This is a genomic window from Agrobacterium tumefaciens str. B6 (assembly GCF_001541315.1).
In the GTDB taxonomy this organism is placed as follows: domain Bacteria; phylum Pseudomonadota; class Alphaproteobacteria; order Rhizobiales; family Rhizobiaceae; genus Agrobacterium; species Agrobacterium radiobacter.
The window spans coordinates 1-114,048 of record NZ_LMVK01000007.1 but is presented as its reverse complement, the minus strand read 5'-3'; the positions used below and the strand labels follow the sequence as shown (position 1 = coordinate 114,048).

Annotated in this window: 107 protein-coding genes and 1 pseudogene (1 of these 108 only partly in view); 60 read left to right on the top strand and 48 right to left on the bottom strand. The window is 59.4% G+C overall.

The window, feature by feature from the left end; all coding sequences use genetic code 11:
• From kduI to ASB65_RS07615, 8 genes are all read left to right on the top strand, one after another.
• Positions 1-698: the 3' portion of a 5-dehydro-4-deoxy-D-glucuronate isomerase gene (gene kduI / locus ASB65_RS07650; protein WP_020812567.1), read on the top strand. It extends 127 nt beyond the left edge of the window; the window shows 698 of its 825 coding nt (coding positions 128-825); its start codon lies off the left edge, out of view; its stop codon occupies positions 696-698.
• Entirely contained in the window at positions 695-1,438 is a 744-nt protein-coding gene (gene kduD, locus ASB65_RS07645) for a 2-dehydro-3-deoxy-D-gluconate 5-dehydrogenase KduD (RefSeq protein WP_020812566.1), read from the top strand. Before kduI ends, kduD begins: the two co-directional genes overlap by 4 nt.
• Positions 1,439-1,552: 114 nt before the next feature.
• A complete protein-coding gene (gene kdgD / locus ASB65_RS07640) occupies positions 1,553-2,464 on the top strand; it encodes a 5-dehydro-4-deoxyglucarate dehydratase (RefSeq protein WP_003508120.1) in 912 nt (303 codons plus the stop codon).
• A 24-nt stretch (positions 2,465-2,488) separates the two neighbouring features.
• Positions 2,489-3,625, top strand: a complete 1,137-nt coding sequence (locus tag ASB65_RS07635) for a D-galactarolactone cycloisomerase (protein WP_060723518.1) — start codon at positions 2,489-2,491, stop codon at positions 3,623-3,625.
• Entirely contained in the window at positions 3,622-4,500 is an 879-nt protein-coding gene (locus tag ASB65_RS07630) for an amidohydrolase family protein (protein ID WP_081088407.1), read from the top strand. The genes ASB65_RS07635 and ASB65_RS07630 overlap by 4 nt, the downstream gene beginning before the upstream one ends.
• 143 nt (positions 4,501-4,643) lie before the next feature.
• Entirely contained in the window at positions 4,644-5,621 is a 978-nt protein-coding gene (locus tag ASB65_RS07625; RefSeq protein ID WP_060723533.1) for a TRAP transporter substrate-binding protein, read from the top strand.
• Between the two features lie 69 nt (positions 5,622-5,690).
• A complete protein-coding gene (locus ASB65_RS07620; RefSeq protein WP_020812561.1) occupies positions 5,691-6,212 on the top strand; it encodes a TRAP transporter small permease in 522 nt (173 codons plus the stop codon).
• A gap of 1 nt (position 6,213) precedes the next feature.
• The gene (locus ASB65_RS07615) at positions 6,214-7,494 is read left to right on the top strand and encodes a TRAP transporter large permease (RefSeq protein ID WP_020812560.1); all 1,281 of its coding nucleotides are present in this window, start codon (positions 6,214-6,216) and stop codon (positions 7,492-7,494) included.
• Between the two features lie 29 nt (positions 7,495-7,523).
• On the opposite strand, the gene ASB65_RS07610 is transcribed toward ASB65_RS07615, so the two are convergent.
• Positions 7,524-8,450 (bottom strand): AraC family transcriptional regulator, encoded by a 927-nt coding sequence (locus tag ASB65_RS07610; protein ID WP_060723516.1) that lies wholly within the window; start codon positions 8,448-8,450, stop codon positions 7,524-7,526.
• A 212-nt stretch (positions 8,451-8,662) separates the two neighbouring features.
• On the opposite strand from ASB65_RS07610, the gene ASB65_RS07605 reads away from it, so the two are divergent.
• From ASB65_RS07605 to ASB65_RS07580, 6 genes are all read left to right on the top strand, one after another.
• A complete protein-coding gene (locus ASB65_RS07605) occupies positions 8,663-9,544 on the top strand; it encodes a carbohydrate ABC transporter permease (RefSeq protein ID WP_004444977.1) in 882 nt (293 codons plus the stop codon).
• 4 nt (positions 9,545-9,548) lie between these two features.
• On the top strand, positions 9,549-10,433 hold the full coding sequence (locus ASB65_RS07600; RefSeq protein WP_026372451.1) for a carbohydrate ABC transporter permease: 885 nt from the start codon (positions 9,549-9,551) through the stop codon (positions 10,431-10,433).
• A gap of 2 nt (positions 10,434-10,435) precedes the next feature.
• On the top strand, positions 10,436-11,536 hold the full coding sequence (locus ASB65_RS07595) for an ABC transporter ATP-binding protein (protein WP_060723515.1): 1,101 nt from the start codon (positions 10,436-10,438) through the stop codon (positions 11,534-11,536).
• A gap of 43 nt (positions 11,537-11,579) precedes the next feature.
• Positions 11,580-12,848: an ABC transporter substrate-binding protein gene (locus tag ASB65_RS07590; RefSeq protein WP_060723514.1), complete on the top strand. Its 1,269-nt coding sequence runs from the start codon at positions 11,580-11,582 to the stop codon at positions 12,846-12,848.
• Positions 12,849-12,958: 110 nt separating this feature from the next.
• Positions 12,959-14,512, top strand: a complete 1,554-nt coding sequence (locus ASB65_RS07585; RefSeq protein WP_060723513.1) for a glycoside hydrolase family 28 protein — start codon at positions 12,959-12,961, stop codon at positions 14,510-14,512.
• Between the two features lie 8 nt (positions 14,513-14,520).
• Positions 14,521-15,651: a glycoside hydrolase family 88/105 protein gene (locus ASB65_RS07580; RefSeq protein ID WP_060723512.1), complete on the top strand. Its 1,131-nt coding sequence runs from the start codon at positions 14,521-14,523 to the stop codon at positions 15,649-15,651.
• Between the two features lie 12 nt (positions 15,652-15,663).
• Here the strand turns inward: ASB65_RS07580 and ASB65_RS07575 are convergent, their stop codons facing one another.
• The gene (locus ASB65_RS07575; RefSeq protein WP_020810476.1) at positions 15,664-15,900 is read right to left on the bottom strand and encodes an acyl carrier protein; all 237 of its coding nucleotides are present in this window, start codon (positions 15,898-15,900) and stop codon (positions 15,664-15,666) included.
• Positions 15,901-16,210: 310 nt separating this feature from the next.
• Between ASB65_RS07575 and ASB65_RS07570 the strand changes: the two genes are divergently transcribed.
• Positions 16,211-17,308, top strand: coding sequence for an acyltransferase family protein (locus tag ASB65_RS07570; RefSeq protein ID WP_060723511.1), 1,098 nt, complete (start codon positions 16,211-16,213; stop codon positions 17,306-17,308).
• 380 nt (positions 17,309-17,688) lie between these two features.
• On the opposite strand, the gene ASB65_RS07565 is transcribed toward ASB65_RS07570, so the two are convergent.
• The 12 genes from ASB65_RS07565 to ASB65_RS07520 all read right to left on the bottom strand — a co-directional run bounded on the left by ASB65_RS07565 (position 17,689) and on the right by ASB65_RS07520 (position 26,046).
• Positions 17,689-17,976 carry a hypothetical protein gene (locus ASB65_RS07565; protein WP_060723532.1) on the bottom strand — a complete coding sequence of 96 codons (288 nt, stop codon included), beginning with the start codon at positions 17,974-17,976 and terminating at the stop codon, positions 17,689-17,691.
• A 548-nt stretch (positions 17,977-18,524) separates the two neighbouring features.
• The gene (locus ASB65_RS28675; protein ID WP_003508140.1) at positions 18,525-18,665 is read right to left on the bottom strand and encodes a hypothetical protein; all 141 of its coding nucleotides are present in this window, start codon (positions 18,663-18,665) and stop codon (positions 18,525-18,527) included.
• A 96-nt stretch (positions 18,666-18,761) separates the two neighbouring features.
• Positions 18,762-18,977 carry a hypothetical protein gene (locus ASB65_RS07560; protein ID WP_003508141.1) on the bottom strand — a complete coding sequence of 72 codons (216 nt, stop codon included), beginning with the start codon at positions 18,975-18,977 and terminating at the stop codon, positions 18,762-18,764.
• A gap of 35 nt (positions 18,978-19,012) precedes the next feature.
• Positions 19,013-19,249 carry a 30S ribosomal protein S21 gene (gene rpsU / locus ASB65_RS07555; RefSeq protein ID WP_020810479.1) on the bottom strand — a complete coding sequence of 79 codons (237 nt, stop codon included), beginning with the start codon at positions 19,247-19,249 and terminating at the stop codon, positions 19,013-19,015.
• Positions 19,250-19,277: 28 nt separating this feature from the next.
• Positions 19,278-19,568 (bottom strand): hypothetical protein, encoded by a 291-nt coding sequence (locus ASB65_RS07550; RefSeq protein ID WP_003508143.1) that lies wholly within the window; start codon positions 19,566-19,568, stop codon positions 19,278-19,280.
• 109 nt (positions 19,569-19,677) lie between these two features.
• Positions 19,678-19,887 (bottom strand): cold-shock protein, encoded by a 210-nt coding sequence (locus ASB65_RS07545; RefSeq protein ID WP_003508146.1) that lies wholly within the window; start codon positions 19,885-19,887, stop codon positions 19,678-19,680.
• A 281-nt stretch (positions 19,888-20,168) separates the two neighbouring features.
• The gene (locus ASB65_RS28670; RefSeq protein ID WP_174014761.1) at positions 20,169-20,339 is read right to left on the bottom strand and encodes a hypothetical protein; all 171 of its coding nucleotides are present in this window, start codon (positions 20,337-20,339) and stop codon (positions 20,169-20,171) included.
• Between the two features lie 334 nt (positions 20,340-20,673).
• Positions 20,674-21,909, bottom strand: coding sequence for a Gfo/Idh/MocA family protein (locus tag ASB65_RS07540; protein WP_060723510.1), 1,236 nt, complete (start codon positions 21,907-21,909; stop codon positions 20,674-20,676).
• 18 nt (positions 21,910-21,927) lie between these two features.
• Positions 21,928-22,749, bottom strand: a complete 822-nt coding sequence (locus ASB65_RS07535) for a sugar phosphate isomerase/epimerase family protein (protein ID WP_060723509.1) — start codon at positions 22,747-22,749, stop codon at positions 21,928-21,930.
• A gap of 24 nt (positions 22,750-22,773) precedes the next feature.
• Positions 22,774-23,937, bottom strand: coding sequence for a dihydrodipicolinate synthase family protein (locus ASB65_RS07530; protein WP_060723508.1), 1,164 nt, complete (start codon positions 23,935-23,937; stop codon positions 22,774-22,776).
• Positions 23,938-23,947: 10 nt separating this feature from the next.
• Positions 23,948-25,090 (bottom strand): Gfo/Idh/MocA family protein, encoded by a 1,143-nt coding sequence (locus ASB65_RS07525; protein WP_020811350.1) that lies wholly within the window; start codon positions 25,088-25,090, stop codon positions 23,948-23,950.
• A 245-nt stretch (positions 25,091-25,335) separates the two neighbouring features.
• The gene (locus ASB65_RS07520) at positions 25,336-26,046 is read right to left on the bottom strand and encodes a TetR/AcrR family transcriptional regulator (protein ID WP_060723507.1); all 711 of its coding nucleotides are present in this window, start codon (positions 26,044-26,046) and stop codon (positions 25,336-25,338) included.
• Between the two features lie 117 nt (positions 26,047-26,163).
• On the opposite strand from ASB65_RS07520, the gene ASB65_RS07515 reads away from it, so the two are divergent.
• The 4 genes from ASB65_RS07515 (at position 26,164) to ASB65_RS07500 (ending at position 30,441) form a co-directional block, all read left to right on the top strand.
• Positions 26,164-27,453 carry an ABC transporter substrate-binding protein gene (locus tag ASB65_RS07515; RefSeq protein WP_020810283.1) on the top strand — a complete coding sequence of 430 codons (1,290 nt, stop codon included), beginning with the start codon at positions 26,164-26,166 and terminating at the stop codon, positions 27,451-27,453.
• Positions 27,454-27,459: 6 nt separating this feature from the next.
• The gene (locus ASB65_RS07510; RefSeq protein WP_003508157.1) at positions 27,460-28,413 is read left to right on the top strand and encodes a carbohydrate ABC transporter permease; all 954 of its coding nucleotides are present in this window, start codon (positions 27,460-27,462) and stop codon (positions 28,411-28,413) included.
• On the top strand, positions 28,406-29,281 hold the full coding sequence (locus ASB65_RS07505) for a carbohydrate ABC transporter permease (RefSeq protein ID WP_020810285.1): 876 nt from the start codon (positions 28,406-28,408) through the stop codon (positions 29,279-29,281). Before ASB65_RS07510 ends, ASB65_RS07505 begins: the two co-directional genes overlap by 8 nt.
• 86 nt (positions 29,282-29,367) lie before the next feature.
• Positions 29,368-30,441, top strand: coding sequence for an ABC transporter ATP-binding protein (locus ASB65_RS07500; protein ID WP_003508161.1), 1,074 nt, complete (start codon positions 29,368-29,370; stop codon positions 30,439-30,441).
• Positions 30,442-30,482: 41 nt separating this feature from the next.
• Here ASB65_RS07500 and ASB65_RS07495 read toward each other — a convergent pair whose 3' ends face one another.
• The 6 genes from ASB65_RS07495 to ASB65_RS07470 form a co-directional block, all read right to left on the bottom strand.
• The gene (locus ASB65_RS07495; protein WP_020810286.1) at positions 30,483-30,962 is read right to left on the bottom strand and encodes a helix-turn-helix domain-containing protein; all 480 of its coding nucleotides are present in this window, start codon (positions 30,960-30,962) and stop codon (positions 30,483-30,485) included.
• On the bottom strand, positions 30,959-31,219 hold the full coding sequence (locus ASB65_RS07490; protein WP_020810287.1) for a DUF4160 domain-containing protein: 261 nt from the start codon (positions 31,217-31,219) through the stop codon (positions 30,959-30,961). Before ASB65_RS07490 ends, ASB65_RS07495 begins: the two co-directional genes overlap by 4 nt.
• 93 nt (positions 31,220-31,312) lie before the next feature.
• The gene (locus ASB65_RS07485; RefSeq protein WP_060723506.1) at positions 31,313-32,089 is read right to left on the bottom strand and encodes a sugar phosphate isomerase/epimerase family protein; all 777 of its coding nucleotides are present in this window, start codon (positions 32,087-32,089) and stop codon (positions 31,313-31,315) included.
• Positions 32,086-33,102: a hydroxyacid dehydrogenase gene (locus ASB65_RS07480; RefSeq protein ID WP_060723505.1), complete on the bottom strand. Its 1,017-nt coding sequence runs from the start codon at positions 33,100-33,102 to the stop codon at positions 32,086-32,088. Before ASB65_RS07480 ends, ASB65_RS07485 begins: the two co-directional genes overlap by 4 nt.
• Positions 33,099-34,976: a DUF2264 domain-containing protein gene (locus tag ASB65_RS07475; protein ID WP_080868583.1), complete on the bottom strand. Its 1,878-nt coding sequence runs from the start codon at positions 34,974-34,976 to the stop codon at positions 33,099-33,101. Before ASB65_RS07475 ends, ASB65_RS07480 begins: the two co-directional genes overlap by 4 nt.
• A complete protein-coding gene (locus tag ASB65_RS07470; protein ID WP_060723504.1) occupies positions 34,969-36,033 on the bottom strand; it encodes a LacI family DNA-binding transcriptional regulator in 1,065 nt (354 codons plus the stop codon). Before ASB65_RS07470 ends, ASB65_RS07475 begins: the two co-directional genes overlap by 8 nt.
• A gap of 112 nt (positions 36,034-36,145) precedes the next feature.
• Between ASB65_RS07470 and ASB65_RS07465 the strand changes: the two genes are divergently transcribed.
• The 7 genes from ASB65_RS07465 to ASB65_RS07435 all read left to right on the top strand — a co-directional run bounded on the left by ASB65_RS07465 (position 36,146) and on the right by ASB65_RS07435 (position 44,387).
• Positions 36,146-37,438, top strand: a complete 1,293-nt coding sequence (locus ASB65_RS07465; protein ID WP_060723503.1) for an ABC transporter substrate-binding protein — start codon at positions 36,146-36,148, stop codon at positions 37,436-37,438.
• Positions 37,439-37,618: 180 nt separating this feature from the next.
• On the top strand, positions 37,619-38,548 hold the full coding sequence (locus tag ASB65_RS07460; protein ID WP_020812829.1) for an ArsR/SmtB family transcription factor: 930 nt from the start codon (positions 37,619-37,621) through the stop codon (positions 38,546-38,548).
• A 121-nt stretch (positions 38,549-38,669) separates the two neighbouring features.
• On the top strand, positions 38,670-40,181 hold the full coding sequence (locus ASB65_RS07455) for an alpha-N-arabinofuranosidase (RefSeq protein WP_060723502.1): 1,512 nt from the start codon (positions 38,670-38,672) through the stop codon (positions 40,179-40,181).
• A gap of 7 nt (positions 40,182-40,188) precedes the next feature.
• Entirely contained in the window at positions 40,189-41,262 is a 1,074-nt protein-coding gene (locus ASB65_RS07450; RefSeq protein ID WP_060723501.1) for an ABC transporter ATP-binding protein, read from the top strand.
• 75 nt (positions 41,263-41,337) lie between these two features.
• Positions 41,338-42,612 carry an extracellular solute-binding protein gene (locus ASB65_RS07445; RefSeq protein WP_060723500.1) on the top strand — a complete coding sequence of 425 codons (1,275 nt, stop codon included), beginning with the start codon at positions 41,338-41,340 and terminating at the stop codon, positions 42,610-42,612.
• A 66-nt stretch (positions 42,613-42,678) separates the two neighbouring features.
• A complete protein-coding gene (locus ASB65_RS07440) occupies positions 42,679-43,563 on the top strand; it encodes a carbohydrate ABC transporter permease (protein ID WP_035213836.1) in 885 nt (294 codons plus the stop codon).
• The gene (locus tag ASB65_RS07435; protein WP_060723499.1) at positions 43,560-44,387 is read left to right on the top strand and encodes a carbohydrate ABC transporter permease; all 828 of its coding nucleotides are present in this window, start codon (positions 43,560-43,562) and stop codon (positions 44,385-44,387) included. Before ASB65_RS07440 ends, ASB65_RS07435 begins: the two co-directional genes overlap by 4 nt.
• 12 nt (positions 44,388-44,399) lie before the next feature.
• Here ASB65_RS07435 and ASB65_RS07430 read toward each other — a convergent pair whose 3' ends face one another.
• From ASB65_RS07430 to ASB65_RS07415, 4 genes are all read right to left on the bottom strand, one after another.
• The gene (locus ASB65_RS07430; RefSeq protein ID WP_003508188.1) at positions 44,400-45,131 is read right to left on the bottom strand and encodes an ABC transporter ATP-binding protein; all 732 of its coding nucleotides are present in this window, start codon (positions 45,129-45,131) and stop codon (positions 44,400-44,402) included.
• On the bottom strand, positions 45,128-45,997 hold the full coding sequence (locus ASB65_RS07425) for an ABC transporter permease (protein WP_060723498.1): 870 nt from the start codon (positions 45,995-45,997) through the stop codon (positions 45,128-45,130). The genes ASB65_RS07430 and ASB65_RS07425 overlap by 4 nt, the downstream gene beginning before the upstream one ends.
• The gene (locus tag ASB65_RS07420; RefSeq protein WP_020812836.1) at positions 45,994-46,989 is read right to left on the bottom strand and encodes an aliphatic sulfonate ABC transporter substrate-binding protein; all 996 of its coding nucleotides are present in this window, start codon (positions 46,987-46,989) and stop codon (positions 45,994-45,996) included. The genes ASB65_RS07425 and ASB65_RS07420 overlap by 4 nt, the downstream gene beginning before the upstream one ends.
• A 149-nt stretch (positions 46,990-47,138) precedes the next feature.
• On the bottom strand, positions 47,139-48,467 hold the full coding sequence (locus tag ASB65_RS07415; RefSeq protein WP_060723497.1) for an LLM class flavin-dependent oxidoreductase: 1,329 nt from the start codon (positions 48,465-48,467) through the stop codon (positions 47,139-47,141).
• Here ASB65_RS07415 and ASB65_RS07410 point away from each other — a divergent pair.
• Positions 48,466-48,645 carry a hypothetical protein gene (locus ASB65_RS07410; protein ID WP_060723496.1) on the top strand — a complete coding sequence of 60 codons (180 nt, stop codon included), beginning with the start codon at positions 48,466-48,468 and terminating at the stop codon, positions 48,643-48,645. The genes ASB65_RS07415 and ASB65_RS07410 overlap by 2 nt on opposite strands.
• 248 nt (positions 48,646-48,893) lie before the next feature.
• Here ASB65_RS07410 and ASB65_RS07405 read toward each other — a convergent pair whose 3' ends face one another.
• The 5 genes from ASB65_RS07405 to ASB65_RS07385 all read right to left on the bottom strand — a co-directional run bounded on the left by ASB65_RS07405 (position 48,894) and on the right by ASB65_RS07385 (position 53,977).
• Positions 48,894-50,015, bottom strand: a complete 1,122-nt coding sequence (locus tag ASB65_RS07405) for a sn-glycerol-3-phosphate import ATP-binding protein UgpC (RefSeq protein WP_060723495.1) — start codon at positions 50,013-50,015, stop codon at positions 48,894-48,896.
• Between the two features lie 32 nt (positions 50,016-50,047).
• Positions 50,048-50,932, bottom strand: a complete 885-nt coding sequence (locus ASB65_RS07400) for an ABC transporter permease subunit (RefSeq protein ID WP_003508199.1) — start codon at positions 50,930-50,932, stop codon at positions 50,048-50,050.
• 7 nt (positions 50,933-50,939) lie between these two features.
• Positions 50,940-51,830, bottom strand: coding sequence for a carbohydrate ABC transporter permease (locus ASB65_RS07395; RefSeq protein WP_003508200.1), 891 nt, complete (start codon positions 51,828-51,830; stop codon positions 50,940-50,942).
• A gap of 81 nt (positions 51,831-51,911) precedes the next feature.
• Positions 51,912-53,255 carry an extracellular solute-binding protein gene (locus ASB65_RS07390; RefSeq protein WP_060723494.1) on the bottom strand — a complete coding sequence of 448 codons (1,344 nt, stop codon included), beginning with the start codon at positions 53,253-53,255 and terminating at the stop codon, positions 51,912-51,914.
• A 248-nt stretch (positions 53,256-53,503) separates the two neighbouring features.
• Positions 53,504-53,977: a VOC family protein gene (locus tag ASB65_RS07385; RefSeq protein WP_080570359.1), complete on the bottom strand. Its 474-nt coding sequence runs from the start codon at positions 53,975-53,977 to the stop codon at positions 53,504-53,506.
• Positions 53,978-54,467: 490 nt separating this feature from the next.
• On the opposite strand from ASB65_RS07385, the gene ASB65_RS07380 reads away from it, so the two are divergent.
• From ASB65_RS07380 to ASB65_RS07370, 3 genes are all read left to right on the top strand, one after another.
• Positions 54,468-56,252, top strand: coding sequence for a methyl-accepting chemotaxis protein (locus tag ASB65_RS07380; RefSeq protein WP_060723493.1), 1,785 nt, complete (start codon positions 54,468-54,470; stop codon positions 56,250-56,252).
• A gap of 281 nt (positions 56,253-56,533) precedes the next feature.
• A complete protein-coding gene (locus ASB65_RS07375) occupies positions 56,534-57,427 on the top strand; it encodes a lytic transglycosylase domain-containing protein (protein ID WP_060723492.1) in 894 nt (297 codons plus the stop codon).
• 165 nt (positions 57,428-57,592) lie between these two features.
• Positions 57,593-58,006: a hypothetical protein gene (locus tag ASB65_RS07370; RefSeq protein WP_060723530.1), complete on the top strand. Its 414-nt coding sequence runs from the start codon at positions 57,593-57,595 to the stop codon at positions 58,004-58,006.
• Between the two features lie 36 nt (positions 58,007-58,042).
• On the opposite strand, the gene ASB65_RS07365 is transcribed toward ASB65_RS07370, so the two are convergent.
• Positions 58,043-58,945, bottom strand: coding sequence for a hypothetical protein (locus ASB65_RS07365; protein WP_060723491.1), 903 nt, complete (start codon positions 58,943-58,945; stop codon positions 58,043-58,045).
• Between the two features lie 190 nt (positions 58,946-59,135).
• Here ASB65_RS07365 and ASB65_RS07360 point away from each other — a divergent pair, with 190 nt between their 5' ends.
• The 6 genes from ASB65_RS07360 to ASB65_RS07335 all read left to right on the top strand — a co-directional run bounded on the left by ASB65_RS07360 (position 59,136) and on the right by ASB65_RS07335 (position 65,427).
• Positions 59,136-60,116: a 3'-5' exonuclease gene (locus ASB65_RS07360; RefSeq protein WP_060723490.1), complete on the top strand. Its 981-nt coding sequence runs from the start codon at positions 59,136-59,138 to the stop codon at positions 60,114-60,116.
• 181 nt (positions 60,117-60,297) lie between these two features.
• A complete protein-coding gene (locus ASB65_RS07355; RefSeq protein ID WP_060723489.1) occupies positions 60,298-61,395 on the top strand; it encodes an ABC transporter ATP-binding protein in 1,098 nt (365 codons plus the stop codon).
• An 18-nt stretch (positions 61,396-61,413) separates the two neighbouring features.
• Entirely contained in the window at positions 61,414-62,703 is a 1,290-nt protein-coding gene (locus tag ASB65_RS07350) for an ABC transporter substrate-binding protein (RefSeq protein ID WP_020812848.1), read from the top strand.
• A gap of 228 nt (positions 62,704-62,931) precedes the next feature.
• Positions 62,932-63,843, top strand: a complete 912-nt coding sequence (locus ASB65_RS07345) for an ABC transporter permease (protein WP_003508215.1) — start codon at positions 62,932-62,934, stop codon at positions 63,841-63,843.
• Between the two features lie 4 nt (positions 63,844-63,847).
• Positions 63,848-64,666: an ABC transporter permease gene (locus ASB65_RS07340; protein ID WP_026372407.1), complete on the top strand. Its 819-nt coding sequence runs from the start codon at positions 63,848-63,850 to the stop codon at positions 64,664-64,666.
• Positions 64,667-64,677: 11 nt separating this feature from the next.
• Positions 64,678-65,427 (top strand): aspartate/glutamate racemase family protein, encoded by a 750-nt coding sequence (locus tag ASB65_RS07335; RefSeq protein WP_060723488.1) that lies wholly within the window; start codon positions 64,678-64,680, stop codon positions 65,425-65,427.
• Here ASB65_RS07335 and ASB65_RS07330 read toward each other — a convergent pair.
• Positions 65,376-66,002 carry a hypothetical protein gene (locus ASB65_RS07330; protein ID WP_065695355.1) on the bottom strand — a complete coding sequence of 209 codons (627 nt, stop codon included), beginning with the start codon at positions 66,000-66,002 and terminating at the stop codon, positions 65,376-65,378. The genes ASB65_RS07335 and ASB65_RS07330 overlap by 52 nt on opposite strands.
• Before the next feature lie 78 nt (positions 66,003-66,080).
• Between ASB65_RS07330 and ASB65_RS28095 the strand changes: the two genes are divergently transcribed.
• The 6 genes from ASB65_RS28095 (at position 66,081) to chrA (ending at position 72,442) form a co-directional block, all read left to right on the top strand.
• Entirely contained in the window at positions 66,081-66,248 is a 168-nt protein-coding gene (locus ASB65_RS28095) for a hypothetical protein (protein ID WP_153463730.1), read from the top strand.
• A gap of 594 nt (positions 66,249-66,842) precedes the next feature.
• Positions 66,843-67,745, top strand: coding sequence for a hypothetical protein (locus tag ASB65_RS07325; protein ID WP_060723486.1), 903 nt, complete (start codon positions 66,843-66,845; stop codon positions 67,743-67,745).
• 50 nt (positions 67,746-67,795) lie between these two features.
• Entirely contained in the window at positions 67,796-69,664 is a 1,869-nt protein-coding gene (locus ASB65_RS07320; RefSeq protein WP_060723485.1) for a hypothetical protein, read from the top strand.
• A gap of 217 nt (positions 69,665-69,881) precedes the next feature.
• A complete protein-coding gene (locus ASB65_RS07315; RefSeq protein ID WP_060723484.1) occupies positions 69,882-70,424 on the top strand; it encodes a hypothetical protein in 543 nt (180 codons plus the stop codon).
• Positions 70,425-70,564: 140 nt separating this feature from the next.
• Positions 70,565-71,047: a hypothetical protein gene (locus tag ASB65_RS07310; protein ID WP_003508223.1), complete on the top strand. Its 483-nt coding sequence runs from the start codon at positions 70,565-70,567 to the stop codon at positions 71,045-71,047.
• A gap of 165 nt (positions 71,048-71,212) precedes the next feature.
• Positions 71,213-72,442: a chromate efflux transporter gene (chrA, locus tag ASB65_RS07305; protein ID WP_060723483.1), complete on the top strand. Its 1,230-nt coding sequence runs from the start codon at positions 71,213-71,215 to the stop codon at positions 72,440-72,442.
• Between the two features lie 3 nt (positions 72,443-72,445).
• On the opposite strand, the gene ASB65_RS07300 is transcribed toward chrA, so the two are convergent.
• Positions 72,446-73,327, bottom strand: a complete 882-nt coding sequence (locus tag ASB65_RS07300) for a LysR substrate-binding domain-containing protein (protein WP_060723482.1) — start codon at positions 73,325-73,327, stop codon at positions 72,446-72,448.
• 133 nt (positions 73,328-73,460) lie between these two features.
• Here ASB65_RS07300 and ampC point away from each other — a divergent pair, with 133 nt between their 5' ends.
• The 3 genes from ampC (at position 73,461) to ASB65_RS07285 (ending at position 77,583) form a co-directional block, all read left to right on the top strand.
• Positions 73,461-74,618, top strand: coding sequence for a class C beta-lactamase (gene ampC, locus ASB65_RS07295; RefSeq protein ID WP_060723481.1), 1,158 nt, complete (start codon positions 73,461-73,463; stop codon positions 74,616-74,618).
• A 133-nt stretch (positions 74,619-74,751) separates the two neighbouring features.
• Positions 74,752-75,915: an MFS transporter gene (locus tag ASB65_RS07290; protein WP_060723480.1), complete on the top strand. Its 1,164-nt coding sequence runs from the start codon at positions 74,752-74,754 to the stop codon at positions 75,913-75,915.
• A 345-nt stretch (positions 75,916-76,260) separates the two neighbouring features.
• A complete protein-coding gene (locus tag ASB65_RS07285) occupies positions 76,261-77,583 on the top strand; it encodes a solute carrier family 23 protein (protein WP_035213212.1) in 1,323 nt (440 codons plus the stop codon).
• Between the two features lie 80 nt (positions 77,584-77,663).
• Here ASB65_RS07285 and ASB65_RS07280 read toward each other — a convergent pair whose 3' ends face one another.
• From ASB65_RS07280 to ASB65_RS07265, 4 genes are all read right to left on the bottom strand, one after another.
• A complete protein-coding gene (locus ASB65_RS07280) occupies positions 77,664-78,236 on the bottom strand; it encodes a cytochrome b (RefSeq protein ID WP_060723479.1) in 573 nt (190 codons plus the stop codon).
• 66 nt (positions 78,237-78,302) lie between these two features.
• Complete coding sequence (locus tag ASB65_RS07275) at positions 78,303-79,841, bottom strand: MFS transporter (RefSeq protein WP_060723478.1); 1,539 nt, start codon at positions 79,839-79,841, stop codon at positions 78,303-78,305.
• A 164-nt stretch (positions 79,842-80,005) separates the two neighbouring features.
• Positions 80,006-81,070 (bottom strand): ATP-binding protein, encoded by a 1,065-nt coding sequence (locus ASB65_RS07270; RefSeq protein WP_060723477.1) that lies wholly within the window; start codon positions 81,068-81,070, stop codon positions 80,006-80,008.
• The gene (locus ASB65_RS07265; protein WP_003508238.1) at positions 81,067-81,756 is read right to left on the bottom strand and encodes a response regulator; all 690 of its coding nucleotides are present in this window, start codon (positions 81,754-81,756) and stop codon (positions 81,067-81,069) included. The genes ASB65_RS07270 and ASB65_RS07265 overlap by 4 nt, the downstream gene beginning before the upstream one ends.
• Positions 81,757-81,919: 163 nt before the next feature.
• Here ASB65_RS07265 and ASB65_RS07260 point away from each other — a divergent pair, with 163 nt between their 5' ends.
• Together ASB65_RS07260 and ASB65_RS07255 are read left to right on the top strand one after the other, a co-directional pair.
• A complete protein-coding gene (locus ASB65_RS07260; RefSeq protein ID WP_060723476.1) occupies positions 81,920-83,086 on the top strand; it encodes an efflux RND transporter periplasmic adaptor subunit in 1,167 nt (388 codons plus the stop codon).
• A gap of 14 nt (positions 83,087-83,100) precedes the next feature.
• Positions 83,101-86,244, top strand: coding sequence for a multidrug efflux RND transporter permease subunit (locus ASB65_RS07255; protein WP_060723475.1), 3,144 nt, complete (start codon positions 83,101-83,103; stop codon positions 86,242-86,244).
• Here ASB65_RS07255 and ASB65_RS07250 read toward each other — a convergent pair.
• Positions 86,225-87,109, bottom strand: a complete 885-nt coding sequence (locus tag ASB65_RS07250) for an SDR family oxidoreductase (RefSeq protein WP_060723474.1) — start codon at positions 87,107-87,109, stop codon at positions 86,225-86,227. The two genes, ASB65_RS07255 and ASB65_RS07250, sit on opposite strands and share 20 nt — an antisense overlap.
• A 107-nt stretch (positions 87,110-87,216) precedes the next feature.
• Between ASB65_RS07250 and ASB65_RS07245 the strand changes: the two genes are divergently transcribed.
• Positions 87,217-88,035 (top strand): helix-turn-helix transcriptional regulator, encoded by an 819-nt coding sequence (locus ASB65_RS07245; protein WP_003508242.1) that lies wholly within the window; start codon positions 87,217-87,219, stop codon positions 88,033-88,035.
• A gap of 15 nt (positions 88,036-88,050) precedes the next feature.
• Here ASB65_RS07245 and ASB65_RS07240 read toward each other — a convergent pair whose 3' ends face one another.
• Together ASB65_RS07240 and ASB65_RS07235 are read right to left on the bottom strand one after the other, a co-directional pair.
• The gene (locus ASB65_RS07240) at positions 88,051-89,604 is read right to left on the bottom strand and encodes an FAD-dependent monooxygenase (protein ID WP_060723473.1); all 1,554 of its coding nucleotides are present in this window, start codon (positions 89,602-89,604) and stop codon (positions 88,051-88,053) included.
• Between the two features lie 323 nt (positions 89,605-89,927).
• Positions 89,928-90,629, bottom strand: a complete 702-nt coding sequence (locus ASB65_RS07235; RefSeq protein WP_223567897.1) for an MgtC/SapB family protein — start codon at positions 90,627-90,629, stop codon at positions 89,928-89,930.
• A gap of 223 nt (positions 90,630-90,852) precedes the next feature.
• On the opposite strand from ASB65_RS07235, the gene ASB65_RS07230 reads away from it, so the two are divergent.
• From ASB65_RS07230 to ASB65_RS07190, 9 genes are all read left to right on the top strand, one after another.
• A complete protein-coding gene (locus ASB65_RS07230) occupies positions 90,853-91,374 on the top strand; it encodes a YqhA family protein (RefSeq protein WP_060723471.1) in 522 nt (173 codons plus the stop codon).
• Between the two features lie 197 nt (positions 91,375-91,571).
• The gene (locus ASB65_RS07225; protein WP_060723470.1) at positions 91,572-92,714 is read left to right on the top strand and encodes an efflux RND transporter periplasmic adaptor subunit; all 1,143 of its coding nucleotides are present in this window, start codon (positions 91,572-91,574) and stop codon (positions 92,712-92,714) included.
• Positions 92,711-95,863: an efflux RND transporter permease subunit gene (locus tag ASB65_RS07220; protein ID WP_060723469.1), complete on the top strand. Its 3,153-nt coding sequence runs from the start codon at positions 92,711-92,713 to the stop codon at positions 95,861-95,863. The genes ASB65_RS07225 and ASB65_RS07220 overlap by 4 nt, the downstream gene beginning before the upstream one ends.
• Before the next feature lie 3 nt (positions 95,864-95,866).
• Positions 95,867-97,297, top strand: coding sequence for a basic amino acid/polyamine antiporter (locus ASB65_RS07215; RefSeq protein ID WP_060723468.1), 1,431 nt, complete (start codon positions 95,867-95,869; stop codon positions 97,295-97,297).
• Between the two features lie 81 nt (positions 97,298-97,378).
• Positions 97,379-98,809: a basic amino acid/polyamine antiporter gene (locus tag ASB65_RS07210; RefSeq protein ID WP_060723467.1), complete on the top strand. Its 1,431-nt coding sequence runs from the start codon at positions 97,379-97,381 to the stop codon at positions 98,807-98,809.
• Positions 98,810-98,826: 17 nt separating this feature from the next.
• The gene (gene arcA, locus ASB65_RS07205) at positions 98,827-100,071 is read left to right on the top strand and encodes an arginine deiminase (RefSeq protein ID WP_003508257.1); all 1,245 of its coding nucleotides are present in this window, start codon (positions 98,827-98,829) and stop codon (positions 100,069-100,071) included.
• A 107-nt stretch (positions 100,072-100,178) separates the two neighbouring features.
• Positions 100,179-101,615 carry a metal-dependent hydrolase family protein gene (locus ASB65_RS07200; protein WP_060723466.1) on the top strand — a complete coding sequence of 479 codons (1,437 nt, stop codon included), beginning with the start codon at positions 100,179-100,181 and terminating at the stop codon, positions 101,613-101,615.
• A gap of 105 nt (positions 101,616-101,720) precedes the next feature.
• Positions 101,721-102,758 carry an AI-2E family transporter gene (locus ASB65_RS07195; RefSeq protein WP_060723465.1) on the top strand — a complete coding sequence of 346 codons (1,038 nt, stop codon included), beginning with the start codon at positions 101,721-101,723 and terminating at the stop codon, positions 102,756-102,758.
• Positions 102,759-102,768: 10 nt separating this feature from the next.
• On the top strand, positions 102,769-103,014 hold the full coding sequence (locus ASB65_RS07190; protein ID WP_060723529.1) for a DUF378 domain-containing protein: 246 nt from the start codon (positions 102,769-102,771) through the stop codon (positions 103,012-103,014).
• A gap of 370 nt (positions 103,015-103,384) precedes the next feature.
• Here the strand turns inward: ASB65_RS07190 and ASB65_RS07185 are convergent, their stop codons facing one another.
• On the bottom strand, positions 103,385-104,383 hold the full coding sequence (locus tag ASB65_RS07185; protein WP_158006598.1) for an alpha/beta hydrolase: 999 nt from the start codon (positions 104,381-104,383) through the stop codon (positions 103,385-103,387).
• A gap of 344 nt (positions 104,384-104,727) precedes the next feature.
• On the opposite strand from ASB65_RS07185, the pseudogene ASB65_RS27135 reads away from it, so the two are divergent.
• Positions 104,728-104,823 (top strand): annotated as a pseudogene (locus tag ASB65_RS27135) (L,D-transpeptidase); the annotation flags it as partial.
• 48 nt (positions 104,824-104,871) lie between these two features.
• On the opposite strand, the gene ASB65_RS07175 reads toward ASB65_RS27135, so the two are convergent.
• Complete coding sequence (locus ASB65_RS07175) at positions 104,872-105,390, bottom strand: Lrp/AsnC family transcriptional regulator (RefSeq protein ID WP_060723462.1); 519 nt, start codon at positions 105,388-105,390, stop codon at positions 104,872-104,874.
• A gap of 161 nt (positions 105,391-105,551) precedes the next feature.
• On the opposite strand from ASB65_RS07175, the gene ASB65_RS07170 reads away from it, so the two are divergent.
• Entirely contained in the window at positions 105,552-106,118 is a 567-nt protein-coding gene (locus ASB65_RS07170) for a hypothetical protein (RefSeq protein ID WP_060723461.1), read from the top strand.
• Positions 106,105-106,512, top strand: coding sequence for a PPC domain-containing DNA-binding protein (locus ASB65_RS07165; protein WP_060723460.1), 408 nt, complete (start codon positions 106,105-106,107; stop codon positions 106,510-106,512). The genes ASB65_RS07170 and ASB65_RS07165 overlap by 14 nt, the downstream gene beginning before the upstream one ends.
• 38 nt (positions 106,513-106,550) lie before the next feature.
• Here ASB65_RS07165 and ASB65_RS07160 read toward each other — a convergent pair whose 3' ends face one another.
• The 7 genes from ASB65_RS07160 to ASB65_RS07130 form a co-directional block, all read right to left on the bottom strand.
• Positions 106,551-107,444: a DUF296 domain-containing protein gene (locus ASB65_RS07160; RefSeq protein ID WP_060723459.1), complete on the bottom strand. Its 894-nt coding sequence runs from the start codon at positions 107,442-107,444 to the stop codon at positions 106,551-106,553.
• A complete protein-coding gene (locus ASB65_RS07155; protein ID WP_060723458.1) occupies positions 107,441-108,220 on the bottom strand; it encodes an SDR family NAD(P)-dependent oxidoreductase in 780 nt (259 codons plus the stop codon). Before ASB65_RS07155 ends, ASB65_RS07160 begins: the two co-directional genes overlap by 4 nt.
• Before the next feature lie 31 nt (positions 108,221-108,251).
• Entirely contained in the window at positions 108,252-109,892 is a 1,641-nt protein-coding gene (locus tag ASB65_RS07150; RefSeq protein WP_060723457.1) for an acyl-CoA synthetase, read from the bottom strand.
• On the bottom strand, positions 109,889-111,058 hold the full coding sequence (locus ASB65_RS07145) for an acetyl-CoA acetyltransferase (RefSeq protein WP_060723456.1): 1,170 nt from the start codon (positions 111,056-111,058) through the stop codon (positions 109,889-109,891). The genes ASB65_RS07150 and ASB65_RS07145 overlap by 4 nt, the downstream gene beginning before the upstream one ends.
• Positions 111,055-111,918: an IclR family transcriptional regulator gene (locus ASB65_RS07140; RefSeq protein ID WP_003508275.1), complete on the bottom strand. Its 864-nt coding sequence runs from the start codon at positions 111,916-111,918 to the stop codon at positions 111,055-111,057. The genes ASB65_RS07145 and ASB65_RS07140 overlap by 4 nt, the downstream gene beginning before the upstream one ends.
• A 1-nt stretch (position 111,919) precedes the next feature.
• Positions 111,920-112,723: an SDR family NAD(P)-dependent oxidoreductase gene (locus ASB65_RS07135; protein ID WP_162266771.1), complete on the bottom strand. Its 804-nt coding sequence runs from the start codon at positions 112,721-112,723 to the stop codon at positions 111,920-111,922.
• A 76-nt stretch (positions 112,724-112,799) separates the two neighbouring features.
• Positions 112,800-113,810, bottom strand: a complete 1,011-nt coding sequence (locus ASB65_RS07130; RefSeq protein WP_003517515.1) for a TRAP transporter substrate-binding protein — start codon at positions 113,808-113,810, stop codon at positions 112,800-112,802.
• Positions 113,811-114,048 lie beyond the last annotated feature (238 nt).

Here is a 114,048-nt window from a genome sequence, read left to right as displayed (position 1 = left end):
CCCATTATGACCGTTTCGTCATGGGCGGCGCGGTGCCAAATGGTGCGCCGCTGACGCTGGACAAGGTGGAAGAAACCAAGACGCCGTCCTTCCTCGACCGGCGTGAAATGGGCATCGTCAATATCGGCGAGGCGGGCACCGTCAGCGCCGGCGGCGAGACCTACACGCTCAATCGCGGTGACGTGCTTTATCTCGGTGCGGGCAGCGGCGCGGTAACGTTTGATGGTGCCGGCCGATTCTACATCACGTCTTGCCCGGCGCATCGCAGCCTGCCGGCAAAGCTCGTCAGCCTTGCCGACAGCAAGGAGGTCAAGCTCGGCGCGACCGAAACCTCCAACAAGCGCACCATCAACCAGTTCATCCATCCGCTGGTCATGGAAAGCTGCCAGCTGGTGCTGGGTTATACGATGCTTGAGGACGGCTCCGTCTGGAACACCATTCCCTCGCATATTCATGACCGCCGCATGGAAGCCTATCTCTATTTCGGCATGGATGAAAAGTCGCGCGTCCTGCATCTGATGGGCGAGCCGCAGGAGACCCGCCATCTGTTCATTTCGAACGAAGAAGGCGCGATTTCGCCGCCCTGGTCCATCCATTCCGGTGCCGGCATCGGTTCTTACACCTTCATCTGGGCCATGGCGGGCGACAATGTCGACTATACCGACATGGACTTCATCCAGCCGGGGGATCTGAAATGAGAAATCCCTTTTCGCTTCAGGGGCGTAAGGCGCTCGTGACAGGCGCGAATACCGGTCTTGGTCAGGCGATTGCGGTGGGGCTCGCCGCAGCCGGTGCGGAGGTGGTCTGCGCCGCGCGCCGCGCACCGGATGAAACGCTTGATATCATCGCGAAGGATGGCGGCAAGGCGAGCGCCCTGTCGATCGATTTCGCCGATCCGCTGGCGGCGAAGGACAGTTTTGTCGATGCCGGCTTCGATATTCTCGTCAACAATGCCGGCATCATCCGCCGTGCCGATTCAGTCGAGTTTTCCGAACTCGACTGGGACGAGGTTATGGATGTCAATCTCAAGGCGCTGTTTTTTACCACGCAGGCCTTTGCGAAAGAGTTGTTGGCAAAAGGTCGGCCCGGCAAGGTGGTCAATATCGCCTCGCTCCTGTCGTTTCAGGGCGGCATTCGCGTCCCGTCCTACACGGCGGCGAAACATGGCGTCGCCGGTCTTACCAAGCTTCTGGCGAATGAGTGGGCTGCGAAGGGCATCAATGTGAATGCCATCGCGCCCGGTTACATCGAAACCAACAATACCGAGGCGCTGCGCGCTGATGCCGCCCGCAACAAGGCCATTCTCGAGCGTATTCCGGCGGGGCGGTGGGGCCATTCCGAAGATATCGCCGGCGCAGCGGTCTTTCTGGCTTCGCCGGCGGCGGATTATGTGCATGGCGCCATTCTCAATGTCGATGGCGGCTGGCTGGCGCGTTGATCTGTGACAGATTTTCGAAATTCATCATACAAGATGTATGATGAGTTGTTGACAAAGATGCGGCAAGCGGCTTAGGTGGCTTTCAGTCAGTGAACTTGCAGAGGAATTTCGATGATGAACCCTGAACAAATCAAGACGGCGCTTGGCTCCGGTCTGTTGTCTTTCCCGGTCACCCATTTCGATGCCGAGGGTCGTTTTGCGGCCGATAGCTACAGGGCGCATGTCGAATGGCTCGCCGGATACAAGGCGCCGGTGCTGTTTGCCGCCGGCGGCACGGGTGAGTTCTTTTCGCTGAAGCCGGATGAGATCCCCACCATCGTCTCCGCCGCCAAGGAAGTTGCCGGCGAAACCGCCATTGTTTCCGGCTGCGGTTACGGCACCGAGATCGCCGTTGATATTGCCCGCTCTGTCGAAAAGGTCGGTGCTGACGGTATCCTGCTTCTGCCGCATTACCTCATCGATGCGCCGCAGGAAGGGCTATACGCCCATATCAAGAAGGTGTGTCAGTCGGTCGGCATCGGCGTCATGGTCTATAACCGTGACAATTCCGTGCTGCAGGCCGATACGCTGGCGCGTCTCTGCGACGAATGCCCGAACCTCGTCGGTTTCAAGGACGGCACCGGCGATATCGGCCTTGTGCGCCAGATCACCGCCAAGATGGGTGACCGCCTGATGTATCTCGGCGGCATGCCGACGGCGGAACTGTTTGCCGAAGCCTATCTCGGCGCCGGCTTCACCACCTATTCCTCGGCGGTCTTCAACTTCGTGCCGGGCCTTGCCAATGAGTTCTATGCGGCGCTGCGTGCCGGTGAGCGCGCCACCTGCGAGCGCATCCTGACGGAGTTCTTCTATCCGTTCATGGCGATCCGCAACCGCGCCAAGGGTTACGCCGTCTCCGCCGTCAAGGCCGGCGTGCGCCTGCAGGGCTTCAACGCCGGTCCGGTGCGTGCGCCGCTGAAGGATCTGACGAATGAGGAAATCGGCATGCTCGATGCCCTGATCGGCACGCATAAGCGCAAACCCTAATCGAGACACGACGGGAGGCGAGCCATGAAAATCACGGCGGTGCGTACGCATCTGCTCGAGCACCGGCTGGACACGCCGTTTGAAAGCGCATCCATGCGCTTTGATCGACGCGCCCATATTCTGGTTGAGATCGAATGTGACGACGGGACCGTCGGCTGGGGTGAATGCCTCGGCCCGGCACGGCCGAATGCCGCCGTGGTTCAGGCTTATGCGGGCTGGCTTATCGGCCAGGACCCGCGCCAGACCGAAAAAATCTGGGCCATGCTTTATAATGCCCTGCGCGATCAGGGCCAGCGTGGCCTGAGCCTCACCGCATTGTCCGGCATCGACATTGCGCTCTGGGACATCAAGGGCAAGCACTACGGTGCTTCCATCTCGATGCTGCTCGGCGGGCGCTGGCGTGAAAGCGTGCGCGCCTATGCGACCGGCAGTTTCAAGCGCGATGGCGTTGACCGCGTCTCCGACAATGCCTTGGAGATGGCGGAACGCCGGGCAGAGGGTTTTCACGCCTGCAAGATTAAGATCGGTTTCGGTATCGAGGAAGACCTCAGAGTCATCGCTGCGGTGCGGGAGGCCATCGGGCCGGATATGCGGCTGATGATCGACGCCAATCACGGTTATACCGTCACCGAAGCCATCACGCTCGGCAATCGCGCTGCCGATTATGGTATCGACTGGTTTGAGGAACCGGTGGTTCCCGAACAGCTTGATGCCTATGCCCGGGTGCGGGCAGGTCAGCCAATCCCGGTTGCGGGCGGCGAGACCTGGCATGGGCGTTATGGCATGTGGCAGGCGCTTTCCGCTGGTGCTGTGGATATTCTCCAGCCCGATCTATGCGGCTGCGGCGGCTTTTCCGAAACCCAGAAGATTGCGACGCTTGCCACGCTGCACGGCGTGCGCATCGTGCCGCATGTCTGGGGGACCGGCGTGCAGATCGCCGCCGCCCTGCAATTCATGGCGGCGATGACGCCAGATCCGGTGCGCGTCAATCCGATAGAGCCGATCATGGAGTTCGACCGCACCTATAATCCCTTCCGCCAGGCCGTGCTGAGCAAGCCGATCGAGGCGGTAAACGGCACTGTCGCCATCCCCGATGGTCCGGGCCTTGGAATTGAGATCAACCGCGACGCATTGCTTGAATTCAGGATGCCAGACCCGTGAGCGAACCCGTCAGAAAACTGAGCGGCACAGCGCCTCGGCCCGCCTTCCCGAAAGGGGCCGTCGACACGCAGATGCATATGTATCTGCCCGGTTATCCGGCCTTGCCGGGCGGGCCGGGCCTGCCGCCGGGCGCCCTGCCGGGACCGGAGGACTATCGCAAGCTCATGCAATGGCTCGGCATCGATCGGGTCATCATCACTCAGGGAAACGCCCATCAGCGCGATAATGGCAACACGCTCGCCTGTGTTGCTGAGATGGGCGAAGCGGCCCGCGCCGTGGTCATTATCGATGCGAGTACGACCGAGAAGGACATGGAAAAGCTTGCCGCCGCCGGTGCCGTTGGCGCGCGCATCATGGATCTGCCTGGCGGTGCGGTGAACCTTTCCGAGCTTGAGGCGGTGGATGAGAGGGCGCACGCGGCTGACTGGATGGTGGCGGTGCAATTCGACGGCAATGGTCTTCTCGACCACCTGCCACGTCTTCAGAAAATCCGCTCACGCTGGGTGTTCGATCACCACGGCAAGTTCTTCAAGGGCATCAAAACGGACGGTCCGGAAATGACTGTTCTTCTGAAGCTGATGGATCGCGGCAATCTCTGGTTCAAGTTCGCCGGCGTCTATGAAAGTTCGCGGGAGAAGTGGCCCTATGAGGATGTCGCCGCCTTTTCGCGGGTGATCGCCGCCCATGCGCCGGAGCGCATCGTCTGGGGCACCAACTGGCCGCATAATTCGGTGCGCGAAACGGCTGCCTATCCGGACGATGCCCGCCTTGCCGAACTGACGCTCGGCTGGCTGCCGGATGAGGCGGCCCGTCATCGTGCATTGGTGGAAAATCCGGAAGCGCTGTTCAAGCTGCCGCCATTCAAGGCGGCATAGGTCAATTCGGGATGGGAGGGGAAGGGAGGTCCCATCATCCTTTTTAAATGAGAGGTCTTTGCATGCCGGCCCGGATGGGCGTGAAAAAATCGGTCCGATAGCCTTGGAGGGGCTGGGCCGTTTCAACAATGGAGGAGGAAAGCATGAAAAAGATTGCAAGCATGATGTGCGTCGCGATGGGGATCGCGCTATCAGGTGTGGCCGCCGGCGCGCAGGAGATAACCCTGCGCTCCGCCGATATCCACCCGGATGGTTATCCAACCGTCGAAGCCGTGAAATACATGGGCGAGCTGCTGGCCGAGCGAAGCAATGGCCGCATCAAGATCCAGGTCATGAACAATTCCGTTCTCGGCGGCGAGAAAGACACCATTGAGCAGACCCGTTTCGGCGTCATTGACATGAACCGCGTCAACGCCGCCCCCTTCAACAATCTGGTCAAGGAAACCACCGTTCTCGGTCTGCCGTTCCTGTTCCGCTCGACCGAGCACATGCACAATACGGTGGACGGCCCGATCGGCGATGAGGTTCTGGCAGCCTTCGAACCACACGGCCTTGTCGGCCTTGCCTTTTACGATTCCGGTGCGCGTTCCTTCTACACCACCAAAAAGCCCGTCGAAAAACTGGCGGACCTGAAGGGCCTGAAAATTCGCGTGCAGCAGTCCGATCTGTGGATTTCGATGATGCAGGCCTTTGGCGCCAACCCAACGCCGATGCCGATGGGTGAGGTCTATTCCTCACTTGAAACCGGCGTCGTTGACGGCGCCGAAAACAACTGGCCGTCTTACGAATCCGCCCGCCACTATGAAGTGGCGAAAAACTACTCGCTGACGGAGCATTCCCTCAATCCGGAAATTCTCGTCATTTCCAAGATTTCCTATGACAAGCTCTCGCCGGAAGACCAGAAGCTGCTGCGCCAGGCCGCCAAGGATTCCGTTGCCAAGATGCGCGAACTCTGGAGCGCCCGCGAAAAGGCGTCGGAAGAAAAAGTCCGCGCCGGCGGCGCCAACGTCATCAAGGTCAACAAAGAGGAATTCGCTGCGGCGATGGGTCCGGTCTACGACAAATTCGTCACCGATCCGAAGATGAAAGACCTTCTGGAACGGGTGAAAGCGGTCAAGTAACGCGCGGAAAACCGGCCCTGGACACAGGGCCGGTTTTCTTTTGTCGCCGTGGATGCGGAGGAACAGACAATGCGAAATTTCATGCGGGCAATCCGCCCCTTTCTCGGCGCGCTCAGCCACGCGTCGCTTTATATTGCCAGTATCGGTATGATCGCCATGACGCTCATCGTCGGGTGGCAGGTCTTTGCCCGTTACATCCTGAATGATTCACCCAGCTGGTCGGAGCCGCTGTCGCTGCATCTCATGTCATGGTTCATCATGCTGGGGGCAGCCGTCGGCGTGCGCGAAAGCGTGCATCTTGGGCTTGATATTCTGCGCTACATGATGTCGCCACGCGTGCAGAAAGTCATGGACTTGACCAGCCTTGCGCTCATCTTCTTCTTCGGCGTCGGTATGGCCTGGTATGGCGCCTCGCTTTCCATGGGCACGTGGTCGGCGACGATCCCGGTTCTCGGCTGGCCCGGCGGCACGGACTTCTTCCCGCTGATCGGCGGCGGTTTCCTCATTGCGCTGTTTTCCGCCGAACGATTCATCGATCTTATCATCGGCGAGGAAATCGCGGCTGACGTGATCGTGCAGGAGGCTGCGTAAAATGGCTTACACCATTCTCTTCGGCGTCTTCACCCTGCTGATGCTGATCGGCACGCCGATCGCGTTCTGCCTCGGCATCGCTTCCTTCGCCACGGTTCTTTATCTCGGCCTGCCACCCGTCGTTGTGTTCCAGCAGATGAATTCCGGCATGAATGTCTTTGCGATGATGGCGATCCCGTTCTTCATCTTCGCCGGAGACCTCATGGTGCGCGGCGGCATCGCCCATCGCCTCATCCGTTTTGCCGCCGGTCTCGTCGGGCACCTGCGCGGCGGCCTCGGTCAGGTCAATATCGTGGCCTCGACGTTGTTCGGCGGCATTTCCGGTTCGGCCGTCGCCGATGCCTCGGCTGTCGGCGGGCTGATGATCCCGCAAATGGCCAAACGCGGTTATGACAGGGATTATGCCGTCAATATCACCGTCAATGCCGCCATCATCGCGCTGATGATCCCGCCCTCGCATAACATGATCCTCTATTCGATTGCAGCGGGCGGCAATGTCTCGGTCGCCGATCTTTTCACCGCCGGCATCATTCCGGGCCTGCTTTTGGCCGCGGCGCTGATGGTGACGGCCTATATCGTCGCCCGCCGCAAGGGTTATCCATCCGAACCGTTTCCTGGCTTTTCGAAGCTGATGTATTATCTGCTGGCGTCGTTCCCCGGCATTCTGCTGATCGGCATCATCTTCGGCGGTGTGCGCTCGGGCATTTTCACCGCCACGGAAAGTTCCTGCATCGCCGTGCTCTATGCCTTCCTCGTAGCCATGCTGGTTTACCGCGAGCTGGACTGGAACGGTTTCGTGGAAGCGGTGATGGGTGCCGTCCGCACCACGGCCATGGTGTTGCTCGTCATCGGCACGGCGGCGTCCTTCGGTTGGCTGATGGCCTTCCTGCAGGTGCAGACGCTGATGATCGCCGCAATCAGCGCGATTTCGGACAATCCAATCATCGTGCTGCTGGTCATCAACGTCATCCTGCTGCTGCTCGGCACCTTCATGGACATGGCGCCCATGGTCATCATCTCCACGCCGGTGCTTTTGCCTGTCGTGAAGGCCTTCGGCATCGACCCCGTGCATTTCGGCGTCGTGATGATCCTGAATGCCGGCATCGGCCTCAACACGCCGCCGGTCGGAACGGTGCTCTTCGTCGGCTGCGCGGTGGGCGGCATATCGATACGGGAGGCGATGCGGACGATCTGGCCGTTCTTCGGCGCCAGCATCGCCGTGCTGCTCGCCGTCACCTATATTCCGTCGCTTTCCCTGTGGTTGCCGTCACTGTTCCGGTAACTCCGGAGGTTCCAAACAAGGAGGCCCCGCTATGCCGGGGCCTTTTCCATTTCGGCGGCAAGCAGCCTCTGTTGTTCATGCTCGTCAAACGCCATCAGATTGCCATGCCGGCTGCGGCGTATCCGGTTCATATGCTCGCGCGGACTTAGTCCCAGTGTGCGCTTGAACATGCGTGAGAAATAATAGGGGTCGCCATACCCCACCTCGGCGGCGGCCGCCGAGACTGAAAGCCCTGCCTCGAGAAAATGCATGGCGCGTTCCATGCGCTTGAATTCCTGATATTTCCGCGGCGTTCGACCCACCCGTTTCTGGAATTCGCGCAGGAAATAATCGCGATTATAGGGCGCTGCGTCTGTCGCCCGACCGGCAATGTCAGGGTCCAGCGGATTGGCCGAAATCATGGTGATCGCCTTCATCACCGCAAGGTCTAGGCCTTCCGTGCCTTCCGGTTGGAAACTCGGGCGGTCAACCCAGCCGAGGAAGGCGTCGTCGATGAAGGCGATCAGAAGCACCATGAAAAGATGGTGCTGGCCCAGTGTCACGGAGGAGGGCGGGGCGCTCTGCCGGTAGTGACGCACGAGCGGCTCCAAAAGCGGCCAGCGGCTCAGCCGTAGTTTCGGCTTCAGGTCCATCTGCGCGATCAGGTTGTGGCGGCCATAAATATCGAGCGTGAAATGCTGCGCCACGCCGCGATAGGTCATGGCCTGCTCGTTCCAGCCGACAAAGCGCTGCCCCTTCAAAATCAGCATCGCATCACCGGGCTCCAGCACCCTTGATTCGCCATCGATGAGATAATGCCCTCGCCCTTCCAGGCAGATGATGAGGTCGTCCACCTGGTTGGATTTGTCGATCTGCCAGGTGCGCGAATGTTCCATCTTGATCGTCGCGCGCGTCAGGTTGAGGTTCAGCGCCGCAGGTGGAACGGACGACAGAATACCACCTTCGATTTCGTCCATCTTTTTCCTCATCTTTGTTAATTCACCTTGGCGCGGAAATTTGGTTTTGTCATCGGATAAATCGCTTTTACGCGCCGTATCAATGAGGGAGGAGATCGGTCGCGGCAAGAAGTTGCGCCATCATGCGCCCGCCGCCGGCCGTTCCGGGAGATTCACTTGTACGAAATTGTATTCTGTCATTCGCGTTCCATCGGCGCGCGGGGAGGAGCATCATGAAATCTCAGCGCTTCCTTGGGCTGGGATATCTGACGCCTTACATCATCGGGCTGCTGGTCTTCACGGCAATCCCGTTTCTCGGTTCGCTCTATCTCAGCTTCACCCGTTACGACCTGATGAGCGATCCCAGCTGGGCTGGACTTGCCAATTACGAGCGGCTCTTCACCCGTGACCGCACCTTCATGAAATCGCTGAACGTTACCCTGTTCTACGTGTTTCTGACGGTGCCGCTGAAGCTTGCCTTCGCGCTGTTCATTGCGGCTATACTCAATTATAAGCTGCAATTCATCAACTTCTTCCGCACGGCCTTTTACGTGCCGTCCATCCTCGGTGGCTCCATCGCGATTGCGGTTCTGTGGCGCTACATCTTTGCAAGCGAGGGGCTCGCCAATATGGCGCTGGCGGCCGTCGGCCTGTCGCCGGTCGATTGGTTCGGTGATCCCGGCAACGCGCTTTTCACCATTACGCTGCTGCGCTGCTGGCAGTTCGGTTCGGCGATGGTGATCTTTCTCGCCGCCCTGCAATCCATCGACAAGTCGCTTTACGAGGCGGCCGCCATCGATGGCGCGGGCAAGGTCAGGACCTTCTTCTTCATCACGCTGCCGCTTTTGACACCCGTGATCTTCTTCAACCTCATCATGCAGATGGTGCAGGCGTTCCAGGAGTTCAACGGACCTTACATCATCACCCAGGGCGGGCCGCTGAAGTCCACTTACCTCCTGCCACTTTATATCTACGACGAGGCCTTCAAGAAGTTCAACATGGGCTACGCCTCCGCCATCGCCTGGGTGCTTTTCACCATCATCACCGTGCTGACCCTCGTGGCCTTCTGGTCCTCGAAGAAGTGGGTCTATTACGCCGGCGACAAGCGGAATTGATGCCATGACCGATATCGCAATCCTAAACGACATGCAGGCGGCCCGCCGGGCACGGCTCAGGCTGCTCTCCACCTCCGTCCGCTACGTGCTGCTGTTCGCCGTCGGCCTCGTCATGCTTTACCCGTTGATCTGGCTGGTGGGCGCAAGCTTCAAGACCAATTCGGAAATCTTCTCCGGCGCCGGTTTCATCCCGGAAAACCCGACGCTGGACGGCTATATCCGCGGCTGGGAAACCTCGACGCCCTATACGTTCGGCCGGTTCTTCTGGAATTCCTTCCTGATCATCCTGCCGAAGGTCATCGGCACGGCGATTTCCTGCACCATGGCGGCCTATGCCTTTGCCCGCTTCGATTTTCCGTTGAAGAAAATCCTGTTCGGGTCGGTCATCGCCATCCTGCTCCTGCCGAATGTCGTCACCCGCATTCCGCAATATATCCTCTTTCGTGATCTCGGCTGGCTGGATAGCTTCCTGCCGCTCTGGGTTCCCTCGGCGTTCGCCGGTGATGCGTTCTTCGTCTTCATGCTGGTGCAGTTCCTGCGCTCGCTGCCATCGGACATGGAAGAAGCCGCCCGGGTGGATGGCGCCAACAGCCTGCAGACGCTCGTTTATATCGTCGTGCCGATGCTGGCGCCGGCGCTGATCTCGGTTTGCCTGTTCCAGTTCATGTGGACGATGAACGATTTCCTTGGGCCGCTGATCTACCTGTCCTCGGTCGACAAATATCCGGTGAGCCTCGCGCTCAAACTCTCCATCGACACCACCGAAGCCTTTGAATGGAACCGCATCCTGGCGATGTCGGTGCTGACGATCGCGCCTGCGCTGATCGTGTTCTTTGCGGCGCAACGGTATTTCATTGAAGGGATCTCGTCTGGCGGGGTCAAGGGCTGAAAATGGCAAGCGTTCAACTTAAAAATCTCGAAAAAATCTACGGCGGCAGCTTCAAGGCCGTGCATGGTATCAATCTCGACGTCGAGGATGGCGAGTTCATGGTGTTCGTCGGCCCTTCCGGCTGCGCCAAATCCACGACGCTGCGTATGGTGGCGGGGCTGGAAGAAATCACCGGCGGTGAAATCCTGATCGGTGACCAGCGCGTCAACGACCTGCCGCCCGGCAAGCGCTCCATAGCCATGGTATTCCAGAACTATGCGCTTTATCCGCATATGAAGGTGCGCGGCAATCTGGCTTTTGGCCTGAAGATCGCCGGTGTCGCAAAACCCGAGATCGAAAAGGCGATCGAGAATGTCGCGCGCATTCTCGAAATCGAGCCGCTGCTTGACCGTCTCCCGAAGCAGCTTTCCGGCGGACAGGCGCAGCGTGTGGCGCTGGGTCGCGCGCTCATCAAGAAGCCTGGCGTGTTCCTGTTCGACGAGCCGCTGTCCAATCTCGATGCCAAGCTGCGCGCCTCCATGCGGGTACGCATCACCGATCTGCACCGCCAGCTGAAGGCGGAAGGCCTGTCCTCGACGGTCATTTACGTCACCCATGACCAGACCGAAGCCATGACCATGGGCGACCGCATCTGCGTGATGCAGGCCGGCCGCATCATGCAGGTCGCGACGCCGAAGGAGCTCTACAACCATCCCGCCAATCTGTTCGTGGCCGGTTTTATCGGTATGCCGGAAATGAACCTCGTGGATGTGGCCATCGACGGTGCGGAATTCGTCATTGGCGGGCAGCGCCTGCCGATCGGCGAACATCTTGAAAGGCGTCTTTCAGCAAAGCCGGTAGATGCCGTCATCGGCATCCGCCCGCAGCATCTTTCACTGGCGGAGGCCACCGATGGCCCGGCGCTGCAGGCGAAACTCACCAATGCGGAATTCATGGGCCACGAGGTCTATCTGCATGCCGATCTCGGCGGCCAGAAGCTGGTGAGCGTGGTCGGTGCGACGGAGTTCGAAGCGCTCGGGCGCGACGGCATCCTGCGGCTCAAACCGGACCCGGAGAAGCTGCATATTTTCGACAAGGCCGATGGCCGCAACGTCTCCCTGTGAGGAGGGGACGGGTGTGCCTGATTTTTCGAGGAGGAGAAGAACAATGAAGACGACGACAAGAATGATGGCGATGTTCGCCGGTGCCGCTTATGCCGCCATGGCGGCGGCCCCCGCTGCGGGTGCTGCGGAACTGCGCATGTCGTGGTGGGGCGGTGAAAGCCGTCATGTCGCCACCCAGAAGGCCATTGCCGCCTGCGGCGAGAAATACGGCCACACCGTGAAGGGCGAATTCACCGGCTTCGACGGTTATCTGGAAAAGCTCACCACGCAGATGGCCGGCAAGACGGAAGCCGATATCGTTCAGGTCAACTGGCCGTGGCTGCCGCTGTTTTCCAAGAACGGCGAAGGTTTTGCCGATCTGCGCCAGCTGAAACCGCTCGATCTTTCGCAATGGGCCGAGAGCGATCTGGAGGCAGGATCGATGAACGGCGTGCTGCAGGGGCTTTCCGTCTCCACCACCGGCCGCGTCTTCTTCTTTAACGCCACCACCTTCGAGAAGGCGGGCGTGGAAATTCCGAAGACCTGGGATGAGTTCTTCGCGGCAACCAAGACCATCAAGGAAAAGCTCGGCAAGGACTATTACACCTTCAATGCCGTGAAAGAGACCGCCCAGCTGCTCGTAACGCTGGCCATCGTGCAGAAGACGGGCAAGGATCTGGTCGACCCCAAGACCAACCGCGTGGCCTGGACGCCGCAGGAACTGGCAGAGGGCATCTCCTTCGTCGGCAAGCTGGTCGAAACCGGCTCCATCCGCTCCCAGAAAGAGGAGGCGGCCGATGGCAACGTCAATCTCTATGAAAAACCGTCCTGGTCCGAAGGCCGCATCGCCGGCTCCTATGAATGGGACTCGACCTATTCGAAATATGCCGATCCCCTGAAGGAGGGACAGGTTCTGAAACCGGTGCCGATGCTGAAGCTTGCCGATGCCGTGACGGAAGGCGTTTATCGCAAGCCCTCCATGGTATTTTCGATCTCGAAAAACTCCAAAAATCCGGAAGCGGCTGCTCAGATTCTGAACTGCCTGCTTAACGAGCCGGAGGGCGTCGACGCGCTTGGCACCTCGCGCGGTCTGCCGGCGTCGAAGGCTGCGGCGGCGCGTCTGGGTGACAAGGGCGAGCCGGAAGTGCGCGCCGCCAATGCCATCGTCATGGCGGCATCGGGACCGGTGGTTTCCCCCTTCAACGAACATCCGGAAATCCGCTCGGGCTTTATCGATACGCTTGAAGAATATGCCTATGGCCAGCTGACGGCGGAAGAGGCGGCCGAGCAGATCATCGATACGACCAACGATGTTCTTGCCAAGTTCGATTGATGACAATGGCCCGCCGCCTCTGGTGGCGGGCCCTCTATCCGGCTGCCGGATGATATGAAGCCTGTCCGCCAAGGGTTTGGCCGGCCATGCACGAAAGACGAGAAGAGAGCATGAACGAACCCCTTATCATCGCGTCTTCGGCGCGAACGGCAGCGCTTTGCCTTGCTGCGCCCGGCGCTCGATATTTCCTTCCGTCCAGAACGGAATGGCGTCTGATGTCGGAGGATGGCGACGAACGGAGCGGCGAAACCGCGACCGTCGTGACGCTGCTGCATGATCTATCCCCGGATACGCGCTATATCTTTAAAGCGGAAGGGTTCGGAAGGCTGGAGTTCAGAACTTCTCCCTGTGCCGGGCTTGTGGAGGCTGCGGCATTTCCCCTGACGCCGGATGTCGCGCTCGATGATGAAGAGGGTGCGCGCGCCAATGCGCAGGTGCTGGAAAGGGCGATTGCCGCCGTGCCGCAGGGCGGCGCGTTGCGGCTTGCAGCCGGTGTCTGGACCGCCTTTCCCGTGCGCCTCAAAAGCAACATGACCTTTCACCTTGCGCAGGGAGCCGTGCTGCGCGCGCCCTCCACCCGCAAGGGTTGGCAGATATTGTCCGCACGCGATGAGGCCGGCCGCATGCTGGGCAGCTGGGAAGGATTGCCGGATGCCTGTTTTGCCGCGCCGGTTCATGCCATCGGGGCAGATAAACTCGTCATCGAGGGTAGGGGCATTCTCGATGGCTCCGGCGACGCGGGCGACTGGTGGAGCTGGCCGAAAGAAACCCGCGGTGGCGCGCGCCGGCCGCGCGGCCTTCACCTCGTCTCCTGCCGGAAGACAAACCTGCTCGGTTTCACCATCCGAAACGCCGCCTCCTGGACGATCCATCCGCAAGGCTGCGAAGACTTGATCGCCGCCGGTCTCAGCATCGCCGCGCCGCATGACAGTCCGAACACCGATGGTTTCAATCCAGAAAGCTGCCGCAACGTCACGATATCAGGCGTGCGCTTTTCCGTCGGCGATGATTGCATCGCGGTGAAGGCGGGAAAGCGAGGCCCTGACGGCGAGGACGATCATCTCGCTGAAACACGCGGCGTGCGTGTAGGTCATTGCCTGATGGAGCGCGGCCATGGCGGCCTGGTGATCGGTTCGGAAATGTCCGGCGGTGTGCATGACGTGGCGGTTGAGGATTGCGACATGATCGGCACGGATCGCGGCCTGCGCCTCAAGACACGGCGCGGGCGGGGCGGCGCCGTCAGCAGCATCGCCATGCGCCGGGTGTTGCTGGATGGCGTGAAGACCGCGCTTTCCGCCAATGCCCACTACCATTGCGACGCCGATGGACATGACGAACAGGTGCAGTCGCGAAACCCTGCGCCGGTCGATGGCGGTACTCCCTTTATCGACGGCATTACCGTGGAGGACGTCGAAATCCGCAATCTCTCCCATGCTGCCGGCGCGTTTCTCGGTCTTCCCGAAGCGCCCATCCGCAATGTCGCCATCCGCAATCTCACCATCGTCTCGCGCGATCCGTCGGCCATCGCAACGCCGCCGATCATGGCCGACCGGGTGCGCCCCATGCGCCATGAGGCGATTGTTTTCGAACAGGCGCATATAGTCTGCGATAATCCCGCCCTGCTGAGCGACGCTTCCGTTTCCATTGTGTCAGATTCCGATTGAGAGAATCCATGAAAGCCACTGAATATTTTGATCAATTCTCTAACCGTTATCAGCACTACAAGGGCGGAAGCTGGTGTTATGAGGATGGATGTGTCTATCGCGGCTTGCAGCAGCTGTTTGGGGCGACCGGAGAGGCGCGCTGGAATGACCATCTGCACCGTCTGGCCGATGCACAGATAGCGGCTGACGGAGCGCTCGCCGGTTACGATCCGCAGGAATACAATATCGACCACGTCCTCGCCGGCCGCGTTCTCTTTCCCCTGGCGACGGAAACGGGCGATCCGCGTTACCTCGCCGCGGCGGAACATCTGGCGGGACAACTCCACGACCATCCGCGCATTGCCGCCGGGAATTACTGGCACAAGAAGCGTTATCCGCACCAGGTCTGGCTGGACGGGCTTTATATGGGACTTCCTTTCCAGATCGAATATGCGCAGGCGACGGGCCGAACAGAGCTGATCGACGATGCGCTGCGGCAGTTTTCAGCGGCGCTCGCGGCCACGGCGGATAGTGGCGGGCTTTATGCCCATGGTTACGACGACAGCCGCAGCCAGCGTTGGGCCGATCCTCAGAGCGGCAAGTCTCCCGCCATATGGGCGCGTGCGGTTGGCTGGCTCGCCATGGCGCTGGTGGACGCACTGACCATCCTGCCCGAGGATGGCGCGACGGCGGAGCTTCGGGAGAGCACACGACGTCTTCTGGCGGGCATCATCGCACGGCAGACTAAGACGGGCCTCTGGATGCAGGTTCTCGACAATCCGGGCCTTGCGGGCAATTATGAGGAAACATCCGCCTCGGCCATGTTTGCCTATGCCTTGCTGCACGCAGTGCGGCTGAAGCTTGTGCAGGGCGAAGAGGCGACTGCTGCCGTTTCGGCGGGCCGCCGCGCGCTTGAGACGCTTCTGGAAACGCGGCTGAAAGCCGATGAAGAGGGCGTGATGCGCCTCACCGGCATCGTGCATGTCGCGGGCCTTGGCGGCTTCGAGGGCAATTATCGCGATGGAACGCCGGAATATTATCTGACCGAACCGGTGGTGTCCGACGATGCTAAGGGTGTCGGGCCGTTGATGATGGCCTATGCCGAAAGCCTGCTTCTGGCCAAGCCGCAGGCTGTTTCAGCGGCGTCATCTGCGGGGTAAATTCCCCGTCGGTCACGCCTTGTTTTTTTCGATGAAACGGATGGCGTCGCCGACGGTCAGGATCGTGCTTGCGGCGGAATCTGGAATTTCCACTCCGAATTCCTCCTCGATTTCCATGACGATCTGAACCGTCTCCAAGGAATCCGCACCGAGATCGTCAGCAAAATTGGCATCGTCCACCACATTGGCGGGGTCGGCGCCAAGCTGGTCCACGATGATTTTTCTGATACGTTCTGCAATGGTGGACATGGTGAGACTCCGAAAAAGTTGCTTGCCGCCGAACCCGCCCGATCTGAATTTGCGCCGAAGATATCCAAGCGAAATCAAGCTGAATTCAAAAGGACAGGCCGCAGAGTCAAAGGGTCAAAAGATCGATGACATCCGGACGTAGCACGCCTTTCGCAGCCGCGAAAGGGTGTCGATCACCCTTTAGTACCCTATAATAATACGGGATGTTTGCCACGTTAACCAGTTTGTGACTGGCAGCGGCAAACCACTACGCGCTAAAGCTCGTTGCTTGTGAACTTTTAAATCCGCCAGCCACACCGAGCCTCACGCCATGGTCCAGTCGTCCCCGGAACGCTTCCTATTGCTCGACGGCATAAGGGGAGTGGCTGCCCTTTTCATCGTCCACCGCCATGCCGAGGATCTGTTCGGAAAAAGCACGGCTTCGAGCTATCTCGCCGTGGATTTGTTCTTTGCGCTCAGCGGCTTCGTGTTGGCGCATGCCTATAGCCGGAAGCTGAGCGAAGGGGCGATTACACCGGGCTTTTTTTTGAAGGCGCGCTTTGCGCGTCTTTACCCTCTTTATGCGCTGGCGCTGGCGTTGATGGCGGCTTATTTCATCTGCCTCTACGTGCTGGGCGTGCCGACGCCGATCGACGATTTGCATCGTCTTGTCGATCCCGGCGAGCTCGCTTTTGCCCTTTTCACGGGGCTGCTGTTTTTGCCGGCGCCCTTCACGCTGACCCTGAACGGCGCGTTGTTTCTCGTCAGCCCTGCATGGTCGCTTTTCAACGAACTTGTGGTGAATGCGTTTTATGCCCGCTGGGGTGTTCGGGCCACGACGAGACAGACCGCTGTGGTGCTCACCGTCAGCGCGCTTGTGCTGATGGTGGCGGCCGCCGAGTTCGGCCGTTTGCATGCGGGGTTTCGCTGGCACGAAATGTATGCGGGCATGGGCCGGGTGTTCTTCTCGTTTTTTGCCGGCGTGCTGATTTACCGTTTCCGCAATCGCGTACCGCAGTTGAAACCCTTTCAGGCGGCGCTTTGCCTTTTGCTGGTCTGTTTCATTCTGGCTGTGCCCATGTCGCGGGAGCTTCGGCCGTTCTTCGATCTTGCGGTTGTCCTGTTTGTCTGGCCGCTGCTGCTATTCGTGGCCAGCAAGACGGTTCCGGGGCGCGGGGTGGGAATGGTGTCGGTGTTTCTCGGCACGGCGTCCTATGCGGTCTATGTGCTGCATATTCCGCTTCTGGCCTGGACGGAGTTTCTGATCCCGGTGTGGCACAGGGAAAATCTCGCTTTGCCGGCGGGCATTGTTTTTCTCATCGCCACGACGTGCCTGTCATGGTGGCTGACGGTTTATTATGACCAGCCCGTTCAGAAATGGCTGAAGAACCGGTTGAGAAATCGGAGTGAAACCCGCCAGCCGGTATGATCCTGTCTTGCGGCTGCGAACCTCAATAATGGGCGAAAATCGGGGCTGTCAGCACGAAAGCTGCGACGAGGCTGATGATCGTCAGTTTCGCCGCTCGCATGCGGCGCATTTTGCGGCCGCTCCAGTCATACGTCATACTCACCTCCACGCAGACGCAAAACTTACCGGCATGGGGACAGTCGGGACCCGGCGCAGGCCGGTCATGGTCCCGCAACTCACCTGATGCACATTCCATACTCAAGCTTCCCGGATGCGCCTGATCGCGCGCGGGACGCTCAATTTCAGTGTTGCCTGATATACGGCTTTTGCCAAGCCGTTATTTTCATCGGTGATTTTGAAGGCCGCTTCGCGTGGTTGCCACGAAAAGGGCGGCAACAGCATCACCGGTAAAGAGGCGGCAGACCCTGAATGGCATAACGCGGCAGCGGTCTCCACGGTCTTACGCGTTCATGTTTGTGAACGCCGAACAGAAACAGCATTTCCTCCGAGATATCGGCGGGGTCGGTCAAGCCATCCTGAAAGAGCTGGATCACCTTGCGGGCGGCATTGTTGTAGAGAACGATTTCTTCATCCATGGTGTGGCGATCATAACCGAGACCTTCCAGCACGGACTGGAGCATTTTGAGGTCCTGCGATGTGATGATGCAATTTTCATATGCGGAAGACATGGCGTCCTCCTTTCTTGTGAGGTTCACAAAAGCCGGAGCGTCGCGCTGCCATCCGGAGATGGTGCGAGGACGCTTCAACGCCTTGAGACGCGGGCAGCGCCAGGGAAACCGTTGCCGGCCCGTGGCGTCATGCATGTCGCGTGAATTCCGAATCGCTTCCCTGGTGGTCAGCAGGCGGGACAGGGCTGGAAATGCAGCAGGCCTGACGGTGGCAACGCCCTTTAATTACCGATGAAGAAGCGTGCGCCGTTTATGGGGAATAGGCAAGTTAATTCCGTTACCGCAGGGAATATGCAGCATTCGCTGCCGCAGGCAACAAAAAAGGCCGGGGCAATATTGCACCGACCTTCCTCATATCGCTCTCAACACCAGTGCCAGTACATCCGTGGTCAAAAGTCTGAAGCGACTAAAACAACTGCGAACATCGATTTCATTCGCGCTCACCAGCAGTTGCCATGAGAGCTATTTAAACTGGCAATGTGGCCAAAACAAGTCCGGCGCCTATCGCGATGTTTTTATTCGTCGTGGCTTGCCGGCTGCGCGTCGCACTACTTCTTTTTGCCGTCCGCTGTCGTGGCATTTGCGAACTTGACCTGCGAACCGGCTGGCGGCGCTGCAGCCACTTTCGCCGTCTTGTCCTTCTTCGGTTTTCGGACTTCCTTGTTACTGCGCAATTGACCCTTGGCCATGGTGTCCTCCTCCTGTTGGATTGATGGGGCCTTGAGCGGGTATGAGATAATCCGTTCAAGACCCGTTCGATCGTCGATGCTGGAAATCCCGTCCGGCTATTTCTTGCCGGATCGTTTTTTTGCGGAAACGGGCGTGTCGGTTATGATCGTCGCTTCCTGGGCTTCGCGAAGCTGGCGAAGGCGTTCCGTTTTGCGGGCGCGCTGAGCGGCCTCGGCGTTTATGATCTGCTTTGCGGCGCTATCCGTCAGTGACGCCTTGTCCTGCGCGGATAGTTTGCCGGGTTTGAAAAAAGCTTCTTTTGTCGCAGCCATGGCATTCTCCTTTACGGAAGAGCAGTATCGAACGGCTAGCGGGGGCGGGCAACCTTTTTGGGGGCGGGCAACAGCCCTTCGCGCTGCATTTTTTTCTTCGCCAGCTTGCGGTGGCGGCGCACGGCCTCTGCTTCTTCGCGGACGCGCTTTTCCGAGGGCTTTTCATAGGACTGCCGGGCCCGCATCTCGCGGAAAATGCCCTCACGCTGCATTCTCTTTTTCAGAACGCGAAGGGCCTGCTCTATATTATTGTCTCGAACGAGTACCTGCACGAATATCTCCTTTATGCAGCCGCAGCTGCTATTTTCTGATTTTAATCCTGTCCGGATTGATCCAGCTCGATCCCGTTTCGCGCGCCGATGGGCTTTCGCTGTTGCGCGACGGCGATGGCGCCGAGGTGGGCGCACTTATTTCATCGAGTGCGATGTTGCGCTCGAAATTTTCATGCTGGAAACGCACCCTGTAGCGTACAGTTCCCTGCGCTTCGGGCAGGATCGATACGACCCTGCCAGGACCGTCGGGCTGGTTGTTGCCCAGCACGCCTGGCTTCAAGAATATGGCATCGCCGCATCGGTAGGGATTTTTACGCATGAGGACCTCCATGGCCCAAAAACAAAAGGCCGGGCTTTGACCCGACCTCTCACAATCACTTAAACCTGCAGCCAGTACATCCGTGGTCTGCGGGGTCAAATGACGAATATCAAGCTGCCTGAAGGTTGTCAGCCGAGCTCTTGCCGGACCGACGGTCCTGGACGATCTCGTAGCTGATCTTCTGGCCGTCGTTCAGCGAACGCATGCCAGCGCGCTCAACAGCGGAAATGTGAACGAAAACGTCCGTGCCGCCGTTGTCAGGCTGAATGAAGCCGAAGCCCTTGGTGGCGTTGAACCACTTTACAGTACCAGTGTTCATAACGATTTCCTTTCGTAGAATCGTTGTGGTTCCCGCGATACCTTGCGGGATAAGATCGATTATTTGAGAGGAAATCCGACGGGGAACAGTCTGTTCCAGAACGACGTCACAAGCAATGGTCGATATCCAAAATATAGGCTCAATTTTTGATTTTGCAATGGGCGGAGAACAAAAAAGCACCGGCGAGCCACTGCCCAGCGGGTAAGTATCTGGTTCAGGACACTATTTCCCGATCGCCGCAGAGTCCTTCGGGCTTGGCGCGGCCCTCCGTCCCGTGCGCATCAACCCGCGCCGGGAGACACGTCTTTCTCACCGTCATCCGGCAGGCTGCCCGCGCCCGGCGTCTTGTCATAGTCGGTGAGGGAGGGTTTGGCATGCGGGCCGGCGGGGGGAATGTCGTTCGGGCTGGAAGGCCCTTTTTCAACGGTTTTCGATTTCTTTTTCTTCGTCATATTGCGTCCTCCTTGCAGGGAAAACGCCGGAGAAAAGGTACTGGTTCCGCCTCCACGCCGCGCGGGCGCGTTTTTCCGCCATCAGCGGCGGGAACGCGGGTTTTTCTCTTCCCGGTTCATATCTCGCCCCACCCATTTGAAGAATACGACGAGGCTGACGCCGATGATGATGAGCGGAACGAAGGATTCAAAACTGGACATGACTCACTCTTTCTTCCCCCGGCGATCATTTTATCGGCAGGGAAGAAGCGCGTAATCTGCGGAATATCGTCCGTTCTTTTTTGGTAATTGCCGTCTGCGGCCCATCTGTCGACGAGGCCGCAGGCTGTCGCGGCTAAACTGGCAGCGATTTCACCGCCGCTGTGCCGCCCTCACGGGCGCTTTTCAGCGCGGCCACGCCTGTCAGAACGGACATCGCGCCGGCGCGTGAACCCGCCCGCTGCCGCAGCCGGTCGTTCGAGCCCGGCTTGAAGATCATGTCTCGCATGCGGTTGTCGCCGCCATAGTGGCCGCCTGGCTCATGCGGCACCCATATGCGTTCAACACCGCCGCCGAAGCTTTTCACCAGCAGGATTTCGTCGGCCGGCGGCTCCGTCCAGGGCTGCTTTTCATATTGGCGCATTTCGATACGGCCTTTATGGCCGTTGAAGGCAATATGGTGGCCCTCGATCGGCATATAGGTGTTGAGCGAATAGGAGACCTGCACGCCGCTGGCATAGCGGATCGAGGCGCTCATGGTGTCGGGAATGTCGATTTCCTCGCGGAAGACGCAGGCATCGCGCATATAGCCGTCCACCGCCGAAGGGTCCTCATAGAGTGCATCGAGGAAAGGATCGGCGCTGAGGTCCATGAAATAATCGCACTCGTTTTTGTGTGGACAGGTGCGACAGCGTGTTCCCCGGAACGGGCCGTTCTTGCCATAATGCAGCAACTGTCCGAACCCCTTTACCTCCACGGGATCGGAATCGAGATACCAGTTCAGAAGATCGAAATGGTGCGTGGCCTTGTGCACGAACAGGCTACCGGAATGTTCGGTGAAGGCGTGCCAGCGGCGGAAATAATCCGCGCCGTGCTGGTTATCGAGATACCAGTGAAAATCGACCGAGGTGACGGTGCCGATTGCACCCTCATCGATCAGCTCCTTGATGCGTGCGGCGGTGGGAGAAAAACGATAGTTGAAGGAGACATCCACACGGCGGCCGCTTTTCGCCTCCGCGGCGCGAATACGGTCAATCTTTTCCGGGGTGGTGGTCATGGGCTTTTCGCTGATGACATCGGCCCCGCCTTCCAGCGCGCGGATGATGATGTCGTCGTGAGTATCGTCAGGCGTGCAGACGATGACGAGTTCCGGGCGCTGCTCCTCCATCATCCGGTCGAAATCGTCGTAAAGCGGCGCGCTCGATCCCATCATGGTGCGGGCGCGTTCGGCGCGCATCAGGTTCAGGTCGCAAATGCCGACCAGTTCGACATAGTCGCTCCAGCCGGCCAGCAATTCGCGGCCCCACATGGTGGTGCCGCGATTGCCGGTGCCGACCAGCGCATAGCGTTTGCGTCTCACCTTTTCAGGCATTGTCTCTCTCCCGGATAATCAACAAACAGTCTTGAAACGCTCGACCACAGTGGCGAGGACCTCGTCCACCGGCCGCGCCTGCCAGCGATGCGAAAAGATTTCCACTTCCTGCGGGCCGTGGAAGCCGGCTGCCTCGATCATGGCGCGAAATGCCTTAAGGTCAATCACGCCGTCGCCCATCATGCCGCGATCATTGAGCGGATCGGTGGTAGGCACCAGCCAGTCGCAGATGTGATGCGCCAGAATTTGCCCGTTCCTTCCCGCACGCGCCACTTGCTCCTCCAGTTCAGGGTCCCACCAGACGTGGTAGACATCGATCGCAACGCCTGTTCCCGACCCTAACCTGTCGCAGAGATCGAGCGACTGTTTCAGCGTGTTGAAGCAGGCGCGGTCAGCGGCATAGAAGGGATGCAGCGGTTCGATGGCGAGCGGGACGCCGGCGGCGCGGGCATAGGGGAGCAGTTCGGCCATGCCGTCCTCCACCATCTGCCGCGCACCTTTCAGATCGCGCGAGCCGGCGGGCAGGCCGCCCACGACAAGCACAAGGCAATCGGCTTTCATTGCGGCGGCTTCATCGACGGCGCGTTTATTGTCTTCGATGGCGAGGCGACGACCCTCGGCGTCGGGGGCGGGGAAGAAGCCGCCACGGCAATGGCCGCTGAGACGCAGCCCGTTCCGTTCGACGATGCGGGCGGCTTCGGCAAGCCCGACACCGTGCACCTGCTCGCGCCAGGGCGAGATGGCGGTGATGCCGTGCGCAAGGCAGGCATCGACAATAGCGCCGAAATCGCCACCCTGCCGCACGGTGGCGAAATTGATGGAAAGGCCTTCAAGGCTCATGTCGGTATCTCCCCTCATTCTGTTTCAGCTGATACCCCGGACGGCGAGAAACGCCTTCATGCGCTGCGTCGCCAGATCCGGCTCTGCAAGCACATTGGCTTTGTCCGCCAGCCGGAAAAGCTCGGCGAAATGCTGCGTGGAGCGGGTGCTTTCCTGGCCGCCAACCATGGTGAAATGGTCCTGTAACCCGTTGAGGTAGGCGAGAAACACTACACCGGTCTTGTAGAAGCGGGTCGGGGCCTTGAAGATATGGCGCGAAAGCGCCACCGTCGGCTCCAGAATGTCGAAGAATTCATTGTCCGCGCCACGCTTCAGGCTGGCCAGCGCCCTGGAGGCGGCCGGCGCAATGGCGTCGAAAATGCCGAGCAGCGCATCCGAATGGCCCTGTTCGTCGCCGGCGATCAGTTCGGCATAGTTGAAATCGTCGCCGGTATACATGCGCACGCCAGCCGGCAGGCGACGACGCATGACGATTTCCTTTTCCTTGGAAAGAAGCGAAATCTTGATGCCGTCGATCTTGTCGGCATTCTCCTCGATCATGGCAAGGCAGGTTTCCATGGCCGTCATATGGTCGCCCGAACCCCAATAGCCCTCCAGCGCCGGGTCGAACATTTCGCCCAGCCAGTGGATCACCACTTTTCCTTCCACACGGGAGAGAACCCTGGCATAAGCCCTCAGATAATCATCCGGCGAGCGGGCGGCAGCGGCCAGCGCGCGGCTGGCCATCAGGATCACGCGTCCACCTTCTCCCTGAACAAAATCAAGCTGTTCAAGGTAAGAGTCGACAATCTTGTTGAGGTCGTAACCACTGCCATTGAGATGGTCGGTGCCCACCCCGCAGGCAATCAGCGCATCCTTGCGGCTGGCGGCTTCCTTCAGCGAACGGGAGATGAGTTCCTGCGCCTGCGGCCACGCCAGCCCCATGCCGCGCTGCGCCGTATCCATCGCCTCGGCGACACCGAGGCCGAGGTCCCACAGGCGGTGACGGAAGCGCAGCGTGGCGTCCCAGTCGATGGCGGGCGTGAGCCACGGATCATTATCGGCAAGCGGATCGGCCACCACATGGGCGGCTGCGAAAGCGACGCGGTTGAAATCCGCAGCACTTCGTTTTTCAACGGCGACCGGCGTGCCTGAGAGTTTGTAGACCTCGATGCTGCGGTCGTCTTTCGGAAGCTTGAGCTCGCTCACATCAGCCTCCTCAGGAAAGGGCGGGAACGTCGAGCCAGCGGCGTTCCTTCCACGATCTCAGCCCAAGTTCGGCAAGCTGCACGCCCTTCACGCCTTCCATGAGGCCATAGGGCCAAGGATCATTGTCGACGAGGTGGCGCACGAACATTTCCCACTGCGCCTTGAAGCCGTTGTCATAGACGACATTGTCCGGCACCTCCTGCCAGGTCTTGTAGAAATCGATGGTCTGAGGCTGGTCCGGGTTCCACACCGGCTTCGGCGTATTGGTGCGGTGCTGGGTAAAGCATTTGGTCAGGCCCGCCACCGCCGAACCATGGGTGCCGTCCACCTGGAAGGTGACGAGGTCGTCGCGGCGCACCCGCACCGCCCATGAGGAGTTGATATGGGCAATGGCGCCGCCTTCCAACTCGAAGGTCGCATAAGCGGCGTCGTCAGCATCCGCTACATAAGCGCGGCCCTGCTCATCGAAACGTTCCGGAATATGGGTGGCGCCGAGGCAGCTTACGGATTTCACCGGTCCGAACAGATTGTCGAGCACATAACGCCAGTGGCACAGCATATCGAGAATGATGCCGCCGCCATCTTTCAGGCGGTAATTCCAGGAGGGCCGCTGCGCCGGTTGCCAGTCGCCTTCAAAAACCCAGTAGCCGAATTCGCCGCGCACGGAGAGGATTTTGCCGAAAAAGCCGCTGTCGCGCAGCATGGCGAGCTTGCGCAGGCCCGGCAGGAACAGCTTGTCCTGCACCACGCCATGTTTGATGCCGGCGCTTTCGGCGAGCCGGGCGATGGCCAATGCCTCTTCCATCGTGTCAGAAATGGGTTTTTCGCAATAGACGTTCTTGCCGGCCTTGATGGCTTTCTCCAGCAGGCTGCCGCGCATCTGCGTCGTGCCGGCATCGAAGAACAGTGTGTCATCGGGGTTTGCGAGGGCAGCGTCGATGTCGGTCGTCCAGCGCGCGACATTGTGCTTTTTGGCGATTTCCTCGATCTTCGCGCCATTGCGGCCGACCAGAATGGGGTCGAGCATGACCCTTTCACCGTTCTTCAAAAGCACACCGCCCTGATCTCGAATGGCGAGAACGGAGCGCACGAGATGCTGGTTGTAACCCATGCGGCCGGTGATGCCGTGCATGATGACGCCGATACGTTTCATGAATTTCCTCCCAAGGCGGCCTTTTCCCGAAAGCCGCTTCTGTCAAACATGGAAATTTGTAACCATTTGGTTATTTGTGGTCGTGAAGGATGCGATCTGTCAAGGTGTTTTCGACAGGAAAAATTCGTCTTGTGCGAACTGTCGCGTTTACGTATCGCCACCGCGCCGCAAAAGAAAACGACGCGCTTCGCGGATGCGAATGGCGCGTCGTCGCTGTTGTTAAAGAGGAATTCGGTTCGGCCGGCTCAGACCGGCCGCACTGCAGCAAGCAGGGTATCGACGATGTGCTGGCCCCAGCGTTCCAGCTCGGCCGGATCGGTGAGGTCGCGCTGGAAGATCGTCGACAGCGTGAACCGGTTCGAAAGATAAAAAGCGCCGAGCGAAGCGATGGTCAGATAGACGTCGATCGGATCGAGGCCATCACGAAATTCGCCCGCGTCGCTACCGCGCCGCAGCACGTCCTCGAGTTCTGAAATAAAATTCGAATGCATCGCCGCAATCGTCGGAGATTGCCTGAGATATCGGGCTTTATTGAGGTTTTCCGTGGCGAGGATACTCAGGAATTCGGGATGGTCGAGGAAGTAGTGCCAGGTGAAAAGCGCAAGCTCGCGCAAGCCCTCCGACGGGGCCTTGCGGGTCAGGTCAAGCCGTCTTTCGGTGTGGCGGATATGGCGATGGGCATCCTCCAGAACGGCGAGATAAAGCGCATCCTTGTCGCCGAAATAATGGTAGATCATCCGCTTGTTGGTGCCGGCGCGCCGGGCGACGACATCGATTCGAGCCCCCGCCAGCCCCTTGGCGGCCACCTCGCGACGGGCGGCTTCGAGAATGGCGGCGCGCGTTCTTTCCGGGTTTCGCACCTGTGTCGTCGCGCGTTTGCGCTTGGGCGACGGTGTATTCTCCATGGCCGGATCGGGGGCCGGATCGGACGGCTGGTTTTTTGTCGTTTCTTCCATTTCAGCACCCGCTTGACAATGTTTGCGATCAGTGTTCCCATGTAACCAATTAGTTATAAAACGGCAAGTGTCGTTTACGTTCATCATCAATTGGCAGTCAATAGGGAGGAGTTGCCAATGCCCATGATGCTTCACAGGAGAGGCGTGCTTTCAGCAGGGCTTGCGGCCCTGTCGCTTGCAACATTGGGAGGGGGTTCGGCGCAGGCTCAGGCCGCGCGCCTTCGCATGTTGTGGTGGGGTTCGCAGGAGCGCGCCGATCGCACCAACAAGGCGATAGCAGCTTATAAGCAGGTCAAGCCGGATCTCGACATTGCCGGTGAATTCGCGGGCTGGAGCGATTACTGGCCGCGCCTTGCAACGCAGGTTGCCGGCCGCAATGCGCCTGACCTGATCCAGATGGATTATCGCTACATCTTCGAATATGGCCGCCGCGGCGCGCTGGCGCCGCTGGATGACTATATCGGCAAGGGCCTGAAGATCGAAGATTTCGGCAAGATGAACATCGATTCCGGCCGGGTCGATGGCAAGCTCTACGGCATCAATCTCGGTGTCAATTCCAGCGCTGTCTTCTTCGATAAGGCAGCCTGGGAGAAATCAGGCGCAACGCCGCCAGCGATCGGCCAGACCTGGGAAGAGTTTGCCGAAAACGCCGCCAAGCTCAGCAAGAACAAGCCGAAGCCCGGTTATTACGCGACGGCCGACGCCAGCGGCGTGGAGCCGAGCTTTGAAAACTGGCTGCGCCAGAACGGCAAGTCGCTCTACACGCAGGATGGCGGCATTGGCTTTGATCCGACCGATGCGACCAAGTGGTTCACCCTGTGGGCGGATCTGCGCAAGAGCGGCGCCTGTGTGCCCGCCGATGTGCAGGCGCTTGACCAGCTCAACATCGAAACGAACCCGCTGACGACGGGCAAGGCGGCAACCGCATTTGCCCATTCCAACCAGTTTGTCGGTTATCAGAAGCTCAACAAGTCCAAGCTTGCCATAAGCTCCTATCCGAAGAGCACGAAGGATGGCCCTTCCGGCCATTACCTGAAACCTTCCATGCTCATCAGTGTCGCCAATGGCAGCCCCGGCATTGAGCAGGCTGTCGGCTTCATTAATTTCCTCGTTGCGGAACCGCAGGGTATCGACATTCTCGGCGTCGAGCGCGGCGTTCCGGCATCGGAATCCATGCGCAACCAGCTGAGCAGCAAGCTCGACGAGGTCAGCAAGATCATGGTGGACTATATCGCCGAGATTACCCCCGGCGTCGGCGATCTGCCGCCGGCACCGCCTCCGGGCGCGGGCGAATTCGCCTTTGTCCTCAAACGCACGGCGGAGGAAGTCGGTTTCGGCAAGATCACGCCGGAAGAGGGCGGTGACCGCCTCGTCAAGGAATCCGAAACCGTTATCAAACGGAAGTGATGGTTTATGGCCTTTCGATCTGAAACTCTTGTAGAGGAGAGCCGTGGCGCGGCTCTCCCGAAACGGGGCGGTGTGAAGCGGATTTTCGACCGCAACGTTCACGCCTATCTGTTTCTCCTGCCCTGGCTGATTGGCTTCTTTGGCCTCACCCTCGGCCCCGCGCTCGCGTCGCTTTATCTGTCTTTCACCAATTACGACCTGTTGCAGTCGCCGGACTGGGTGGGGGCGGCCAATTATGTGCGCATCGCTACCGCCGACCCCAAATTCGCCGCCGCCATGCAGGTCACCTTTACCTATGTGCTGCTGTCGGTGCCGCTGAAGCTGATCTTCGCGCTTCTGGTGGCGCTCGCCTTCAATCGCGGCATCAAGGGCCTGACGCTTTATCGGGCGATCTTCTATCTGCCGTCGCTGCTCGGTTCCAGCGTCGCTATTGCCGTGCTCTGGCGCCAGCTTTTCGCCTCTGACGGTCTCGTCAACATGATCCTGTGGCAGGCTTTCGGTTATGAAGGGCCGAGCTGGATTTCCAATCCGGATTACTCGATCTACACGCTGGTCATCCTGTCCGTCTGGCAGTTCGGTTCTCCGATGATCATCTTCCTCGCGGGTCTGAGACAAATCCCGCAGGATATGTACGAGGCCGCCGAAATCGACGGTGCGAGCAAGGTGCGGCAATTCTTCCGCATTACGCTGCCGCTTTTGACGCCTGTCATCTTCTTTAACGCGGTCATCCAGACGATCGACGCCTTCAAGGCCTTCACCCCCGCCTTCATCATTTCCGAAGGCACCGGCGGGCCGATCAACTCGACGCTGTTTTATACGCTTTATCTCTACCAGGAAGCCTTCGGTTTCTTCCGCATGGGTTATGCCTCGGCGCTTGCCTGGATTTTGGTGATCATCATCTCGCTGTTCACGGCCTTCTCGTTCCTCAGCGCGAAATACTGGGTGCACTACGATGACTGATGCTGTTACCGCCCCCCGGCCGGGACAAGGCCCGCAACGTTCACCGCTGAAATCGGTGATGCTCCACACGGCTCTGATCATCGCGTCCTTCGCGATGCTCTATCCGATCCTGTGGATGATATCAGGTTCCTTCCGGCCGCAGGACGAGCTGTTCGGCTCTTCCTCGCTCATCCCCTCGGCGGTCGATTTCGGCGGTTATATTCGCGGCTGGACGGGGCTGCAGGTGAGCTTCGGGCAGTTCTTCTGGAACTCCTTCTTCATATCGATACTCGCCACCATCGGTAATGTCGTCGGCTGCTCGCTTGCCGCCTTCGCTTTCGCCCGCCTCCGCTTCGGCGGGCGCAATTTCTGGTTCGCGCTTATGCTCGGCACGCTTATGCTGCCCTATCACGTCGTGCTCATCCCGCAATATATCCTGTTTCTGGAAATGGGCTGGGTGAACACCTCGCTGCCGCTGATCGTGCCGAAATATCTGGCGACGGATGCCTTCTTCATTTTCCTGATGGTGCAGTTCTTCCGTGGCATCCCGCGTGAGCTGGATGAGGCGGCTGTCATGGACGGTTGCTCACCCTTCCGCATCTACTGGAAGATCATGCTGCCTTTGTCGCTGCCGGTGCTGGCCACCGCCGCCATCTTTTCCTTCATCTGGACCTGGGACGATTTCTTCGGGCCGCTGATCTATCTGAACGACATCAATACCTACACCGTGCAGCTCGGTCTCCGATCCTTCGTGGATTCCACCGGCAGCTCGGATTGGACCTCGCTTTTCGCCATGTCCAACCTGTCACTGGTGCCGGTCTTCCTGTTCTTCCTGTTCTTCCAGAGGCTGCTCATCGAAGGCATCGCCACCACGGGCATGAAACGCTGAACGGAACCGAGATCGGGAACGCATTTTAAGACAATCAACACTGTCGCTGCCGCCCTGAATGCGGCGCGGCAGTCGGGAGAAACAGCATGGCAAGCAGCATTACTCTGGAAAAAATCGTCAAGCGGTTCGGCGCCTTTCCGGTCGTTCACGGCATCGACCTCAAGATCGAGCCGGGTGAGTTCACCGTCTTCGTCGGCCCCTCGGGCTGCGGCAAGTCCACGCTTCTGCGCATGATCGCCGGTCTGGAGGAAATCTCGGAAGGTGATCTTCGTATCGACGGCGAAAGGGTCAACGAAACAGCCGCCTCCAAGCGCGGCATCGCCATGGTCTTCCAGTCCTATGCGCTCTATCCGCATATGAGCGTCTACAAGAACCTCGCCTTCGGTCTCGAAACGGCAGGCTACAAGAAACCGGAAGTCGAAGCGCGGGTGCAGAAGGCCGCCGATATCCTGCAGATCGGCCCGCTGTTGCAGCGCAAGCCGAAGGCACTTTCGGGCGGTCAGCGCCAGCGTGTGGCCATCGGCCGCGCCATCGTGCGCGAGCCGAAAATCTTCCTCTTCGACGAGCCTTTGTCCAACCTCGATGCCGAACTGCGCGTGCAGATGCGCGTCGAAATCGCCAAGCTGCACCAGACGCTGGGCAGTACCATGATCTATGTGACGCATGACCAGGTGGAGGCCATGACCATGGCCGACAAGATCGTGGTGCTGCGTGACGGCCGCATCATGCAGGTGGGCCGCCCGCTCGATCTCTACAACAATCCGGCCAACCAGTTCGTGGCAGGCTTCATCGGTTCGCCGAAAATGAATTTCCTCTCCGCAAAAGTGGCTGCAGGGGACAGTTCCAACCGCACCATCGAGGTGGCCGGCCAGCGCATCGTGCTGGAAAAGCCCGTCGCGGCTGCGCAGGGCGAGCCGCTCACCTTCGGCGTGCGTCCCGAACATGTGAACCCGCAGGCGCAATCCTCGCTCGGCGAAGCTTCTATCCAGCTCGTGGAACATCTCGGCGGCTCGACGGTGGTTTACACCAACACCCCCGACGGCCAGCCCGCCACTGTGCTGCTGGACGGCCAGCGCCAAATCCGCATCGGCGAGACAATTCCCTTTGCCTTTGATCTTTCGAAGACGCATCTGTTCGGGGCGGATGGGCGGCGGATATAGCCCGTTGCCCGTCGTGGTTTTGGTAACCGGGCGACGTGCTCTTAGGCGGCGTGTTTGGGGCGTCCGGGACGGCGTGGCCGGAAATGCGCATGCATCAGAAGCGGGTCACGTTGGGTGACCCGCAGCAGCATCTTTACCGCGTGGCTTACAGGCGTGCCTGCACGATAGTTGTTCCACGTCCGTAAAGTGACGCCGAGAAAATCCGCCGCCTCATTATTGGAAAGGCCGATTTCCTCCTGCCATTTGCGCAAATCCTCCACATCGAAGTCCCGCTGGTCCTCTGCGATCTGGTAGAGGTGATAGGCATCGATCGCCAAGTCGTCTCCGTCCCATTCCACACTCGCACCATAGTCGGCGACTGTCGCGGTCTTCCAGATATCTGCCGAATAGAGTGGATTGAGCAACTCTCCTCCGGTCGCTATCCATCCGGTCAGATCGGCGGTTGATCGGCTTCCATCGGCCCAGTCGATGGTAAGCGTTCCAGGTGGATTGGGCAGAATGGCTTTGATGCGTGGTGTCATGACTTTGTTCCCTTTCCTACAATGGGAAAGCGCGGGTTCGTCCGATTCCATTCATCGACAATCAGGTTCCCATTGGCTCTCGCCCATGCCAAAGCTTCGGCTTCAGACCTGCGAGATAGCTTGCCGCGCAGGATTTCCAGAGTTTCGATGTCGACAAGAGCATCAGCATCCGGTGTTATGATGTGAAAGTGCGGCGGCAAATGATCGTTCGCATAGATGCGTATGATGATGTTCCCGATTTGAATTAATTTGCCCATGCAGCCCCCACGGCATCAATAAAACATAATGCATAAATTTCACTATGTGAAGGGCGGGAGTGGAGCATATTCTGGCCAGGCAGAAGGCGGGCTCTATGTTCTATAAAGAATGTCTCTGAGAATCATGGCATCTTCTGCGAACTGATCGATATCGTCACCTTTGACAAATTCCAGCATTGCGAAAGCCGGTTTTGTCCAAGCGCTTTCCGGCAGCGCATCAATGCAGGCCCGCCAGTAGTCCGTGCGCTCGGCAAGCGGCAGGCGGCTGGCGTCGGCAAGCCAGGCGAAGACGTGAAGATGGCAGATGCGCGAGCCAAGTGCGGATATTTCCGCAAGTGCATCGTCCAGCGGCAGGCCGGGTGCGGGTTGCCAGTAGAAGAAAAGGTTGGGTGCGGCCAGATCCTGCGCCAGTTGCAGGGCCGAGGGCAGGGTGTCGGTCAGCGAATTGGGGTGATATTCGAGGCCGATCGTCATGCCATAGTCTTCCGCCCGGCGGGCGATTGACGCCAGCGCCTCAGTTGCCGCGCGGCGCTCCGAGGGCGAATAATCCGCTGAGGGGCGTTTGCGCTGGCCCGGCCAGATGCGGATATGGCCGGCGCCGAGCGCCTTTGCTGTTTCCAGCACGGCGGTCATGTCCTCGGGCGAAAAATCGGGTGCGAAAATGTAGGAGCCGTAGGAAGAGACGACGAGGCCCGCTTTCGCCGTCCGCGCCGCCACATCCCTTGCATTGGCAAGGTCGCCTGACGGCACATGGATATCCGCGCCCCATTCGATTGCCCTGATGCCATTTGCGGCGGCAAGGTCGATGACGGCCTGCACCGACAGGGAGCGGAAGGTGACGGAGCAGAGGCCCGGCTCAAACATTCTCATGCGATCAGTTCCAGATGTTCCGGCCGCACCTGCTGTTGCAATGGCGCTGCGCGGCAGAAGCGTTCGATTTCGGCAATCGCCATGTCGCCGAGCCTTGCACGTTCAAGGCCGGTGGCACCGGCGATATGCGGCGTCAGAAAGACGTTCGGCAGGCTGTAGAAGGGTGACCCGGGTGGCGGCACTTCCGGGTCGGTCACGTCGATGACAGCTTCGATGCGTCCGGTTTTCAGTTCGGCCAGAAGCGCGTCTTCATCCACCAGCGCGCCGCGCGCCGTATTGATCAGGGTTGCGCCGTTCTTCATGCGGGCAAGCGCGTCCGCGCCGATCATGTGCCGTGTCTGCGGCAGGGAGGGTGCATGCAGGGAAATGACATCGCTCACCGCCATCAGTTCCTCGAGCGAGACAAGACGCACACCGAGCTTTTGCGCCTCCGCAACGCTCAGGAGCGGATCGAAAAGGATGAGGTTGAGATCGAACGGTTGCAACAGATTGATGACGCGGCGTCCGATCCGCGATGCGCCGACGACGCCGACCGTCAGGCCGAGATTGCCGATGGCCTGCGCCTGCAATCGCTCGACAGGTGCGCGGTCGCGATGCTCCAGATAAAGACGTCGGAAGCCGAAAGTGCGCTTGCCGGCCAGCAGGATCATTGCCAGCGAAAATTCGGCGACCGGCTGCGCATTCGCCTCCGCCGCGCTGCACACGGTAATGCCGCGATCGAACACCGCTTGCGACAGGAAATATTTGACCGTGCCGGCGGCATGGGAAATCAGCCTGAGACGCGGCATCAGCGCCAGTTCCCGCGCGCCGATATCCGGACAGCCCCAGCCGGTTAAAAGAATATCCGTCCGCGCCAGCTGCTCCTTTACTGAAGCGGCGTGGAAATCGCAGATTCGCCCTGTGTCGAGAATCTCGACGCTCTGTGACAGCCTTTCGAACGCCTGCGGTGTCAGCACATGCTGGGTTCGCTCCGGGTCCATGGCGAGGCTGAGACGCGGAAGCGGGCTCGTCATTGCGGCTCTCCCGTGGCCGCCATGCTGCTGACCGGAACACCCTGTTCCGCAAACAGGCGGTCGAGCGCCCCCATATCCGGAAGTGCCGGAACCATCGCCAACGCTTTTTCGCTTTCTGGCCCGGCCACCCCGGCAAAGACCGCGCAGGCAAGCAGGGTTTCGCCCGCCGGAATCTCGCCCCGCAATTGCGGCACCGTGGTCTTGGCGTTGATGAGATTTGTGTTGGGCAGCGCCTTCAGCGCCACGCCGTGACGGGTCATGCTGGAGCCGATATCGATGATGGCGGATATGTCGGTGCCGCAATCGGCTGTCGCCCGGCCGGTCTCTTCGCTCACGACGTCGCGGTCGCCGTCGTTACGGTTGATGGCGAAGCCGCCTTCGGTCGCCGAAAGGGGGCGGGTCGACGTGATCCGGTGCAGCCTGATATGCCAGTCACCGGCCGCAACCAGCGTGGTTTCAACGTCGACATCGGGGAACGGCTTCCATGTCGCCCGCAGGCTTTCTTCCGCCAGCAGAACCTTTTCGTTGGTCTCGCGCACGCGGTAATGCAGGCCGTCTTCCGAAAAGGCCAGCATATTGTCGAAACCATTGGTGCGGAAGCCGCGCTCATCCATTTCGACGCCAAAACCATAACGGGAGGAATAGGCGAATTTGGCATATTTTTCCGGCCCGCCGCGCATGGAAAGGTTTTCCTGACCACTGGAAAGCGCCGTGACATTGCCGGCGGCCCGCATCATCACCATGCCGGGATGAGCGAGCGACTTTGGTTTTGCGGATGTTTCAGGCTGCTTTTCCTCCGCCAGCCAGAAGGGATGGCTTTCCGGCAGGGCCAGCGGCAGAAAGGCCTTGAAGGCCCAATAGGGCGAGCCCGCCGAATTATAGCTTTCGGACATGGTGAGCTGCGGATAGGCGTAACCGATGGAGAGCACGCCGTCGCGGTCGGCAATCGGCTTTTTCGCCCACCAGCGCAGATGCTGCAGATAAAGCCCCTTGATCTCGCCCCAGGGCAGCGTCTCCTCATCGGCAAAGGCCAGACCTGCCCAGAAGCCGCCGCAGGCGAAACGATAGGTCATGGAGCGCCCGAAGGCGAGTGTGCCGCCATCCTCATCGAACCAGCTGGCGAAATCGCCAGCGAAGAGGCGAGCGCGCTCGCGGTAGCGTTCGGCATAGGCATCATCAGGCTTGCTGAGCTTCGCGTAGATCAGGCCGTAAAAATGCATGGCGAAGGCGATGTAGTGATCGATGCGGCGGTAGTTGCCATCGCGATACCAGCCGTCAGCGATATAAAACTCGTCCAGTTCCTTCTGGAATGTCTCGGTCAGGCTGCGGTCGAAATCGATGCCGAGATGATCAAGGGCCATATCGACCATCACCCGGAAAAACTTCCAGTTATTATCGGCGTAATTGCGTTCGCGCGCCGTCAGCAGATAACGGCGCACATTGTCTTTCTGCACCTCGGACAGCGGTTCCCACAGGTGTTGAGGCGCAAGCCGCAGCGCAAACCCGATTGCGGCAAGCTCCACCAACCGCTGGTCCTTCTGGCGCACGTCACCCCAATATTCGGGATGGGAGGGATCGGTGCCGTTGGCTATTCCCTGCGCCAGAAGCGGCCAATGGTCGAAATGATCGCCGCTGAGCGCAAGCGGGGCGATGCCCCAGAGCGGCCGGGCGAAACCTTCCAGATCCGCCGCCGCCCGGTCGAAATGCGCGGCGGCCCCGCTGAGCGTCACTCTCGCGCCGCCCGGCGAAAAATAGGCAAGAAGCGGCGCGAAACTGTCATCCAGCGCCCGCCGGACATCGGCGCGGCTTTTGAGCGGATTGCCATGCAGCGGATTAAAGCTGGCCATATTGAGCCTGGTCATGGTGTCATGCATCGCGTGTCGCCTTTCCCGTCTTTTTCGCCTTGCCGGCCGTCTGTCCTTCCACCAGCTGCACGCCAAGCTGCACCTGGCGGGCATTGGCGGAAGGTTCCGTCAGCCGGCGGCGCATCAGTTCCACCGCCTCACGGGCGATTTCGCGACGATCGACCCGGATTGTGCTGAGACGGGGCGTGGAGAGTTCGGCAAAGGGCAGGTCGTCGAAGCCGATGATGGAAAGATCATCCGGCACGCCGAGCCCAAGCTCCTGCGCCGCCCCAAGCGCACCCAGCGCAATCGCGTCATTCATGCAGAAAATGCCGGTGAGTTCAGGGTTTTTGGCCAATAGCTGACGAACCGCATCGCCTGCCTGTCCGAAACCGCTATCCGCCGTCGAAAGCAGAAATTCCTCATAGGTCGCGCCCTCTTCCTCGAGGATCGTATGGCGAAAGCCGCGCATACGCTCCCTTATGGTGTGGCGATGATGCGGGCCGATATACGCGACCTTGTGGTGGCCGAGTTCCAGAAGCCGCCGCGCCGCCAGCGCGCCGCCGTAAAAATTGGAAGGCGAGACGCAATCCAGCATCATCGAGGGATCGGCGCTATTGACCAGAACCGGTTGCAGCACACCCTGCGTGATGCGGTGGATGATTTCATCCTCGGGGTCGAGACCGATGGCGAGAAGACCGTCCACCTCGCAGACCCGCTGGGTCAGGGCGTCGTCGATCTGCTTCTGATGCAGAAGCCTGATATCAAGTTCGAAGCCATCCGTCTGGGCAAGGCTGCGCAGCATGTCGAAAATATCGTGATAAAAAGCGCCGATATCGCCGGTCGCCCTTTCGGCGGACATGAGCGCAAGGATTTTCTTGCCCTCCAGCGGCACGCCCCCGGTCTGGGTCGTGACCGGCCGCAATGGATAACCAAGCTCCGCCGCCACCCCCAGAACCTTGGTCTGGATGGATGCGCTGATACCCTTTTCCCCTGCGAGAACCCGCGAAACGGTGCTGATGGAAACGCCGGCGCGCTGGGCGATATCCGACTGGCGCGGGCGGCTGATGTCGGGCGTATCGTTCATATCGTCTCCTGCGCTTGCAAAAAAATCTAATATGATGCAAATATTGCAAACCAAGAAAATTTGCAAGAATTTAAGTGTTCAGTGAAAAATTTGCAAAACGCGGGAGGAGCAGATGCAAACTATCGACAGACGTGGATTTTTGGTGACGGCGGCGCTGGCCGGTCTCGGCGTGGCGGCGGGCGGTTTTCGCGCGGCCGCGGCCGAAACCCGGCTTCGCTGCGTATGGTGGGGATCTGCCGACCGCAGCAAGCGCACCAACGACGTGATCGCCCTTTACCAGAAGGCGAACCCGCAGACGGAGATCAGCGGTGAGATGATCGCCGGTTCCGATTACTGGACCAAGCTCGCGACATCGATGGCGGGACGGAACGTCGCCGACATCTTCCAGCTAGAACCTTCCACCATTGCCGATTATTCCGGCCGTGGCGCCTGCATGGAGCTGGACCAGTTCGTCGGCAAGTCGCTTGATCTTTCCACCTTCGGCAAAAGCGAAGTCGATCTCTGCCGTATCGATGGCAAGCTTTACGGCGTCGGCCTCGGGCTGAATTCCTTCTGCATGATGTATGACGCCGATACGCTGAAGGAAGCCGGCGTTTCCGTGCCGCAGGACCAGATCACCTGGAAGGCGCTGGCGGAACTGGCGCGCGATTTCAAGAAGAACGGCCCGGCAAAACGGAACTATTGGGCGGTGCCTTATGGTGCGCGTTATCACTATGTTTTCGATGTCTGGCTGCGCCAGCGCGGCAAGCTTCTGTTTCAGGACGGCACCATCGGCTTCAACAAGGAAGATGCGAAGGAATGGTTCGCCTATTGGGAGGACCTGCGCGAGAACAAGCTCTGCGTTTCCGCCGATATCCAGACGCGTGACGACAATACCATCGAATCCAACGCCCTGACGCTTGGCAATTCGGCCATTGGTTTTGCCTATTCCAACCAGCTGGTCGGTTATCAGAAGCTCAATAAACAGACGCTGTCCATCGGTATGCTGCCGGGTGAGGGGGCGGGCAAGCCGACCGGGCACTATTACCGGCCGGGCCTTATCTGGTCCATTTCGTCCACCTCGACCAATGCGGAGGCGGCGGCGAAATTCCTCAACTTCTTCGTCAATGATCTCGGGGCGGGCAAGGTGCTCGGCGTCGAGCGTGGCGTGCCGCCGGCCAAGGTCGTGCGGGAAGCATTGTTGCCGAGCCTCAACGAGACCGAGCGCAAGACGGTGGATTATATCGAAAGCCTGTCGGGCAAGCTCGATTCCTATCCGGAACCCGCCCCGATCGGCGCCAACGAGTTTGACCGTGGCGTGATGCGTCCCATCGCCGATTCGCTCGCCTTCGGCCGCGCCAGCGTGGACGAAGCGGCGCAAAACCTCGTCGACACCGGCACGCGGACCCTGCGCAAGCGCGGCTGACGACGAAACGGGCGCCGCCACACGGAATCGAAGCCGTGTGGCGGTGCTTTTTATGGCATGCCTAGGGTGAATGGCGCTTCACACCTTTGAAAATTGTTTGTCAGACAAACAGTGCTGGACAAGTGCATGGCATTTAAGCCAGAAATTCTGATCTGGATCGATAAATCTGAAGATTAGAATATGGCGCCCAATTTCCTTCTCGTTGATGCTGAAAAAGAGTTCGATGTCCTGAAAGCGGCGGCGTCGCTGATCCGCGTGCAGATATTGAAGCTGCTGCACGAGGCGAGCGGCCTCAATGTCAACGAAATTGCGCAGAGGTTGGATTTGCCGCAGTCCACAGTTTCCGCCGGCGTTGCCGTTCTCGAGGAGGCGGGGCTGCTGCGAACCGAGACGCGCAAGGCGCGCAAGGGCAATCAGAAAATCTGCTTCGCCACCTGTGACGAACTCATCGTTTCCTTCCGCAAACCCGAGGCGCCGGCAGCATCAAATTACATCGCGGTCGCCATGCCGCTCGGCCTTTATACCCAGAGTTCGGTCACCGCGCCCTGCGGTATCTGCTCGCCGGAGGGCATTATCGGCCTTCTTGATGTGCCCGATACTTTCATGGATCCAGACCGGATGAAGACGGCGCTGTTGTGGCTGACATCGGGCTTCGTGGAGTATCAATTCCCCAACAATGCCAAGATTCAGGGGCGGAGCGTCGAGGAAATAGAGTTTTCGATGGAAGTCAGTTCCGAGGTGCCGGGAACGCACAGCGACTGGCCGTCCGATATCACGCTGTCCGTCAACGGCAGGGAAATCGGTGTCTGGACATCGCCCGGGGACTTCGGCGACAAGCGGGGCGTGTTTACGCCTGACTGGTGGAAGCTTTCCGGTTCCCAATACGGCATGCTCAAGACCTGGCGCATCACCGCGCAGGGAACCTATGTCGACGGAACCCGGATTTCGGATGTGACGCTCGCAGATATTGATCTCGCCAGCCACCGCTCCATCCGGTTGCGCATCGAGGTCAAGGCCGATGCAAAACATCCGGGCGGGCTGAATATCTTTGGCCGCGGCTTCGGAAATTACGATCAGGACATCGTCCTGCGCCTGCGCACCGCTGACTGATCCAGCCAATTTTCAAAAGTATGATTTTCGCGGTTGACAGGCGCGGATTCCCTCGGCAACTATATTATCAAATATGGTTCATATCATATTTTAAGATATAAATGCGCAGGGAGGAGAGCCTATGAAAGCGCGGGTTTCAGTCCACCGGGACTTCCGGATTGGGCGTATCGACGATCGTCTGTATTCCGCCTTCATCGAGCATATGGGGCGTGCGATCTATGGCGGGATTTATGAGCCCGGCCATCCGCAGGCGGACGCGAACGGCTTCCGCAAGGACGTCCTGAAATTTGTTCAGGACCTGAAAATTCCGGCCATCCGTTATCCCGGCGGCAACTTCGTTTCGGCCTATCGCTGGGAAGACGGCATCGGGCCGCGCGACCAGCGCCCCATCCGCCTCGACCTCGCATGGCGCTCCAAGGAAAGCAACCAGATCGGCATCAACGAGTTCGCCGACTGGGCGCAGATGGCTGGTATCGAGATGATGCTCGCCGTCAATCTTGGTTCTCGTGGTCTGGATGACGCCCGTAATTTCCTTGAATATGTGAATTTTCCGGGCGGCACCGCGCTTAGCGATCTGCGCCGCAGCCACGGCACGGAAAAACCCCACGACGTGAAAATGTGGTGCCTCGGCAACGAGATGGACGGCCCCTGGCAGATCGGCCACAAGACCGCGGTGGAATATGGCCGCCTGGCGAACGAAACCGCCAAGGCTTTCAAGGGCTTCGATCCGACGATTGAAGCAATCGTCTGCGGCAGTTCCAATGACGGCATGCCGACCTATCCCGAATGGGAACGCGAGGTGCTGGAGGAATGCTACGAGAATGTCGATCACATCTCGCTGCACAAATATTTCGGCAATAACAGCCGCGACACGCTGAATTATTTCGGCAAGATCGAGGAAACCGGGCGTTACATCCAGACCATCGCCGGTGTCATCGATTATGTGAAGGCGAAGAAGCGCGCCAAGAACGATGTTTCCATCTGCTTCGATGAATGGAACGTCTGGTATCACATCCGCGAAGAAGACGGCAAACGCATCAAGAGCTGGGACTGGCCGGAAGCGCCGGCACTTCTGGAAGAGACATACAACTTCGAAGATGCGCTTTTTGTCGCTGGTCTGCTCAACGAGTTCATCCGCCGTTCGGACCGCGTGCGCATCGCCTGCATCGCCCAGCTCGTCAACGTCATCGCCCCCATCCGCGCGGAAAAGAACGGGCCGGCCTGGCGTCAGACGATCTATTATCCCTATCAGTTCGCCTCGCTTTATGGCCGTGGCGTTGCGCTGAACGTTGCGGTCGATTGCCCGACTTATGATTGCAACGCGGCCGATGACGTCAAATATCTCGATGTCGCCGGTGTCTATGACGAGGCGGAAGGCATTGTGACGCTGTTCGTGCTCAATCGTCATCTGACCGAGGCGGCAGAGATCAATGTCAGCCTCACCGGGTTCTCCTCGGCGACGCTCGATCTGCATCTGGCCATGGCGGGCTATGACCTGCGTGTCGGCAACGGTCCGGATCAGCCGGATCGTGTCGTGCCGGTGCCCGGCAGCGGCGTCGGCGTTGAGGACGGGGCGCTGAAGGGTTCCCTGCCGGCGCTGTCATACCATGTGCTGCGGCTGAAGGTTCAGTGAGGCGGCCATGGGTGTCCGTCTCAACAATATCGCCAAGTCCTTCGGCTCCTTCGCTGCGATCCGGGATGTCTCGATGGAAATCCCGACCGGTAGCTTTGCGGTTTTCGTCGGGCCTTCCGGCTGCGGAAAATCCACGCTGCTGCGCATGATCGCTGGTCTTGAGGAGACCAGCGGCGGGCATATCGCCATCGACGACCGCGATGTCACGGCCGTCGAACCGGCCGATCGCGGTGTCGCGATGGTGTTCCAGAACTATGCGCTTTATCCGCATCTCAGCGTGTTCGAGAACATGGCCTTCAGCCTGCGTCTCGCGCGCCGCCCGAAAGCGGAGGTGAATGAGAGGGTGGGCGAGGCTGCCCGCATCCTGCAGCTCGAAGACCATCTGCATAAAAAGCCTTCGCAGCTTTCCGGCGGCCAGCGGCAGCGTGTGGCGATAGGCCGCGCGATCGTGCGGCAGCCGAAGGTCTTCCTCTTCGATGAGCCGCTGTCGAACCTCGATGCGGAACTGCGTGTCCAGATGCGTCTGGAGCTGACCCGGCTTCATCGCAAGCTCGGCGCCACGATGATCTATGTCACGCATGACCAGGTGGAAGCCATGACGCTTGCGGACAAGATCTTCGTGCTGAAGGGCGGTGTGGTGCAGCAGGCCGGTGCACCGCTTACCCTTTATGACGATCCGGATAACCGTTTCGTGGCGGGTTTCATCGGCTCGCCGGCGATGAACTTCCTGCATGCGGAAATTGTCGAGCAGGCAAACGGCGTGGTGACGCTTTCGCTCGATGGCGGCCAGAGACATCTCGAAGCGCGGCTTTCGCAGCCTGTTTCCGCCGGCCAGCGGGTCGAAATAGGCGTTCGGCCCGAACATCTGATGATTTCGCAGGACGGCGCCCTGCCTGTCAATGTCGAGGTGGCGGAGGAGCTGGGAGATGTCTCCTACCTCTATACCCGCGCGTCGTCAGGCAAGGAAATCATCGTGCAGCGGCAGGGTTCGCGCGAAAGTCTGGACGGCCGGTCCGTGTCGCTGAGCGCCTCGCCCGACCATATTCTGGTTTTCGACACGGATGGCAAAAGGTTGCGATAGGCGCGAGGAGGCGTCTTTCGATGCAGCAGACCGCCTCTTCAAGGGGTGTTTCCACATAAACGGGAGGAGTGAACGATGCGATTGATCAAGACATTGCTTGTTGGCACGGTTCTGGGTTTGACCGCCCTGCCGGCGCTGGCCAAACAGGATATCGTCTGGTGGGACTTTCTGTCCGGCGGTGACGGCGTGCGCATGAAGGCGCTGATCGATGCCTTCAACAAGGAGCACCCGGATATCCAGGTCAAGGGGACGACGCTGGAATGGGGCGTTCCCTTCTATACCAAGGTGCGGACCGCCTCTGCCGTCGGGGAGGGGCCTGATGTCATGACCTACCACCTGTCGCGTGCGCCGCTCGCCCTGCAGGAAAAGGTGCTGAGCGAGATTACCGACAAGGATCTTGAGGAGGCCGGACTAAAGAAAGACGATTTCTTCAGCGCACCGCTTGAAGCGGCCACCCATGACGGCAAGCTTTATGCCGTGCCGTTCGATATTCACGCGCTTGTTCTTTATTACAATGCCGATCTCCTGAAAGGCTCGCCCTACCTCGATGCCGAAGGCAAGTTGACCGGCATCCAGACGATGGATGATTTCGAAAAGGCGCTGGCCTGGGCGAAGGAAAAGGGTGTCCAAACGCCGGTCACCTATCAGTCCGGCGGCGAAGCCGGTGTCTGGCGCGTCTTTTACACTTTGTTCTCGCAACAGGGTGGCGAACTCGTCACCAATGGTGAGGTTCTGGCCGGCGACAATGCCGAAAAGGCCGCCAAGGCAATCGACACCATGTCGAAATGGCGCGAAAACGGCTGGGCGCCGGAACAGGCTGAGTATCCTGCCTCCGTCGCGCTCTTCTCCGCCGGAAAATCCGCCTTCCAGCTGAACGGTGTCTGGGAAGTGCCGACCTACAAGGACCTGGAGAAAAACGGCAACCTGGGCTTCAAGTGGAGCGCGGTCGAGGTTCCGCCCTTCATGGGCAAACGCGCCACCTGGGCGGATTCGCACGCTTTCGCCATCCCCAATCAGGGCGACAAGACCGTTTCCGGCGAGAAGCGCGCCGCCGTGATGAAGGTGATCGGCTGGATGGAAAAACACGCCATCAGCTGGGCCGATGCCGGCCATATTCCGGCCTATAAATCGATCACCGAAAGCAGCGAATACAAGGCGATGCAGCCGAACGCCACCTATGCATCGCTGGCGGAAGCGGCGGTGTTCGATCCGAAGACGACGATCACCGGTGGCGCTTCGCCCGCCTATGATGCGGCTCTCAACGTCATCGCCCCGGCCATTCAGGGCTTCATGAGCGGCACGGATGCGGTGGAGCAGATCAGGGAAGAGCTGCAAAGCAAGCTGAAGTAACAGGAAACCTGCCCTCCGGTTTCTGGCCGGAGGGCAGCACGCAATGCAAGGTTCCGGAGACATTCCATGGCTATGATTGAAAACCGGCGCAAGAAATCGCTGATCGCGCTGTCGATGGTGACGCCGTTCATCGTGGTCTTCGTCACCTTCTTCCTTTACCCGCTGATCGAGATGGTCCGCATCAGTTTCACCGATGCGCCGCTGATCGGCGATGGTGACTGGGTGGGGTTCGCGAATTACGCAAAGCTGCTGAGCGACCGTCTCTTCGTCACGTCGCTGAAAAACAACGGCTATTTCGTGCTTCTGACCGTCGTGCCGACGACCGTCATCGCCCTGATGATCGCTCTCGCCGTCAGCCGCCTTTCGGGCGTGAAGCAGACGATCGCCATGAGCCTGTTTTTCCTGCCCTATGTGCTGCCGGTTTCGGTCGTCACGGAAATCTGGGCGTGGATGCTCGATCTTCAGTTCGGCATTCTCCAGCCGGTGATTTCGCTGATTGCCGGAAAACCGGTCGCGGTTTTCAAGAACCCCTACTGGGTCATGCCGATGGTCGCCGTCGTCACCATCTGGTGGACGAACGGTTTCAACGTGCTGCTGTTCATCGCCGGTCTGCGCAATATTCCGGCGGAGCTTTACGAGGCTGCATCACTTGACGGTGCAACGACGTGGCAACGCTTCTGGCGGGTGACTTGGCCGCTTCTCTGGCCCGTCACCGCGCTCATTCTCACACTGCAACTGATCCTGCAGCTGAAGATATTCGACCAGATCTATCTCCTGAGCGGCGGCGGACCCTTCAATTCCAGCTTCGTGCTGCTGCTCAAGGTATATCGCGAAGCGTTCCAGCTGAACAATGGCGGTTACGCCTCCGCCGTCGCCACCGTGCTCTTCCTGCTGATCGTCACCGTTTCCATTCTCCAGTTCCAGTTGCTGCGCATCCGGAGGAACTCATGAGCTTCACGAAAAGACTAGAAAACGTCGTTCTGACCCTGCTGACATTCTCAGTGGCGCTCGTGTGGATCTTTCCGCTCTACTGGGGTTTCGTGACGTCGCTGCGTTCGGACAATAATGTTGCCGGTAACATGTCGCTGTTGCCCGATGAGTTTCAGCTTGGGGCTTATGTGAACGCCCTCTTCAACACGCGGCTGTTGACCTGGTATGTGAATTCCATCGGCACCGCCGCAATCGTCACTGTCTCCGTGCTGCTGATTTCGATGCTGTGCGCCTATGCCCTGTCGCAGATCCGCTTTCCGGGACGGCGTCTGCTTTATGGCATCGTGCTTGCGAGTTTCATGGTGCCGGCGCAGACACTCGTCGTCACCCAGTTCATCCTGATGAAGAACCTCAACCTCATCAACACCTGGGCGGGCATCATCCTGCCGCAGCTCATCACGCCCATCGTCATCATCGTTTACAAGCAGTTCTTCGACAGCGTGCCGAAGGAGATGCGCGAAGCGGTGGTTCTGGATGGCGGCGGCGAATATACCATCCTGTTCAAGGTCTATCTGCCGCTGAACTGGGGGATCACCACCGCCATGGCGATCGTGACCTTCATTACGGTGTGGAACGCCTTCTTCTGGCCCTTCCTGGTCGTCACCTCTGAAAACATGATGACGATCCCCGTCGGCATTACCCAGGTCAACGACACTTTCGGCATTGTTTATGCGCGCCTGATGGCCATCGCCATGCTGGCGGCCCTGCCGGTCATCATCGCCTATGTCATCTTCCAGCGGCGCGTGACGGAAGCGATCATGATCTCCTCCGGCGTGAAAGGGTGAGGCCGGCGCTGCTCAGATGACGTGGGCATTGTGTAGGGCGGTCAGCACCTCGTTCTTGAGGTGTGCGAGCTCAGGAGAACGCCGATCGCGCGGGCGCGGGACGTCCACCTCTATCCGCTGCTGGATACGGCCATCATGGGCGCCCATCATGTAGATCCGGTCGCCGAGATAGAGCGCCTCGTCGATATCGTGGGTGACGAGCAGGAAGGAAATGCCGCGCTGTTCGACGAGTTTCAGCACAAGGTCCTGCAACTTCATCCGCGTGAAAGCATCGACCGCACTAAAGGGTTCATCGAGCAGCAGGATGCGCGGCTCGGTATAGAGCGCTCTTGCGATCGCCACACGTTGCGCCATGCCGCCCGAAAGGGCCTTCGGCAGCGCGCCGCCATGGCCGCTCAAACCGACATCGTCAATCAGCCCCTTCACGCGCTCAACATCATATTTCCTGCCGGCCGCATAACCGATGTTTTCGGCAACCGTCAGCCACGGCATCAGGCGGGGCTCCTGGAAGACAAAGGCGATGGGCGGTGAGTCCGATGCCTTCTCCTCGTCTTGCTGAACTCTGACAGCGCCTGAAAAACGCCGGTCGAGGCCGGCGGCGATGCGCAGCAGCGTGCTCTTTCCGCAACCGCTGGGGCCAAGGAGAACCGCCGCTTCGCCGTCACCCAGCGTGAGCTGGATATCCTGAAGGATCACCGTGTCGCCGAAAGCCTTTTCGCGCACATCGACATTGAGCAAACTCATCGCAGGCGTCCTTCCTGCTGAAGGGGATAGCTGTCGCGCCAGCGCAGGCAGCGGTCTTCGACAATCTTGAAGATGCTGTCGGAAATCTTGCCCAGCACCGCAAGGCAGATGATGGCGATCATGACGAGATCAGGCCGGGAAAGCTCCCGACCGTCGGACAGCATGTAGCCGATACCTTCGGACGCGGCCAGAAGCTCGGCCGCAACGACACTCAGCCAGGCAAGAGACAGCCCGTAACGCAGGCCCGTGAAGAGATGCGGCAGGGAGGCGGGAATGAAAATCCGCCACACCAGCACGGGCAGCGGCTGGCGATACATCTCGCCAACCTCCACCAGCTTGCGGTCGACATTTCGGATACCGGAAAAAAGATTGAGGTAGACGGGAAAAAACGCGCTTTTGGCGATCAGCACGATTTTCGAGGTCTCGCCGATGCCGAACCAGATCATCAGCAGCGGCACCCATGCAAGGCTTGGGACCGCCCGCAGCGCCTGAAATGTCGGCTCGAGATAACGCTCGGCGGCAATCACCAGACCAACGAGCGAACCGACGACGATGGCGAGCAGGGAGCCGATGACGAAGCCGACGAAGACGCGCGCGGTACTGGCCGCAACATTCGTCCACAGGGGACCTTCCGCAAGCCGCAGGAAGGTGTCGTAAAGTTCGGAGGGCGGCGGCAGCACATAAGGGCTGACCCAGCCGAGGCGAACGAAAAGCTCGAGCAGCAGCAGCGACCCGACGGGCACGATTGCGCCGCGCAGATCAAAGCGGCCAAGGAAATTCCCCACCCTTTGCGCAAGTGGCAACCGGGAAGGGAATTGTTTCGCGGTCTGTTTCACGCGCTGGAATTCGCGCGGATGGGAATTCATGCGCCAAGTGCCTTTTTCGCCGGTGCCGGATCGATCAGCGATGACAGGACAGTGTCGACATTGACGCCCGGGCGCAGGACGTCGTCGCCCAAGAGCGGCGTGACGATGCGGATCGAGTTCAGCAATTCCTCACCGGGAACGGGATCCTTCCAGTCGCGCTTCTCGATCGTCAGCTTGGTGATCTTGGGATCGTTGCCGGTGACCTGTGTGACGAAATCGATGAATTCGCCCTTGTTTTCACGGATCCATTTCTGCGTCTGCACCCAGACGCCAAGAAGCCTGTCGACCGCTTTCGGGTGCTTCGCCAGAAACTCCTCGGAAACGCTGAAGACGCTGCCGTCGCGCCAGCTGCGTTCATCGAAAATCGCCCGGTCGCCCGCAAGCTCGGCCTGGGAGGTATGCGGATCGATGCCGACCCAGGCATCGACCTGACCCTGCTGAAGCGCGTTGAAACCTTCCGGATGCTGCAGGTTCACGACCTTGAGGTCATCGATGGACAGCTTGTTCTGGTCTAGCGCGCGGACGAGGGTGAAATAGGGCGCGGTGCCCTTGGTCACCGCAATGGTCTTGCCCTTGAGATCGGCGACGGTCTTGACCGGCGAGTCCGGGCGCACCTGGATGATGGAGGAACCGCCCCAGCTCGCCACATAGATCACCTTCAGCGGCACGCCGTTGGCGCGGGCGAGAAAGGCTGATAGTGCGGCCGAGCCGGCAAAATCCGTCGAGCCGACTTTCAGGAATTCGAGCGAATTGTTGCTGCCGCGGGATTGCACCCAGGTGATCTTGGTGCCGACATCCTTGAAAGCCTCCTCAAGCCAGCCCTTGTTCTTTATCAGCAGCGTGTGGGAGGAGTAAAACCCCCAGTCCAGCTTCAGCTCCGCAGGAAATTCCGGCGAACTCTGGGCCAGGGCATTGCCCGTGACAAGTGGTGCTGCGAGCGCGCCGGCAATACCGAATTTGAGGATCTGGCGGCGGGAATGTTCGGCCTTCATATTAATTCACCTAATTTATGTAATTTGTGTACTTAAAGGGTATGGGCGGGTGTTTTTAAGGTCAATCCGCCGTTCTGGAACCCCATGCCAAACTTTGCGAGCGGCGTGGAAAATCTCCCTACCGCGAGTGCGATTGGCGCGATGGCGCGTTATTCAGGAAAAAAACGATTGGCCGGCCGTTGCAGGCCAAGATGGTCGCGCAATGTCGGCCCCTCATAGTCCTTGCGGAACAGCCCGCGCCTTTGCAACTCCGGCACCACCTGCGTCGTGAAGTCGTCAAGGCCGGCTGGCAGGAAGGGGAAGGTGACATTGAAACCGTCCGAGCCTTCCTCATGGAGCCATTGCTCCATTTCGTCGGCGATGGTCTTTGGCGTGCCGACAAAGGCAAGACCCGCATAGCCGCCCAGCCGTTGGGCGAGCTGGCGCACCGTCAGGGCTTCGCTTCGGGCAAGCTCGATGACCCTTTCGCGGCTGGATTTGCTGGCATTGGTCTCGGGAATATCAGGCAGGGGGCTATCGGGATCGAAACCGGAAACATCGTGGCCCAGCGCAATGGAAAGCGAGGCGATTGCGCTGTCATAATGGACAAGGCTGTCGAGCCTGGCGCGTTTGGCCTTTGCCTCTTCCACACTGTCACCCACGAGAACGAAAGCGCCGGGCAGGATGACGATTCCGTCGCGGGAACGACCCGCCGCGACGGTCCTGTCCTTGACGTCCTTATAGAAGGCCTTTCCTGCCGCAAGCGTGGGTGTTGCGGCAAAAACGACTTCCGCGGTTTCGGCGGCAAGCTGGCGCCCCGGCTCGGAAGCCCCTGCCTGAACGATAACGGGCCAACCCTGCACCGGGCGCGCGATGTTGAGCGGTCCGCGCACGGAAAATTCGGGGCCCTTGTGGTCCAGCACATGCATCTTATCGGGATCGAAGAACAGCCCGCTATCGACATCCCGGATAAAGGCGTCGTCCGAAAAGGAATCCCAGAGGCCGGTGACGACATCGTAAAATTCCCGCGCACGGCCATAGCGCTCCGCATGGTCAGGCTGTTCCTCGCGGCCGAAGTTCCGGGCTGCGTCGGGATTTGACGTGGTGACGATGTTCCAGCCGGCGCGGCCATTGCTGAGGTGATCGAGCGAGGCGAAACGCCGGGCCACATGGTATGGCTCATCGAATGTGGTGGAGGCGGTGGCGACCAGTCCGATGCGGGAGGTGACGGCGGCGAGCGCCGAAAGCAGGGTGAAGGGCTCAAAGGAGGTGACGGTATGGCTGCGGCGCAATGCCTCCGTGGGCATGTTCAGCACCGCCAGATGATCGGCCATGAAGAATGCATCGAATTTCGCGGCCTCGAGCTGCTGTGCGAAGCGCGCGAGATGGGCGAAATTGAAATTCGCATCCGGGAAGGCGCCCGGATAACGCCATGCACCCGTGTGGAGACTGACGGGCCGCATGAAGGCGCCGAGATGCAGTTTGCGATCATTTGCCATGGGCTTCGCTTTCGTTGATGTTTTCGGCTCGCGCGGCGCGTTGCTGATGGCTTTAACTGCAGGCAGGCCTTTGCTTGTCGCGACGATATCCCTGCCGGACGATCGACGCGGCGAAGACTATTCCGATTATGATTTCCGAACCGAAAGATTTTTGCTGAAATTCTGCATTTGGCGGTGATCCCGTGGCGGCAGCCGCTCGGTCATCTTCGAAGTGTAACAGCGGAGTGGCCGCACTAAGATGGGTGGCGGCAAGCATTCCTCTGGCATGCAGATTATAATTAATATATAGAAATCAAAATATTGATTGAATTTCCTGATGTAATATCTCTGGTGTAATCAGTCGCAAGGCATCAAGATTGCATCTCTGCAGGAGCCGGTGCGGACGGACCATATCCGAAGCCGCACCGGAGGCATCTTGCGCGGTGCTTAAACCGCCAGCAGTTTCTCGTTGCCGATACGGGTGGTTTCGATGGCGCCCTCCGTTTCGATACGCTTGCCCGTGGCGGGATCGAAGAAGGGGAGGTGGGCGGTGGGGAGGTCCAGGTGGGCGCGCTGGCCGGGGTTTACCGAGAGGTCTTCACCGATGGCGGCGGAGAAGGTCTCGCCGGCGATATTGGCATGGACGATGCGGCCCGAGCCCAGTTCTTCGACGAAATCCACTATAGCCGGTACGCCCGCGCCTTCCGTGCTGACCACGCATTGTTCCGGGCGGATGCCCACTGTCACGTCGCGGCCGCGCAGTTCCAGTGCGGTTTCGGGGAAGAGTTTCACCGGTGTGCCATCCAGCATCACGGCGGGGGATTCCACCTCCACCCTTGTGGCGAACAGGTTCATGGCAGGCGAGCCGATGAAGGACGCCACGAAGGTGCTGGCTGGGCGATGATAGATATCCAGCGGATGGCCGACCTGCTCGACATTGCCCTTGTTCATCACCACCAGCCGGTCGGCCAGCGTCATGGCTTCCACCTGATCATGGGTGACGAAGATCGATGTGGCGGAGAGACGCTGGTGCAGCTTGCGGGTTTCCGCGCGCATGGTCACACGGAGCTTGGCGTCGAGGTTGGAGAGCGGCTCATCGAAAAGAAACACCGCAGGTTCGCGGATGATGGCGCGGGCCATGGCGACGCGCTGGCGCTGGCCGCCGGAAAGGGCGGCCGGTTTGCGCTCCAGATAATCGGAGAGGCCGACGATCTTTGCGGTTTCCTCGATGCGGCGCTGGCGTTCGGCCTTGGGAACACCGGCGACCTTCAGCGCATAGCCGATATTGCCGGCCACCGACATATGCGGATAAAGCGCGTAATTCTGGAACACCATGGCGCAGCCGCGTTCACGCGGCTCCAGCGTGTTGACCACGCGCCCGCCAATGGCGATTTCGCCCGAGGTGATGTCCTCCAGACCGGCGATCATGCGCAGCAGCGTGGATTTGCCGCAGCCGGAGGGGCCGAGGATGACGACGAATTCGCCGGAGTCGAAAGAGAGGTCCACCCCGTGCAGGGTGGGCGTCTTGCCGTAGGATTTGCGGACCTGACGAATATCGATCTGAGCCATGATAGAAAACCTTGTTGTTGAGAGCCGCGCTGTTACTTGTCGGACGAGACTAGACCGCGGACGAACCAGCGTTGCAGGAAGGCCACGACGAGAAGCGGCGGCAGAATGATGATGAGGGAGCCAGCCAGCGTGACGTTCCAGTCCGGCGTGCCGTCATCGGCGGGCAAAAGCGCGCGGAGCGACATCATCACCGTCTTGTAGGAAGGGTCCGTGACCATCAGGAGCGGCCAGAGATACTGGTTCCAGGCATAAACGAACATGATGGTGGTGAGCGCAAGCATGTTGGTGCGCGACAGCGGCAGCAGCATGTCCACGAAGAAGCGCGCTGCGCCCGAACCGTCCATGCGCGCGGCCTCCGCCAGCTCGTCCGGTATCGTCATGAAGAACTGCCGATAGAGAAAGGTGCCGGTTGCGGTGGCGATCAGTGGCAAAGTAAGGCCGGCATAGGAGTTGAGGAGGTTCCATTCCAGCGTGACCTCGATGCCGAACAGGCCGAGAATCGAGCGGAACGGCTGGAAAAGATCGGCGGCGACCGAATAGGTCGGCACCACGCGCACTTCGAGCGGCAGCATCAGGGTGATAAACACCGTCCAGAAGAACAGGTGTTTGAGCGGCGAGCGGAAGAACACGATGGCAAAGGCGGTGAAGGCCGAAAGGGCGACCTTTCCGATGGTGACCAGCGTCGCCATGATGATGCTGTTGAAGAGGGCGTTGCCGAGATTGGCGCGTTGCCAGGCAGCCTGCGCATTGGTGAAGAATTCGCCCTGCGGCATGAAGCTGAAGGGGACGCTGTTGACCTGCTGGACCGTCTGGCTGGCGCCGGAAATAACGACGATGAAGGGGCCGATAAGCAGGAGGAGGCCGGCCGCCATGATCGCATAGGTCAGGGCGTCGGCGTAAGGGGTGCGCTGGATCATGGCCGTCTCACTTGTAATGGACTTGCCGCTCGACAAAGCGGAACTGGATGAAGGTGAAGACCATGATGAGGCCGATGAGGACGAGGCTCTGCGCCGAGGCGCCGGAATAGTTCAGCCCCTCGAAGGCTTCGCTGACGATGCGGTAGACCATCACTTCGGTAGCATGGTTGGGGCCGCCCTCGGTGGTGGAGGCAACGATGCCGAACGTATCGGCGCCGACGAAACCCTCGGTCATCATGATGACGGTCAGGAAGAACAGGGTTGGCGCGAGCAGCGGCACCTGAATGTCGATGGCGCGGCGAATGGGCCCGGAGCCGTCCATGGCGGCGGCCTCCGTCAGCGAACGCGGCACGGATTGCAGGCCGGCGAACAGGAAGATGAAGGTGTAACCCGCCCATTTCCAGATGAAGATGACGATGACGAGGATGAGCGCGTGTTCGCCGTATTTGGCCGGGTTCCAGATATCCGGCCACCAGGAATTCAGCGATGCGGCGAGACCGCGTTCCGGCGACAGGATGAAGCGGAAGGCCATGCCGGCGGCGGGACCGGCAATCGCATAGGGCAGGATATAAAGCACCCGGAAAAAGCCGGAGCCAGGAAGCTGGCGGTCGACCGCAAGGGCGAGCACGAGGCCGATGAGGATCGCGAAAAACGGACCGGCGATCGCGAAGATCAGGCTCGTTAGGATCGATTGCCAATAAAGCGGATCACCGAAGGTTTCCACGAAATTGGCCAGGCCCACAAATTCCGCCTGGCCGCCGAAGGGCGGTTCCAGGGTGAATGCCCAGTTCAGCACCGCCGCAACCGGCCAATAGAAGAACAGAAGGATGAGCAGGAACTGCGGCAGGGCGAAGAGCACAGGCAGCCACGTGCTTTTGAAGACGGTACGCTTTTCCATTGGAGTCCGGCAATGTTCGAGATTTCGGCGGGCCTGCCCGGAGATTGTCCGGACAGGCTTCTGGCAGCGATGAAAGAGCGCTTAGTTCAGCTTGGCGCCTTCATAGGTCTTTTCGAAGCGGCGCAGACCGGTGTTGGAGCGCTCGACGGCCTTGTCGAGTTCAGCCTGGATATCGGCGTTCTGCATGAAGATGGCTTCGAGCGAAGTGGCGACTTCCTTGCGGATCTGCGTGAAACCGCCGAGGCGGATACCGCGGGTATATTCGGAAGGCGGGGTGAAGGTCAGGCTCTCGATCGCCTTTTCGCGGCCCTTGTAGGGAGCCTTGTCGTAGAAACCATTGGCCTTCATGGCGTCGAAGCCGGTCTTGGTAACCGGGATGTAGCCGGTAACGGTCGACCACCACTCAACCATATCAGGCTGGGCGATGAAGTTGAGGAATGCGGCTGCACCCTTGTATTCGGCGTCCGGACGACCGGCCATGACCCACAGCGAAGCGCCGCCGACCAGCGAGTTGTGACGCTCCGCGCCCTTCCAGATCGGCAGCATGGCGACGTCCCACTTTGCGCCTTCAGGCATGGCCTTGCCGACGGTGCCGTGGCTGGCGATTGAGGACATGAACATCTGGCAGGTCTGCGAGGTGAAGGCGGGCAGGATGTCCATGCCGAGCTGCTTGGTCTTGACGACGAACAGCTTCTCGTCCTGCATCTTCTTGAAGAATTTGACCTGATCGACGAACTTGGTCTTGTTGATCGTCAGTTCGGCGTCGAGACCCTGATAGCCATTGCCCTTGGTGGCGATCGGCTGGTTGTGGATGGCGGAGAACTGCTCCATCAGCATCCAGGTGTCGAAGTTGAAGGCGAGCGGGCATTCGAAACCGGCGGACTTCAGCTTCTTGGAAGCTTCTTCAACCTGCTCCCAGGTGTCGGGCTTGAAGGTGATGCCGGCTTTTTCGAAAGCGTCGACATTGTAATAGAAGACAGCCGTGGAGGAATTGTAAGGGAACGAGTTCAACTCACCGGCGGCCGTGGCGTAATAATTGGCGATGCCGGGGAAATAATTGTTCCAGTCGATCTTGTAGCCATTGTCGGCCATCAGCTTCTTGGCGGGGACGAAAGCCTTGGACAGCATCATGTCCAGCGTACCGGCGTCATAAATCTGGGTGATGGCGGGCTGCTTCTTGGCGCGGTAGGCCGCAATCGTGTTCTGCAGGGTGGATTCGTAATCGTTCTGCGAGGTGCAGACGATCTCGAACTGGGCCTGGGAATCGTTGAACTTCTTGCAGGTCTCCTGCACGCGGTCACCAAGATCGCCGGAAAGGCCGTACCAGAATTCGAACTTGGTCTTTTCTGCCTGGGCGGCCGTGGCGCCGAAGGCGGCGGCGATGGCGACGCCGGCCACGAAGGAAGTCAGAGCGGAAGATTTCATGAGTTAGCCCCGTTGATGGAATGATGGCCTGCTCGGCAAGGACCTCATGTCCCCGGCACGTAGCCACGGGCTCTGCTAACAGCCGTCTTTGACGGATCGCTTACATTTTGTTGAACATTTTATGATGACTGGCCGCGCAGCCAAATCTGCGCGGCGGAAAAGCCGGAAAACCTTTATTTATCCTTATTTATCAAGCGGTTTACGTTTTTGGCCCGTTTCACTACTTGCTGCTGAACATCTCTCGCAAGTCAACCTCGGCGTGCGGCTTCGATGGTAGCAACGTCGATTTTCTTCATATCCATCATCGCGTCGAAGGCGCGCTTGGCTTCCGCGCCGCCGGCGGCCATGGCGTCCATCAGCACACGCGGCGTGATCTGCCAGGAGACGCCCCATCTGTCCTTGCACCAGCCGCAGGCGCTTTCTTCACCGCCATTGCCGACGATGGCGTTCCAGTAGCGGTCCGTCTCTTCCTGGTCTTCGGTCGATATCTGGAACGAAAAAGCTTCGCTTTGTTTGAAGGCCGGTCCGCCATTGAGGCCGATGCAGGATACGCCTGCAACGGTGAACTGCACCGTCAGCACGTCTCCCTTCTTGCCGGACGGATAATCGCTCGGCGCATGGTGGACGGCGGTTACCGCGCTGTCTGGAAAGGTCTCGGCATAAAATCTGGCGGCTGCCTCCGCATCCTTGTCGTACCAGATACAGATCGTGTTCTTTTCCACGTGCATAATCCTCCCTAGTTGAAATCGTCCCCCTGTCGCCGGTCAACTTGCTTGCCTATTGCCGGCTCCCCATCAGGCATAAAATGCAGCCGCGGCGCAAACGTTCCGAAAACGCTGCGTCGACCACCGTTAAGCCAGCGCCAATAGGGCGGTCAGCCAATAAAATCCGCCGACATAGGCCCACACCGCAAACACGACCATCAAATCAGCCATGTTTTCCCAATGCATTGTCGAGCCTTGCGATCTAGACGGAAAGCAAGCTACCGACCCGGAGCCAAAGTAACGATAGAACTGTTACACCGTCGTGACTTCAACCACGGGAACACGCCTGAAATTTTTAAAGGAAAACCGGAGAATGGACATTTTTATGGGCCATTTAAATACATATGACAAAAATCAATATTGCCCTTAAATGTAATTTAATAATGTAATCGTAATATTCGTGAATAATTTTGGATGGAAACATTCTATTTTAATCGGAGGATTGTGCGTGAGTATTCTTGATCGTGGTGCCAATGCTTTTGCGGTTCTCGCCGCGCTTTCCAAATCCCAGGCCATTATAGAATTCGACCTTTCGGGAAAGATTCTTACCGCCAATGAGAATTTTTGTCGGGCGCTCGGTTATGAGCTTTCGGAAATCGTCGGCAGGCACCACAGCATGTTCGTGGAGCCCTCCGTCGTGTCTTCGCAGGATTACAAGGCCTTCTGGTCCAAGCTTTCGGCCGGCCAGTTCGATCAGCGGCAATATAAGCGCATCGGCAAGGGCGGCCGCGAAGTCTGGATCGAGGCATCCTACAATCCGGTGTTTCGTCGCGGCAAGTCGGTGAAAGTGGTCAAGATCGCCACCGATATCACCGATCGCAAGCTGAAGGCGGCGGAAGATGCGGGCAAGATCGACGCCCTGTCACGGGCGCAGGCCATCATCGAATTCTCGCCTGATGGAGAGGTGCTGACCGCCAACGAGAATTTTCTGGCGGCGCTGGGGTATTCGCTGGCGGAAGTGCAGGGCAGGCATCATTCCATGTTCTGCGAACCGGCCTATACGCAGTCGCCGCAATATAAGCAGTTCTGGGAAAGGCTGGCCGGCGGCGATCTCGTTGCGGACGAGTTCATGCGGCTTGGCAAGGGCGGCCGCAAGGTCTTCATTCAGGCGTCCTATAACCCGATCTTCGATCTCAGCGGCAAGGTGTTCAAGGTCGTCAAATTCGCGACCGATGTGACCGGCCGCGTCGAAAATGTCGAAAAACTTGCGCAATGCCTCACCGATCTGGCCGAGGGCGATCTTGCCCAGAGCATCGACAAGCCTTTCATCCCTTCGCTTGAAAGATTGCGCACGGATTTCAACGCTGCTTCGGAAAAGCTCAAGAGGGCAATGACGCTGGTGTCTGAAAATGCCGGCGCGATTTCTTCCGGCTCCAACGAGATCAGGTCCGCTGCCGATGATCTCGCTCGCCGTACGGAGCAGCAGGCCGCTTCCATCGAGGAAACGGCAGCCGCGCTGGAAGAAATTACCACTGCCGTCAACGATTCAAGCCGCCGCGCGGAAGAGGCGGGCAAGATTGTCGCCCGCGCCCGTGATCATGCGGAACATTCGGGCCAGGTGGTGCGCGATGCGATCGGCGCCATGGACCAGATCGAAAAATCATCGCGTGAGATCTCCAACATTATCGGCGTGATCGATGAGATCGCGTTCCAGACCAATCTTCTGGCGCTGAATGCCGGCGTGGAAGCCGCCCGTGCGGGTGAGGCTGGCAAGGGTTTTGCCGTGGTTGCGCAGGAGGTTCGCGAACTCGCGCAACGCTCCGCAACGGCGGCCAAGGAAATCAAGAGCCTGATCAATGCCTCCGGCACGCAGGTGGAAAACGGCGTCGGTCTTGTCACCAGGGCTGGCTCGGCGCTGCAGGAAATCGCCGAGCAGGTGCGGGACATCAACACCAATGTCGTGGCGATTGTCGATGCAGCGCGCGAACAGTCCACGGCGCTTGCGGAAATCAATCAGGCGGTCAACACCGTCGATCAGGGCACCCAGCAGAATGCCGCCATGGTGGAGGAGCAGACCGCCGCAAGCCACAGCCTTGCGCGGGAAGCGACCGCGCTGTTCGAGCTTCTCGGGCAATTCCGGTTCGATGACGCGACACGATACACAGCCTCGCCGCGGGGGGGCTTCGAGCAGCAACCCGTGCCGGCGAGCCCGCGTCGTGGCGCATCTCGCCCGCTTGCGGCGCGCGGTTCAGCTGCGGTTGCTGTCAATCATGAGGAATGGCAGGACTTTTAGAGTCGGGCTGCAGTCGCCCTGAGCCCGGTGGTAAAGTGCGCATCCTCTCGACGTCATCCCCGGCCTCGTGCCGAGGATGACGTTTAATAAAATCAGGAGGTTGCAGATCCTCGGGACAAGCCCGAGGATGACGTCGGCGTGATTGGCTTGGCTCATCGTCCCTTCTGACGATACGGGATGACAAGCCCGCAAGCTGGGCATATCTTCCTGATTGGCAGATAACGGGCATTGTGTTTGGAGCTTTCGGGGACGCGCGCTTGGCAGGGATATCGATAAGCCGCTTGGCTCTTGTCATCTGTCTGCTGGCCGCAGCCTCTGGCGCGGCGCAAGCGGAAGAGCCCGCCAAGGGAAAGACCTCCTGCGCCTACACCCATGATATCGCGCCGGAATTATGCATCAATGCCGGCAGTTACAATAATGATCTTTGCCACGCCATGGAGGTTCTGGCCGCCCGCCATGCCGTTCCGCCTGATTATTTCGCACGGCTGATCTGGCGGGAAAGCCTGTTCCGGGCGAGTGCGGTCAGCCCGAAGGGGGCGGAAGGCATCGCCCAGTTCATGCCGGGAACGGCGCGGCTTCGCGGTCTTGACGACAGTTTCAACATCATCGCCGCCCTTGAGGCATCTTCCCGTTATCTCTCCGAATTGAATGTGCAGTTCGGCAATTTCGGCCTTGCCGCCGCAGCTTATAATGCGGGCGAGGCGGGCTTGCGGAACTTCATCGCCAACGGCCGCCTGCCGACCGAGACCCGGGATTATGTGTTTGCGATCACCGGTTATCCGGTGGAGACCTGGAAGGACAACCCGCCGGAAAAGGCGGCGCCGGCACTGGATGACAGCCGCCCTTTCCTCGATGCTTGCGTGCGCCTCGCCGACACCCGCACCATGAACGATCCCGTCCTCATTGCATCAGCCGACTGGGCGCCCTGGGGCGTGCAGCTTGCGGCGCATTATAACCCTGCTGTAGCGAACCGGCTGTTCACCCGGGCGATCCTGCAGCTTTCGGAACCGCTGAATGCCGAACGGGCTCTGATCGTGCGGCAGAGGGGTGGAAACTTCGGGTCGCGGCCGCGTTATGCCGCCCGCATCGGCCGCGAAACCAGAGCCGAAGCCAACACCCTTTGTGGCGATATCCGGCGGGCGGGTGTTCCCTGCACCGTGTTTCGCAACCGGTAAAAACGGCCGCGTCGGACCGATAAGTCTTCCTCCCGCGACAAGGCTGATCATAACAAGTTGATCGGCTTGAAGGCCTTCCCATCTTTCAGGGGGGAATGATCGTGCATAGATTTGCCGCGAATGCTGGCCGACAGGGGTCGGCTGCATGTGGGGAATGATCTGGAAATGAAATGGTTTGAAACCGGATGTCTGGCGGCCGTTCTGGTCGTCGTTGCAGCGTGCACCAGCACCGACGAGAAGCAGGTCTCCCGCACGGTCGCAAGTTTCGTGGGGCAACCGCGTGACGCCGCAATCGCCCGGCTTGGCCGCCCGAACAAGGTTATCATCGAAAACGGCGAAACCGAGTCCTATTGGCTGAAGGTCGATGTGGAGACCTATGCCGGCCTCAGCAATAGGCGCGAAGTCAAGACCGTGGACGGGCAGGCGAGGGTCTCGGAAACCGAAGGCATGAAGATCAAGGAACATCGTCGCGACTGCATCATCAAGATCACCGCGAATGCCGCCTCAACCATCAAGACGAGTGAGATCATCGGCAATCCCGCCAACTGCGAGACGCTTCTCAATCGTCCAGCCTCCTGAGAAGGTCCGTCGCAGCCGCTCCGGTTCCCGAGTGCCTCAGAGCTCCATCTTGATGGTCAGCATATATTCGGTGCCCTTTGCCCGGTCGCGCGTGCGGGATACTTCAAGTGTGACCTTGTCCAGTTTGTGCCCGAGGCTTTCCTTGATCGTTCCGCCCGGCGTGTCTTCGCGCCGGAACGAGGTGTTGCCGTAACCGACGCCCATTTTGCGGGTAATGGCGTTTTCCGTGTAGGTTCTTCCGAACATGGCGGAAGCCTGACCGCTGCGCACCGTCGTTTCGAAGCCGCGGGAATCGATGTCGCGATAGGCCGAGGCGGCAATCGAATTGTCCGAACTGCTGTAGCTGCCGCCAGCACTTATTCTGGCGAGGCGATGACCGTCATGTTCGAGAGAAAAATTGCCGTCGGCCGAAGGTCCGAAACGCCCGCCGTTCATGGCGTCCTTATAGGTGAAGCGGAAGCGGCCGCTGCGCGCATCCACCTGATAATTATAGGAGGCGTCGCCGCTGCGGATCTGGATGCCGGGCGCCGGCTCGCTGCCGAGGATCGGCGAAACCTTGTCCGCGAACTGGAACAGGGGTTTGGTGACCTGATCGAACTCCGACTTCGACAATTCCAGCGGCTTGCCATCGGGGTCGAATTTCCCAACCGCCAGGCAGGGGCGCTGGTTGATGATGCTCTTCAGGGCAAAGACTGTGCAATTGTCGCTGGTCGTGCCGGCAATCGCGGCGTGGACGGAATTGCGCAGTGTGTAGCTGCCGCAGCAGGAGAAGGCTTCATTGTCCAGACTCGCATCGCGCGTATAGCCCGTAAAAACAATGCCGCTCGCCCCGTTGGTCAGGCCGACATTGGCAAAGTGCGGGCCGCTTTGTAGCGGAAAGAGCTTCAACTGGCCCTGGTCGGCAAGCGTTTTCGGGTTGGAAGGTGATGGAAGCGGCATTCTTCTTCTCTCCTGAAACACGGGAACGGTGTGTTTTTTTACCATCGTAAATTGAAGCCGCAACCCTTAACTGTACCCCGTGATATATCCCGTTCCTGTGGATGAGAGTGACCGCTGTTGTTACTGTGAGCCTGTGCGCATATGTTGGAGTACTTAATCTTGATTTGCGGGCAAGGCGGACAGGCGCATAATGACCTCCCAGTTGGATTTTTTCGCTCCCGCGTCAGCGCGGCTTCCTCAGGCTGAAAGAGGGCGAAAAGCGGGTGGTCGCGAAACGACCCAAAAGACCGCTACGGACGATGAGACCCTTGCCGGATACCTTGAATCCACCGGCAATTATCGTGTCCTGCGCCGGCTGCAGCCGCGCGCGGTCGTTGATCGGCCAAGGCCGGAATTTCCCCGCCAGGGCGTCATCCTCGATACGGAAACGACGGGCCTCGACCATCGCACGGACGAGATCATCGAAATCGGCGTCATCACCTTCACATTCGACGATAACGGTGCGATCGGCGATGTCACCGGCATCTATGGCGGGTTGCGGCAGCCTGCTATTGCCATTCCCGAAGAGATCCCCCGCCTGACGGGGATTACCGACGAGATGGTCGCGGGACAGTCGATCGACATGGCGCGGCTGACTTCCCTCATTGCCGATGCCGATTTGATCGTCGCTCACAATGCGAGTTTCGACCGCCCCTTTTGCGAGGCGTTTTCACCGATTTTCCGTGACAAGGCATGGGCCTGTTCCGTTTCGGAAATAGACTGGCGGGTGCGTGGTTTTGAGGGCAACAAGCTTGGCTATCTGATCGGACAGTCAGGCTATTTCCACGACGGCCATCGCGCGGTGGACGATTGTTTCGCCCTGCTGGAAGTGCTGGAGCAGACGCGCCCCGGCCAAAGCAGCGCGCCCTTTGCCGAACTCCGTGAGGCGAGCCAGCGGTCAAGGGTGCGCCTCTACGCGGAAAACAGCCCCTTCGACATGAAGGATCATCTGAAAAAGCGGGGTTATCGCTGGTCCGACGGTTCCGATGGCCGGCCAAAATCCTGGTGGGTGGAACTGCCTGAAGAAAAGCTCGATGAGGAACTGCATTTCCTGCGGACCGAAATCTACCGCTGGGATGCCGACCCGACAGTCAAATATCTCACCGCTTTCGACAGGTTCAAGGCCGGCTGAAACGCGAGATATTTCGGGCTTCAGATTGCATACAATTTCTGCAATGAATCGAAAACAATCGATGTAAAATTGAGCAGGTCCGCACACGGGTTTCGGGTGCGCAGAAAAATATCATTTTACATCAATGGCTAAGCCGATTGGCACGCCTCCTGCATGACAAAGACGTCGCAGGAGAGTGTTTATGAGCAAAGCCGCAGCAATCGACATCGCTTCCGTATCCAAGATTTACGGCAACACCACCGCCGTGCATGCGATAAGCCTCAAGATACCGGCCGGGAGCTATTGCTGCCTGCTCGGCCCGTCGGGCTGCGGCAAGACCTCGACGCTCAGGATGATCGCCGGTCACGAGAGCATCTCCAGCGGTGATATCAGGCTCGGCAATACGGTGGTGACCGATCTGCCGCCCGCCAGACGCGGCACGGCGATGATGTTCCAGTCCTACGCGCTGTTTCCACATCTCGATCTCGTCGACAATGTCGCCTTCAGCCTCAAGATGAAGGGTGTGGACAAGGAAGCTCGCCGGGCGAAGGCGCTTGAGATGCTGCAGCTGATGCAGCTTGAGCCCTATGCCAACAGGCGTCCGGCCCAGCTTTCCGGTGGGCAGCAGCAGCGCGTGGCGCTGGCGCGTGCGCTCATCACCGATCCCGAGGCGCTGCTGCTGGACGAGCCGCTTTCGGCGCTTGATCCTTTCCTTAAGATCCGCATGCGCGCCGAGCTGAAGAAGCTGCAGACCTCGCTCGGCATCACCTTCGTCCACGTCACCCATAGCCAGGAAGAGGCCATGGCGCTGGCCGATATCATCGTCGTCATGAATGACGGCCGTATCGAACAGTCAGCCACCCCGCGCGAGGTGTTCGAGCGTCCCGCCACCGCCTTCGTTGCCCGTTTCATGGGCGACCACAACGTTATTTCCGGGCGTTATCGGGAAAAATCGGATGATCTCGTCACGCTCGATGTGGCGGGCGGCGGCGCTTTCACACCAAGCGGGGGCGCCCCCGGCGACGGCGCCGGCGCCATCGCCGGGCGCACCGACCGCGTCCGCGTCGGTGAAGCAGACCAGCCGGGGCTCGGTTTCACCGGCATCGTCTCGAATGTCGAATATCGCGGCGCGAGCGTGAAAATCGCCGTGACCGGCGCGGGCATCGAGGATTTCAACGTCATCCTCAGCGATGCCGCCTTCTTCGAAAATCCGGTCAGGACCGGTGACGCCATACCGCTTTCATGGAATGCGGCCGATGCCATCGTGCTCGGCCGGGTAGAGAAGGGACCCCAAAAATAACCAGAGGAGAACTTTGAAATGACAGATACTACCAACAGCAAAATGGGCCTGTCCCGCCGCGGCCTCCTGAAGGCGGGCGCTGCCGCCACGGGCGCCGCGATCGGCTCCGGCCTCATCACCGGCTTCCCGACCATCTGGGCGCAGAACCCCATCACCATCCGCCAGTTCGGCACGGGTGTGTCGAACCTCAACGCCATTGCCGAAAAGTGCAAGGCCGATCTCGGCATCACGCTCGAGATGACGGCGACGGATTCGGATGCGGCCGCCCAGCGCGCCGTCACCCAGCCGAACTCCTACGATATCGCCGATATCGAATACTGGATCCTGAAGAAGGTCTATCCCGCCGGCGTCATCCAGCCGATGGAAATCAAGAAGCTCAAATATTACGACAAGATCGTGCCGCTGTTCAAAAACGGCAAGCTGAAGCCGGACAGCGTCGTGGCGCAGGGCACGGCCCCGCACACGGTCGGTTTCGTCGAAAAGCCCGGCGACAAGAAGTTCGCCAAGGGTGAGACCGATTATTTCACCATGGTCCCGACCATCTACAATGCCGACACCCTCGGCATCCGCCCCGATCTCGTCGGCCGCGATATCACCAGCTGGGCCGATATCATGGACCCCAAGTTCAAGGGCAAGGCCTCGATCCTCAACATCCCCTCCATCGGCATCATGGATGCGGCCATGATCATGGAAGCCATGGGCAACATCAAATATGCCGACAAGGGCAACATGACCAAGGAGGAGATCGACAAGACCATCGACTTCCTCATCAAGGCCAAGAAGGACGGCCAGTTCCGTGCCTTCTGGAAGAGCTTCGATGAAAGCGTCAACCTCATGGCCTCGGGTGAAGTCATCATCCAGTCCATGTGGTCACCCGCCGTCGCGGCGGTCCGCTCGAAGGGGATCGCCTGCAAATACCAGCCGCTGAAGGAAGGTTATCGCTCCTGGGGTGGTGGCCTCGGTCTCGCCAAGCATCTATCCGGCGCGAAACTCGATGCGGCCTATGAATATATCAACTGGTACACCTCCGGCTGGGTCGGCGCTTACCTCAACCGCCAGGGCTATTATTCCGCCGCCATGGAAACGGCCAAGGAGCACATGTCCGCCGACGAGTGGGGTTACTGGGTCGAAGGCAAGCCGGCGCAGGGCGACATCATCGCGCCCGACGGCAAGGTCATGGAAAAGGCCGGCGCGGTGCGCGATGGCGGCTCTTTCGAGGAGCGCATGGGCAAGGTCGCGTGCTGGAACTCCGTCATGGACGAAGACCGCTACATGGTCCGCCGCTGGAACGAATTCATCGCGGCCTGATGTTTTTCAGGGACGAAGCCGGCGGCGAAGGTCGCCGGTTTTGAGAACGACAGAGCGTTCAAACCTCTCCGCCGTCATCCTCGGGCTTGACCCGAGGATCCATGGTCACGCCGGGTTGTGGATCCTCGGGTCAAGCCCGAGGATGACGGGAGAGTGGAGGGAGCCTCGTAAATATTCTCATCGGCGGTCAATGCCGGTGTTTCTCCAAATTCAGCGAAAGGCACAACCATGGTGACGGTCAGGCTCATCGGCGTCAGCGACAAAAAGGACAGGCCGCCCCGCAGCTTCGCGCTGCCGCAAAAGCTTGTGTCCTATGTGCAGGCCGCCCCGCTTCTGCTGATCCTCGGCTTTTTCTTGGCTTTGCCGATCCTCATGATCGCCGTCGTCAGTTTCTGGGATTACGATTTCGCCCAGATGTATCCCGACTTCGTGACCTTCAATTATCTGGAAACGCTCGGCTCGTGGGTCACCTGGCAGACCTATCTCAACACCCTGAAATATGCCGCCGTGGTCTGGGCCATCACGCTGTTCTGCGGTTTCTGGGTGGCCTATTTCCTCGCTTTCCATATCCGCACCACCACGATGCAGATGGTGCTGTTCCTGGTCTGCACCGTGCCCTTCCTGACGTCGAACATCATTCGCATGATTTCCTGGATCCCGGTTCTGGGACGAAACGGTCTCGTCAACAGCGCGCTGGTGGGCACCGGCATCATTCCCGAGCCGATCGAATGGCTGCTTTATTCTGACTTCGCCGTGGTGCTCGCCATGGTGCATCTCTATACGCTGTTCATGGTCACACCGATCTTCAACACGCTGATGCGCATCGACAAATCGCTGATCGAAGCGGCGCGTGATGCCGGCGCGACGGGCTGGCAGACGCTCAGCAACGTCATTATCCCCCTTGCCAAGCCCGGCATGGCCATCGGCAGCATCTTCGTCGTCACGCTGGTCATGGCCGATTTCTCCACGGTTCAGGTCATGTCCGGCGGCCAGAGCGCGTCGGTGGCGCTGATGATGAAGAACCAGATGTCGCTGCTGCAATATCCTGCCGCCGCCGCCAATGCCGTCATCCTGCTCATCCTCGTTCTTCTGATGGTCGCGGGCATCCTGCGCATCGTCGATATCCGCAAGGAGCTATAGTCCCATGCATCAGGAAAAACGCGGCCGCGAATTCTATATCCTCGCCTTCTTTTTCGCCCTCTTCGTGCTGTTTCTTTACGGCCCGCTGTCGGCCATCCTCATCCTCGCCTTTCAGGGGCCGAATGGCGGCCTGACCTTCCCGCTGAACGGCGTTTCGCTGCACTGGTTCGGCAATCTCTTCGAACAGCAGGCGGTCGGCGATTTCGGCGGCTCCTTCCGCCGCTCCTTCGGCCTCGGGCTGATGGTCATGGCCGTCACGGTGCTCGTGTCGCTGCTGGCGGGCCTTGCCTTCCGGCGCAGGTTCATCGGCGCGACGCCGCTATTCTACCTGTCGGTCGCCAGCCTTGTGGTGCCATCGATCATCATTTCGCTCGGAATTGGTGTTCTTTTCCAGCAGCTTGGACTGGAACCCTCATGGTATACATCAGCTTTCGGGGCGCATCTCACCTGGACGCTGCCCTTCGGCGTACTCATCATGCTCGCCGTCTTCAACCGCTTTTCGCCGTCCTATGAAGAAGCCGCCCGCGATCTCGGCGCGTCTTCCTGGCAGACCTTCGCCCATGTGGTGCTGCCGATGATAGCGCCGAGCCTGATCGGCGTCGGCCTGTTCGGCTTCACGCTTTCTTATGACGAATTCGCCCGTACATTGATGACGTCAGGCACCTACAACACGCTGCCGCTGGAAATCTACGGCATGACCACCAATGTCACGACGCCGGTGCTTTATGCGCTCGGTGCTGTTACAACCCTGTTTTCCTTCCTGGTGATTGCGGCCACGCTTGGCCTGATCGTTACGCTCAATCGCCGCCATTCACGCGGATAAAGAAACGTAAAATGCGCATTCTCGTCATCAATCCCAATACCACGCAATCCATGACCGCGACCATCGCCGACGCCGCGAGGCGGATAGCCGGCCGCGATACGGAAATACTGGCCGTCACCTCGTCCATGGGCCCCGTCTCCATCGAAGGTTATTACGACGAGGTTTTCGCCGTGCCCGGCCTCCTGCTGGAGCTTGCAAAGGCCCCGGCGCTGGGAGCCGACGCGGCGGTCATCGCCTGTTTCGACGATACCGGGCTCGATGCGGCCCGCGCGCTCGCCGATATTCCCGTTATCGGCATCTGCGAGGCGGCGGTCTCCGCCACCGCCTTCATCGCGCAGAAATTCACCATCGTCACAACGATGGAACGCTCACGGCTGCCTCTGGAACATCTCGTCCACCGTTACGGCATGTCCGCCCGCTGCAACGTGCGCGCTGCCGATATTCCTGTCCTGTCGCTGGAAGATCCCGGCTCGAACGCCCGCGAAAGGCTGCGGGAGGAAATCTCGCTGGCGCTGAAAGAGGACAGGGCGGAGGCGATCGTGCTGGGTTGCGCCGGCATGGCCGACCTTGCCGCCGAACTGCGCGATGAATTCGGTGTACCGGTTGTCGATGGCGTCGCGGCGGCCGTCAAACAGGCGGAATCGCTGGTGTCCATGGGGCTGTCAACCGCAAAGCGCGGCGCTTATGCCACGCCACTTGTCAAACCGTATCACGGATTGCTGGAGGTATTCCGGCCAGACAGGCTCTCCGGAGTATCGTGAGGTTGAGATCGTGAGGTTTTCACTATCTCCGACCACAAAATGACGAATGCCAGCTGATAGGCCAGATCGCGCTGGACGTTGTGCAATGTCAGATCGCTCAGAACTATTCTTGATCCATTTCTCTTCAGCATGTTCAGCCGCTCGGCTCTGGCAAGCATGGCCGTGACGTGAGCGCGGCTGATCCCATAGGCCCGTGCCGCCGCCTTGCGGGAGAACGCGCAACCCGTCGCATCGCAAGCGCCTGTTTTCGCGGCCGACAGCAAGTCCAACAGGATGGGGAAACCGGGCGCATGCCCAAGGAACATCCGCATCTCCTCCGAAAGAAAAAACAAGTCCTGCGCGTGCCGCAGTGACCAGCTCACACCGTCGATAACGGCGTCTGTTCCGATAGCCTCTTCGCCTGATGCCTCCATTGCCGGGGAGATTTCCCATGGCGAAGCCGCGGTGAGATAGGCCGTGGCGAGCGTCTCGATTGCCGCAATGAGCCAGCCATTCAGGCTCCACGGCCGCTCGCGATTATCGCCGCCTGGCGGGTGCCGCTGCGCCGTATCTTCCAGTTCCAGCCAGTCGATCAATGCGCGTGTCCTGCGGCTGGATGCCCAGCCGCGTGGAACGACGACCGCCTGAACCGCCGCCAGCGTAAATTGCCCGCCATGAGCAGATCCGAGGCCGACGGCGCACATGACGGTGGCGAAAGCGCCGAAGTCTCCGAACGCGCGGACGAGGCGCTGCTCCTGTTTGAAGACGGCCGATATGCGGGTGCAAAGATGGGTGACAGCATCACCAAAGGCGTCATCGTTCAGGATGCGGTTCGCAAGTAAGCCCAGCCTCTCTCGAAGCACGTCCGGCTGAGGCCGGACGAAGTCCCTTTTGGGGTGCGTCTTTGAAACTGGAGCGCCTGCTTTTCCGGATACCTTTCTCCCGTGGTTTTTTGCTCTTCGCTACTTTATGGCGAATTCGAAAACGTGAGTTCTGCTCGCTGACGACGGCTGCTTGGGGCAGGCGTGACAGCCGAAAGGTTCCGCTCCGGAAGATGCGTGCATTTTGTTGCACTCCCCCGGGGCTCTGTTGCGCGGTATTAAAAAATACTCTCATAAATTGAATGTTAAGGGGCGCGTTAAAATGTGTTCCCTTTTGAGACGGTTTGCGAGGGTGACGCTGACAATAAAGTTATCTACTGTTTTTATTGCATAATTTAATGAAGCCATGGATGCGAAATCTTTCGTCCATTTGCCATGAATACAATCTTTGATGGTTGCTTTTTAGGCATTGACGACATCGCGAAAGATGCATCCGAAACCACATGACACCCGAATGTTACTGCCATGTCTCGGGCGCGGTCGGCAGCGATGCCGGGCGGCGCGTAGAGCCCGTCATGCCTTTTATTCATCCCCGATTCTTCAGAGGAGGTTGAAATGATTCAACTTAAACATGTTGTTTTTGTTGGCCTTGCGGCCATCGCGATGCAATTCGATATCCCGTCCATGGGCCAGCCGGCCCTTGCGAACGCGGCAACCCTCACCGCCGAGCAGACGGCGGCTTTCCAGTCGAAACTGGAGCAGGCGGAAGCGAGCCGCGAGCTGCTCGGCCGCCGATCCGTGTGCCTGATGGAACATCTGACGGCGCAACAGCAGCTCAGCGCCGACCGCGAGAAGGCGCTGGGGCAGGCCATGTACCTGCAGATCGAGCTGGAGCGGCAGGTGGTGCAGTCCGAAACCAGCGTGAAGGGCTATGAGGAGCTGGTTCAGTCCGAGAGCGAGAACGTCAGGGCGCGTCAGGCCACCTTCGAAAAAGCCCGGAAGGAAATGGACGAGCAGGCCAAGCGAGTAAAAATATGCAGCGGCGTCCTCTTCTTCCTGCCGGGAATTTGCCAGGCGGGTGACGCGGCGGTCAAGGCGCTGGGCTGGATGAATGATGCGGAGAGGGAATACCGCACCGCGCAGCCGCGTCTGGACAATGCCCGGGCGGCTCTTGAAGGCGTTCGCAACCAGCTCGAAAACAATCGCCGCCAGCTTGCGGCGGCACAGCAGAGCCACGCGGAGAACGAGAAAGCGGTGAAAACTCTGGAGGAGCAGATCACCAAGCTCAAAGCGACGATCTCCACCATCAACGTCAAGGTTCAGGACTTCAACATTCAGGTCGGCAACTTCACCAGCGCTCTGAAGGAAGCGAGCGAGGTCAATCCTGACGACGCGAAAATACGTCAGGTTACGCGGCTCTCCACCGAGATCGACGGCCTGACCAAAGACGTGCCGCAGTTCATTTCCTCCACCGAGGCCGGACTGCCGGACGACGCGAAGAAGCAGTGCGGATCGTGAACGATCAATCCCATGACTCTCCGTAACCACCCATCAACAGGAGCATGAAAATGAACAATGTCGTGACTTTCGAAAGCCGGACCGCCCAGATCAACAGCGCAATCGACGCCGGCGTCGATGCGATCGTTTCGCAACCGAATTTCAGCCTTCCCAAGTCGGATACGGCGCTTGTCCGGTCCTATGTCGATAAGATCCAGGGAACCTATGATGTCGAGCGCGCCAAGCGCGACACCGACAATGCGATTGATCTGCTTTACATCGCCTACAACACAACACCGCAGGAAAACGGCGATATTCGCGTCCGCATCAGCGCTATCATGAACAGGCTGATCACGTCGCAGCAGAAAAGCGAAATAGTCATGAAGAATGCGATGGAGGCGGCGACCCGCATCGGTCTGTCTATCGCCGATCTTTTCCCGGACTGGCTCGATGTCAGGGAAGAAAACGATCAGGCCGAAATAAAGGCATTCGTCTCCAACGATCTGATAAAGCTCGCAACGGGCATCCGGGATAGGGCGCTCAGCGTTCGAGACGAGCTTCTTGCCCTTGCTGCGACCTATGACGCCATCATCAGGGACACGGCCCAAACCACGGATATGAGCGAAACAGCCTTGAGCAAACGCCTCGCCGATAAAGCGGTGATGGAACGGGAAATCCGGGAGGCTGACGCACGACGGGAACAGCTTGAATCGCTTGTCAACGATCTCAAGGAACAGGTTGCGGCATTCGAAAAGAAGGCTCGGGAATATGAGCAGCGGGCCAATACGGCCGAGCAGCGTGCTTTTGTCATGTCGATCGTCCGGGTCGGCGCGCAGATGATTTCAAGCGCGATTCCCGCCATTGCCATGGTGGCAGGCGGTCCCGCCTCCATGCTGGCCTCGTCGGTTGGCGGCGCACTTTCAGGACAATCCAAGGCCGGACAGGATACGGACGGGCAGGGGCAGGGCGGCGGCTCCCGCACCCCGTCAGGCGGCGGAAGCAAGGCCGATGCGGCCGCCAAGCAGAGCGAGCTTTCCGAAAAGAAAGCCGAGCTTCGCAAGAGCGAGGAAAAACGCGACGCTCTGAAGGGAGATGTCAAGTCGCTCGAGGACGCCAAGGCAAAGCTTGCGGACGACGCGGAAAGCGCCGACCCCAAATCGAGCAAGGCCATCGAGCTTGCCGAACTCGATAAACGTCTGGCTGCACGCGCCGCGGAACTCAAGGCGCAGGAAGAAAAGATCGCCGCTCAGCAAACGGTTATTTCCAGCCTGCAGGCCTCGCTCGATGCTTTGGACAAGGGGCTGGGCAAGCTTTCCGAAGAGCAGCAGCAGCAGGCGGCCAGCCTGCGCGAAATCCAGATGCAGATGATCGACAAGGCGGAGGCCTATGAGAAGGAGCGCCGTACCCAGGCGGCCGAGCTCATCAGGATCAACGCCCTCCTGAAGGGAAAGCAGGCAGAGGATGACAAGATCAAGCTTGCGGTACAATCGCTCAATGTCAGCATTTCGGCGCTGAAACGCATGAAGGAAATCGTTGAAGAAATAGCCTTCTTCTTCAAGGGCTTCGCCGATTTCATGCAAGCGGTTGCAGATGATGCCCAGCATCAGATCACCGGCATTGAAAATGTCGCCGGGCAGGAGACGCTGCGAAAGAACCGCTTCGCGCAGCTCATCCGTTCTGTCGACGAGTTCTTCGTCAGGCAAACCGCCCAGTGGCACGCGGTGGTGATCGTCTCCGACCGCTTCAACCGCAGCTTTGCCGAAGGATGGTCGAAGCTGAACAAGTTGCAGGGCGGATATATCGACAGTGCCAATCTGCCGGCCTATCTGGCAGGTGTCGCGGAGAAGCTCTCGGCCATCGTCGCCGAACGCGAGGCCGCTGCGGACGCAAAAATCGCGTCGCTGCAGGCCTATCGTCAGGATCTGAGCAAGACCGCCTGATCCCCTGAGACCCTGCCGTTCCCTTTCCGGCCCGGCAGGAAGCGCATCCATGGTCTCAGCCGGAATCGTCCCCCTTGGCATGGATCATGGGCATGTCCTGCCGGCGCATATGCCGGCAGGACGGCCGCCGGAACTTCGACATTCACCAAATCAACGACGGGCACCGGGCCGCCATCGAAGCGCCCCATGCCGCGTCATTTTCAGAAAGGAGAAGACCATGCCGACAGTCAATAACCCTCCCGTTTTGGTGCCTCAGGACACCGCCGCCTGGTGCTTTGCCGCCGTCGAGCAGATGGTGCGGGCCTATCGCGGGCTTCCTGCGGCCACGCAATACGACATTGCGAGACGCAATACCGCAGCGCTCGCGACCGTCGATCCGCAGGTTCAGGAACGCTGGGAGCTTGCGCAGGTTCTGGATCAATCCGCCGGCATCCTTGAACTGGGTGGGGCAAATCCGAACAGCAATATCGTCAAGCTGGTGTCCAGCCAGTGGAACGCCTTCGATCACACCACGACCGGCGGCCATTTCGTCAACGGTCTGACGGCCGATATCGTCAGGAGCGAGATCGATAACAACCGCGTCTTCGTGATCGGAACCGAATACCACTATTACCTCGTCTACGGCTACACCGTGAACGGCAAGGATCTCGAACTGCATATTCTCGACCCATGGCCGGCCGGGAGGGGCGGCGCCAGAACGCGCCTCGGCCTGCAGGAGTTTTTGGGCATGCCGGCCCGCGTCGCCATCACCTTCGGTTAGGCCGGCAAGCCGAACACTAACCGCATTCCCATCGATTGCCGGAGATATCCCGGCACCCAATCAACACAGAATCCCACCATGCGATCCCGCACGTCAACGTCCGGAAACAGGTGGCTCATGTCCAAAAAAAGGAGACAAACATGCCAATTCTCAGCAATTTCGTGGTCAAGCATATCCGGCCCTTTGGTGAAGCGGGCTATGATGCTTTCGGCAATGCGCAGACCATCGAATTCCTGTCGAGCCTCGGGCTCAGCACGGGGGATATCACCAATATCTTCGCGGCATGGCGTCTGGCGGCCCTCGCCGATCCCGTCGGCGAGAGCAATCTTCTCGTTGCAGCGGCAAATGCGCTGGCGCAGGCGCGATGGGAAAACCTCTATGAGACCCAGATGAGCACGGTGCTGTTCCTCGATGATGTCCAGCTTGAATCCCTCAGCCATATCGAGCCCGGTCCGAACCGCAACTTTTCGTGGCGGTCGCCGACCCCCATCGCCGCCGCGGTGACCATTCACAACGGCAGCAACAGGCATCACATCATCTGGGAGGCAACGGGTTTTTCCGGCGGTACGGATGAAAATGGCTGGATTTCGCACTTCTCCGATTTATTGCCGACCGAGCGATAGGCCCTTCGTCGGATAATCGCCAGACGACGCTGGAAAGTTCTCGCAACTTTCCGGCGTCCCTGCCGCCAGCCCCTTCATATCCCTGTCATAATGGTGTCTGATACCGAAACCGTCTTGAGGCCGATATGTGTTGACGAATAGCCGTTGCACGCAGGGAGTTCTTTCGTGAAATCGTCAACACGAACCATAGAGACCGAAGTGCGCAGCCAGAGACACGGCACGCCCGGCGAGGTTTTTGCGGCCTTCCTGAAGCTCGGCGTCACCTCTTTCGGCGGCCCCATCGCCCATCTCGGTTATTTTCGCGATGAGCTGGTCGTGCGGCGCAAATGGATCGATGAGGCCGGTTACGCCGATCTTGTGGCGCTGTGCCAGTTTCTGCCCGGCCCGGCCTCCAGCCAGGTGGGGTTTGCGCTGGGGCTGCTGCGCGCAGGTCCGCTCGGCGCGCTGGCGGCCTGGACGGCATTCACATTACCATCCGCCATTCTCCTCCTTCTCTTCGCCATGGTCGCCGCCTCCATCGATGGGCCGGTCGGCACCGGCCTCCTGCATGGGCTGAAAATCGTCGCCGTCGCCGTCGTCGCGCAGGCGGTCTGGGGCATGGCGAAAAGCCTCGCGCCGGATCGTGAACGCGCCAGCATCGCGCTGGCCGGCATCGTCTGCGTGGTGTTTCTCGCCGGCGCCTTCGGGCAGGTTCTGGCGCTTGCCATTGGCGCCGTTGCCGGGCTTGTCTTCTGTCGTTCGGATGCCGCGGGGCAGGCCACCCATCTCGCCTTCCGGGTGCCCAAAAGCGTCGGATACGTAGCGCTTGCCGCCTTCGCCCTGCTTCTCGCCCTCCTGCCGCTGCTTGCGGCGGCGGCAGCTTCACAGGGCCTCTCCTTGTTCGACGCCTTTTATCGCGCAGGCGCGCTCGTCTTCGGCGGCGGCCATGTGGTGCTCCCGCTGCTGCAATCCGAAGTCGTCGCCACAGGCTGGGTTACGGAAGATGCCTTTATCGCGGGTTATGGCGCAACCCAGGCCGTGCCCGGCCCGCTCTTCACCTTCGCCGCCTATCTCGGTGCGGTGGTGGGGCCGCAGCCCAACGGTGTTGCGGGCGCGGCGATCGCCCTTGTTGCGATCTTCCTTCCCGGCATGCTGCTGCTCGTCGGCGCGCTGCCCTTCTGGGAAGGGTTCCGCAAGCACCTTCTGGCGCAGGCTGCCATGCGTGGCGCAAATGCCGCCGTCGTCGGCATTCTCGGCGCAGCGCTTTATGATCCGGTCTGGACAAGCGCCATCTTCACCCCGAAGGATTTCGCCCTGGCGCTGACAGGCTTCATCCTGTTGACGATCTGGAAAACGCCGCCATGGGCCGTGGTGGTCCTCTGCGCGGCCGGCGGCGTTCTACTTGCCTTGATATAGTCGTCATACTGCGGTGCCCATGGTCTCGAACATCCAGTCGGAGAAGGCCTGCATGGCGGGTGTGGGCGGTTTCGATTGCAGCCGGGTCAGCCAATAGCTTCCGAGCGAAATGGTAACCGGAAAAGGCTGGATGATTGCACCGGAGGTGAGATGCCGCGAAAACATCGATGGCGGCGCCAGCGCCACGCCGAGCCCCTGCAGGGCGGCTTCCATCATGCCCAGAGACGTGTCGAAAACAATGCCTGCATTCACCTGTGCTGCAGGCGTTACGCCGGCGGCCGCAAACCAGTTGCTCCATTCATCGGCCCTGTAGCTGCGCAGCAGCGTCGCTTCCATCAGATCGGCGGGCGTTTTCAGCGTCTCCCCCAGTTTCGGGGTGCAGAGGGGGGAAAGAGGCGCCTCGAATAGTCGAAAGGCATCCGTGCCGTGCCAGGAGCCCTGGCCGAAACGGATGGCGAAATCCAGCCCTTCCGCCGCCATATCGACGCGGTTGTTATTGGTGGAAACCCGCACATCGATGAAGGGATGCTGCTTTTGAAACGCCTGCAGCCGTGGCAGCAGCCAGCTCACGGCAAAGGTTCCCACGACACCCAGAAACAGCAGCTCGCGCACCTGTCCGGCCTCGATCCGGTCGAGCGTCGTCGCCATCTGGTCGAAGGAGCTGGTCACCGTCGGCAGCAGGGCCTCACCTTCGGCGGTAATTTTCAGCCCGCGTGGAAGCCGCTGAAACAGCGCAACCCCCAGCCGCTTTTCCAGCCCCTTCACCTGCTGGCTCACGGCCGCCTGCGTCACGCACAGTTCGATGGCCGCGCGGGTGAAGCTCAGGTGCCGGGCGGATGCTTCAAAGGCCCGCAAGCCGTTCAGGGGAAGAAATTGCCGAACCATTCAAGACCTAGATTTTCTTGTGTCTCTTCCGAGATATCATGATTTGTTCGTGCAATGTAGGGCGGTTAAACGTTTTTCGCTGGGGATGGCGAACAAGCCGAAAATCCACTCAAGGTTTTGGAGAATGCGAAAGATGAAACTTAATCGCAGACATATCGCACTGGCTGCGTTGCTCTCGACGAGCCTGTTCACGGAGGCCTTTGCCGCCGATGAAACGAGGCTGAAAGCGATAACGGATGCCGCGATCAAGCCGGTCATGGAGAAGAACGGCATCCCCGGTCTTGCCGTTGGTATCAGCGTTGATGGTCAGAGCCACATCTTCACCTATGGCGTCATGTCCAAAAGCACGAATGAGCCCGTGACCCCGCAGACGCTGTTCGAACTCGGCTCCATCTCCAAGACATTCACCGTCACGCTCAGCACCTATGCCGAGATAAACGGCCAGCTCTCGCTTTCCGGCAAGGTCGAAGATTATCTTCCTTCCATGAAGGGCAAGCCTTTCGGCGATGTCACGCTGATGCATCTCGGCACCCACACTGCCGGCGGCTTTCCGATTCAGGTGCCCGACAACATCAAGACGGAACAGCAGTTGCTGGCCTATCTCAAGGCCTGGAAACCCTCCTACAAGCCCGGAACGCACCGAAGCTACGCCAATCCCAGCATCGGAATGCTGGGATACATCACCGCAAAAGCCATGGGGCAGAGCTTTGATGGCGCCATGCAGGACACGCTGTTCCCCGCGCTTGGCCTGAAGAACACCTTCACCGTGGTGCCCAAGGCAAAGATGGGTGACTACGCGCAGGGTTATAAACGAACCGGCGAACCAGCCCGCATGACGCCCGCCATTCTTTCATCCGAGGCCTACGGCGTCAGATCGACAGCGCAGGACATGATCCGCTTCGTCAACGCCAATATGGGCCTTGAAAAGCTGGACGGAAAAATCCAGCAGGCGCTCACCAACACCCATACGGGATATTTCAGCGTCGACGCCATGACGCAGGATATGGTCTGGGAGCAATATGCCCATCCAACGCCGCTTAAGACGCTGCGAGAGCTGAATTCCGGTGCGTTGCTCAAGACCGTTCCGGCTTCTGAAATCTCTCCGCCGATGAAGCCGCGTCAGGATGTCTTCATCAACAAGACCGGCTCCACCAATGGTTTCGGCGCCTATGTGGCGTTCATCCCCAGACAGAAATTGGGCATCGTCATTCTGGCCAATAAAAACTATCCCAACGAGGAACGTGTCTCCGCGGCCTATGAGATCCTGACGGCGCTTGAAAAGGCGGAATAGGAAGCGGCATTTCGGTGCTCCTCATTGCGACGCGGGAACTCGTTACCCTCGCGCCATTCGCACCGGTCACCCCGGAGGCGGGTGGTGCCCGCGCCGTCATCAGGCCATCACGCTTCGGTTCTAAGGGTGGACGATGCACTCTCGTTACGTCCTCCTTCTCATTGCTCTTACCCAGATAACCGGCTGGGGTGCGGTTGGCATCCTGCCCGTCCTGGCCGGCCCGGTCGCGACAGAATTTGCGACCTCCCTGCCATCGGTTTTCGTGGGAACCTCTGTCATGTTCGCGGCAATGGGGCTTGCCGCGCCTTGGGTGGGTCGCGCGTTCCGGCGGTTCGGTACGCGGCGTGTCATGGCGACCGGTGCCGGCATCATGGGATTGGGCCTGTTCCTGCTCGCCCTGTCTGTGAACCTCGCCATGTTCTGGATGAGCTGGGCGTTGACGGGACTTGCCGGCGCGATGTTCCTCACAACGTCTGCTTATGCCTATATTGCCGAATATGCAGCGGACAGGGCGCGCAGCCTGATTGGAACGCTGATGCTGGTGACCGGACTGGCCGGCAGTATCTTCTGGCCGATCACCACGTTCCTCGATCACGGGCTGGGATGGCGCGGCGCTGTCTCCATTTACGCCGGCATCATGCTCATGGTTGTCTGCCCGCTGGTGTTTTTTGGCCTGCCGGTCACCGATGGAGCGGCTCAGCCCACGGCGAGACCGGGCAGCGAGAGAAGAGGGCGGGTTTTTATCTTTCTGGTCACCGCCATCGCCTTGAACAGCTTTGTCACCTTCGGCGTCGATGCTCTTGGCATACAGCTTTTGCAGGCGATGGGAATGGAGCTTGCCGGCGCCGTTGCGGTCGCCTCCCTGCTCGGTGTTTTCAAGGTTGGAGGGCGCGTCATTGACCTTGCGGGTGGACAGAAATGGGATGGGCTGTCCACGGCGGTCATATCGGGGGTGATGATCCCCATGGGCCTCACCGCAATCTGGCTCGGAGGGGCGGGATTTCTGTCTGTGGGCGGTTATCTTGCGTTGTTCGGTATCGGCAGTGGCGCCTTTGCCGTCGCGCGGGCGACCATGCCGCTGGTGTTTTTCGAAAAGTCTGATTACGCGGCTGCAATGGCCACCATCGCCCTGCCGATGAACCTGATCAACGCCCTGGCTCCGCCGGTGCTGGCGGCGTTGATGGGCAGTATCGGCCCACACGCGGTGTTTGCCGTGCTCGGTATCATGAGCACAGCGGCATTGGCGGTCCTGCTGCGGTTGAACGGTATGAGGGCGAAGCCAGCCCCGGCTGAATAATCATTTGGGATGGTATCGCGAATGTCGCGTTGCGGTCCCCAAAGGAAACCTCGGGTCAAAACGACGGGATGCTATGGCACGAGGAAAGCCAGGGCAGGCAAGGTGGCGCGGCTTCAACCTTCACGACTACACTTCGCCGCCAATCCGCCTCAAAAATGTATCCCGGTGGAAACAATCCATTCCCGATGACAGCGACATCTAATCGCGCTAACGGAGAAAAGATGCGCCGGCTGCCGATTCGATCTCGGTTACACGCGCAAATCATAAAAGCAAATCTCTGCGCGGCTACGAACTGAAACGGGAAAGCCCGGGAAGCGCGTGCCGGCTGTTTCCTGGGGGGACGACATGAGCGATACCGGTGGTTATTTTCCGCGCTGGCGACTGAAAACCGAAGGGCGCATCCTGCCCGATGAGCGGCTGCCTGCGGGACAGACAGCGGTGCTCGGTCTTCAGCATGTCGTGGCGATGTTCGGTTCCACGGTTCTTGCGCCGCTGATCATGGGGTTCGATCCGAATGTCTCGATCCTGTTTTCGGGTATCTCGACGCTCATTTTCTTCATTGCCGTCGGCGGTCGTGTGCCGAGCTATCTCGGCTCCTCCTTTGCCTTCATCGGGCCCGTGCTTGTGGCAACGGGTGCAGCCGCGGGTGCGGCAAGTCCTGATATCGCGCTGGCACTCGGCGGAATCATCGCCGCCGGTGTGCTTTATGCGCTGATCGGCGTCATCGTCATGATCGCTGGCCATAACTGGATCGAAAAGTTGATGCCGCCGGTTCTGACCGGCGCGATCGTTGCAGCAATCGGTCTCGTTCTCGCCCCCATTGCGATCGCAAGCGCTTCCGGCTCCGGCCCCGGCAATCCCGATGGCGACCAGCTGTCGCGCTGGATTGCGATCCTGACTGTCACATCGGTCGGTGCGATTGCTGTCTATGCCCCCGGCATGGCGCGCCGTTTGCCCATTCTTCTCGGCGGCGCGATTGCCTATCTCGCTTATCTCGTGCTCGCCAACGGCTTCGGCTTTGGCAAGTCTGTCGACTTCTCGGGCGTGGCGGCTGCACCGTGGTTCGGATTGCCGACATTCACCGCACCGGTGTTTTCAGGATCCGCGATTGCCCTGATCGCGCCGGTCGTCGTCATTCTGGTGGCGGAAAATCTCGGACATATCAAGGCGATAGGCGCGATGACCGGGCAGAACCTTGATCGTTATCTCGGCCGCGCCTTTATCGGCGACGGCATTGCGACGATGTTTTCAGGCGCCTTCGGCGGAACCGGCATGACGACCTATGCCGAAAACATGGGCGTCATGGCGATAACCCGCATTTTCTCGACGCTCGTCTTCATCGTGGCTGCTCTGGTCGCCATCATTCTCGGCTTCTCGCCGAAATTCGGTGCGCTCATTCAGACTATACCGGGGCCGGTCATCGGCGGCCTTTCTGTCGTGGTCTTCGGTCTCATCGCTGCGACCGCCGGACGGATCTGGGTTGAAAACAAGGTCGATTTTTCCGAACCCCGCAACCTCATCACCGTGGGTATTGCGCTGGTATTGGGCGCGGGCAACTTCAAGCTTAATGTCGCCGGCTTCACGCTTGATGGTATCGGCACGGCAACAATTGGGGCGATTGCCTTTTACCACCTGCTGGGCCTTGGCAGGCCGGCGTCGGGCAAGTGATGCCTGCCGCCTGAACATCCACCATATCGAGAGGCAGCATCGGTTTTCCGATGCTGCCGGGATTTATCGGTCAAGCCCCGTCATAACATGCGCGGAAGCACATCGGTCGGGCCGCGTCTGTCCATGAGCCTGTGTTTGAGAGCACCCAACACGTGAAGGCCGATCAGAACCAGAATTGCGTAAGCGCCGTATCGATGCAGCGTTTGGAAAACCACGAAGGCGCTGTCGTTTTTGGGGAGCAGCTCCGGCAGATGTGAAATCACGAAAAACGGTACCCCGTCGCTCTGGGAAAAACTGCTGGACAGCGAATATCCGAGCAGCGGCACAAGGAAAGTCAACAGGATCAGGAGCTTGTGTACCGCATGGGAGAGAATTCTCTCCCATGGCGCCAGACCCGATGGCGCTGAAGGCATGATCTGCCTGTAGCGCCAGCGAAGCGCCAGATGAACGAGGGCAAGCAGCCAGACCAGAACGCCGAACTGTTTATGGTTGGGATAAAAGATCGAGGCGGTGGCCATGTCGCTTTCCGGCAATCGCGTCATGTACCAGCCGGATGCGATAAGCCCGATGATGAGCGCCGCCCTTACCCAATGCAGACAGCGTATCGGCAGGGGATATTTTACGGCTCGGCTCTCATTGATGATGTGTGACATCGCAATATCTCCTTGATCGAGGTCCATTCGGCCCGATTGATTTTGGCGAATGATGAAAAGACGGGCTCAGTGGCCCGCCTTCACATTTTTCAGGGCAAAGAAGACCGCTGCCGAAAGCAGACCGATCAAGGTTCCCGCCGCGGTCAGCAGAACCGCATGCGCCTGTGAAAAGGCGCTCTTGCCGGCGGTTACCAGAGCTGCCGCGAGGTCTTGCGGCAATTTTCCCGCCAACACGTAGGTATCGCCGATCGAGTGGCTTGCCGCGTCGGCCAGTTGTGGCGGAATGCCGGCCGGCAGCACCAGCGCCCCCATGTAGATCGCCGATAGCGCCACGCCAAAGAAAGTGATGCCGAGGCCCGCGCCGAGTTCGTAACCCGTTGCCTCCAGGGAGCCGGCAGCGCCCGCCTTTTCAGCCTCAACTGCGCCCATGATGGCAATCGACGAGGCGGTCAGGCCGATGCTGAGGGATAGGCCGAGCAATGTCAGGCATGCCGGCACGGCGAGGCCCGGATCATGGAAATCGGACTGCGCCAGCGTCACAAGGCAGGCGGCTGCAACAAGAAGCGAGGCGCTCGCAACCGCCCGAAGGCCGAGACGGTTCGACAGGAAGCCGGCAACCGGGCCGCCAACGGCCGCCGCGACCATGATGGGCAGCATGAAGAGGCCGGCCTGCAGCGGCGACTTGCCGAGGACGAACTGCAGCTCCTGCGCAAGCGTAAGCTCGACGCCCGCAAGCGCTCCGGCGGTGACGACGGCCATGCCGACACCCGTGACGATGGCCGGGCGGGAAAAGAGCGTCACGTCAAGCATGGGTTCTGCGACGGAGAGCTGGTTGCGAACGAAGATTGCAAGGGCAGTCGCGCCGATCAGAAGGGCCAGTCCGACGATTGCGAACGGCTCTTTACCGCTGAAACCGGTTTTGGCGGCAAAGACCAGTCCGATGATCCCCACGATCAAAAGCAGGGCCTGGCTTATCTGCCATTTGCCCGGAGAGAGGATTTCCTTTTCCGGGAGGATGAAGGCGATGATCGGCATGATCACAAGCACCACGGGAACATTGATGAGGAAGACCGATCCCCACCAGAAATGCTCGAGAAGGGCGCCGCCCACCAGCGGGCCGACCGCCGCACCCGCTGCGCCGACCGTTCCCCAAAGGCCGAGCGCCATGGCGCGCTCGCCCGGATCTTCGAATGTGCGCCTGATGATGCCGAGCACGCAGGGCATGATCATCGACGCGCCAAATGCAAGCAGGATGCGTCCGGCGATCAACATCGACGGCGTAAGCGAAAACGCCGCCACGACGGAGGCGAGGCCAAAAACGAACAGGCCCGTCAGCAGCATTTTCCTGTGGCCGATCCTGTCGGCGAGGGTGCCCATCGGCACCAGCAAACCGGCCATGAGCAGCGAATAGATATCGATGATCCACAGGACCTGTGTGGTCGATGCCTGCAGCGCAAGCGTCAGCGACGGCACGGCGATATGCAGGATCGTCATGTCGAGAACGACAGGCAGAAATGCCAGCATGACCGCAATGAGAATGATCCACCGGTGCGCATGAAGCGGCGAGGGCGGGGGGACGTGGTTCGGGTCGAAAGACACCGTCATTGTTTTCACCATCAAAATGCCAGATCGCGGCAGTGAGACGTCGCTGTTGCGGCGGCGACTACTTCCGCAGCCTGAACGCTACCGGCTGCGCTTTGTGGTTTCATGGAGGAAGTGTGGAGAATGTGTGGAGATGGGTGGCAACCGGCAGCGGGCGCTGGTTGCGGTCAGGACACTGGCTGACCGAGCGAAATTTCGAACATGGCGCCGCCTTTTTCAGATGGCGCATAACGTATCTTGCCGCCGTGAGCCTCCACGATTGCGCGAACGACGGAAAGGCCGAGCCCGTTGCCGCTCTCTTCCGTCAAGCCGGTCTGGCTACCCCTTCGAAACGGTTCGAAGGCGCAAGGAGCGATATCACCGTCAAGCCCGGGCCCTTCGTCCGTGACCCGCAAGACCGTGACACGGTTTTCAACGCCAAGGCTTATGTCGATCGCGCCGCCCAGGGCGTAACGGCGCGCATTGGTGATGAGCGCAAGGAGGGCCTGTCGAATGCGCATGGTATCGGCCCGCACCACCATATCGGAGAGGTGAAGCCGAAGCTCGAAACCTTCCTGCCTCAATTCCTGTTCCAGCACGGCGGCAAGCTGCTCTATTTCTTCCTTCAGCCGCACGGGTTCGATACGCAGCTCGAGATGGCCGCTATCGGCAAGTGTGACGGTGCGCAGATCCTCGACAAGCCGGGCAAGGGAATCCACCTGCAGCACGAGACCCTGAAGCGACGTCTCATCCGGTTCGAACACACCGTCGATCATGCCGCGCAGTTGACCTTTGAGGATAGTGAGCGGCGTGCGCAACTCGTGGGCAATGGTTGCATTCCAGAGCTTCATATCCGCCGCCATATCCTCCAGACGCTGGGCCATGGCGTTGAAGTCCTCGACGAGATGGGCTGTCTCTCCCAAAGAATGATCACCCGGCAGGGCGCGCGCCGAAAGATCGCCGTCCTTGATGCGTCTCGCGCTGTGGGCGAGGGATTCGAGCGGCTGCAGAATGCGCCGGGTCAAGCGGACGGAGGCGATGGCGGCAACGATGAGGGCGATGAAGATCAGGGCGGAGAGGATGATGAAATCAACGCCCGTCAGCCAGTTGTCCTCGCTTTCAGACCAGGGATAAAAATAGAAGATGATGCTGAAGGCGATGTAGGTGCCGAAAAAGACCACCAGGCCGGCAATCACCGTCATTGATGACATGGCCAGCAATATTTGGCGGCTGAGGCCTTTTTTCAGCATCATGGCTCGACCGCCAGACGATAACCGACACCTCGAATGCTGGCCAGCATGCCTTCGCCACCGGCCTGCTCGAGTTTCTTGCGCAGTTTGCTCAAGTGGCTGTCTATCGTGCGGTCCAGCGCATCCGAACCGGGCAGGCAGGCATCGACCAGCTCGCCGCGTGTAAAGGCCTTGGTCGGCGTGCGCGCAAGATGCGCCAGCAGCCTGAATTCGGTCAATGTCAGCGACAGGCGAATGGTGGCATCGTCTTTTTCGATCTTTGCCTCGTAGCTGTCGAGATCGATGGTCAGGTTGCCGACCCGAACGACGGCGCCCGCCTGCCTGAGCCCCGCGCGCCGCAGCACCGCCTTTGCCCGTGCGACAACTTCGATGGGATTGAACGGCTTGACGATGTAGTCATCCGCCCCGATGCGCAGCCCCTGAAGACGATCAACATCCTTGTCCAGTGCTGTGACCATGATGACGGGCGTATGGCCGCGCCTTTGTATCTCCGCCAGAACCTCCCAGCCATCCAGCCGCGGCATGGAGACATCCGCCAGCACGATATCTGGTTTCAGGGCGCGATGAAGTTCCAGCGCCACCTTGCCGTCACGGGCATGCACGGTGCGGAAACCTTCGCGGGTAAAATAGGCTTCGAGAATGCCGGCGATCTTCATGTCGTCTTCAGCGATCAAAACTAGTTCTGCCATCGTCTTCAAACTCCTTGATACATCCATGCCACCGAACGGCCACGCCGTCGAGTATTGGGTGCCGGCCTCCACAAAGCCGCAACAAAACCTCCACAAAGCGCAAATGCACAGAGCCTAGATAGCCGCCATCGAGCTCGTTGTTTAAAATGGATGGTGGATACTCATGCGACGCGGATCATACTTCTGGAAACTTGGCGCGCTGTGCCTGCCGATCTTTCTTCTCTGTGCCTGCAGCGATAACGGAACGGGTGCCGGTGGTGCCGCCGAAACGACGCCGCCCGCACGCGTCAGCGTCATGACCGTTCAGCCGGAACCCGTGACGGTCTACGACGAACTGCCCGGCAGGGTGTCGGCCTACCGCACGGCGGAGATCCGGGCGCAGGTGAGTGGCATCATCCAGAAGAAGCTCTTCACGGAAGGTGCCTTCGTGGAAGCCGGCACACCGCTTTTCCAGATCGATCCCGCACCTTTTTCAGCCGATGTAGACGCTGCAACCGCCGTGCTGGCGCGGGCGGAGGCGGAACTTCTGAACGCACAGGTTAAATACGAGCGCGCCAGATCGCTGTCTTCGCGCGAGATCACCAGTGCGGAATCCTTCAATAACGCCACCGCCGCCCTTGCGCAGGCGAAGGCGAATGTCGCGGAAGCGGGCGCCATTCTCGCCCGGCGAAAGCTGGAGCTTTCCTATGCGACGCTGCGCAGCCCGATCAGTGGGGTCATTGGCCAGTCCTTCATGAGCGAAGGCGGACTTGCCTCATCCTCGGCAACTGCACCATTGGCGGTCATTCAGCAGATCGATCTGGTCTATGTGGATGTTCGCCAGTCCGCGATGAGCCCGGAGGCCCTGCGTGACACGGCTTCCGGGGCAGGGACCGAAAATCCGGACGAGCTTCCGGTGAAGATCATCACCATCGCCGGCAAGCCGTTCGGCCACGATGGAAAGGTCCTGTTCTCCGACATCTCCGTCGACAGCGCCACGGGCAGCCTCGGCATTCGCATCCTCGTTCCAAACCCGGAGGAACAGCTGCTTCCGGGCATGTATATCCGCGCGATGGTTCCGCGCGCCATATACGGCGCTGCGATCCGCGTGCCGCAGGAAGCAATCATCCGCGATCCGGCCGGACGGCCGCAGATCGTTGTTGTCGGCGCAGACAAGACCGGTGCGCGCCGCGCGGTGGAACTGGGGCCGCTGGCCGACGGTCGATACGTCGTCACGGGAGGCCTTGCCGCCGGAGAAACCATCGTCGTTCTGGGGCAGGATCGCGTCCAGGGCGGACAGCCGCTTGAAACGTCGCCCTTTTCCCCTGCCGCCCCAGAGACCCGAACCTAAGGAGCGGACAGATCATGCCGCAGTTTTTCATCAACAGGCCTGTTTTCGCCTGGGTCATCGCCATTCTGATCGTGATCGCGGGGGTGATGTCCATCCCGCAACTGCCCGTCTCACGGTTTCCCGTCATCGCTCCGCCCAGCGTTTCGATCTACGCCACCTATACCGGCGCCACGCCGCAGACGATCAATGACAGCGTGACGAGCCTGATCGAACGCGAACTTTCGAGCGCGAAAAACATCCTCTATTTCGATTCATCCGCCGACTCCTCGGGTTCGGCCACCATTACCGTCACCTTCAAGCCGGGCACCAATCCCGAGCTTGCGCAGGTGGATGTTCAAAACCGGCTGAAGGCCGTGGAACCGCGCCTGCCGGAACAGGTCCGCCGCGCCGGACTGACGGTGGAATCGGCATCGTCAGGATTTCTGATGATCGTTTCGCTGAAATCGAGGGACGGCTCGCTCGACGCTCTCGCTCTCGATGATTATCTCGTCCGCAACATTGCGCCGGAACTGAAACGTGTCGGCGGTGTCGGTCGCGTGCAATCCTTCGGGTCCGAAGCGGCGATGCGTATCTGGCTCGATCCCGTCCGCCTTGTGGCCCATTCCATCTCGATGGCCGAGGCGACACAGGCCATACAGTCGCAGAATATTCAGGTCGCCCCCGGCCGTCTGGGTGAAACGCCAACCGTGCCGGGCCAGAAGGTCAGCGTGCCGCTCAGCGTAAGCGGTCAATTGCAGACGCCCGATGAATTCGCGCAGATCATTCTGCGTTCTAACCCGGATGGCTCCAGGCTGACACTGGGAGACGTAGCGACAATCGAAGTCGGATCACAGACATCGAGCTTCTCCATCCTCGATGGCGGCAAACCTGCGACGGCCGCTGCCATTCAGATGACGCCCGGCGCCAATGCGGTGAGCACCTCCACCGGTGTGAGGGAGCGTCTGGCGGAGCTTTCCACGACCATGCCGGAGGGAATGGAATTCGCCATCTCCTATGATACGGCACCCTTCGTGAAGGTTTCGATAGAGAAGGTAGTCCAGACGCTCGCCGAGGCCATGGTCCTGGTTTTCCTGATCATGCTGCTGTTTCTCCAGAACCTGCGTTACACGCTTATTCCCGCCATCGTTGCGCCGATCGCGCTTCTCGGCACATTCGCGGTCATGCTGGCGATCGGCTATTCGATCAACGCTCTCACCATGTTCGGCATGGTTCTGGCAATCGGCATCATTGTCGATGACGCCATCGTGGTCGTTGAAAATGTCGAGCGCCTGATGGCTCAGGAGGGCCTGTCGCCGCTTGAAGCGACGCGCAAGGCGATGACGGAAATATCCGGCGCGGTCATCGGCATCACGCTGGTCCTGACCGCCGTCTTCCTGCCGATGGGCATGGCCTCCGGTTCGGTTGGAGCGATCTACCGGCAATTTACCGTCTCGATGGCCGTATCGATCCTGTTCTCGGCATTTCTGGCCCTCAGCCTCACGCCCGCTCTGTGCGCGACCCTGCTGAAGCCGGTCGGTCACGATCACCATCAGAAGAAAGGTTTCTTCGGCTGGTTCAACCGCGCCTTTGAGCGCCTGACCGCGCGTTATGCCGGCTGGGTCGCCATCCTTGTGCGCAAGACCGGGCGTACCATGGTGGTTTACCTCGCTATCATCGGCGCGGTTGCCTATGGATATGGCACGCTCTCGACGGCCTTTGTGCCGGATGAGGACCAGGGTTCCTTCATGACATCCTTCACCCTGCCGGCGGAGGTCACGGCCGAGCGCACCCGCGTCGTCGTCGACCTCTTCGAAAATCACGTCAAGACCCGGCCTGACATCGCCAATAATCTGACGGTGATGGGTTTTGGTTTCTCGGGCTCAGGCCCGAACACGGCGATGTCCTTCACCACGCTCAAGGAATGGGGCGAGCGCAAGACAGGCGTGGACGACGAAGTCGGCGCTGCGACGAGCGCGATGGCGGCCGCCGACGAGGGGCAGATATTCAGCCTCAAGCCGCCCGCAATAGATGAGCTCGGCACGACATCGGGCTTTGCGTTGCGGCTGCAGGACCGCGCCAACCACGGGGCGAATGCGCTCGGCGAGGCTGCGGCCCAACTGACCCGGCTTGCGGCGGAGAGCAAGCTCGTGACCGATGTCCGCATCGATGGTCTTCCCAGCGGCCCGAGCGTCACCGTGAACGTGGACCGGCAGAAAGCGAGCGCGCTCGGCGTGTCCTACTCGACCATCGCCGATACGCTCGGCGGGGCCATTGGTTCGACCTATGTCAATGATTTCCCGCGCGATGGACGCCTGCAGCAGGGGATCGTGCAGGCCAGGGCCGCAAGCCGCATGCAGGTGGATGACGTGCTCAACCTCCACGTCCGCAACGATGCCGACAAGATGGTTCGCCTTTCGGAAATCGTCACGCCGCAATGGTCGACAATGCCGCTGCAGTTCACCCGCTATAACGGCTATCCCTCGACCAGCATTTCCGGCTCCGCCGCATTGGGCGTATCCAGCGGTAAGGCGATGGAAGAAATGGAACGGCTCGCAGCCAAATTGCCCAAGGGCTTTGCGGTTGAGTGGACCGGTCAATCGCTGCAGGAACGCCAGTCCGGTGCGCAGGCGCCCATGCTGATGGCGTTTTCGTTCCTCATCGTTTTCCTTGTTCTTGCAGCACTTTACGAAAGCTGGACTGTGCCGCTTTCCGTCATGCTTGTCGTGCCGCTCGGCATTATCGGCGCTGTCATTGCGGTGCATCTGCGCGGGCTGGAGAACGACGTGTTCTTCAAGGTCGGCCTGATCACGCTCATCGGGCTTTCGGCAAAAAATGCCGTGCTGATCGTGGAATTTGCCCGAAAACGCCAGCAGGAGGGGCAGACGCTTACTGATGCCGTCATTGCGGCATCACGCCTGCGCCTGCGGCCGATCGTGATGACATCGCTCGCGTTCACGCTCGGCATCGTGCCGCTTGTCATCGCCAAGGGCGCGAGTTCGGAGACGCAGAACGCCATCGGCACCGGCCTTTTCGGCGGCATGATTTCGGCGACCGTGCTGGCGGTGCTCTTCGTTCCCGTCTTTAACGTTGTCGGGGCCCGTCTGCGCCGCAACTGGTGCTGGAGGCGGGCGTCCGCCTCAGCGGGCGCCTGCCCCCAGATTAGTAGGCCATGGCTCTGAGGTCCTCGAGCAGGTTCGGCCCTTTCGGCGCCCAGCCGAGCTTCTTCCGTGTCAGGGCGCTGGAGGCCCTGAGATCCATCGAAGCGAACAGGGCAAACCAGCCGAAATGGCCGGCGGCCTCATCTTTGCCTATGGAAACGAGTGGCAGCCCCAGCCCCTCGGCAACGGTCCCGGCAATATCGCGCACGACAACGCCTTCTTCCGCCACGGCATTATATCGAGCACCCCGTTCACCCCGAACGAGCGCCATCACGTATAGCTTTGCCACATCGTCCACATGACCAGCCGACCAGCGATTGCCGCCGTCTTCGACATAAGCGACGACGCCTTTGTCGCGCGACATCTCGATATAGGGCGAGATGAGACCCTGCTTCACCGTGTCATGCACCTGCGGAAGCCTGATGACGCCGAGATTGACGCCCGCCTGCAATAGCTCCTGGCCCGCCAGTTCGGAGGCGATGCGCGGGTTGAAATGATGCGTGTCGAACACATTCTCCCGTGCAGGTTCGCCATTGCCGGGATCACCCATGCCGACCCCTGAGGTGATGAGCATCGGCCGTTCGGAGCCAGCCAATACAGAGCCCAGCGCCGCGATCACCCGGCGATCCTTTTCGCAATTGGCGGCAAAATTCGCAAAATCATGATCGAAAGCCGTATGGATGACGGCATCGGCAGTTTCCGCACCCGCGGCAAGCCCTGCCGCATCTTCCAGCGTGGCAATATGGGCGGAAGCGCCTGCGGCCTGCAACGCTCTTGCGCCGGCCTCCGAGCGGGTGAGACCGGTCACCTCATGGCCACTCGCCAGCAGTTCGCGAAGAATCCGGGAGCCGATGAACCCGGTGGCACCTGTCAGAAAAACACGCATATAAATCTCCCGCGTTGACGGGAGAGGTGATCTCATGAAGAATTGTCCTGTTAAAGTAGTGACCTTATCATGGTATAATTCTCAACAGGCTGCGGCGAGGAAAGGCAATGACGGACAATGCACTCAGCACCTTCCTGCGCGATCGTCGCCTGCGGCTTGATCCCGCAACCTTCGGTTTTCCCATCGGCCGCCGCCGCACACCGGGCCTGCGCCGGGAAGAGGTTGCCCAGCGCGCCAACATAAGTCCGACCTGGTATACCTGGCTGGAACAGGGTCGTGGCGGTTCGCCCTCGGCGGATGTGCTGGATCGCATCGCCAAGGGATTGATGCTGACCGATCCCGAGCGCGATCACCTGCATATACTGGCCTTCGGACATCCGCCCGAGCAGCGTTACCGTCGGCCCAAGACCATAACGCCCCGGCTACAGGGCGTGCTAGACGCCTTGCCCTTCAGCCCCGCCATCATCAGGACGGCGACATGGGATGTTCTGGCATGGAACCGGGCCGCCGCCCTCATCCTGACGGATTACAGCAAACTGGCGAGGGAGAACCGCAACATTCTGCGTCTGATCTTCTCCGATGAACGGGTGCGCACCGCCCAGGAGGACTGGCGCAATGTCGCCCGTTATGTCGTCGGCGCGTTCCGGGCGGATGCTGCGCGCGCCGGTGCTGGGGCCGGCATCCAGCAACTGGTCGATGAGCTCTCTGCTGCCAGCCCCGAATTCAAGGCCATGTGGGATGACAATGAGGTCACAAGCATGCATGAGGGCCTCAAGCGCCTCCACCACCCGGTTCTCGGAACGATCGAACTGGAGTTTTCAAGCTTTGCGGTGGAGGGACGCTCGGATCTCAACATGATGGTCTATAATCCCGCCAATCCCGAAATGACCGAACGGTTTCGCTCGCTGATCTCAAAATCCGCTTGATCCCATCACGCCGTCCTATCCACAATCGGGGCGCTCCAGTTCCAGAACCGAGACGCCCAGCCAGCGAACGATACTCTCTTCAAGTTCCGCCTCGTCGGGGGTGGCGTCACAGGCCCATGCGACAATGCCATCGGGGCGTACCAGCAAGGCACTCAGTCCCATTCGATCTTCGGCATCCACCGCAACGTAGTCTAGCCGATCAGACCAGCGTTCCGCGACATTGCCGAGCATTGGGCGCGCATCGAAATCGAGTAGCACCGCATGGCAGCTCCGCAGGTGCTCATTCAGTCTTGTGCCGTCAAGGAGCGCGAAATCCGGCGCGCTGCGGCCGACAAGGGCTTGGGGAGAGCCAAGATCGTAGCGGATACCGATGCCCCAGACGCGCTCGGCGAAATAGGTTGCGCCATCGCGCGTGGCGGCGAGATCGCGGATGATGCCTTCCAGCGCCCGCGAGCTTCGGCTGGGCCGCATCAGCGCCACCTGCGCACGCGACCAGTCCAGAACCTGCGAGGCTATGGGTTGGCGCTCGCTGGCATAGCTGTCGAGCAGGTCCGGCGATGCGTCGCCGCGGATGACCGCAGCGAGTTTCCAGCCAAGGTTCATCGCGTCACCAAGGCCGAGATTGAGCCCCTGGCCGCCCAGCGGCGAGTGAATGTGGGCGGCATCGCCCGCCAGCAGCACGCGCTTGCGGCGATACTCCGCCGCCATGAAGGCGCGGTCGGTCCATGTCGTGGCCAGATCAAGCCTTGTTACCGAAACATCCGTGCCCGAGACCCTGCGCAGCACGGCTTCGACATGCTCGCGCGTGATTGGTGCGGAACGATGAAAGGCGCCACCGTCGAAATCGGCCATGGCGATCGTACCTGTTGGCGTGAACATGTACATGCCAGCAGCGGTATAGTGGCGGCCGGGCTTCAGCGCCCCGGCATCGGCCAGTTCGACCTGCGCGGAATAGCCGGTGAATTCGGGTTCAGTGCCGGCAAAAGCGATCCCTGCCACCTTACGCACTATGCTGCGAGCGCCATCGGCGCCGACAAGCCAGCGGCCCCGAAACACCGCGCCGCCCGCCTGAACGGCGATATCCTCCTCGGATTGCTTGAAGCCTTCCACGGCAAACCCACGCCGTATCTCGACGCCCAGAGCCTCGGCCCGCGCCGCCAGAACGGTCTCTATACTCGCCATATCGGTGGCAAGGCTGCTGGCCGAACCGGCAAGGCGATAAGGCCAGCGTTGCGCGTCGATCTGGTCGTGAAAAAACTGGATGCCCGCGAAATGCCCGGCGGGCCGCCGCTGCCCTTTCATCCAGTGCGCCGTCCCAGGCGTATCACGGCCGGCCTCCCGCTCTTTGATCGCCTCGAGCAGACCGCGTCGATCAAGGCTTTCGATCGTCGGCACCGTCAGGCCGCGCAGGCCGAAGGGAGGCCGTTTCAGGGGTGAATCCGGATATGGCGATGCTTCGAGAACCAGCACCGAGCAACCGGCCTGCCTTAACTCGCAGGCGAGAAACAGGCCGACCGGGCCAGCGCCGGCGATCAGGACGTCATGAAAACAAATAGAGGGTATATGCACGGTCGGGCTCCTTAAAGTCGATATTCGACCGGAGCGTTTCTCCAACCCGAGACCCACACGGACGAACAGATGGATGCACAATGCATCCTTCGTTCGTCGCGGGGATCTCCGACCAGAGGCCAAAGACCAGAGCTTCCGTTACCAGAAGGACTTGGGCTTACCAAACCAAGTCTGCCTTTTCCGACGGGGCCAAAATAGCGCAATGACTGGCGGTATGCAACGGATGCCGTTTTCGAGGCCAGTGAGGGCCATGCCAACGGTTTGAAGGTATCCACCCGACGCCGCAGCTGCGGTAGGTTCTCTCCACATGCGGATTGAATGCGTTATCTGTAAGCGCAATAGAGGACTGTTGGGGAAAGGCTGAGTGATTGAACAAGCGCGCTGACGACTTCGGTATCGATCACTTCGCCTGAAATAACGATCTCGATGGTAATCGTCTGATCAAGCGAGTTACTGCGCCGTGCAAGCGATTTGACCGATAGCTGGTGATCTCCGATCTGTGCCATCAGGCGCGCCCGGACCTCGGCTTCGTTTTCGGCGGCCGTGCGAACCTCGATCGTATGTTGTTGTGTGGTGATTGGACCATGCGGAACGACCCTTGCAACCAGCCGGACCAATTTGGGAGACGTTATATTGATCAGCAAGATCAGGAGCGTGGCTTCGGCCGCTTCGAACAGTTCTCCGTAGCCGGCCAAAACGCCGATCGCTCCGGTCGCCCAGACAGTTGCTGACGTGCTGAGCCCACGGATGTTATGGCCGTCGCGCATGATCAAGCCGGCGCCAAGAAAACCTATTCCCGTGACGACCTGGCCACCCATTCTGATGTCTTCGTTGACGTTGAGTATTGCAGGCAGCGCGCAATAGGCTGCGGCGCCAAAGGCGACAAGCGCATGCGTTGTCAGCCCGGTCATGCCTTGTCGCCATTGTCGCTCGAGGCCGATTATCGTTCCGAATACAACGGCCGCAATCAAGCGAACCGAGATGGACAACGTGTCATGGAGCCAAGGGATGAGGTCATTGATCAAGTGCGCCACCCGCCGATTTTTACACGCGTTACAAGTCTAAACTCCAGATTTTCCGAATGTGTCCAGCATAGAAACACTTATGAAACTGATGAAGTCGACCCCAAGATTTCATGAATTATATTGGGTGCTGCAGCATTCTTGCAGTGCCGATCATAGTTGAGGCACAGTGTCTGCAAAGCATGCAGGAAGTTGGAAGTCCGGCGCACTTGCGGGGAGATGGGGCATGTTGACACTTCTGCTAAGCCTTCGATACGTCATGGCCCTTGCGTCTGTCGGCGTGATTGCAGCCTCGTCGCTTATGTTCTGGGAAGGTTTGTCGGCCATCGGCAAAGCCTTCGTCCAGGTTCGGACGAACCCCGATCAGGTAATTGTCGCAGCGGTGTTGCAGGGCGTCGACAAATTGCTCTTCGCTGTTGTTCTCGTGATTTTCGGCTGTGCAATCACGGTCGGTTTCGTTGTCAGTTCAACCGCGAACTGGAGAGCGCAACTCCCTCGCTGGATGCTGATAGAAGGCGTCGCCGAACTCAAGAATCTCTTCTTTCAGATGATCATTCTTTATCTCGTCGTGCACTTCGTGACGCTGGTCGCGGAATTGGAGGAGATGCCCGATTGGAATGCACTGGTGTTGCCGGTTTCCATCCTTCTCCTCGCGGCTGCCATGAAGATCATCGCGACGACACACGGTTCGTCGCGCCATGTTGCGGAGACCAGCGACGTCAACCCTTCTTCTGCGGGAGACGACTAACTCACTACTTCTTGTAGTTGTGTCATATTTTTTTTGCGTTACAGCTAGTATCCGGTAGATGAAATTGTGAGTGGATGCAGTTCTAAGTACCTGCATTCTTTGGTTTTAAACGTGCATCTGCGGCTTACCGCAATAACTCTGTAGCCAAGATCGATAGTCGGCAGTTGTCTGTCAGCTAAAGATGGAGTGTGAGTTGAATGCGCCAATGTAACTTCATCACTATCCCAAGATTGAGATGGCTGTGTGCAGCCCTGTTATTCTCGGCGGTTTCTTTCGATCTCAACGCGCAGCCACTTCAGAGCGTAGAGGTTGTTCCAGTACTATTGATGAATGTCTCTCCGAAATACGAATTCGTTGGCCGGGTAGAGGCGGCGAATTCGGTGGATATCCTCGCGAGGGTGCCGGGATTTATCCAGCAACGAACGTTTCAGGAAGGGCAGATGGTCACTATTGGCCAGCCCTTGTATGTAATCGAGCAGGACGGCTATCAGCTGGCGCTGGACGATGCGCAGGCTACGCGTGACGCCGCGCAATCCAGCCTCGTGAACGCCGAACAAAGCCTCAGCCGGAACCTTTCACTCGCCAGAGGCAGCGTTTCCCAGGCGGTTCTCGAGCAAAGTCAGGCCGCACGCGATTCCGCAGCCGCCAGTCTTCGTTCTGCCGATGTGAAGGTCAGCCAAGCCAGGCTGAACCTCAGCTACACAAAAATTTCCTCGCCGATCCAGGGGAGGATAGGTGTCTCGCACGTTTCCGTTGGCGGCTTTGTGGCCAACGCCACGACTGTGCTTGCTCGCGTGGTCCAGATGGATCCAATTCGGGTGGTTTTTTCGATAAGTGATCGCTCTATCCTCGACCTGCGCGCCGCCGCCGGCGGAGTTTCCAAGGAAGAGCTTGCGAGGCACTTCAAGACCAGCCTGCGTTTGTCCAATGGCCAGATTTACATTCAGACGGGCGAGATCGAGTTCCTCGACAATCAGGTTGATATGCAGACCGGGACGCTGGCCGTACGGGCGTTGTTTGCCAACCCGGATGCTTTGCTCGTGCCCAACCAGTTCGTGACTGTTGTCGTGACTGAGGGAGCGCCCGTGATGAAACCGGTGGTTCCGCAGGAGGTCGTACAGCAGGATCAAGAGGGGAAATATGTGCTCGTCGCCGGTGCAGGCGATCGTGCAGAATTGCGCCGCATCAAGGCTGATAACGAAATATCCGGCAACTGGATCGTGGAGGAAGGTCTCGCCGGTGGCGAGCGGCTTATTACGGGAAACCTCCAGAGTGTTGCCGAGGGTATGCCGCTCAAAGTGATGCCCGGGGATACCGGCGGCGCGGGAACGAAACCATGATAGGCCCCGGAAGCTTCATCCGGCTTCCCCGCTTTGCGATGGTTATCGCGATCGTCATGGTGATTGCCGGCGCCCTTGCGATGACGCAGATCCCGGTCACGCAATTTCCACCGATCACACCTCCCGAAATACAGGTTTCTGCGAGTTATCCCGGCGCCAACGCCAATGTCATGGCGGAAAGCGTGGGGGCTCTGATCGAGGAGCAGGTGAATGGTGTTGAAGGTATGCTCTACATGTCTTCATCCAGCACCAACAACGGCACCTATTCGCTCACCGTTACATTTGCCGTCGGGACGGATCCCGAAATTGCGCAGATCAACGTGCAAAACAGGGTGGCGACGGCGACGCCGCGTTTGCCGGCGGTGGTTTCGCAAACCGGCGTCACGGTCAGAAGCCGGTCCTCAAGCATGTTGATGGGGGTCGCGATCTATTCGCCGAAGGGCACCAAGGATGCGCTCTTTGTCAGCAATTATGCCTCGATCAACATCAGGGATGCGTTGGCCCGCATTTCGGGTGTTGGAGACGCCGGCGTCTTTGGCCCCGCCTACAGCATGCGAATCTGGATGAACCCCGATCGCATGGAGGCGCTGGGTGTTACCGCGGCTGATCTTGGCGCTGCAATCCAAGCCCAGAACGCCCAGGCGTCCGCTGGCCAGATTGGCTCGCCGCCGATCTCGGACGGACAACAATTGCAGCTCACCATACTTGCAAAGGGCAGGCTGAGCGATCCCTCGGAATTCGGCAACATCGTTGTCCGCACCAACAGCGACGGGGCGATCGTGAGATTGCGTGATGTGGCGAGGGTCGAGCTTGGGGCTCAGTCCTATGACACCGTGTCGACCTTCAACGGAAGGCCGAGCGCGACGATTGTTCTTTATCAATCGGCCGATGCAAATGCCTTGTCGGTATCTCAGGCCGCGAGAGCCGAACTGGAGCGTTTGCAGCAGCAGTTCCCTGAAGACATCGCTTATACCTTAGTCTTCGACACAACGAGCTTTCTCAACGCGACGATCCAGGAAATCATCATAACCCTCGCCATAACATTCGTTCTGGTGGTCGCGGTTGTCTATGTCTTCCTGCAGGATTGGCGGGCCACAATCCTCCCGACACTCACGATTCCGGTTTCGTTGATCGGCGCTTTTACCGTTCTTTATTTCATTGGCTACTCTGCAAACACGATCACATTGTTCGCAATGGTTCTGGCGATCAGCCTTGTCGTGGATGACGCGATCATCGTGGCGGAAAATGCGCAGCGCGTCATGCAGGAAGAAGGGCTGTCGATTACCGATGCGACGCTCAGGACAATGGAACAGGTTACGGGCCCGATCATCGCAACGACGCTTGTGCTTGCGGCATTGTTTGTTCCCGTATCCTTTCTGCCGGGAATAACCGGACAGCTCTATCGGCAGTTTGCAGTCACGATATTGGTGACGATCAGCTTTTCGACGATCAATGCCCTCACTCTCAGCCCGGCGCTATGTGCCATGCTGCTGAAGCCGCCGCCGGCGAAACGGGCGAAGGTCTTTGAAAGGTTCAATTCTTCATTGGGCTGGATCAGGGATTTCTACATCCGGATGCTCCTTGCGCTGTCGACGCGTTTTGTCGTGTCGATCCTGGTCATCCTTGGGATTTTCGCCGGGACCTATGCACTGGTGCGTGTGCTGCCGACGGGTTTCATCCCTTCGGAGGATCAGGGCTATCTTTTCACAAATGTCCAGCTCCCGAATGCCGCAGCGATCGGGCGGACGGAACAGGCCGTGGCGCAGGTCCAGACAATTCTGCGCAACACGCCCGGCGTTGAAAACGTCATCGGTATTTCAGGCATGAGCCTCATGGGAGGGGGCGGGTCGAACGCCGGCATGGTGATTGCTGCCTTGAAGCCGTGGAGCGAGCGTGGCCCGGACGAAAGCGCCGATGCTATCCTGCGGAAACTCAGAGGCGATTTCACGGTATTTTCCAACGCCTCCGTCGTTGCTTTCAATCCACCCGCGATACCTGGACTGGGCACCACGGGCGGTTTCGATTTCCGGCTGCAGGCGCGCGATGGGCAGCAGCCGGACGAGCTTGGTCAGGTTATGCGCGGCCTCATAGGCAAAGCAAATCAGAGCCCCGATCTTGCTGGGGTGTTCAGCACATTCTCGGCGGATTCGCCGCAATTATTCATGGATATCGACCGAAACCGGGCGGAACTATATGGCGTATCGCCGGCGGCCATTTTCAGCGCCGCGCAGGCGCAGCTTGGTTCTGCCTATATCGATGATTTCAATCTTTCCTCCCGCGTCTTTCAGGTGCGGTTGCAAAACGACGGTCAATTCCGCTCTCGTGTCGAGGACATCCAGCGTCTCAGAGTGCGGTCTTCAAACGGTGCGCTCGTGCCAATACAGGCCGTGGCGTCTGTTTCCACGATATACGGCCCAAGCTCCATCAACCGGTACAATCTTTTTCCCGCTGCCGCGATCAACGGCCAGCCGGGTCCGGGCGTGAGCACGGGAGAAGCGCTTGTCGCGATGGAGAATGTCGCCGCTGAGGCGCTTCCTGCGGGATTTGGTTTCGAATGGACCGGGCTGGCGTTGCAGGAACGGCAGGCTGGCGCGCAAACCGCCGTGCTGCTCATCATGGGCGTTGTCTTCACCTACCTGTTCCTCGTCGCCCAGTATGAGAGCTGGTCGGTGCCGTTAGCCGTCATATTTTCCGTAGTTGCTGCTGCGGCCGGCGCGCTGTGCAGCCTCCTGATTGCGGGTCTGGATCTGAATGTCTACGCACAGATCGGACTGGTTCTCCTGATAGGGCTTGCGGCCAAGAATGCAATTCTGATTGTCGAATTTGCCAAGGACCGGCGGGAGGCGGGCCTCGAGATTACCGAGGCTGCACGGTTGGCCACATTCCAGCGTTTCCGGCCCGTCTTCATGACGGCGATGGCGTCCGTTCTCGGCGTGCTTCCACTGGTTTTTGCGACGGGAGCCGGAGCGGCAAGCCGACAGGCGATCGGCGTCTCGATCTTCGGCGGCCTGCTGGTCGGCACTTTGGTCGGCATTCTGATCATTCCACTTCTATACGTCCTTGTTCAGACCACGCGGGAAAGGATCAAGTCGTCCTGGTTTGGCAGGCACGCGCAACCCCGGCAACCGATGGCAGGCGAGGGGGAATGAACCATGTCCGGAAAAGATGACGCAAAGCTGTCGCTGGTAACGTTGACGGGCATGGTCGTCGGCTCCATGGTCGGCGCCGGGATATTTTCGCTGCCGCAGGCATTCGGAAAGGCGACCGGACCGTTTGGCGCGATTATCGCCTGGACCATCGCCGGAATTGGCATGCTCATGGTGGCGTTCGTTTTCCAAGCCCTGGCGCAGCGGCGTCCGGACCTGGATGCCGGCATCTTCATGTATGCGAAGGAAGGCTTTGGAGACTATCTCGGCTTTCTCTCGGCGCTTGGTTACTGGGCAGCGGCTCTTCTCGGAAACGTGACTTATTTCATTCTGGTGAAATCGACGCTCGGTCTGTTTTTCCCAGCCTTTGGTGATGGCAACACGTTGATTGCGGTTGCGACATCGTCCGTATTGCTGTGGGTGTTTCACAGTCTGATCCTGAGAGGTATCCGGCAGGCGGCGGCGCTCAATACCGTGGTGACAATAGCCAAGCTCCTGCCGATCTTCGCGTTTCTCCTGCTGGTCCTGATGGCCTTCGATTGGGAGACTTTTCGTGAAAATTTCTGGGGCGCCAGCGAAGCCGGATTAGGGCCGCTTGCCAGCCAGGTCAGAAATACGATGCTGGTCACCGTTTTCGTATTTGTCGGGATAGAGGGCGCGAGCGTTTATTCGAGATACGCGCGAAAGCGCGCCGATGTTGGAACCGCCACGGTCACCGGCTTTCTGTTCGTTCTTGCTCTGATGCTGGCCGTCACACTGCTCTCATATGGGATCATGCCCAAGGAAGAGTTGGCACAGTTGCGCAACCCGTCAATGGCAGGGGTGCTGGCAGCGGCCACGGGACCTTGGGGAGCGGTCTTCGTCAGTATCGGCCTGGTCATATCTGTCGCCGGCGCTTATATCGCCTGGGTGCTTCTGGCGGCGGAAATCCTCTATTCCGCGGCGACAAACAAGACCATGCCAAAGTTTCTCGCCAGGGAAAACAGGTCTGGCGTTCCGGCCAATGCGCTCTGGCTGACGAACATTATTGTCCAGCTGTTTCTGATCGTATCGATGTTTTCGAACTATGCGTTCATGCTCGCTGTCGCAATGACAAGCTCCATGATCCTTGTGCCGTACCTGCTTGTTGCGGCATTCGGCGTGAAAACGAACTTGCAGCGCAATGGCGCACTGATCAAAGGCAAGCTCAATCGGACTGAAACGATACAGTCACTTATCGCACTGATCTACACCGCCGGACTTATCTATGCGGCCGGAGTGAAGTATCTCCTTCTTACAACCTTGATATATGCTCCAGGTACTTTGCTTTTCTTCATGGCTAGAACTGAGCAAAGTATGAATATATTTAACCGTCTGGAGTGGATTGTCTTTACAATTCTGGGCGCCGGATTTTGTATGGTCATTTTCAGTATTATGAACGGTTATTTGGTTATTTAATTTTTGCGATTGGCGTAGAGGTGTTTGCTCGCTTTTGTGGGCTTTATGCTGAATTTATACTTTAATGGGAGAGGTATGTTTATGGCAACGTCGCAACAGAAACTCACGTTATTCTCGCTGACGGCAATGGTCGTCGGCTCCATGGTGGGGGCGGGTATTTTCAACCTTCCGGGCCGCTTCGGATCTGCTACGGGGCCTTTTGGCGCGATCATCGCCTGGGTTATCGCGGGGACGGGCATGTATATGCTCGCGCGCGTCTTCCAGGCTCTCGCGGAGAAGAAGCCGGATATAGATTCAGGTGTTTTCGCCTACGCCAAGGAAGGTTTTGGAAACTACATGGGTTTCCTTTCCGCCTTCGGCTATTGGCTCGGCAGTTGCCTTGGTAACGTTTTTTACTGGGTTCTGATCGGCTCGACTCTCGGTCGCTTTTTTCCCTCTGTCTTCGGAGATGGAAGCAGCGCGACGGCAATCATCGTATCGCTCGTCGGCATATGGGCGTTTCATTTCATGATTTTGCGCGGCGTGGAGCAGGCGGCTTTCGTCAATACGATCGTCACGATTGCCAAGATCGTTCCGATCCTGGTCTTCATCGTGGCGTTGATCATATTCTTCAAGTACACGCAGTTTTCCGAGAACTTTTTCGGTGGCGCCGATATGCCCGTGAAGTCGCTTGTCTCACAAGTGCGGGATACGATGCTCATCACCGTTTTCGTGTTCCTCGGCATCGAAGGGGCAAGCGTCTATTCCCGCTTCGCCCAGAAGCGATCTGACGTCGGCTCTGCCACGATTCTCGGCTTCGTCGGTGTGACAGGCCTCATGGTCGCTGTAACGTTGCTGCCCTACGCGGTCTTGCCCCAATCGGCCATTGCAGCGGTTCAACAGCCATCCATAGCCAGCGTTCTCGAAGCGGTCGTTGGGCATTGGGGTGCTGTGTTCATATCCATCGGCGTCCTGATTTCCGTTCTCGGCGCATATCTGGCCTGGTCTCTCATTTGCGCTGAAGTGCTTTTTGCCGCAGCCAAGTCGCAGGACATGCCGAAAATATTTGCGGAGCAGAATGGCAACAGGGTGCCCGCAAATGCGCTCTGGCTGACCAATATCGTTGTCTCGCTTTTCGTCATTTCGACCTACTGGTCGCGGGATGCATTCAACTTCATGCTGGACATGACGAGCGTGACGGCGCTCTTGCCCTATCTTCTCGTTGCTGGTTACGGCGTGCTGGTCGCCCGCCGGGGTGAGGGTTATGAGACCACGCCGGAACAACGGGGGCGCGATCAATTCTTCGCCTGGGTTGCGGTGGTCTACACGCTCTTCATGTTTGCCGCCGCCGGTTTGAAATATGTCCTGCTTGTCGCAGTGCTGTTCGTGCCGGGCACCATTCTCTACTTCTGGGCACGGCGCGAACAGAAACTCACATTGTTCACACCGGCCGAACTCATCGTGTTCGCAGTGACGATTATCGGAGGCCTGGTTGGGGCCTACGGATTGCTTACAGGTATCATCACACCCTAAACTGAGAGGCGAAGGTCATGACACAAACGACACCTTTTGGCGTTCATTCCGAAGTTGGGCAACTGCGCAAGGTCATGGTCTGCGCACCCGGGCGAGCGCACCAGCGGCTGACACCAAGCAATTGTGACGCGCTTCTCTTTGACGATGTCCTGTGGGTGGAAAACGCCAAGCGCGATCATTTCGACTTCATGACGAAAATGCGGGATCGCGGAATCGAGGTCTTGGAGATGCACAATCTCCTGGCGCAAACCGTGGCCATACCAGAAGCCAGGACCTGGATTCTCGATCAACAGGTCGTGCCCAACCAGATCGGGCTGGGTCTTCTCAATGAGGTCAGGTCCTATCTCGAAGGACTGGGAGATCGGGAACTCGCCGAAACGCTGATCGGCGGATTGTCGACCTTTGAGTTTCCGGACAGTGTCGGGGGAGAGCAGCTCGCTCTGATACGCGATGCTGCGGGGGTCAACGAATATCTCCTGCCACCTTTGCCGAATACCCTCTACACACGGGACACGACATGCTGGATCTACGGCGGCGTGACCCTCAACTCGCTTTATTGGCCGGCGCGTCATGAGGAAACGATCCTCACCACGGCTATCTACAAGTTTCATCCGGACTTTGCGGGTAAGGTCAATGTCTGGTGGGGCGATCCGACCAAGGACTGGGGCCTTGCCACGCTGGAAGGCGGTGACGTGATGCCGATCGGCAAAGGCAATGTCCTGATCGGCATGAGCGAACGTACGTCCCGCCAGGCCATCAGCCAGGTCGCGGCCGCCTTGTTCGAAAAGGGAGCGGCGGAACGTGTGATTGTCGCCGCCATGCCCAAGCTGCGCGCAGCCATGCACCTTGATACGGTCTTCACTTTCGCCGACCGTGATTGCGTCCTGCTTTATCCGGATATCGTCAACGGTATTGAGGCCTTTTCTTTCCGCCCGGACGGCAATGGAGGGGTCGAGCTGCACAAGGACAAGGGCAGCTTTGTTGAGACTGTCAGGGATTCCCTCGGCCTGAAAAAGATGCGCGTCGTGGAGACCGGCGGCAACGACTATATGCGCGAGCGAACCCAATGGGACAGCGGCGCGAACCTCGTATGTGCTTCACCGGGCGTCGTCTATGCCTATGACCGAAACACCTACACCAATACCTTGCTTCGCAAGGAGGGCATCGAGGTCATTACGATCACGGGCGCCGAGCTTGGGCGCGGTCGTGGCGGCGGCCATTGCATGACGTGCCCGATTGTCCGCGATGCCGTTGACTATTGAAGCATTTCACGAAACCGCTGGGAGCGCGCACCTGACACGCGCGCTTCCTGTCTTGCCGTAATGGGATGCCGTCATCCAGGCAGCCCCTGTTGAGGAGACGACGCCTCATGCAAAGTTTCGGACGGAAATATAGCCATCTGCTCCACGGTTCCGGCTGCGGCTGCTTCAATCCTTCGCTGCAGACCGTCTCGCGTCGCCTGGAATCCCTGTCGAGACGGGGATTCCTGGCGGGTCTCGCAGCTGCCGCGCTTTCGACCGGGATGCCGAAGTCCTCCACTGCCCAGGAAGCCCAGTCAAAAACCGTATTCCGCGAGGTGCGTCTTTTCGACGGTAAATCAGGCACGGTGCAAACGGGTGTGCAGGTTCTTGTAGAAAACGGGAAAATCATCGCTGTTGACCCGGCCAACAATCCGGTACCTGCAGACGCGACTGTCATAAATTGCCGCAATGGTGTTCTGCTGCCGGGTTTGATCGATGCTCACTGGCATACGATTTTTGCGGCGGTTCCCCTTAATATCCTCTTGGCTGGAGACCCCGGTATCATTTTTGCGGCCTCGACTGCCGAAGCCGAGCGGACGCTCATGCGCGGCTTCACAACGGTGCGCGATCTTGGAGGACCTGTATTTTCATTCAAGCAGGCCGTGGACGCAGGGATGATACCCGGGCCACGCATATTCCCGTGCGGGGCGATGATAACGACGTCAGGTGGTCACGGCGATTTACGTTTGCCGACGGAAATCCCAAGGGATGGAGGGCGGCTAAGCTCAAGCGAGCTGATGGGGGCATCGGCAATTGTCGACGACATAGGCGAGATGAGATTGCGTATTCGGGAGCAATTGCTCCAGGGAGCATCGCAGATCAAGATCGTCGGAAGCGGGGGTGTGTCGTCTCCGCGAAGTCCGCTCGACATGACGACATTCAGCGAGGAAGAGCTGAGGGCAGCCGTCGAGGTGGCGCGGGACTGGAACACCTATGTTACGACCCACGCCTATACGCCTCGCGCGGTGCAACGGGCGCTGGCAGCGGGTGTCGCCTGTATCGAGCACGCCCATCTGATCGATGAGGAAACGGCGAGAATGATCGCCGACAAGGGAGCATGGCTCAGCATGCAGCCCTTCCTGACGATGGAGGACGCGGCATCGCAGAGTGGACCGGGTCTGGAGCGTATCCAGCAACTATTCGCCGGCACGCCCAGAATCTATGAGTTTGCCCGGAAGTACGGGATCAAGACGGCCTGGGGGTCGGATGTTCTGTTTTCGCCACAACTCGGTCCGCGTCAGAATTTCATGCTCACGCATCTGCGTCACTGGTACACAAGTGCAGAAATCCTGCAGATGGCGACATCAGGCAATGCGGAATTGCTGGCACTTTCCAGTTTCCGCAATCCCTATCCCGGCAAGCTCGGTGTGATCGAAGCCGATGCACTGGCAGATCTTATCGTCGTTGACGGGAATCCGCTCGATGACATCAGCATCATGGAAAATCCTCAGAAATACCTTTCCGTCATCATGAAGGATGGCCGCATCCATAAAAACATTCTTTGAAATCAATCCATCCGGGCTCTACGGCGGCCGCCGAAGGCCAGCTTTAGCGCTTTAGGCCACGAGACAAGCGAGCACGCCCGATTTGGCAGCTGTCAGGAGCGGAAAATGCCGGAAGCACCTCGCAGACCGATGACAGGCATGCTCGTTTCCGGCATTCTCGTTTTGGCTTTCCTGTTCGCAGCGCAAGCGGTTTTTGCGCCCTTATTTTTCGCTCTCTTCATCATCGCCATCGTGTGGCCTTGCCAGCTTGCCTTGCAGACAAGGCTTCCGCGTCTTCTGGCGCTGCTGATCACGTTGATCATCACGATCGGCTTCATCGTCGCGATCGGTTCCTCGCTCGCCTGGGGATTGGGCAGGCTGGGCCAGTGGCTGTTCATGAATGCCGACCGCCTGCAAGCCACTTATTCGGCTGTCGTGGATTGGCTGGAACAGCATGGCATAGCGATAGCCGGGCCGATCGGGGACTGGTTCGATGTCACCAGACTGCTGTCGGTTCTGCAGAGCACGGCGGGGCGCCTGAACAGCTTCGGCGGGTTTACGCTGCTGGTGCTGATCTTCGTCATGCTGGGGCTTCTGGAGGTCGAGGATTTCGCCGTTCGCTTGGGGCTGCCGGCTGCGCAGCCTCACGGCCAGATCATCCTTGCAGCGAGCCGCATCATTGCAATGAAATTTCGCCGTTTCATGCTTGTGCGTACCTTCGCCAGCATTCTCACGGGATTGCTCGTATGGCTCCTGTCCATCGGTGCGGGATTGGAACTGGCTGCGGCCTGGGGCGTCATCGCATTTGCCTTCAACTACATTCCGTTTCTGGGGCCATTGGTGGCGACGACCCTGCCGACCCTCTTCGCCATTGCCCAGTTTGATACCTGGCAGCCAGCACTGCTTATCTTTGTGAGCCTCAACCTCATACAGTTCGTTATCGGCAGTTACCTCGAACCGAGGCTGGCGGGTGCATCGCTGGCCATATCGCCTTTTGCGGTCATCTTTTCGGTGTTCTTCTGGAGTTTCATGTGGGGGCTGGCCGGAGCCTTCATAGGGGTTCCGATATTGATCACATTCATCGTCTTCTGTTCGATGGTCGCCTCCACGACGTGGCTCGCCACCGTCCTTTCAGACAGCGAAACTGCAAATTCAGATGGGTAGGAGCGGCGAGATGCGTATACTCAACACGATTACATTGCTTCTTATCGTCATCGGCGGGCTTGACTGGCTTCTTATCGGCCTGTTCCAGTTCGATCCCATAGGGCTTTTGTTAGGAGGCCCGGGCGCCATCCTTGCGCGTATCATCTATACGTTGATCGGGGTTTCCGCTCTCTGGCAACTCCTTCCCCTCTTCGGTGCGGTGGCTCGTCGCGACGCTGAAGCCAAGATAAAGCGTAGCAATGTCCATCGGCCATAGAGGATGCAATCTGCTCCGGGGGCACCATTTTTGGCGGAGCAGAATGTCGTTGTGAAAGCGCAGGACGACCTGATCCTTCGCGGCTATAGCCTGATCTCGTCCTATGACCGATGGCGTTGAAACCGCCCGGCCACCCAGATATATCGGCTTCGCCGGATATTCCATACCCATCGTCCCTCAATCCACCGATAGCCCTTTCGTGGAGGAGGAGTGTGTTCTTTCCGTTTCGGCGGCGGCGGCGGGCGTCTGCCCACGGGAGCACGAGGCCCCACCGTTTCCGAGGATGCTGCCCCTGGTACCAGTATCAAGGCTCCAATGAGCTGAAGAAACAATCTGCGATGTCTTTCCATTTCACTCACCTCTCGCGTTATTACATTGAACCGGCGGATCGACGTGGCAATGCCGGATGGTTGTCTTCGTCCAGCAATTCGGCGGCCTCCCTGAGAATACGTTCATCCTCGGAGTTGGCCGGCGAGACGGAAAGCGTGCCCGTTCCCACCGTTCCCGCCGTCAGGGCCCTCAAGGGAATCCGGGGCAGCATGGTCGCCAGCGTGACGAATCTGTCGTGTCTGATCCTCGTCGGCGCCCTCAAATCGCTAATATCGATGATCTGGAGATTGCGTTCTTCGGCCAATGCGATGGTGCGGGGATCGTCGATATCGAGCGCCCCGGCTTTGGCCGATGCACCTGAGAGCCATCGTGATGTCGCGAGAGCGAGATCGTCCTTTGTGGACAGTACGATGATCGGTTTTTTCAGGTTGCCGACGACTTTCAGTTGCTTCCGGAAGATATCGATGTCGATATCAGGCGCGGCAAGTATCACCTGGTCGATCTGGCCAAGGGAAAGACTTTTCGACTGAAGGCGCAATTGCCGCAATGTCTCGACGGTCAGCCAACTGCCCATGCTATGTGCCAGAATTTTCGTCTCGACTTTTCTGGTGCCGAGATCATCAAGGGTTTGCACGAGTTCGTCACGGGAGAAATTGCTGGAATCCCTGTCGGCGAGATAGCTCGAGAAATTTCCCCGAGACGGCCACGCAAACAATATCGGTGTGCTCCTGGCGTCAGCATCGGCCGATATCTGGACGAGCCGGAACAGGCTTTCCTGAAAATTGTTGTTGTAACCGTGCACGAAGACCAAAGCCGAGCGCCCGGCTGCAGCCATATCGATGAATTTCTCGTGAGAGATAACTTTGCTTTCGATGACCGCAAAGGAAGACGCGGCATTTGGTGTTCCGCGTGGCCATTCGATCGTCCCCGGTCTGTGTCCCGGTGGAACCGAAACGACCATGCGGAGATAGGTCGGATATTGGGCTCTTTCGCTGGAGAAGCCGTTATTGCCCAATTTATCCGGTTCGCGCGTTGTCACGACCAGAATTGTCTGCTGTGTCGCGCCCCTTGCCGGCTGCACGACCTGCAAACTCGCCTGGCCTGGCCGCGCGCACGAGGCCAGGAAAAGACATACAGAAACACTCAGCAAAAGGCATAACGCCTTAAGGGTGGATACCCCGAAACACCTTGGTTTCTCCAACATGGCGAGATTAAAACATACCCCGAGGATATTGGTAAATAGGGATAATATCACGCTGCCAGGTGATGATCATCGGACGAGTTCTTGCAGCGCTTGCCGAGGGAGATGCCAAGCGCCACAACGATCGTCAGAGCCGCAGGCCGGATGCCAGGAGGTGGATAAACTGTCGAGCCCGATGCGCCGCCATGCGCTATGGCGTCGGCATTGGCCGGGATGGATTTGCGTGGCAGGGGCGGGGTAACATCCATTGGCGTCAGCCATGGCCGAGATGGAAGCCTTTGCGAACTCAAGGGACAGACCCTGCAAAAGAATGGGAATGCATTCCGCTATCTTGCCGGCACGCGGCCAATGCCCGCCGCTTCGATTAAAGGAGGTTCGGGATCGGGCACGACTGATAATGTGTGTTTGAGACATTTGAGCGCGAAACAGGATCGGGAGTGGCGCACACCCTCTATCTTATAGAGTTTCCGCCTCAGAAACTGCTCGTAGCCTGCGGTTCCCGCCACTGCCACCTTGATGAGATAATCATATTCACCTGTTGTCAGATAGGCTTCCAACACCTCCGGAAGAGCGGCCATCGCTTCCCCGAAACGCTCCAGAACCTCGTCGTCGTGGCGCTCCAGCATCACCTCGATGATGACGGTTTCGGTCAGTCCGAGCTTGGCTTGATCGAGAATGGCGGTGTAGCCGCGAATGACCCCTTCGTCTTCCAGCCGCTTGACGCGCTGCCAGCAGGGGCTGGGCGAGAGCCCCACCTTTTCCGAAAGCTCCGAATTGCTCAACCTGCCGTTCTCCAGGAGGGTGCGCAATATTTTGCGGTCAATTCTGTCTAGCGGCTTCGTCATGCCGGCCTCCCCAAAATACGTTGCAAAAAAATCTGCCGTCGCGGCGGCAGCCTGCGAAAGAAGTGTTTTCCGACGCGCCGTTTGGTGGTGTCATTCGAAAGCACCTTCGGCTGATTTTTGAGTACCGTACTGCAAGGTACAGGCAGCAGGGAGGAGCAGGCGTGGCACCAATAGAACAGCAGCATTTTCCAAGGCCGAGAACGCTCATCCATCCCGGCATTTCCGCGCCGGTGCGCATCAACAGCCTTCGCTCGCCATCTGCGCGCCATGTGCGGCTGTTCGTCGCGCCGGGGCGTAGCCTTTACGATGGCATCGTGCGGCCGCTTTTCGAAAACGGCATTGAGAATGCCTCGCTCACCATTCTCGGCGGTTATTTTGACATATTGTCCTATTGCGTGGCCCCGCCCGACCCTTCCGGCAGAGCGGTCATTGCCTATACGAAGCCCATCGACGCCGGTGCTGCCTGGCTTGTCTTCGGCAATGCCACGCTGGGGCGCAGCATGAAGGGAGAGCCGATCGTCCATTGCCATGCCGCCATGCGCACCGCAGCGGGTGTGGTCAAAGGCGGCCATTTGCTGACTGAATCCTGTATTGTCGGCGAAGGCGGTGTTTCCGCCTTGGTGACCTCACTCGACAGTTTCGTGCTGCAACAGTCCTTCGACCCTGAAACCAATATTCCCCTTCTTCAACCAAGGAACCGTACGGAGCGCGCCGATGAACACGCATAACACTGTCGAAATCGGATCCATGGGGCGTGTGGCCTATGCCCGCATCGCACCCAATGAAGACCTTGTTCTCGGTGTCGAAAAACTGTGCCTTGCCGAAGGTTTCAGAAATGCCTTTGTGCGCGGCGCGCTGGGCAGTCTGGTCGATGCCTGTCTCGGCACCCGCAGCGGCGCGTTCTTGCAAATACACGGTCCCGCCGTGGAAATCGTCTCCATTGCCGGCGAAGTGCGTGCCCAGCCGGACGGCTCGCTGCGCGCCTCGCTGACCGGTGTCGTCGCCGATACCGAAGGTTCGGTTTATGGCGGTCCCTTCATCGCCGGAGCTAACCCGGTTTGCATGACTTTTGAAGTGACGCTGGAAGAGTGGTTGCCTGCGGAAAAGCCGCAGGCGGCGTGAGTTGTCGTCAGGCGGGCCGGTGAGTTGCTCAGCGCAACTCATGCGGCGTGCCTCTGTCTTTCGGTCAGAAGTAGCTCGAAAGTAACGCAGACCGGGTTCTTGCCGCGCACCAGCCGCCCGCCGCTGATATGTGTGGTGAGGTCCACCATCGCAATATCCAGCATTGCCTGTCGGTCTCCCGACGCGGCCGGGCCGATACGGCCCTTGTTTATGAGGATTTCGCTCGCGTAGGCGTTGAGGCTTGTTCCGTCTTCATAATCCGCACCGACCAGGCTGCCAATTCCATTGACTTCGACTTCTCGCAGGCCAAACTGGGTAGAGACCTCTTCGAGTGCCGTGCATATATCGGTATTGGGGCGCACTGTGCATAAAAGTGCCCGAAGACCCGAACCCTTCTGGCGGCGCTGCTGCCCGATGGGTGTAAAAAGTGGGAAATTGGTTTCCTCATCCTTTTGCACATCGAGGATCGCTCCATCCAGCGCCAGAGCCTCAAGCTTTGTTTCTACAGCAAATTCGGTCTCGAAAGGCAGCAGATGCCCCATGGAGACTACGCCGTCGGCACTCTTCCATGAACCATGGCAATGCAGAAACGGCGCGCTATCACGCCGGCCCATATGCAGGCCGGCATCGATGATTGTGCCACCCGGCATGGAAAAGGTTTCGCTATACCATGCGGCATGTGCGTCATCCGGTGCGGCTGCCGGCATGACATAATGCAACCGTTTCATCGGTACGTTCTTCAGTCTGACGTAACCACCTTCGAACCCCAACTCCGCAAAGGCATCGGCAATCGCTTCATTGGCGCTTACGCCGGACCGGACCGTCAGCGTAACGGGATAGGCATGGCAGCCGACGGCGCGAAAGCGTTCAGGCGTTATCGGTCCGGGATGGACGATGTGGCGGGGAAGCTCTTGCGTGCCTGTCTCCGTCATACCGCAAGCCCCGCGGTAATGAAGCCCCCATCCACGGCGAGTACCTGTCCGTTGATGTAGCTTGCGTCATCCGACACGAGGAAAGCAACGGCAGAGGCGATCTCGTCCGTCCTGCCATAGCGATGCATCGGAACGCGGCTATGCCATTGGTCGCGAACATTTTCAGTATGAACCGCCTGGGTGAGGGGGGTATCGACCGGACCGGGAGCAATTGCATTGACACGAATGCCCGATTGCCCCAGCTCGTTTGCCATTACCATCGTCAGAAGATTGACGCCGCCTTTCGAAGCGCCATAGGCGCTGCGGCCACGATTTCCACACATGCCGGAAACAGAGCTGATATTCACGATCGAGCCGGCAATATCGCGCTCCAGCCAGTAACGTGCGGCAGTGCGCGCTACCGCGAAGCTGCCGACTAGATTGACATCAACGATACGGCGAAATTCTTCGACGCTTGTGTCGACGGACAGCTTGTCGATACCGATGCCGGCGCTGTTGACGACGGCGACCAGATCAACCGCATGATCGGCACCGTTAGCCGTCAGGGCGGCGAAAGCCATCTCTATCGATGCCTCGTCCGCAACATTGCAGACGATGCCGCGCGAGAGATCGATACCGAGCTTTTCGCAGGCTATATCCAGCGCCTCGCGCTTGAGATCCAGCAACCATGGCTGCCAGCCGCGCGCCATCAGGAGCTGCGCAGTGGAAAAGCCGATGCCGGATGCACCGCCGGTGATCGCGACAGCCCCTTTTGTCTCTGTCTTTTCTTGTGTCATGCCGTCTCCTCCCGATTGAATGTTACGCCTGTCAGCCTGTCCGCTTTTCTTCGAAAGTCGGCATCTGACCGCGTTTCTCCAGTTCCTCGCGGATCATTTTCTTGGTGATCTTGCCGTAGGCGGATTTCGGCATGGCATCCCAGAACACCACTGATTTCGGCAGCTTGTAGCGGGCCATCTTGCCTTCCAGATAGGCCTTAAGATCGATGGCGGCGATATCCGCGCCCTCGCGGGCCACGCAAACGGCCACACCGACCTCGCCCCACACGGCGTCCGGCACACCCAGAACCGCAGTCTCGCTGATGTCAGGATGCATGAGGATTTTTTCCTCGATTTCACGCGGATAGATGTTAGAGCCGCCGGAAATATACATGTCGGAGGCGCGCCCGGTGATGTAGAGGAAGCCGTTCTCATCGCGATGACCAAGGTCGCCCGTGCGGAACCAGCCATTGCGGAAGGCTTTGGCATTGGCCTCGGGATTATCGTAGTAGCCGGCGAAAACGGCGGGACCGATTACACAAATTTCGCCGGTTTCGCCTGCGCCAACCTCCTCGCCAGCATCGTTCTGGATCTGCACTTCCATGCCGGTGCGGTCGAAGCCGCAGGTGCCGATTCGCGTTTCCGGACCGTCCTCGGCGTTATGAAACGAAGGCGGCAGCACGGTGATGTTACCGGTGACTTCACCCAGGCCGAAATATTGCACCAGCACCGGGCCGAGCTTTGCAAGCGCCCGTTTCTGGTCCGCGCGATACATCGGCGCGCCGGCATAGATGACATAGCGCAGTGAGGAGTGATCGAAACGATCCACAGAGGGGTCTTCGACGAGCATTTTAAGGATGGTCGGTACAGTGAAGGCGTTGGTGATGCGCCATTTTTCGATCAGCGCCCAGACGGCGGGCACATCGAGCTTTTCCGCCGCCGGCAGGACGGTTTTCGCGCCATGCGCCACCTGCACCAGCTGGTGAATGCCCGCACCGTGTGAAAGCGGGGCAACGACGATGGAGGCGTCGTCCGGTCCGGTGCCGGGCATCAGATCGCAGAGATGGTTGGTGATGACGAACGCCATCTGGCCATGGGTAAGCACTGCAGCCTTGGGCCGGCCGGTGGTGCCCGAGGTGAAGAAGAACCAACACGGGTCATCCCGATCCACTGCCTGGCTTTTGACTTTGTGCCCCATATGACGGGCCACGATGGCATCGTAATCCTCACCGAACTCAGCCGTACCGATGGCGATGCTGAAATCGATAGTGCTTGCCTCATGGCTGGCTTTTGCATGATCGGGAAAAGCACTGGCGCAAATCATGCCGCGTGCGCCGCTGGCCTTCGCCAGATAGGCAACTTCATCGGGCGATTGACGGTAATTGGTCGGCACCCACACCGCACCCACGCGGAAGCATGCGAACATGGATTCGAACATCTGGTTGTTGTTGGAGGACTGCACCAGAATGCGGTCCCCCTTTCTGACGCCGAATTCAGTCTCCAGCGCATGGGCCATGGCGTCGACGCGGGCTTCCATTTGAGCCCAGCTCCAAGTCTTTTCACCCCAGACGAAACCGATATGGTCCGGGTTGCGGCGTGCCGCCTGCGTCAGGAAATGCGAGAGGTTCATAACCCGCGTGGTGGAGGGCGCAACCCCGCCCGCGGGATGCTGCACGGCACTTTGCATCGTCATTTCACACGCTCCATGATCGAGACGTAATTGGCAACCGCCGTGCCACCCATGTTGAACACGCCAGCCAGGGAGGCATTGGGAATTTGCATGTCGCCTGCCTCGCCCATCAATTGCATCGCCGCCATGACATGCATGGAAACGCCGGTCGCCCCGACGGGATGACCTTTCGACTTCAATCCACCCGATGGGTTGATTGGCAGGCGTCCGGTCTTCAGCGCCGTTCCATCCTGGACAACGCGATATCCTTCACCGGGCTTCGCAAGCCCCATGGCCTCATATTCGATAAGTTCGGCAATGGTGAAGCAGTCGTGCGTTTCAACGAAAGAGAGGTCGTCGAGCGTTGCGCCGGCAAGTTCCAGCGAACCGGCCCAGGCGCGGCGCGCGCCTTCGAAGGCCAACGGATCGCGACGGCTCAATGCCATGATGTCGTTGACATGCTTGCGGCCCCGGAAACCGATGGCTCGGTTGAGTGTGGCTGCCGTTTCCTCGTCGGCCAAAATGATCGCGGCAGCGCCATCAGAAATCAGCGAGCAGTCGGTGCGGCGCAGCGGGCCTGCGACGTAGGGGTTCTTGTCCGAAACCGTATTGCAGAAATCGAAGCCGAAGTCCTTGCGCATATGGGCATAGGGATTGACCGCGCCATTGGCGTGGTTCTTTGCGGCAATCATCGCCAGCTCTTCCGAGCGGTCGCCATAACGTTGAAAATATGCCTGGGCGATGCGGCCGAACTGACCAGCAAACCCGCCGGGAATATTGGCCTCCTCCGCACGGTAACAGGCGGAGAGCAGGATTTCGCCCACCTCTGCGGTCGGCAGCGCCGTCATTTTTTCGGCGCCGACAACGAGTGCGATGCGGCGGCGCCCGGCTTCGATGAAATCCATGGCGCTATAGAGGGCGGCCGATCCTGTTGAGCAGGCATTTTCGAAACGCACTGCCGGCGTATAGGCGAGGCGCTCATCGCCCATCGCCACCAGGGCGCCCTGAAAATCCTGTTTCGAGAAGCCATTGTTCATCACGCCGACGAAAATGCCGTCGATATCGCTGACATCGACGCCCGCATGGTCTATGGCCGGCGCCACGACCGAAGCCATCAGTTGCTCGGTATTTTCAAGGGCCGACTTGCCGAAAGGCGAATGCGCCCAGCCGACGATCTGCGCTTTGCTCATTTGCTCGTTCTCCTCGTTTGCCGTTTCGTGTCGCCTTCACCGCGCGTGCGGGCGCGGCTGGCCATCATTTCTGCAATGCGTGTCTCGATGCGGGTTACTTCCTCGCGCAGCAGCGCTGCCAGTTCCGGCTGGCGCTCCGGCCGCATGCGGCTGTCCACAGCGGCAATGCTCAGCGCTCCCGCCACAGCGCCATCAGGCGCGCGGATGGCAACGCCAATACCCCAGGAATTAGAAAGGATCAGGCCGGGGTTGAGCGAATAGCCATTGGCTCTCGTCAACTCGACATCACGGCGCAGGCCCTCAAGCGTTATGCCGGGATAATTAGCGGCAATCAGCCCGCTATTGGCCGCAATGATACTTTCCACCTCGGCGTCTGGCAGCGCCGCCAGCATGGCGAGCGAACCCGCACCAATACCCAAGGGGTGTTCGAAACCGGCCTGAAGTGCATGGGTGCGCACCGGCCAGGTGCCTTCTTCGCGGTAAAGGCACAGGGCAAATGTATCTCGGCGCACGGAAAGGAAGCTCGAATCCTCCGAGCGGCGGGAAATGCGCGTCAGGCCGTCCTGCGCCATTTGAAGAAGGCCAAACCGGCGCGATGACAGGCTGCCCAGCACATAGGTTTCTTCGCCGAGGTAATAACGCCGCGTTTCCTCATCCTGCTCCACAAGGCCGGCGCGGATCAGAGCCAGCAGCAGGCGGCGGGCCGTGGGCTTGTTCAGTCCGCTTTCTGTCACGATGACCGAAAGCGCCACGCCGCGTTCCGCGTGCCTCCCGACCATGGAGAGCAGCGCCAGAGCCCGGTCCACCGCACGCGCGCCCGTCAGATCTTTTTCTACCGGGATCGTTGTTGTTGTTGCCATCTCAGGAAAACGCCCCCACCGCACAGCTTTGCCCGCCATCGACCGGCAAACAGACGCCGGTGATGAACTTAGCCTCATCAGATGCGAGAAAAACGGCGGCGCGGGCAATATCGAAGGCATCGCCCATGCGGCCCACCGGGACAGCCGCATTGCGCGCCGCCACCATCTCCTCGACAGACGCATATTGATTGCTGATCTGCTTGTAGATCAGTGGGGTGTCGATCATTCCCGGAAGAATGCAATTGGCGCGAATGCCCTGCCGGGCATATTGCATGGCCAGCGCCACAGTCGCCTGATTTACAGCTGCCTTCATGGCGTAATAGGCAAAATAGGGATAGCCGGTCCAGCGAATGGAGGCGAGCGACGAGATATTGATAATGGCCCCGCCGCCCTGCGCCAACATCACCGGCAACACAGCCTTGGAGGTGCGATAAACGGAGCCGATATTGAGATCGACCGAGGCGCGAAAGCTTTCCTCATCCAGCTCAATCGGCCCGCCCATATGGGTCACGCCGACATTATTGTGCAGAATATCGATGCCACCAAAGGCCTCGCAGGTGTGGGCAACGGTGGCCGATACGGACTGTAGTTCAGTGACATCGGCGGCAACCGCAATCGCCTCCAAGCCTTCGCCGCGAATGATCTCAGCCGTCTCTTCGGCTGCGTCAGCGGAGAGGTCGACACAGGCTACGCGCGCGCCTTCGCGGGCAAATTGCACGGCCGCAGCCTTGCCGTTGCCAAAACCCGGCCCCGATGATCCTGCGCCAAACACAAGCGCGCGTTTTCCCGTCAGGCGACCTGTCAAAGCAGTCTCCATTCCAATCGTCAGACATATTCGGGTTGGCCCCGCTACGGGCGGGGCCAGTTACTCAACGGGCCGGTCAGGTCAGGCTTGCACCAACGGCCTTTTCAAGAATGGCCCAGGCTTCATCGCCGTATTTGCCTTTCCACTCGGAATAGAAGCCTGCCTCTTTCAGCGCGGCGCGGAAGAGTGTCGCATCCGTGTCGTTGAAGGTCATGCCCTTGGAAATCAGATCTTCCTTGACCGAGGCATTGAGCTTCGCCACATCGGCGCGTTCATCCTTGCCCGACTGGTTGAGGTTTTTGGCGACGATGGCGCGCAGGTCATCCGGCAAACGCTCCCAGGCGCGCTTGTTGGCCAGGAACCAGAACCCGTCCCACATGTGATTGGTGACCGAGCAGAATTTCTGCACTTCGAACAGCTTTGCGGTAGAAATGATCGCCAGCGGATTTTCCTGGCCATCGACCACACCGGTCTGCAGCGCGGTATAGACCTCGGCGAAATTGATCGAGGCAGGGGCCGACTTGAATGCCTTGAACATAGAGGTCCAGAGCGGGCTCACTGGCACGCGGATCTTGAAGCTTTCGAGATCGGCAGGCGTGGCGATGGGCTTGGAAGCGCTGGTGATCTGGCGGAAGCCGTTATCCCAGATGGTGTCCATGGCAACGAGATTCTGCTTGGCAATTTCGCCACGGACATATTTACCGAGATCGCCATCCATGGCCGCCCATACGGACTCGTAGTTCGGGAAGGCGAAACCGATGCCGCTGATGGAGGCGTTCGGTACCAGCGTCGACAGGATCAGCGGCGAAAGCGTGAAGAATTCTACGCCTCCAGAGCGCACCTGACTCAAAACGTCTGTGTCGGCACCCAGCTGGCTGCTGGGGAAGATGCTGATATTGACCTGCCCATCGGTCTCTTTGGCGATACGCTCGGCGGCCTCCTTGGCGCGAATGTTCATCGGGTGCGCCGCAGGCAGATTATTGGCATATTTATAATTGTATTGGGCAGCGCGGGCGCGCGACACGAAGGCGGTGGCCAGTACGGCGGAACCGGCGCCGGCGAGTATGGTACGTCTGTTGATATTCATTGCTTTCTCCTCCCAAAATAAAGCAGGTATCATTCATCGGCGTGGCGGGGGGGCCCCCCACGGTCTTAGAGCAGAATGGTCGAAAAGCCGGGGGGGGGGGGGGCCCCCGCAAGGCCGCGACCCCGGGCCCGGGGGAGAGGCCGGGCGGGGGCCCGGGCTTCTTCCGGCCGGCGGGTGCGGGCGCTCGAGCGGGCGTTGGACGCGCCGCCGCTGGGGGCGCGCAGACGCGCCGAGGTTC

What these genes read in the sequence shown, in the direction of transcription:
- ASB65_RS07365 (WP_060723491.1), bottom strand. Translation starts at nt 58,945, where the DNA reads ATGCCGCTTCCATCACCTTCCAACCCGAAAACGCTTGCCGACCAGGGC.
- ASB65_RS07130 (WP_003517515.1), bottom strand. Translation starts at nt 113,810, where the DNA reads ATGAATATCAACAGACGTACCATACTCGCCGGCGCCGGTTCCGCCGTA.
- ASB65_RS07270 (WP_060723477.1), bottom strand. Translation starts at nt 81,070, where the DNA reads ATGATGCTGAAAAAAGGCCTCAGCCGCCAAATATTGCTGGCCATGTCA.
- ASB65_RS07545 (WP_003508146.1), bottom strand. Translation starts at nt 19,887, where the DNA reads ATGAACACTGGTACTGTAAAGTGGTTCAACGCCACCAAGGGCTTCGGC.
- ASB65_RS07565 (WP_060723532.1), bottom strand. Translation starts at nt 17,976, where the DNA reads ATGTCTTCCGCATATGAAAATTGCATCATCACATCGCAGGACCTCAAA.
- ASB65_RS07525 (WP_020811350.1), bottom strand. Translation starts at nt 25,090, where the DNA reads ATGAAACGTATCGGCGTCATCATGCACGGCATCACCGGCCGCATGGGT.
- ASB65_RS07260 (WP_060723476.1), top strand. Translation starts at nt 81,920, where the DNA reads ATGCGACGCGGATCATACTTCTGGAAACTTGGCGCGCTGTGCCTGCCG.
- ASB65_RS07220 (WP_060723469.1), top strand. Translation starts at nt 92,711, where the DNA reads ATGATAGGCCCCGGAAGCTTCATCCGGCTTCCCCGCTTTGCGATGGTT.
- ASB65_RS07600 (WP_026372451.1), top strand. Translation starts at nt 9,549, where the DNA reads ATGACCGATATCGCAATCCTAAACGACATGCAGGCGGCCCGCCGGGCA.
- ASB65_RS07410 (WP_060723496.1), top strand. Translation starts at nt 48,466, where the DNA reads ATGGGCTTCGCTTTCGTTGATGTTTTCGGCTCGCGCGGCGCGTTGCTG.
- ASB65_RS07635 (WP_060723518.1), top strand. Translation starts at nt 2,489, where the DNA reads ATGAAAATCACGGCGGTGCGTACGCATCTGCTCGAGCACCGGCTGGAC.
- ASB65_RS07615 (WP_020812560.1), top strand. Translation starts at nt 6,214, where the DNA reads ATGGCTTACACCATTCTCTTCGGCGTCTTCACCCTGCTGATGCTGATC.
- ASB65_RS07145 (WP_060723456.1), bottom strand. Translation starts at nt 111,058, where the DNA reads ATGAGCAAAGCGCAGATCGTCGGCTGGGCGCATTCGCCTTTCGGCAAG.
- ASB65_RS07445 (WP_060723500.1), top strand. Translation starts at nt 41,338, where the DNA reads ATGCGATTGATCAAGACATTGCTTGTTGGCACGGTTCTGGGTTTGACC.
- ASB65_RS07370 (WP_060723530.1), top strand. Translation starts at nt 57,593, where the DNA reads ATGAAATGGTTTGAAACCGGATGTCTGGCGGCCGTTCTGGTCGTCGTT.
- ASB65_RS07255 (WP_060723475.1), top strand. Translation starts at nt 83,101, where the DNA reads ATGCCGCAGTTTTTCATCAACAGGCCTGTTTTCGCCTGGGTCATCGCC.
- ASB65_RS07225 (WP_060723470.1), top strand. Translation starts at nt 91,572, where the DNA reads ATGCGCCAATGTAACTTCATCACTATCCCAAGATTGAGATGGCTGTGT.
- ASB65_RS07510 (WP_003508157.1), top strand. Translation starts at nt 27,460, where the DNA reads ATGGCCTTTCGATCTGAAACTCTTGTAGAGGAGAGCCGTGGCGCGGCT.
- ASB65_RS07620 (WP_020812561.1), top strand. Translation starts at nt 5,691, where the DNA reads ATGCGAAATTTCATGCGGGCAATCCGCCCCTTTCTCGGCGCGCTCAGC.
- ASB65_RS07460 (WP_020812829.1), top strand. Translation starts at nt 37,619, where the DNA reads ATGGCGCCCAATTTCCTTCTCGTTGATGCTGAAAAAGAGTTCGATGTC.
- ASB65_RS07150 (WP_060723457.1), bottom strand. Translation starts at nt 109,892, where the DNA reads ATGACGATGCAAAGTGCCGTGCAGCATCCCGCGGGCGGGGTTGCGCCC.
- ASB65_RS07315 (WP_060723484.1), top strand. Translation starts at nt 69,882, where the DNA reads ATGCCGACAGTCAATAACCCTCCCGTTTTGGTGCCTCAGGACACCGCC.
- ASB65_RS07490 (WP_020810287.1), bottom strand. Translation starts at nt 31,219, where the DNA reads ATGGGCAAATTAATTCAAATCGGGAACATCATCATACGCATCTATGCG.
- ASB65_RS07435 (WP_060723499.1), top strand. Translation starts at nt 43,560, where the DNA reads ATGAGCTTCACGAAAAGACTAGAAAACGTCGTTCTGACCCTGCTGACA.
- ASB65_RS07585 (WP_060723513.1), top strand. Translation starts at nt 12,959, where the DNA reads ATGAACGAACCCCTTATCATCGCGTCTTCGGCGCGAACGGCAGCGCTT.
- ASB65_RS07595 (WP_060723515.1), top strand. Translation starts at nt 10,436, where the DNA reads ATGGCAAGCGTTCAACTTAAAAATCTCGAAAAAATCTACGGCGGCAGC.
- ASB65_RS07480 (WP_060723505.1), bottom strand. Translation starts at nt 33,102, where the DNA reads ATGACGAGCCCGCTTCCGCGTCTCAGCCTCGCCATGGACCCGGAGCGA.
- ASB65_RS07405 (WP_060723495.1), bottom strand. Translation starts at nt 50,015, where the DNA reads ATGGCTCAGATCGATATTCGTCAGGTCCGCAAATCCTACGGCAAGACG.
- ASB65_RS07485 (WP_060723506.1), bottom strand. Translation starts at nt 32,089, where the DNA reads ATGAGAATGTTTGAGCCGGGCCTCTGCTCCGTCACCTTCCGCTCCCTG.
- ASB65_RS07310 (WP_003508223.1), top strand. Translation starts at nt 70,565, where the DNA reads ATGCCAATTCTCAGCAATTTCGTGGTCAAGCATATCCGGCCCTTTGGT.
- ASB65_RS07345 (WP_003508215.1), top strand. Translation starts at nt 62,932, where the DNA reads ATGGTGACGGTCAGGCTCATCGGCGTCAGCGACAAAAAGGACAGGCCG.
- ASB65_RS07285 (WP_035213212.1), top strand. Translation starts at nt 76,261, where the DNA reads ATGAGCGATACCGGTGGTTATTTTCCGCGCTGGCGACTGAAAACCGAA.
- ASB65_RS07540 (WP_060723510.1), bottom strand. Translation starts at nt 21,909, where the DNA reads ATGCCTGAAAAGGTGAGACGCAAACGCTATGCGCTGGTCGGCACCGGC.
- ASB65_RS07155 (WP_060723458.1), bottom strand. Translation starts at nt 108,220, where the DNA reads ATGACACAAGAAAAGACAGAGACAAAAGGGGCTGTCGCGATCACCGGC.
- ASB65_RS07360 (WP_060723490.1), top strand. Translation starts at nt 59,136, where the DNA reads ATGACCTCCCAGTTGGATTTTTTCGCTCCCGCGTCAGCGCGGCTTCCT.
- ASB65_RS07605 (WP_004444977.1), top strand. Translation starts at nt 8,663, where the DNA reads ATGAAATCTCAGCGCTTCCTTGGGCTGGGATATCTGACGCCTTACATC.
- ASB65_RS07160 (WP_060723459.1), bottom strand. Translation starts at nt 107,444, where the DNA reads ATGACGGAGACAGGCACGCAAGAGCTTCCCCGCCACATCGTCCATCCC.
- ASB65_RS28670 (WP_174014761.1), bottom strand. Translation starts at nt 20,339, where the DNA reads ATGACGAAGAAAAAGAAATCGAAAACCGTTGAAAAAGGGCCTTCCAGC.
- ASB65_RS07590 (WP_060723514.1), top strand. Translation starts at nt 11,580, where the DNA reads ATGAAGACGACGACAAGAATGATGGCGATGTTCGCCGGTGCCGCTTAT.
- ASB65_RS07550 (WP_003508143.1), bottom strand. Translation starts at nt 19,568, where the DNA reads ATGCGTAAAAATCCCTACCGATGCGGCGATGCCATATTCTTGAAGCCA.
- ASB65_RS07610 (WP_060723516.1), bottom strand. Translation starts at nt 8,450, where the DNA reads ATGGACGAAATCGAAGGTGGTATTCTGTCGTCCGTTCCACCTGCGGCG.
- ASB65_RS28675 (WP_003508140.1), bottom strand. Translation starts at nt 18,665, where the DNA reads ATGGCCAAGGGTCAATTGCGCAGTAACAAGGAAGTCCGAAAACCGAAG.
- ASB65_RS07280 (WP_060723479.1), bottom strand. Translation starts at nt 78,236, where the DNA reads ATGTCACACATCATCAATGAGAGCCGAGCCGTAAAATATCCCCTGCCG.
- arcA (WP_003508257.1), top strand. Translation starts at nt 98,827, where the DNA reads ATGACACAAACGACACCTTTTGGCGTTCATTCCGAAGTTGGGCAACTG.
- kduD (WP_020812566.1), top strand. Translation starts at nt 695, where the DNA reads ATGAGAAATCCCTTTTCGCTTCAGGGGCGTAAGGCGCTCGTGACAGGC.
- ASB65_RS07580 (WP_060723512.1), top strand. Translation starts at nt 14,521, where the DNA reads ATGAAAGCCACTGAATATTTTGATCAATTCTCTAACCGTTATCAGCAC.
- ASB65_RS07570 (WP_060723511.1), top strand. Translation starts at nt 16,211, where the DNA reads ATGGTCCAGTCGTCCCCGGAACGCTTCCTATTGCTCGACGGCATAAGG.
- ASB65_RS07495 (WP_020810286.1), bottom strand. Translation starts at nt 30,962, where the DNA reads ATGACACCACGCATCAAAGCCATTCTGCCCAATCCACCTGGAACGCTT.
- ASB65_RS07290 (WP_060723480.1), top strand. Translation starts at nt 74,752, where the DNA reads ATGCACTCTCGTTACGTCCTCCTTCTCATTGCTCTTACCCAGATAACC.
- ASB65_RS07390 (WP_060723494.1), bottom strand. Translation starts at nt 53,255, where the DNA reads ATGAAATCTTCCGCTCTGACTTCCTTCGTGGCCGGCGTCGCCATCGCC.
- ASB65_RS07230 (WP_060723471.1), top strand. Translation starts at nt 90,853, where the DNA reads ATGTTGACACTTCTGCTAAGCCTTCGATACGTCATGGCCCTTGCGTCT.
- ASB65_RS07265 (WP_003508238.1), bottom strand. Translation starts at nt 81,756, where the DNA reads ATGGCAGAACTAGTTTTGATCGCTGAAGACGACATGAAGATCGCCGGC.
- ASB65_RS07165 (WP_060723460.1), top strand. Translation starts at nt 106,105, where the DNA reads ATGAACACGCATAACACTGTCGAAATCGGATCCATGGGGCGTGTGGCC.
- ASB65_RS07340 (WP_026372407.1), top strand. Translation starts at nt 63,848, where the DNA reads ATGCATCAGGAAAAACGCGGCCGCGAATTCTATATCCTCGCCTTCTTT.
- ASB65_RS07335 (WP_060723488.1), top strand. Translation starts at nt 64,678, where the DNA reads ATGCGCATTCTCGTCATCAATCCCAATACCACGCAATCCATGACCGCG.
- ASB65_RS07420 (WP_020812836.1), bottom strand. Translation starts at nt 46,989, where the DNA reads ATGAAGGCCGAACATTCCCGCCGCCAGATCCTCAAATTCGGTATTGCC.
- ASB65_RS07355 (WP_060723489.1), top strand. Translation starts at nt 60,298, where the DNA reads ATGAGCAAAGCCGCAGCAATCGACATCGCTTCCGTATCCAAGATTTAC.
- ASB65_RS07475 (WP_080868583.1), bottom strand. Translation starts at nt 34,976, where the DNA reads ATGCATGACACCATGACCAGGCTCAATATGGCCAGCTTTAATCCGCTG.
- ASB65_RS07425 (WP_060723498.1), bottom strand. Translation starts at nt 45,997, where the DNA reads ATGAATTCCCATCCGCGCGAATTCCAGCGCGTGAAACAGACCGCGAAA.
- ASB65_RS07575 (WP_020810476.1), bottom strand. Translation starts at nt 15,900, where the DNA reads ATGTCCACCATTGCAGAACGTATCAGAAAAATCATCGTGGACCAGCTT.
- ASB65_RS07300 (WP_060723482.1), bottom strand. Translation starts at nt 73,327, where the DNA reads ATGGTTCGGCAATTTCTTCCCCTGAACGGCTTGCGGGCCTTTGAAGCA.
- ASB65_RS07515 (WP_020810283.1), top strand. Translation starts at nt 26,164, where the DNA reads ATGCCCATGATGCTTCACAGGAGAGGCGTGCTTTCAGCAGGGCTTGCG.
- ASB65_RS07415 (WP_060723497.1), bottom strand. Translation starts at nt 48,467, where the DNA reads ATGGCAAATGATCGCAAACTGCATCTCGGCGCCTTCATGCGGCCCGTC.
- ASB65_RS07505 (WP_020810285.1), top strand. Translation starts at nt 28,406, where the DNA reads ATGACTGATGCTGTTACCGCCCCCCGGCCGGGACAAGGCCCGCAACGT.
- ASB65_RS07500 (WP_003508161.1), top strand. Translation starts at nt 29,368, where the DNA reads ATGGCAAGCAGCATTACTCTGGAAAAAATCGTCAAGCGGTTCGGCGCC.
- ASB65_RS07350 (WP_020812848.1), top strand. Translation starts at nt 61,414, where the DNA reads ATGACAGATACTACCAACAGCAAAATGGGCCTGTCCCGCCGCGGCCTC.
- ASB65_RS28095 (WP_153463730.1), top strand. Translation starts at nt 66,081, where the DNA reads ATGAGCAGATCCGAGGCCGACGGCGCACATGACGGTGGCGAAAGCGCC.
- ASB65_RS07465 (WP_060723503.1), top strand. Translation starts at nt 36,146, where the DNA reads ATGCAAACTATCGACAGACGTGGATTTTTGGTGACGGCGGCGCTGGCC.
- ASB65_RS07190 (WP_060723529.1), top strand. Translation starts at nt 102,769, where the DNA reads ATGCGTATACTCAACACGATTACATTGCTTCTTATCGTCATCGGCGGG.
- ASB65_RS07455 (WP_060723502.1), top strand. Translation starts at nt 38,670, where the DNA reads ATGAAAGCGCGGGTTTCAGTCCACCGGGACTTCCGGATTGGGCGTATC.
- ASB65_RS07250 (WP_060723474.1), bottom strand. Translation starts at nt 87,109, where the DNA reads ATGCGTGTTTTTCTGACAGGTGCCACCGGGTTCATCGGCTCCCGGATT.
- ASB65_RS07195 (WP_060723465.1), top strand. Translation starts at nt 101,721, where the DNA reads ATGCCGGAAGCACCTCGCAGACCGATGACAGGCATGCTCGTTTCCGGC.
- ASB65_RS07520 (WP_060723507.1), bottom strand. Translation starts at nt 26,046, where the DNA reads ATGGAAGAAACGACAAAAAACCAGCCGTCCGATCCGGCCCCCGATCCG.
- ASB65_RS07430 (WP_003508188.1), bottom strand. Translation starts at nt 45,131, where the DNA reads ATGAGTTTGCTCAATGTCGATGTGCGCGAAAAGGCTTTCGGCGACACG.
- ASB65_RS07175 (WP_060723462.1), bottom strand. Translation starts at nt 105,390, where the DNA reads ATGACGAAGCCGCTAGACAGAATTGACCGCAAAATATTGCGCACCCTC.
- ASB65_RS07210 (WP_060723467.1), top strand. Translation starts at nt 97,379, where the DNA reads ATGGCAACGTCGCAACAGAAACTCACGTTATTCTCGCTGACGGCAATG.
- ASB65_RS07440 (WP_035213836.1), top strand. Translation starts at nt 42,679, where the DNA reads ATGGCTATGATTGAAAACCGGCGCAAGAAATCGCTGATCGCGCTGTCG.
- ASB65_RS07625 (WP_060723533.1), top strand. Translation starts at nt 4,644, where the DNA reads ATGAAAAAGATTGCAAGCATGATGTGCGTCGCGATGGGGATCGCGCTA.
- ASB65_RS07450 (WP_060723501.1), top strand. Translation starts at nt 40,189, where the DNA reads ATGGGTGTCCGTCTCAACAATATCGCCAAGTCCTTCGGCTCCTTCGCT.
- ASB65_RS07215 (WP_060723468.1), top strand. Translation starts at nt 95,867, where the DNA reads ATGTCCGGAAAAGATGACGCAAAGCTGTCGCTGGTAACGTTGACGGGC.
- ASB65_RS07140 (WP_003508275.1), bottom strand. Translation starts at nt 111,918, where the DNA reads ATGGCAACAACAACAACGATCCCGGTAGAAAAAGATCTGACGGGCGCG.
- ASB65_RS07470 (WP_060723504.1), bottom strand. Translation starts at nt 36,033, where the DNA reads ATGAACGATACGCCCGACATCAGCCGCCCGCGCCAGTCGGATATCGCC.
- ASB65_RS07200 (WP_060723466.1), top strand. Translation starts at nt 100,179, where the DNA reads ATGCAAAGTTTCGGACGGAAATATAGCCATCTGCTCCACGGTTCCGGC.
- ASB65_RS07560 (WP_003508141.1), bottom strand. Translation starts at nt 18,977, where the DNA reads ATGGCTGCGACAAAAGAAGCTTTTTTCAAACCCGGCAAACTATCCGCG.
- ASB65_RS07325 (WP_060723486.1), top strand. Translation starts at nt 66,843, where the DNA reads ATGATTCAACTTAAACATGTTGTTTTTGTTGGCCTTGCGGCCATCGCG.
- ASB65_RS07535 (WP_060723509.1), bottom strand. Translation starts at nt 22,749, where the DNA reads ATGAGCCTTGAAGGCCTTTCCATCAATTTCGCCACCGTGCGGCAGGGT.
- ASB65_RS07395 (WP_003508200.1), bottom strand. Translation starts at nt 51,830, where the DNA reads ATGGAAAAGCGTACCGTCTTCAAAAGCACGTGGCTGCCTGTGCTCTTC.
- ASB65_RS07320 (WP_060723485.1), top strand. Translation starts at nt 67,796, where the DNA reads ATGAACAATGTCGTGACTTTCGAAAGCCGGACCGCCCAGATCAACAGC.
- ASB65_RS07275 (WP_060723478.1), bottom strand. Translation starts at nt 79,841, where the DNA reads ATGACGGTGTCTTTCGACCCGAACCACGTCCCCCCGCCCTCGCCGCTT.
- ASB65_RS07245 (WP_003508242.1), top strand. Translation starts at nt 87,217, where the DNA reads ATGACGGACAATGCACTCAGCACCTTCCTGCGCGATCGTCGCCTGCGG.
- ampC (WP_060723481.1), top strand. Translation starts at nt 73,461, where the DNA reads ATGAAACTTAATCGCAGACATATCGCACTGGCTGCGTTGCTCTCGACG.
- kdgD (WP_003508120.1), top strand. Translation starts at nt 1,553, where the DNA reads ATGAACCCTGAACAAATCAAGACGGCGCTTGGCTCCGGTCTGTTGTCT.
- ASB65_RS07400 (WP_003508199.1), bottom strand. Translation starts at nt 50,932, where the DNA reads ATGATCCAGCGCACCCCTTACGCCGACGCCCTGACCTATGCGATCATG.